The 115,343-nt window shown below is 43.7% G+C and carries 86 protein-coding genes (2 of these 86 only partly in view); 55 read left to right on the top strand and 31 right to left on the bottom strand.

The annotated features are described in order from the left end of the window. Both G500_RS0110060 and G500_RS0110050 read left to right on the top strand, forming a co-directional pair. Positions 1–10,643, top strand: the 3' portion of a protein-coding gene (locus G500_RS0110060; RefSeq protein ID WP_027002467.1) for a LamG-like jellyroll fold domain-containing protein. 4,330 nt of this gene lie to the left of the window's left edge; the window shows 10,643 of its 14,973 coding nt (coding positions 4,331–14,973); its start codon lies off the left edge, out of view; its stop codon occupies positions 10,641–10,643. Between the two features lie 212 nt (positions 10,644–10,855). After that, positions 10,856–12,103, top strand: coding sequence for a CHASE2 domain-containing protein (locus tag G500_RS0110050; RefSeq protein WP_027002466.1), 1,248 nt, complete (start codon positions 10,856–10,858; stop codon positions 12,101–12,103). Positions 12,104–12,427: 324 nt separating this feature from the next. Here the strand turns inward: G500_RS0110050 and G500_RS25030 are convergent, their stop codons facing one another. After that, the gene (locus G500_RS25030) at positions 12,428–16,942 is read right to left on the bottom strand and encodes a choice-of-anchor Q domain-containing protein (protein WP_161626117.1); all 4,515 of its coding nucleotides are present in this window, start codon (positions 16,940–16,942) and stop codon (positions 12,428–12,430) included. 313 nt (positions 16,943–17,255) lie between these two features. Continuing rightward, a complete protein-coding gene (locus G500_RS0110030) occupies positions 17,256–20,297 on the bottom strand; it encodes a CHAT domain-containing protein (protein ID WP_161626116.1) in 3,042 nt (1,013 codons plus the stop codon). A gap of 320 nt (positions 20,298–20,617) precedes the next feature. Between G500_RS0110030 and G500_RS0110020 the strand changes: the two genes are divergently transcribed. Both G500_RS0110020 and G500_RS0110010 read left to right on the top strand, forming a co-directional pair. After that, positions 20,618–20,845 carry a hypothetical protein gene (locus tag G500_RS0110020; RefSeq protein WP_027002463.1) on the top strand — a complete coding sequence of 76 codons (228 nt, stop codon included), beginning with the start codon at positions 20,618–20,620 and terminating at the stop codon, positions 20,843–20,845. A 206-nt stretch (positions 20,846–21,051) separates the two neighbouring features. Continuing rightward, complete coding sequence (locus G500_RS0110010) at positions 21,052–22,428, top strand: cystathionine beta-synthase (protein WP_027002462.1); 1,377 nt, start codon at positions 21,052–21,054, stop codon at positions 22,426–22,428. Positions 22,429–22,551: 123 nt separating this feature from the next. Here G500_RS0110010 and G500_RS0110005 read toward each other — a convergent pair whose 3' ends face one another. Both G500_RS0110005 and G500_RS0110000 read right to left on the bottom strand, forming a co-directional pair. After that, complete coding sequence (locus G500_RS0110005; RefSeq protein WP_154657113.1) at positions 22,552–23,316, bottom strand: hypothetical protein; 765 nt, start codon at positions 23,314–23,316, stop codon at positions 22,552–22,554. Next, on the bottom strand, positions 23,306–23,863 hold the full coding sequence (locus G500_RS0110000) for an RNA polymerase sigma factor (RefSeq protein ID WP_051203421.1): 558 nt from the start codon (positions 23,861–23,863) through the stop codon (positions 23,306–23,308). Before G500_RS0110000 ends, G500_RS0110005 begins: the two co-directional genes overlap by 11 nt. 197 nt (positions 23,864–24,060) lie before the next feature. Between G500_RS0110000 and G500_RS0109995 the strand changes: the two genes are divergently transcribed. Continuing rightward, a complete protein-coding gene (locus tag G500_RS0109995; protein WP_027002459.1) occupies positions 24,061–24,417 on the top strand; it encodes a phage holin family protein in 357 nt (118 codons plus the stop codon). A gap of 223 nt (positions 24,418–24,640) precedes the next feature. On the opposite strand, the gene msrB is transcribed toward G500_RS0109995, so the two are convergent. Continuing rightward, positions 24,641–25,174 carry a peptide-methionine (R)-S-oxide reductase MsrB gene (msrB, locus tag G500_RS0109990; RefSeq protein ID WP_086047878.1) on the bottom strand — a complete coding sequence of 178 codons (534 nt, stop codon included), beginning with the start codon at positions 25,172–25,174 and terminating at the stop codon, positions 24,641–24,643. Positions 25,175–25,378: 204 nt separating this feature from the next. On the opposite strand from msrB, the gene G500_RS0109985 reads away from it, so the two are divergent. From G500_RS0109985 to G500_RS0109940, 8 genes are all read left to right on the top strand, one after another. Then, the gene (locus G500_RS0109985; RefSeq protein ID WP_027002457.1) at positions 25,379–26,227 is read left to right on the top strand and encodes an SPFH domain-containing protein; all 849 of its coding nucleotides are present in this window, start codon (positions 25,379–25,381) and stop codon (positions 26,225–26,227) included. Positions 26,228–26,339: 112 nt separating this feature from the next. Continuing rightward, positions 26,340–26,831, top strand: coding sequence for an MFS transporter (locus G500_RS0109980; RefSeq protein ID WP_027002456.1), 492 nt, complete (start codon positions 26,340–26,342; stop codon positions 26,829–26,831). 119 nt (positions 26,832–26,950) lie between these two features. Then, positions 26,951–28,501 carry a bifunctional metallophosphatase/5'-nucleotidase gene (locus G500_RS23130; RefSeq protein ID WP_051203420.1) on the top strand — a complete coding sequence of 517 codons (1,551 nt, stop codon included), beginning with the start codon at positions 26,951–26,953 and terminating at the stop codon, positions 28,499–28,501. Positions 28,502–28,551: 50 nt separating this feature from the next. Beyond that, the gene (locus G500_RS0109970) at positions 28,552–29,001 is read left to right on the top strand and encodes a GNAT family N-acetyltransferase (protein WP_027002455.1); all 450 of its coding nucleotides are present in this window, start codon (positions 28,552–28,554) and stop codon (positions 28,999–29,001) included. A 199-nt stretch (positions 29,002–29,200) separates the two neighbouring features. After that, entirely contained in the window at positions 29,201–29,821 is a 621-nt protein-coding gene (locus G500_RS0109960; protein ID WP_027002454.1) for a DUF4190 domain-containing protein, read from the top strand. 284 nt (positions 29,822–30,105) lie between these two features. Next, positions 30,106–31,605: a F0F1 ATP synthase subunit beta gene (gene atpD / locus G500_RS0109955; RefSeq protein ID WP_027002453.1), complete on the top strand. Its 1,500-nt coding sequence runs from the start codon at positions 30,106–30,108 to the stop codon at positions 31,603–31,605. 101 nt (positions 31,606–31,706) lie between these two features. Beyond that, a complete protein-coding gene (atpC, locus tag G500_RS0109950) occupies positions 31,707–31,955 on the top strand; it encodes an ATP synthase F1 subunit epsilon (protein ID WP_027002452.1) in 249 nt (82 codons plus the stop codon). A 145-nt stretch (positions 31,956–32,100) separates the two neighbouring features. Beyond that, on the top strand, positions 32,101–33,138 hold the full coding sequence (locus G500_RS0109940) for a YeiH family protein (RefSeq protein WP_027002451.1): 1,038 nt from the start codon (positions 32,101–32,103) through the stop codon (positions 33,136–33,138). A gap of 1,022 nt (positions 33,139–34,160) precedes the next feature. Here G500_RS0109940 and rocF read toward each other — a convergent pair. Then, a complete protein-coding gene (gene rocF / locus G500_RS23125; protein ID WP_086047869.1) occupies positions 34,161–35,222 on the bottom strand; it encodes an arginase in 1,062 nt (353 codons plus the stop codon). Positions 35,223–35,416: 194 nt separating this feature from the next. On the opposite strand from rocF, the gene G500_RS0109920 reads away from it, so the two are divergent. Continuing rightward, complete coding sequence (locus G500_RS0109920; RefSeq protein WP_027002450.1) at positions 35,417–36,634, top strand: BaiN/RdsA family NAD(P)/FAD-dependent oxidoreductase; 1,218 nt, start codon at positions 35,417–35,419, stop codon at positions 36,632–36,634. Positions 36,635–36,837: 203 nt separating this feature from the next. Here G500_RS0109920 and G500_RS0109910 read toward each other — a convergent pair whose 3' ends face one another. Both G500_RS0109910 and G500_RS0109905 read right to left on the bottom strand, forming a co-directional pair. Then, a complete protein-coding gene (locus G500_RS0109910) occupies positions 36,838–37,281 on the bottom strand; it encodes a hypothetical protein (protein ID WP_027002449.1) in 444 nt (147 codons plus the stop codon). Positions 37,282–37,506: 225 nt separating this feature from the next. Next, complete coding sequence (locus tag G500_RS0109905; protein ID WP_245574480.1) at positions 37,507–37,881, bottom strand: hypothetical protein; 375 nt, start codon at positions 37,879–37,881, stop codon at positions 37,507–37,509. 193 nt (positions 37,882–38,074) lie between these two features. Between G500_RS0109905 and G500_RS0109895 the strand changes: the two genes are divergently transcribed. The 3 genes from G500_RS0109895 to G500_RS25705 all read left to right on the top strand — a co-directional run bounded on the left by G500_RS0109895 (position 38,075) and on the right by G500_RS25705 (position 41,159). Beyond that, entirely contained in the window at positions 38,075–39,085 is a 1,011-nt protein-coding gene (locus G500_RS0109895; RefSeq protein WP_027002447.1) for a glycosyltransferase family 9 protein, read from the top strand. 158 nt (positions 39,086–39,243) lie between these two features. Continuing rightward, the gene (locus G500_RS0109890; RefSeq protein ID WP_027002446.1) at positions 39,244–40,866 is read left to right on the top strand and encodes a vWA domain-containing protein; all 1,623 of its coding nucleotides are present in this window, start codon (positions 39,244–39,246) and stop codon (positions 40,864–40,866) included. Between the two features lie 95 nt (positions 40,867–40,961). Beyond that, on the top strand, positions 40,962–41,159 hold the full coding sequence (locus G500_RS25705) for a hypothetical protein (RefSeq protein WP_154657112.1): 198 nt from the start codon (positions 40,962–40,964) through the stop codon (positions 41,157–41,159). A gap of 44 nt (positions 41,160–41,203) precedes the next feature. Here G500_RS25705 and G500_RS0109880 read toward each other — a convergent pair whose 3' ends face one another. Then, positions 41,204–41,401 carry a hypothetical protein gene (locus G500_RS0109880; RefSeq protein ID WP_027002445.1) on the bottom strand — a complete coding sequence of 66 codons (198 nt, stop codon included), beginning with the start codon at positions 41,399–41,401 and terminating at the stop codon, positions 41,204–41,206. Positions 41,402–41,442: 41 nt separating this feature from the next. Between G500_RS0109880 and G500_RS0109875 the strand changes: the two genes are divergently transcribed. The 18 genes from G500_RS0109875 to G500_RS0109765 all read left to right on the top strand — a co-directional run bounded on the left by G500_RS0109875 (position 41,443) and on the right by G500_RS0109765 (position 57,696). Then, complete coding sequence (locus G500_RS0109875; RefSeq protein WP_211220152.1) at positions 41,443–41,772, top strand: hypothetical protein; 330 nt, start codon at positions 41,443–41,445, stop codon at positions 41,770–41,772. Between the two features lie 348 nt (positions 41,773–42,120). Then, on the top strand, positions 42,121–43,734 hold the full coding sequence (gene rny / locus G500_RS0109865; RefSeq protein WP_027002442.1) for a ribonuclease Y: 1,614 nt from the start codon (positions 42,121–42,123) through the stop codon (positions 43,732–43,734). Between the two features lie 42 nt (positions 43,735–43,776). Continuing rightward, the gene (locus tag G500_RS0109860; protein ID WP_027002441.1) at positions 43,777–44,238 is read left to right on the top strand and encodes a DUF4293 domain-containing protein; all 462 of its coding nucleotides are present in this window, start codon (positions 43,777–43,779) and stop codon (positions 44,236–44,238) included. Between the two features lie 379 nt (positions 44,239–44,617). After that, positions 44,618–45,481 carry a three-Cys-motif partner protein TcmP gene (gene tcmP / locus G500_RS0109845; protein ID WP_027002440.1) on the top strand — a complete coding sequence of 288 codons (864 nt, stop codon included), beginning with the start codon at positions 44,618–44,620 and terminating at the stop codon, positions 45,479–45,481. Between the two features lie 4 nt (positions 45,482–45,485). Next, positions 45,486–46,202 carry a DUF5131 family protein gene (locus tag G500_RS0109840; protein ID WP_027002439.1) on the top strand — a complete coding sequence of 239 codons (717 nt, stop codon included), beginning with the start codon at positions 45,486–45,488 and terminating at the stop codon, positions 46,200–46,202. 74 nt (positions 46,203–46,276) lie between these two features. After that, on the top strand, positions 46,277–46,411 hold the full coding sequence (locus G500_RS26450) for a hypothetical protein (protein WP_281169320.1): 135 nt from the start codon (positions 46,277–46,279) through the stop codon (positions 46,409–46,411). A gap of 168 nt (positions 46,412–46,579) precedes the next feature. Continuing rightward, positions 46,580–47,806, top strand: coding sequence for a pyridoxal phosphate-dependent aminotransferase (locus G500_RS0109830; protein WP_051203419.1), 1,227 nt, complete (start codon positions 46,580–46,582; stop codon positions 47,804–47,806). A gap of 157 nt (positions 47,807–47,963) precedes the next feature. Continuing rightward, positions 47,964–49,031, top strand: a complete 1,068-nt coding sequence (locus G500_RS0109820) for a TerC/Alx family metal homeostasis membrane protein (RefSeq protein ID WP_027002437.1) — start codon at positions 47,964–47,966, stop codon at positions 49,029–49,031. 166 nt (positions 49,032–49,197) lie between these two features. Beyond that, entirely contained in the window at positions 49,198–49,728 is a 531-nt protein-coding gene (locus tag G500_RS0109815; RefSeq protein WP_027002436.1) for a DUF7935 family protein, read from the top strand. An 18-nt stretch (positions 49,729–49,746) separates the two neighbouring features. After that, positions 49,747–50,313, top strand: a complete 567-nt coding sequence (locus G500_RS0109810; protein ID WP_027002435.1) for a hypothetical protein — start codon at positions 49,747–49,749, stop codon at positions 50,311–50,313. Positions 50,314–50,433: 120 nt separating this feature from the next. After that, positions 50,434–50,580: a hypothetical protein gene (locus tag G500_RS25700; protein WP_154657111.1), complete on the top strand. Its 147-nt coding sequence runs from the start codon at positions 50,434–50,436 to the stop codon at positions 50,578–50,580. Between the two features lie 143 nt (positions 50,581–50,723). Continuing rightward, positions 50,724–52,208: an anthranilate synthase component I family protein gene (locus tag G500_RS0109800; protein WP_027002434.1), complete on the top strand. Its 1,485-nt coding sequence runs from the start codon at positions 50,724–50,726 to the stop codon at positions 52,206–52,208. A 30-nt stretch (positions 52,209–52,238) separates the two neighbouring features. Continuing rightward, complete coding sequence (locus G500_RS23115) at positions 52,239–52,865, top strand: anthranilate synthase component II (protein WP_051203418.1); 627 nt, start codon at positions 52,239–52,241, stop codon at positions 52,863–52,865. Between the two features lie 10 nt (positions 52,866–52,875). Beyond that, a complete protein-coding gene (trpD, locus tag G500_RS23110) occupies positions 52,876–53,895 on the top strand; it encodes an anthranilate phosphoribosyltransferase (RefSeq protein ID WP_051203417.1) in 1,020 nt (339 codons plus the stop codon). A 42-nt stretch (positions 53,896–53,937) separates the two neighbouring features. Further along, positions 53,938–54,738, top strand: a complete 801-nt coding sequence (locus G500_RS0109785; RefSeq protein WP_051203416.1) for an indole-3-glycerol phosphate synthase TrpC — start codon at positions 53,938–53,940, stop codon at positions 54,736–54,738. An 11-nt stretch (positions 54,739–54,749) separates the two neighbouring features. After that, positions 54,750–55,403, top strand: coding sequence for a phosphoribosylanthranilate isomerase (locus G500_RS0109780; RefSeq protein ID WP_027002432.1), 654 nt, complete (start codon positions 54,750–54,752; stop codon positions 55,401–55,403). Positions 55,404–55,433: 30 nt separating this feature from the next. After that, on the top strand, positions 55,434–56,657 hold the full coding sequence (trpB, locus tag G500_RS0109775; protein WP_086047868.1) for a tryptophan synthase subunit beta: 1,224 nt from the start codon (positions 55,434–55,436) through the stop codon (positions 56,655–56,657). Between the two features lie 181 nt (positions 56,658–56,838). Continuing rightward, entirely contained in the window at positions 56,839–57,696 is an 858-nt protein-coding gene (locus G500_RS0109765; protein ID WP_211220151.1) for an OmpA family protein, read from the top strand. Between the two features lie 74 nt (positions 57,697–57,770). On the opposite strand, the gene icd is transcribed toward G500_RS0109765, so the two are convergent. Next, a complete protein-coding gene (icd, locus tag G500_RS0109760; RefSeq protein ID WP_245574479.1) occupies positions 57,771–59,291 on the bottom strand; it encodes an NADP-dependent isocitrate dehydrogenase in 1,521 nt (506 codons plus the stop codon). Between the two features lie 79 nt (positions 59,292–59,370). Between icd and G500_RS25025 the strand changes: the two genes are divergently transcribed. Continuing rightward, the gene (locus G500_RS25025) at positions 59,371–62,193 is read left to right on the top strand and encodes a DNA translocase FtsK (protein WP_245574478.1); all 2,823 of its coding nucleotides are present in this window, start codon (positions 59,371–59,373) and stop codon (positions 62,191–62,193) included. Positions 62,194–62,376: 183 nt separating this feature from the next. On the opposite strand, the gene G500_RS0109750 is transcribed toward G500_RS25025, so the two are convergent. Together G500_RS0109750 and G500_RS25020 are read right to left on the bottom strand one after the other, a co-directional pair. Beyond that, the gene (locus G500_RS0109750; RefSeq protein WP_154657110.1) at positions 62,377–64,653 is read right to left on the bottom strand and encodes a carotenoid oxygenase family protein; all 2,277 of its coding nucleotides are present in this window, start codon (positions 64,651–64,653) and stop codon (positions 62,377–62,379) included. 341 nt (positions 64,654–64,994) lie between these two features. Next, a complete protein-coding gene (locus G500_RS25020) occupies positions 64,995–65,483 on the bottom strand; it encodes a helix-turn-helix domain-containing protein (protein ID WP_154657109.1) in 489 nt (162 codons plus the stop codon). Between the two features lie 73 nt (positions 65,484–65,556). Here G500_RS25020 and G500_RS25510 point away from each other — a divergent pair, with 73 nt between their 5' ends. Genes G500_RS25510 through G500_RS0109730 form a run of 3 tightly spaced genes read left to right on the top strand, consistent with a single transcriptional unit; the run spans position 65,557 to position 67,036 of the window. After that, a complete protein-coding gene (locus tag G500_RS25510) occupies positions 65,557–66,078 on the top strand; it encodes a TM2 domain-containing protein (RefSeq protein WP_211220150.1) in 522 nt (173 codons plus the stop codon). A 59-nt stretch (positions 66,079–66,137) separates the two neighbouring features. Beyond that, positions 66,138–66,434, top strand: coding sequence for a DUF2752 domain-containing protein (locus G500_RS23090; RefSeq protein WP_035756911.1), 297 nt, complete (start codon positions 66,138–66,140; stop codon positions 66,432–66,434). Positions 66,435–66,436: 2 nt separating this feature from the next. After that, entirely contained in the window at positions 66,437–67,036 is a 600-nt protein-coding gene (locus G500_RS0109730; protein ID WP_035756908.1) for a hypothetical protein, read from the top strand. Positions 67,037–67,162: 126 nt separating this feature from the next. On the opposite strand, the gene G500_RS0109725 is transcribed toward G500_RS0109730, so the two are convergent. Beyond that, the gene (locus G500_RS0109725; protein ID WP_161626114.1) at positions 67,163–67,837 is read right to left on the bottom strand and encodes a hypothetical protein; all 675 of its coding nucleotides are present in this window, start codon (positions 67,835–67,837) and stop codon (positions 67,163–67,165) included. A gap of 241 nt (positions 67,838–68,078) precedes the next feature. Between G500_RS0109725 and G500_RS0109720 the strand changes: the two genes are divergently transcribed. From G500_RS0109720 to G500_RS0109710, 3 genes are all read left to right on the top strand, one after another. After that, positions 68,079–70,136: an insulinase family protein gene (locus G500_RS0109720; RefSeq protein ID WP_027002424.1), complete on the top strand. Its 2,058-nt coding sequence runs from the start codon at positions 68,079–68,081 to the stop codon at positions 70,134–70,136. Between the two features lie 235 nt (positions 70,137–70,371). Then, positions 70,372–70,719 carry a 4Fe-4S dicluster domain-containing protein gene (locus tag G500_RS0109715; protein ID WP_027002423.1) on the top strand — a complete coding sequence of 116 codons (348 nt, stop codon included), beginning with the start codon at positions 70,372–70,374 and terminating at the stop codon, positions 70,717–70,719. 209 nt (positions 70,720–70,928) lie between these two features. Next, entirely contained in the window at positions 70,929–72,596 is a 1,668-nt protein-coding gene (locus G500_RS0109710) for an MORN repeat-containing protein (protein ID WP_027002422.1), read from the top strand. A gap of 78 nt (positions 72,597–72,674) precedes the next feature. Here the strand turns inward: G500_RS0109710 and G500_RS0109705 are convergent, their stop codons facing one another. Beyond that, on the bottom strand, positions 72,675–73,190 hold the full coding sequence (locus tag G500_RS0109705) for a DUF2147 domain-containing protein (protein ID WP_027002421.1): 516 nt from the start codon (positions 73,188–73,190) through the stop codon (positions 72,675–72,677). Positions 73,191–73,366: 176 nt separating this feature from the next. Then, positions 73,367–74,437 (bottom strand): DUF6268 family outer membrane beta-barrel protein, encoded by a 1,071-nt coding sequence (locus G500_RS23085; RefSeq protein WP_051203411.1) that lies wholly within the window; start codon positions 74,435–74,437, stop codon positions 73,367–73,369. Positions 74,438–74,703: 266 nt separating this feature from the next. On the opposite strand from G500_RS23085, the gene G500_RS23080 reads away from it, so the two are divergent. Together G500_RS23080 and G500_RS0109680 are read left to right on the top strand one after the other, a co-directional pair. Continuing rightward, a complete protein-coding gene (locus tag G500_RS23080) occupies positions 74,704–76,647 on the top strand; it encodes a serine hydrolase domain-containing protein (RefSeq protein WP_154657108.1) in 1,944 nt (647 codons plus the stop codon). A gap of 268 nt (positions 76,648–76,915) precedes the next feature. Next, a complete protein-coding gene (locus tag G500_RS0109680; protein ID WP_027002419.1) occupies positions 76,916–77,287 on the top strand; it encodes a hypothetical protein in 372 nt (123 codons plus the stop codon). 267 nt (positions 77,288–77,554) lie between these two features. Here G500_RS0109680 and G500_RS0109675 read toward each other — a convergent pair whose 3' ends face one another. After that, positions 77,555–78,061, bottom strand: a complete 507-nt coding sequence (locus G500_RS0109675; RefSeq protein WP_027002418.1) for a hypothetical protein — start codon at positions 78,059–78,061, stop codon at positions 77,555–77,557. 565 nt (positions 78,062–78,626) lie between these two features. Here G500_RS0109675 and G500_RS0109670 point away from each other — a divergent pair. Together G500_RS0109670 and G500_RS0109665 are read left to right on the top strand one after the other, a co-directional pair. Continuing rightward, on the top strand, positions 78,627–78,803 hold the full coding sequence (locus tag G500_RS0109670) for a hypothetical protein (protein ID WP_154657107.1): 177 nt from the start codon (positions 78,627–78,629) through the stop codon (positions 78,801–78,803). 12 nt (positions 78,804–78,815) lie between these two features. Then, positions 78,816–79,277 (top strand): hypothetical protein, encoded by a 462-nt coding sequence (locus G500_RS0109665; RefSeq protein WP_027002416.1) that lies wholly within the window; start codon positions 78,816–78,818, stop codon positions 79,275–79,277. Between the two features lie 731 nt (positions 79,278–80,008). On the opposite strand, the gene G500_RS23075 is transcribed toward G500_RS0109665, so the two are convergent. After that, the gene (locus tag G500_RS23075; RefSeq protein ID WP_051203410.1) at positions 80,009–80,263 is read right to left on the bottom strand and encodes a hypothetical protein; all 255 of its coding nucleotides are present in this window, start codon (positions 80,261–80,263) and stop codon (positions 80,009–80,011) included. A gap of 204 nt (positions 80,264–80,467) precedes the next feature. On the opposite strand from G500_RS23075, the gene G500_RS0109650 reads away from it, so the two are divergent. Both G500_RS0109650 and G500_RS23070 read left to right on the top strand, forming a co-directional pair. Beyond that, entirely contained in the window at positions 80,468–84,469 is a 4,002-nt protein-coding gene (locus G500_RS0109650) for a response regulator (protein WP_027002414.1), read from the top strand. Positions 84,470–84,539: 70 nt separating this feature from the next. After that, positions 84,540–85,925 (top strand): hybrid sensor histidine kinase/response regulator, encoded by a 1,386-nt coding sequence (locus G500_RS23070; RefSeq protein WP_154657106.1) that lies wholly within the window; start codon positions 84,540–84,542, stop codon positions 85,923–85,925. 152 nt (positions 85,926–86,077) lie between these two features. Here the strand turns inward: G500_RS23070 and G500_RS0109640 are convergent, their stop codons facing one another. Continuing rightward, entirely contained in the window at positions 86,078–86,878 is an 801-nt protein-coding gene (locus tag G500_RS0109640; protein WP_027002413.1) for a uroporphyrinogen-III synthase, read from the bottom strand. Positions 86,879–86,913: 35 nt separating this feature from the next. Beyond that, positions 86,914–88,347, bottom strand: coding sequence for a DUF4271 domain-containing protein (locus tag G500_RS0109635; protein ID WP_027002412.1), 1,434 nt, complete (start codon positions 88,345–88,347; stop codon positions 86,914–86,916). 401 nt (positions 88,348–88,748) lie between these two features. On the opposite strand from G500_RS0109635, the gene G500_RS0109620 reads away from it, so the two are divergent. Beyond that, complete coding sequence (locus G500_RS0109620) at positions 88,749–90,149, top strand: poly(R)-hydroxyalkanoic acid synthase subunit PhaE (RefSeq protein WP_086047864.1); 1,401 nt, start codon at positions 88,749–88,751, stop codon at positions 90,147–90,149. Between the two features lie 399 nt (positions 90,150–90,548). On the opposite strand, the gene G500_RS0109610 is transcribed toward G500_RS0109620, so the two are convergent. The 3 genes from G500_RS0109610 to G500_RS26260 all read right to left on the bottom strand — a co-directional run bounded on the left by G500_RS0109610 (position 90,549) and on the right by G500_RS26260 (position 92,675). Then, entirely contained in the window at positions 90,549–91,175 is a 627-nt protein-coding gene (locus tag G500_RS0109610; RefSeq protein WP_027002409.1) for a thioredoxin family protein, read from the bottom strand. A gap of 140 nt (positions 91,176–91,315) precedes the next feature. Further along, positions 91,316–92,176, bottom strand: a complete 861-nt coding sequence (hisG, locus tag G500_RS0109605) for an ATP phosphoribosyltransferase (protein ID WP_027002408.1) — start codon at positions 92,174–92,176, stop codon at positions 91,316–91,318. 205 nt (positions 92,177–92,381) lie between these two features. Beyond that, positions 92,382–92,675: a hypothetical protein gene (locus G500_RS26260; protein WP_051203408.1), complete on the bottom strand. Its 294-nt coding sequence runs from the start codon at positions 92,673–92,675 to the stop codon at positions 92,382–92,384. 376 nt (positions 92,676–93,051) lie between these two features. Between G500_RS26260 and G500_RS0109590 the strand changes: the two genes are divergently transcribed. Then, positions 93,052–93,963, top strand: coding sequence for a hypothetical protein (locus G500_RS0109590; protein WP_154657105.1), 912 nt, complete (start codon positions 93,052–93,054; stop codon positions 93,961–93,963). Positions 93,964–93,971: 8 nt separating this feature from the next. Here G500_RS0109590 and G500_RS0109585 read toward each other — a convergent pair whose 3' ends face one another. The 3 genes from G500_RS0109585 to G500_RS0109570 form a co-directional block, all read right to left on the bottom strand. Then, positions 93,972–94,859 (bottom strand): hypothetical protein, encoded by an 888-nt coding sequence (locus G500_RS0109585; protein ID WP_027002406.1) that lies wholly within the window; start codon positions 94,857–94,859, stop codon positions 93,972–93,974. A 173-nt stretch (positions 94,860–95,032) separates the two neighbouring features. Continuing rightward, a complete protein-coding gene (locus G500_RS0109580; RefSeq protein WP_027002405.1) occupies positions 95,033–96,268 on the bottom strand; it encodes an HD domain-containing protein in 1,236 nt (411 codons plus the stop codon). Positions 96,269–96,506: 238 nt separating this feature from the next. Then, a complete protein-coding gene (locus G500_RS0109570) occupies positions 96,507–98,543 on the bottom strand; it encodes a glutamate-cysteine ligase family protein (RefSeq protein WP_027002404.1) in 2,037 nt (678 codons plus the stop codon). A gap of 11 nt (positions 98,544–98,554) precedes the next feature. Between G500_RS0109570 and G500_RS23060 the strand changes: the two genes are divergently transcribed. The 3 genes from G500_RS23060 (at position 98,555) to G500_RS23055 (ending at position 102,860) form a co-directional block, all read left to right on the top strand. After that, positions 98,555–100,780, top strand: coding sequence for a peptidoglycan D,D-transpeptidase FtsI family protein (locus G500_RS23060; protein ID WP_342664599.1), 2,226 nt, complete (start codon positions 98,555–98,557; stop codon positions 100,778–100,780). 89 nt (positions 100,781–100,869) lie between these two features. Further along, complete coding sequence (locus G500_RS0109560) at positions 100,870–101,886, top strand: M28 family peptidase (RefSeq protein WP_027002403.1); 1,017 nt, start codon at positions 100,870–100,872, stop codon at positions 101,884–101,886. 17 nt (positions 101,887–101,903) lie between these two features. Continuing rightward, entirely contained in the window at positions 101,904–102,860 is a 957-nt protein-coding gene (locus tag G500_RS23055; protein ID WP_051203407.1) for an NAD-dependent epimerase/dehydratase family protein, read from the top strand. A gap of 30 nt (positions 102,861–102,890) precedes the next feature. Here G500_RS23055 and G500_RS0109550 read toward each other — a convergent pair whose 3' ends face one another. The 5 genes from G500_RS0109550 to G500_RS0109520 all read right to left on the bottom strand — a co-directional run bounded on the left by G500_RS0109550 (position 102,891) and on the right by G500_RS0109520 (position 106,435). Next, the gene (locus tag G500_RS0109550; protein ID WP_035756900.1) at positions 102,891–103,703 is read right to left on the bottom strand and encodes a Nif3-like dinuclear metal center hexameric protein; all 813 of its coding nucleotides are present in this window, start codon (positions 103,701–103,703) and stop codon (positions 102,891–102,893) included. Positions 103,704–103,886: 183 nt separating this feature from the next. Continuing rightward, a complete protein-coding gene (locus tag G500_RS25015; protein ID WP_154657104.1) occupies positions 103,887–104,186 on the bottom strand; it encodes a hypothetical protein in 300 nt (99 codons plus the stop codon). A gap of 108 nt (positions 104,187–104,294) precedes the next feature. Then, positions 104,295–104,702 carry a response regulator gene (locus G500_RS0109535; protein ID WP_035756899.1) on the bottom strand — a complete coding sequence of 136 codons (408 nt, stop codon included), beginning with the start codon at positions 104,700–104,702 and terminating at the stop codon, positions 104,295–104,297. Between the two features lie 165 nt (positions 104,703–104,867). Further along, positions 104,868–105,713, bottom strand: a complete 846-nt coding sequence (locus G500_RS0109525; RefSeq protein ID WP_027002399.1) for an alpha/beta hydrolase — start codon at positions 105,711–105,713, stop codon at positions 104,868–104,870. 128 nt (positions 105,714–105,841) lie between these two features. Further along, the gene (locus G500_RS0109520) at positions 105,842–106,435 is read right to left on the bottom strand and encodes a TetR/AcrR family transcriptional regulator (RefSeq protein ID WP_027002398.1); all 594 of its coding nucleotides are present in this window, start codon (positions 106,433–106,435) and stop codon (positions 105,842–105,844) included. A gap of 444 nt (positions 106,436–106,879) precedes the next feature. Here G500_RS0109520 and G500_RS0109515 point away from each other — a divergent pair, with 444 nt between their 5' ends. After that, positions 106,880–108,007, top strand: coding sequence for a universal stress protein (locus G500_RS0109515; RefSeq protein WP_027002397.1), 1,128 nt, complete (start codon positions 106,880–106,882; stop codon positions 108,005–108,007). A gap of 356 nt (positions 108,008–108,363) precedes the next feature. Here G500_RS0109515 and G500_RS0109505 read toward each other — a convergent pair whose 3' ends face one another. Then, positions 108,364–113,166, bottom strand: a complete 4,803-nt coding sequence (locus tag G500_RS0109505) for a right-handed parallel beta-helix repeat-containing protein (RefSeq protein ID WP_027002396.1) — start codon at positions 113,164–113,166, stop codon at positions 108,364–108,366. Positions 113,167–113,568: 402 nt separating this feature from the next. On the opposite strand from G500_RS0109505, the gene G500_RS0109500 reads away from it, so the two are divergent. Further along, positions 113,569–115,343: the 5' portion of a helix-turn-helix transcriptional regulator gene (locus tag G500_RS0109500; RefSeq protein WP_027002395.1), read on the top strand. 34 nt of this gene lie beyond the right edge of the window; the window shows 1,775 of its 1,809 coding nt (coding positions 1–1,775); the start codon lies at positions 113,569–113,571; its stop codon lies beyond the right edge, outside the window.

Below are 115,343 nucleotides of genomic sequence, written 5' to 3'. Positions count from 1 at the left end.
AACTTACTTTCGCTACCCAAATAGATGGCAATCCTTGGAATAGGATAAGCACCCCTAATGGCATCTTTTTGGAAAACGAATGGGTACACGTAACCCTCACTTGGGCAAATGGCGATAAGAATATCTTTATCAACGGCACTTCGGTAGCCACAGGCAATCAGCCTTCGGTAGGTGCGACGGCGGCTTCGCTTCGTTTGCGCTTGGGTGCAGATTCGCCTACGCCTTCCTCTTATTTTCGTGGGCAATTAGATGAAATTAGGATTTTTAGTGGCTTGCGCACATCTTCTCAAATTGCGGCGGATATGGCTACCTCAACCCATAATACTGCCGTAGGGTTTTGGCGTTTTGAAGAAGGAACAGGGGGTTCTGCTGCTAATACAGGCACAAATGCAACAGGCGACGGCACACTTACCAACAATCCGCTTTGGGCTTTGCGCGTCAAAAACACAACCGATGCCGCCCCCGAATCTTTGCGCGAGGTGCTTGACCAAGTGAGCCTTTTGGCAGGAAAAAACTACATCGATTTTAGCATAGAAAGCCCTGCGCCTTGGAACATTCAGCCTCTCTCGAATTTGCCTACTGCTTCGCAACCTATTCTGATAGAAGGTAATTCTCAAAAGGGTTGGTCAAATACTGAAAGAATACGCCTCGATAACAGTTTGAATATATCAGCGACAAGAATAGGTCTAAATCTGACAGGTGCAGGTAGCGAAGTCTATGGCTTAGAAATTTCTAACACAGACGGCACTTCGGGCGGTTGGGCGATTTACGTCGATGCTGATAACGTAACACTTGGCGCAGCTGGAAAGGGCAATGTTATCAACAACATTGGCACAAGTGCAGGAGCGCATGTGGGAATTTATGCTTGGACAGGAGCGACAAGTCTCACCATTCAAAATAATTATATCGGCACAAACGCCGCAGGCACAGCAGCCGTTGGCTCAAATAGTGTCGGTATTAGAAATTATGCTACCAGCGGAGTCTTGATGCAAGAGAACCTTGTCGCAGGTATGAATGTGGGGCAAGGAATTGCGATAGAGGTCTATGGTACTGCAACGGTCAGAAACAACATCATAGGGCTTGGCAGCGATTTGACAACCGCCATTCCTAATAATATTGTCGGTGTGCGCGTTACAGGCACAAATGCAAACAATACGGTGGTAGGTGGTTTTGGTTTTGAAAATAGAATTGCCAATAGTAATATTGGGGTTGCTGTTGAAAGCAATGCAGTAGGGGTACAGATTTTAGACAACCAAATTTATTGTAATAACAACACCAATATTGGGCTTAACACAGGTGGCAACATAGAAAAGCAAGCTCCGCTGATTACCTTAGTTTCGCCTACTGCCATTTCGGGTACTTGTGCTACTTGTGCCGATTTTGAAAACATACAAGTTTATCGCGACGCTTCGGGCTGCTCGCCTTCGGGGGGTACGCAGCTTGTAGGGACGGCTTCCGTTTTGAGTGGCAACTGGACGCTTTCGGGTACTTTCAACCCTGCTGACGTTTTCACCGCCACAGCCAGAGATGGCGCAGGCAACACTTCGCCTTTTTCGCCTCCTTACAATCCGCAGACCTACTACTCGCGCAATGCCACAGGTGGCGGCGATTGGCACGATACCAACACTTGGAGTACCACAGGGCATGGTGATGCTGCCGCAGGGACAATTCCAACGCCTGCCGATAATGTCATCATCGCCATAGGACATACCGTAACGGTAAATGCACCCTTGCAAGCCTTTGATATTCAAGTAAATGCAGGTGCAATTTTAGACTTTGGAACAAGCACAGGACATACCATTCAGAGCCTAAGCACTGATGCTGCCGTAGGGCTTCGCACCTTGCGGTTTGCGCAGCCCGCACTTCCTGCTATTGCCGCAGCAAGCAATACTTTTATGGACAACACTGGGGCTACCATTCAGTACGAAGGCAGCACCGACTACCCCATTGAGCCTGATTTCAATGGAAAACCGTATCAAAATATCATCATCGAGGGTTTGGGCGTAAAATCGCTGTATTTGGATACTGACGTTTTAGGCTTTTTCCGAATCAATGGCGGCGGAGCTACTTTCAAACCCGATTCCTATAACTTTACCGTAGGCGGCGATTTTACAGTTCAGTCCTTCGGTAATTTTATCGACGAGGTGTCAGGTGGTATCAATACTTTTAACGGCGCGGTAAGTTTGAACGCCAACGCCAACTTCCGCGATTTTATCGTAGGCACAGGCGCGAATACCTACATTTTCAATGGCACTATCACCAATAGTGGAAATTTTACCGCCGATTCAAACCCTACCAATACGTCTGTCTTTACCTTCAATGCTGATGTCAATAATGCTGCTATTTGGAATTTGCTCAATAACGGTACTTACAACTTTACAAAGCCTTCCACAACCTTAGCCGCACCGCAGCGTATCTCAAATTCGGCGGTTACGATGAATTTTGGATACAATGGTGGCGGTGGTGGTAGTGCCAATATCACAACGGCATTTTTGGAGTTTGCAAATGGGCAGTTGGTCAATTTCAATATCAACGGCGATTTTATGATTGCGGCAGGCTCGGAAGTTATCAATAGAAACCAAACGGGCGTGCAGTTTTCTTTCAATGGTGGGATTCGTGGCACAGATGCCAGCAGCGTATGGCGCAATGAAGTCAATACCGTTCTTTATTATCGCGACGATAGCCCTGTCATCATGGGCGGAAATGGGCAGTTTATCGCAACGGCAAACGGGAATCGCGTTTATTATGATAGAGGGGGCGACCAGCTCATCTTGGGTACAGATTATTTCCACTTAGAATTTACAAACAATGCCAAAACCCTACAAGGCGCAACCGTAGTCTTGGGAAATCTCAACATCAATGGTAGCACAACGCTTGTAACCAACAATCAAGACCTTGTCCTGCATGGTGATTTCATCAATAACGGCACTTTCGACGGCACAAATAGCTATGTAGAGTTTTTTGGGGCAAATCCGCAAACCATTTCGAGTGCTTCGCCGCTTACTTTTCACGACTTGCTTGTCGCAAAAACGACTAATCCACTTCTTGTGCAGCCGCAGGTTACGGTTTCAAACCAAATGACGCTCAATAGTGGCATCATACGCTTGCTCAACGAGGATTTTATCTTAGACAACTCAATCCCTGCTAATCAGCTTTTGGGTGCATTTAATAACCTCAATCATTTTCATACCTCCAACTTAGGTTCTTTGGTCAGAAATGGAAGCGGTGCAGGCACTTTCAATTACCCTGTGGGAGATGGCACGCTTTTGCGCACTTTCAGCACAACGGCTCTCAATAATACCAAAGTGCGTTTCACCCCTACCCTTGCGCCTGCCGCCCCTATGGGTGCAAATGATGTAGCCACAGGCAAGTGGATTGTGGAATATGGCGCAACCACAAACGCCAACTTTACCTTATTCAATACAGGCTCGGCTGATGTGGCTTCTGCCATTCACTCCTCTGACGGAACAAGTGCTTGGGCTATGATTCCCACCGTCAATCCTGCCACTCCGCCTTCCTACCAAACAAGTCTGCCTTATACTTTCTTGGCAGCGCAGGCGGCTCATTTTACGGTCTTTCGTCAAGCTCCTGTCATTACCACTGCACCCGAAGGCAATCGCGGTATTTGGTTTGATGGCGTTGAAGACTATCTGACTGCTCCACCTGCTGCGAGCATCAACTTTGCAGGTAGTCAGCCGCATACGATAATGATGTGGCTCAAAGTGCCTCAAAATACAGGCGGCATTTTCTTTGTAAAAGGGGCAAACGCGCCGATTGCGGGTAAGTTGCAAATTTTGGGAGCTATCACACCCACAGGGCAAATCTCTTTCGAGCATGACAATGGAGGCTTGGGTTGGGATAGGCGAAATACCCAAAATACCGTTGTGCAGAGCAATCAATGGGTACACGTAGCCTTAGTGAGTGATGGGACACTAAACGGCAAATTCATCTACATCAACGGCATGCCCCAAACCCTTGATGTAGGAGTGGGAACACCAAACGCCTATCTAACCGCCACTGCCGCTGATGGCGCATTTTATCTGGGACATGATACGTTTGAGGGTCAGATAGATGATTTCCGAATGTTTGCTTCTGCACTCGACCAAACTGCCATTCAGTACGCCATGAGCAGCCCTTTGAACGAGGGTGCAGAGGTTTTCTACGCCTTTGAAACAGGAGAAGGGCAAACCGTTGCCAACAACGGAGTAGCCGCCGCCGCTCTTAATGCTGCTTTGGGTTCGAATGTAAATGCTGAAACCATAGACCCACTTTGGGCTTTGCGCGTAAAAAATACCACTGATGCAGACCCCGAATCGCTGCGTGAGGTCTTGACAACGGCAAACTCCTTGGCTACTAAAAACTACATCGACTTTTCTATTCCTACGGCAGGCGTGAATACGATTGCGCCGCTCTCGCCTTTCACTCCCCTTTCAAGTCCTGTTTTTATAGACGGCACTTCACAATTAGGGTATGACTTTGCTACCAATATGCCCCAAATTGTATTAGACGGCACAAATGCAGGCGTGGGAACAGATGCGCTCACATTGAGTGCGGGCAGCGATGAGAGTAAAATCGTAGGGCTTTCTGTTCAATTCTATGGCGGTTATGCCCTGTGGCTCACCAATAGCAACCTGCACACCATTCAAAACAACTTTTTAGGTACAAACCAAACAGGAACTGCCGCCGCTGCCAACGGAGGAGGGATTTTCCTAAGCAATTCCAACCAAAATCAAATCGGGGGCAGCCGAAGCCTATCACAGGGCAATATCCTTTCGGGTAATGACTTCTTCGGTATTAGCTCGAATGGTGCAAATGATAATTTTATTCAGGGCAACAACATTGGCGTAAATAAAGACGCAACGGCTTCTATTCCAAATCTTTCTATCGGACTTAACCTTTTCAATGGGGTCAATGATAACACCATCGGGGGGACAACGGCAGATTTGGCAAATATTATCGGCGGAAATGGCGACCATGGCATGCAGTTGTATCGCAACGCCTTGAATAATACCATTATCGGAAATTATATCGGCACAGACCCCGCAGGTACGCTCGATTTGGGCAATACCAACGACGGTATCCGAATTTTGGATAATTCTGCTGATAATATTATCGGCGGAACAGGCACAGGGCGCATCAATATCATCAAAAACAACCGTTATGGCGTACATATTTCCGACAATAGCAACGACAATTTAATTTCGGAAAATAGTATCGCTTGTAATTCCGACGGCGGAATTTTCCTCGATATTGCCACTACCGCCAACTCAAACTTCCCTCGTCCTATTGTAGCAGGCGCAACGGCAAACTTGATTTCAGGCACAACAAACCCCAACGCCACTCTCGAAATATACCGAAACACAACCTGTATCACCCCTGCCACCGACGAAGGCGAGGAACTCTTGGGCTTTGCCACTGCCGACGGTGCGGGCAACTGGACTTTTATACCTGCCACTGCCCTCAATAGTGGCGACCTTATTACGGCTTTGGCACGTGATGTCAATAACAATACTTCGCCTTTCTCTTTCCCCGTTGCCGTTTCCGACCCAAATGTCGTTACAAACTTGAATGATAGTGGCGCAGGCTCTTTGCGTTTTGTACTAAGTTACGTCAATGACCCCCTCAATCCTGAAACAGAGGTAGTTTTCAATATTCCGCTGACGGTGCTTACCGCTGGTAGTTATACCATCAATTTGCTTTCGCCTCTGCCTGCCATTACGCGCGACGCTGTTATTTTAGACGGCAAAACTACCCAAGAAACCTTCTTAGGCGCAGCTTTGGCGCAGCCTATTCGTGTTAGTGGTAGTGGTTCAATCAATCAGGGCTTAGTAGTTGCGGCAAATGATGTGGAGGTAAGCGGTTTGGCTTGGACGGATTTTAATCAGGCGGCAATTTTGATAGAAAACGCCAACAATGTAGTGGTAGGAAAGGCTGCTGCCCCCAACTTCATTTATAGCAATGGAGGCGAAGGCATCGAGGTTATGGGTACAAATGATAACCTTGTCATACAACACAACCACATTGGCTTAGATGAGCTGCAAAACCCTGCCCTACCTAATAGCGGACGTGGTATTTCGGTAGAAAATCCAACGACACTCACCAATTCTACTATCCAAAACAATATCATTGCTGCCAATCTTAGCGGTGGTATTGTCATTCTTTCGCCCAATGCAACCAATTTGGAAATCAATGACAACCTTGTTGGTATTACCAGTTCAGATGTGCCTGCCCCAAATGGCAATAGAGGCATTGTCTTGGATTTTGTGTCGCAGGTTTTGGTACAAAACAATACCGTTTCGGCGCACAACGACCCTACTCTTGGCACAGGTATCCATTTAGAAAGTGATGCCAGCAACATCGAACTACTAAATAACAAAATCGGAACAAACGTAGCAGGCGATGCGCCCATAGGCAATACCTTTGGCATCAGAATTGGCGGCTGTGATGATATAAGAATTGGCGTTTTGGGCAATGGAAACCTCATTTCGGGTAATATGCGCGGTATTCGGGCAGATGCAACTACCAATTTGCAAATCAGGGCAAATACTATCGGTCTAAATTTCGCCAACGACGCACAAATGGGCAACGACGTAGGCATCAACTTTTTAGATGTAAGCAATGCCATGGTGGTCAATAACCTTATTTCGGGCAATAGTACGCGCGGCATGTTGCTCGAAGGGGCTTCGAGTTTTAATGAAATCTATGCCAACCGTTTTGGCACAAACAACGACGTAGGCGAACCCAATTTGGGCAGCCCTGCTACTGCTTTGCGCATACAAGGCAATAGCACCCAAAACCAAATCGGCACAGACAATCCCCTACTTGCCAATGTTTTTGTCTTCAATGAGGTTGGTATTGCTGTTCAAACGGCGGGCGCGATTGAAAACACAATCGGCATCAACCGTTTTCGTTGTAACAACGTAGAAGCCATTACCCTAAGTGGCGGTGGCAATATAAACCTTGCAGCACCAATTCCCGATGGCATTACCGAGGCGGGCTATTCTGGCACAGGGGCAAATGCAGGTGATAAAATTGATATTTACCAAAATCACCTTTGCGTAGGCTCACAAGGGGCGCAGTATATCGGCTCGACGATTGCTGACGCAGAAGGGCGTTGGTATTTTGCCAATAATTTCACCCTTTCCGACCAGCCCGTTGCCCTTCGCACCGACCCCAACGGCAACTCTTCGCCCTTTAACATTGCCCTTAATGTCTTCCCCAACACGCCTGCCGTATTGATAGAAGATACGCCGCTGCCTGATGATTTGCTTATTTTAGGGCAGGACGAACAAATTATCTATAATTTCCAAATAACGGTAGCCAATTCTGCTACCAATTTGGAGCAGATTCGCTTCTTGCTTAATGGTAGTTATGTCCCCTCTGATATTGCCGCGCTTAATTTGCACTATGCCACTACAAACAATATCTTGGCAAGTAGCATCATTGAAAGTTTCGTGCCGCCAGTTTCGGGTAGTGAAGCCGTATTTCTTGCGATTTCGCAAAACCTGCCTATCGGGACACACTATTTTTGGATAACGGTAGATATTCCTGCCAATCCTACCATTGGCGCAACCGTACAGGTGAGCGACCTAACGGCTGCCTTTTTCAGCCCTATGCCTTTCCAAACCGAAAATGCAGGTGCTTCGGGAGTCTTTACAATAGGTTGTGATGCGCCACAGCCGCCGATAGCAAGTTTCGAAGGCTATCCATATTGTGATGGCGATTCGGTTGCGATAAGCCTCAAAGCCGCCTTCAATCCGCAGGGTAGCAATACCACTTTGCGCCTTTTGTATGGAAATAGCCTCAATAATCTAAACAATACGATTACCCTTTCCACTACTTTCAATCAGAACGCACTTGTAGAGCCTACTTTCCTTGTGATGTGGGCAAAAGGTGAGCCTTTCGTGTTTCAGTTTGAAGTGCAAAACGACTGTTCGGGTGCAAATGCTTGGGTAGCCAGCAGCCCTGTTTCGCTCAATCCGTTACCTTTGGTAGGAAACAATCTTATTGGGGATTCTCATTTTGTCTTAGCCGACCAAATTCCGTATCCGCTTTTGGATATAAGTGCGCAAACGCCAGATTCTACCCTCTTTACTTTCCAATGGCAAGCCTCGTCCGATAGCCTTGTCTGGACAGATTTGGCAGGCGAAAATGACATAGATTTGTATTTTGATGCGCCCCTTTCGGCTTCTACTTATTTCCGAAGAAAGGCAAGTTATCAAAACCTTTGCGACGAATTAAGTAATACCGTTCGCATCGAGCTACTTGCCCCTGTTTATATTAGCCAATACAACCAAGACGATTCTTTGGCGTTGGTTGCTATCTATCAGGCTACGGGAGGCGCAAATTGGACAAACTCGTGGAATTTGAACGACCCCGTTTATACGTGGCAGGGCGTAACGCTTTTGGCGACGCTCGATGGCAATGTGGTAGTAAAAAATCTAAACCTTGTCAATAACAACCTTACAGGCACAATGCCTGCTCAAACGGCGACCCTTATTTACCGACAAGGGGCAGATTTTACCCTCGATATCAGCCAAAATAAATTGGGTTTCCTTTCGGCAGAGCCTTTCATTGGGGAGTTAAATGGATTTAGCTATGCACCGCAAGATTCTATCCATCAAGCCCAATACCTAACACGTCAGCAAAACGACAGCGTAACGATGCACGTCAATACCGCAGGCAATTTCAATACCTATCAATGGTATAAAGATGACCTACCGATTGCAGACGCTACTGCGCCGATTTTGGAAATCGACTCCGTCCTGCCTGCCGACATGGGCGAATACACTTGCGTAGTCAATAATACAGTGGCAAACCAACTCACGCTGCACCGCCGCAATATTTTCCTCAACGTCATTCCTTTTGTCAATCCGCTCGACTCGATGGTCTTGGTCGACTTATTCAATGCCACAGGCGGCAACACAACTTGGACAGACCCTTGGGATTTGAACAACCCCGTAGGCACGTGGCAGGGCATTACCTTTGTTGATGGCGTAGTTACCGAAATTGATTTGAGCAACAGCGGACTAACGGGCGAAATTCCTGCTTCTTTCAATGCTGATGCGGATTTGATTCAGAATCTAATCTATCTAAATTTGAGCGATAACGACCTTTCAGGTACGATACCCGCAGGTTTGGGCAGTTTCGAAAATTTATTATACCTCGATTTGAGTAGTAATAATTTCAGCGGCGCAGTGCCTTCCGAAATTGGCAATCTACAAGATTTGCTTACCCTCGATTTGAGCGACAACGACCTCACAGACCTGCCTGCTACCATCAACAACCTGACAAGTCTTCAAAATTTGATTTTGCGAAATAATCAATTTGGGGCAATTCCGCATTTGGGCAATCTCACCGAATTGCTTACCCTCGATATTAGCTATAATTTGCTAACCGAAATGCCCACAGGGATTCCCAACCTGACAAAGCTCAACAATCTTTACGCACACGTGAATTTTGTAGAAAATTGGACAGAAAATATTGCCACTTTACAGGCTTTGCGCAATCTTACCCTCTACCAAAATCACCTTTATAGCCTACCCGAAGGCTTGCCGCAACTTTCACGTTTGCAAAGGCTTTCTGTGGGTGAAAATAGGTTAGAATTTGACGATTTGCTTCCTTTGGCAAGCCGCCGCAATCGTATTGCCTTCTCTTACGCGCCACAGGCAGACATCAATCTCGAAATTGACACGCTGCTCAATAAAGGCGATAGCTTTACTTTGCGCGTCGAAACAGAAGGGCAGGGCAATGTTTATAGGTGGTATCAAAATGGCAACTTGGCGTTTGGCTTAGTGGCAAGTCAGGTTACGTTCAATAGCCTAAGTCCGCGTCAGGTAGGGGTCTATGTGGCAGAGGTACGAAATGCAGAGCTTCCCGACCTTACCCTATATCGCCGTCCGATTCGTTTGCGTATAAATTGCGACAATATCGCCGTCGAGGTAGCCGTCAATCAGACTACTTTCTGCGACAATGTAGAAATTCTGGCTTTGATGCAACGCCAAAATGCGAGCGAGGGCGAAAAATATCAGTGGTATTACAATGGCGCACCTATTTTCCGCGCCACTACTTCGGCTTATAGTGCCTTGCGTGCAGGGGTCTATTGGTTAGAAGTGCAAGACGACCGCTGCATTTCGCGCTCCGATAGCATTTGGGTACAAAGTGTTTCAGTGCGCCAAGTGTTAATCGCTCAAAATGGCAACCTACTAAGCCCCACAACGGACATTTCGGGTATGCGTTCTTTCCAATGGTATCGCAATGGGCAGCTACTCTTAAATGCCGTTGCGCCTTTGCTGGAAGCGACGATTTCGGGCGAATATTATTTGGAATACATAGATGAAAATGGCTGTTTAAGCACCTCTAACCGCCTGACTGTTAGCGTAACGGCTACCGACAACACGCAAAATCCGCTTACTTTTGTCGTATATCCGAATCCTACCCAAAATAGGCTTTTCGTACAATTCGAGACAGCGGCAATGCGCAAGTGCTTCATACGCGATTTGGTAGGGCGAACCTTAGCAGAAAAAAGTTCTGACAAGGAACAACTTATCCTCGAATTAGGACATTTGCCCAAAGGAGTTTATCTTATCGAAATCCAAGATGAAGCAGGGCAGAGTCTGACGCAAAAAGTCTTTGTCGAATAATTGAAGGATAAAAAACAGAACAGAAACGCACCTTGCTTGCAGGGTGCGTTTTGTTTTTTGGGTCTGAAAGGCTACTTTATTTTGCCAAACGAATATCTTTTCTTATTTTTAAACACTTCTTTCAGACGCGCTTGCTGCCTTATCTAAAAATTTCCTAATTTTAGCTTCCTGCTCTACCCTTTGACTTATTTTCTGACCTAACTTTTGAATACATGCGAAAGATTTTTAATTGGGCTACCTTCACAGGCACGCTTGCCCTTTTTGCTTTTTTGTTTCTCCTGCAAAAAGCAGCCATTAGTTTGGATTTTTTAAATGTCTTTGAAGAAACCATCAACGACTTCAAACTTTCCGACCTCTACTTTGGTAAAATTCGCGACAACGACCGTATCCCTGCCGATACCAACATTGTTATCGTCAATATTGGAAAGTACGGACGCGCTGATATTGCAGCACAAATAGACATCATCAATAAGTGCCAACCCAAAGTTGTGGCGTTGGATATTCTCTTTTTTCGGGAGCGCGACCCACTCATAGACTCCATCTTCACCGCTACGATTGCCCAAACGCCGAACTTGATTCTGGCTACCAAGCTCGATAAAATCGATAAAAACGAAGAAACCCAACAAATTACCGCCGATACGCTATTCCTACCCATTAAAGCCTTTCGAGAGCAAGCCGAAAAAATAGCCTTTGTCAATTTGCCCGTAGATGACGACAAGCAGACCTTTGCCACCTGTCGCCAATTTATACCCAAAATCGAGGTCTTGAAAAATCCGCAAGACCCTAAAAGCACAGAGCGCGTTTCTTATTATGCCTATGCCATAGAAGCGGCTCGCCTTTTTGATAAGGAAAAAACAGAAGCCTTTTTGAAGCGAAATAACGAAGTAGAGGAAATTTATTATCGAGGCGACTGGCAAAAATTCACCTGCCTCAATCCCGAAGATGTCTTAGAAGAACGCTTCGAGCCTTCACTTTTGAAGGGCAAAATCGTCCTTTTGGGCGACATGGGGCTTGATTATACCGTAGAAATAGACGGCGAAGATAGGTTTTATACCCCCCTTAACGACCGTCCTGTCGGCAGAACTTATACCGATATGTACGGGGTTGTCATTCACGCCAATATTATTTCTATGATTTTAAATAGCACAACCCTCGACCCCATGCCTGCTTGGGAGAGTTGGCTTTTTTCTATCCTGCTTGCCTTTTTCAATGTAGCACTTTTTACGAATATCTATTTTAGCCGTAGATTTGGTATTTGGTATGATGTTCTAACCAAAGTGATACAATTTTTAGAAATTGTTGTTTTTGTCTATATTTTTATGATATTATTAGATAAAAACTCCGTTATTTTAGATATAACCGTCGGCATTTTAGCAACGGTATTGTGCGGTGATGTCTTAGAGGTCTATTTGGGTCTGATAACAAACCTTTGGAAAAAAATAACTGAACCGTACAATTAAATTGATTTTTTAAAACTAAAAGCCAAAATGAAAAAAGCTAACAGTTCTCAAAGAGCCGTTAGCTTTTTTTTGTTCGTTTTATTCGGCAGTAGTATTATTCGGGCGTTGTTACAACGGTCAGAAGGTCAGAAAGCTGGGTTTTGTGCTTCGCGCAGACCTGCTGAACCCCCACCCTGCCCTCCCCCCATAGGGGAGGGTTCGAAAACCAAATCATTTTTTTTGCATTTATGCAAAAAAAATGATTCCGAATCAAAGCCCCGCCCTAATGGGGGCGGGGTTTGGGGTGGGGTGCATTTAAAGCTTTTATCGTTGTAACAACGCCTATCATTCGCGTACCACTTTGAAAAGACGTGCGCCCCTTTCATTCTGCACTTTCAGAAAATAGATACCGACGGCATAGTTTTGCAATGGAATTTCTATTTTCCCTTCTTGATTGAAAGCAAGGCGATACAAAATTTGTCCCTTTGTATCGAAAAGGCTAAGGTCGCCTTTTCCAAAACCTTCGGGCAGTATCAGGGTGCTTTGTGCTTGGGTAGGATTGGGATACAAGCGGAGGGCTTCAAAAAGGGTATCGTCTAAGGCTGTGGTGAGGGCTTGGAAGGTATAACTGCGCGATTCTGCCGTACAATTTGTTCCATATTGGGCAATAATGCGATAACTGCCACTTTCAGTAGGCTGATAGAGTTCCATATTTTCTGTGCCTGCAAGGAGTTCGAAAAGGTTGTTCATGCGATTGAGTTTGTACCAAGCGTAAGGGAGGGCAGGGCTAACTTCTGCTTTTAGTGCCGTTCCTTCGGGTAGAATACGCAAAGTAGGGGCTTGATATTGCAAAAGCATCACGCTATCCGACCACGCAACGCAGGCAGTTCGCAGGTAGGAAGCGCGTACTTGATAGCTTCCGCCTTCTGTTACTTCTATTTGAGGGCGATTAAAAGGCAATTTAATGCCGTTTAAAAACCATTCATAACTAACATCTGGTAGCGCGGCTACGCCTAATTGTACGCGCCCATCTGCACAAAAATCTAAGCTCGAAGCCGAAATGGTCAGACTTTCGGGCAGTGGCAAGATGCGTACCTCTACCTCTTTTTCGGCACTACAGCCGTATCTATTTTCTGTAACAACGGCACGATAACGCCCCGTTTGGGTAGTTGTCAAAATAGAATCCTGACTCACAAGGCTATCGCCCAAAAACCACGTGTAGGAAAGTGGCAGGCTGCCCAAAAGAGTAGAGTCGGGTTGTATGGCAATGAGGGCTTGACGACAGAAACCGCGCCCTGTTTTGTTTTCCACTTCGATAAGGTCAAATTGAGGGCGGCTATTGAGTTGCACCTCTAAAATAGGCGAAGTAACGACACAGTTTCCTTTGAAAACCAAAAGTTCGTATTTTCCACTTACGCGCGTCTGCAATGTCGGACTATTTGCACCCAAAAGATTGCCGTCTCTTTTCCAAACATAAGCCGTTGCGCCATCTACAAGTTCTGCTTCCAAAGTGATAAGGCTTTCACAGCTAACCAAAACAAGCCCTCCTGCCGCCGTTGTGTCGGTAGCAACGTTGGCGATACGCGCCTGATACGCCGCCCCTACAAGGGCTTCTACCGCAGTTCGCTCGCCTTCCTGTCCCAACTCAAAAATGCTCACGTAATAAAAACGGCTTTGGCTAAGGCTTGGGGTCTGGAAGATGCCCTCGGCACTTTCAAAAAGCGGAGTGGTGTCGGTCTGATTTTCATACCAACGATAAACGCCCTGCCAATTCGTCTTGCCTTCTACCTTTAAAATGACACTACCTTCGCCGCAGGCGGCTAATACTTCCGTCGTTGTCGGGTTAGGGGGCAAAGTGTAGGCAGAAGCGGCTTTGTCTTGTGGCGTACCTCCTGCACAAATTGGTTCGAGGCGATAAGTATACCGTCGGCTTGCGTCCAAATTTCCATCGAGGTACTGATTGGCAGTGGCAGGCAGATTGGTAAGTAGGGTATTGTTGCGATACAAAACGAAACCTATGGGCGTAATGCCATTTTCTACATTCCACTCTAATTTTAGTACCGAGGCACTCAAAGGCGTGATGTCGAAGTCGCCTATGCGCGTGCAGACGACAGGGGCTGCTCCACCGCCACCACCTCCTGTGCCACTGCCGCCGCCGCCTGTGGCAGGCGGATTGACTGTTCCATTGAGGGTAAGATTGAAAGGATTTTCGTCTGCGTCGCCATTTACAAAAGAAAGCAAACCTGTGTAAGTGCCTGCTGCTGTGGCATTTAGGCGAATCTGAAAGCTCACCTGTGCGCCTGCTGCAATCGTACCCGAAGGAAACGTTCCGACCAAACTAAAACCTGCGGGTATGCTACTCAAAGCTCCCAAGCTAAGGGGGGCAGTACCCACATTGCGAACAATAAAAGTGCGCGTAACGGGTGTGCCTTCGGGCGTTGTGCCAAAATTATAGCTTGCATTTTGGTTTAAATTCGTTGTGCCTTGCAAAACCTGAATTTCGGGCGTTCCCACAGGGGGCGGCGTTACCGAACCAGAAAGACAATCCACGCCTGTACCGTTGTCCCAACCTACGGCGGAGGCGCAAATTGCCGTTTGTAAGTTGGGTGTGAAGATGACGGTGTAATCGTGTGGCGAGCCGCCTGTGCCTGTTTGCGTCATGGCGGTACGGTCGGTTTTGCGCGGACGAAACCAAGAATTGGCGCGGACAATGATATTTGAACTGGCATCTAAATACATATCCGTAACTTCCATAGAGTTGGTTGTGTTGCTGCTGGTGCGTGCCGTTATGAAAGTGCCATTATTGAGCAAACCTGCGCCTGTGGCAGGGTCTATTTTTACAATAATTGCCACCTTCGGACCGCCCCCTCCGCCGGGAGAAGCGTCTGTGTAGGTTTTTAGCCACCCCGAAGTACAGAAACGGCGATAATCTTGGGCTACTGTGCCTTGTGTGCCGTCGGTAGAAAAGATGGCGTAAAGCCCTGTGCCAGAATCAAAGAGTCCGTATCCTCTGCCGTCTGCCCCTGTGGTTTCGTAGTCTTCTCTACACCAATCCAAAACGCCTCCTGTAAATTTGAGCATAATCGGATTCTGATTGATAGCCGAAACTTGTCGCGTGCCGATATAATAATTCGAGCCACCGACAGAGAGAGTCGCTGCGCCTGCTGCCATGGCTTGGGCTTCGGTCATGCCACAATTTAAAAAGACGGCACTGCTCACGATGTCTGTTTGAGAGGGCGGCGGTGGGGGCGTATCAAATTCGAATGCGCCAATATCACACACGCCTACACGCGCTACACCGCGCTGGTCGGTAGGCGTGCAGCCTGCTCCTGCATTGATGGCGGGGCTTCCTGCCAAGATGGGGATAGTGGGTGCAAAGCCGCCATTATTGCCCAAAGTACCCAAAAGGGGATTGGCTATCGTTACGCTGGCGCTGACGTTGTAGTCGTTGGCTAAGTTGGTGAACTTGTTGGGAAATTGTAGGTTGTTGCCCAAATCGGTGAAGTGGTTGCTCGAATGTTGTTGAATGTTCCACGTATTGCCGCCGTTTCCTGCCGTATTCTGAAAAAAGATATTGTTTTTGATGCGAATAGAGGCAGGTCCCGCAATGGCACCGCCTACCCAACCTGCATAGTTGGTAGAAAAGGTACAATTTGTAACATTGACCGTAGAAGAAGCCATCGAATAAAATGCCAAAGCACCGCCGTTGGCAGATGTTCCCGATAGACTTGTGAGTTGGGCGCGATTATTAAAAAAGGTACAATTTTCTATCGTCGTATTTGCCCAGTCTGCGCGTATTGCACCTGCATTGACGGCAGCGCGATTATTAGAAAAAGTAGAGTTTCGGACGACAAAGCCATTATTTTGGTTGTTGTTCATCTGCACCACTGCTCCGCCACTGCCCCCATTTGTGCCACCCGTCAGGATTCGGCTTTCATTGTTATTGAAGTAACAGTTTTCAATTAGCACGTTGTCGGTATTGTCTGTATAAAGATTGCACGCGCCGCCGTCGGCTTGGGCGATATTGTCTATAAAATTGCAGCGTCTTAAAATAATGCTACCCGTAGCCGTACTTGGGGGTGCAGGTGTGGCTCTGTCTGTATAAATTGCGCCCCCGTAGCCGCGCAAAAAGTCGTTGGGCTGCCCTGTGTCGAAAGTGGCATCTGTGGTTCTGTTGTTGGTAAAATTACAGTCTTCTACCAAAAGGGCGGCATTGAGTCCGTTGATGGCTGCGCCATTGATACCTCTGTTGTTGGTAAAATTTGAGTTGCGGACGCTATGGGCATTAGGTCCCCAAAGCATAACGGTAGAGCCGCGCTCGTCGTTTTCGGCAATAGAGATATTGCCGTTGAAGGTGCAATTCAAGATAGTGGTGCTGCCCTCGAAATGACTAAAAACGGCACTGCCCCCTCGGTGTGCGTTGTTGGCTTCGAAGGTACAATTTTCTATGTTCAGAACGCCTTGGTGTTGGCTTCGTACCGCACCGCCAAATTCAGTCGTAAGTCCGTTGATGAGGCGCAGGTTTTTTAAAGTTAGGCTTGTAGGATTGACCGAAGTAGATTGTAGCAAAAAAATCCGAACCGCATTATTGCCGCTAAGGGTCAAATTAGGCGCATTAAGTCCGTCGATGGTCAGATTTTTTCCAACAGGAATCTCTAAGGTAGAGGCTAAGGTGATGGTCTGATTTGCCATGCTTGGTGCAAAGGTTATCACATCGCCCGAAGTGGCGCAAGCTATCATATCGCGCAAGGTATTTGCGCCTGAATCGGCATTGCTGCTCACTACTAAGGTGCATGCCCAAAGGGGCATCTCTATGGCAAGTAGCAAGAGGGTTAGTAAAGTTGTAAATCGTTTTTTCATGGGAAAGGTAGTATAAAAAGGTTGTATCGTGAGTTCGCTTATCGGAAAGGAAAGATACAACTTTTAATCTTATTGATGCAGCAAAGGTTTTAGATTTGATATGATTTCACTATTTTGTAATGTTAGAAACCCTGCTTTTTGCTTCTTTGGGAGGCTTGTTAGTGGTCAGAGAGTTTTGGCTCGCCTTACTTTGTTTGACTAATATTTTTAAAAATAAGGGTTTAGCCCTACTTTCTTTACACAAAATAGAAAATAGAGCTTTTTAGGCATAAAAAACAAAAAATCTTACCTATGTCTTGTCTTGCGCCAAATTTTATTTTCCTATCATAATAAAAGGCGACCAATAGTAGGGACGTGCGTATTTTTTCTGTTTGATAAGTTGCAGTTTCGCTTGGCGCAAGGCGCGTGCCTTATCAAAAGGGTATTTGTCTAAATTCTGATGCAAAAGGTATTGAAAAAATTGCTGCATCATCAAAGAGGTAGAATTGTCGGCTACTTTCCAAAGCGAAACACAGACATTGTCTGCGCCTGCATAAAGCAAGGCGCGTGAAAGTCCAATTACGCCTTCGCCCTTCGAAATCTTACCCAATCCCGTTTCGCAAGCCGAAAGCATGACCAAATCGGCTTTCATCTGCAAATTGAAAATTTCATCTAAGTACAAAATGCCATCTTCCTGATTTTCAGCATAAAGCGCAACACCAGAGAGTTCGGGGCGGCTTTCATTGATAAAGCCATGCGTTGCCAAATGCACGTAGCGATATTGCGTTAGGTCGAGTCCTTTGAATTGGTATTCTGTGGCTTGGTCTTGTGTGTAAATAGCCGTTTGTGCTTTCTGTTTGGCAAAAATCTGACTAATAAAACGAACCTCTTCGAGCGTTGCGGGGATAGGCGTGAAATTAGAGCGTTGTGTATCGGCGGCTACTATCAGGTGCTTTTGCGCCGCATTGGTAAAACTGGGTGCAAAAGCTAAAAAGCGGAGTGGCTCGGTAGATTTTTCGCGCTTGCGCTGTTGTAGCCAAAGGGTAGCCGAATAGGAATAGCTAATGTTGTAATCTTCAAGCAAGTATGAAAGTTTTTCATAGTCGGTGCGCTCTTCGTCTTCCTCCTTGCGGATAGGATTTTTGGTGAGCAGGGCTTCAAAAGGCAGAAGATTTAGTTTTCCATCGGGAATGAAAACGATATTATCAATATTTTTAGGCAAAGTAGGAATGAGTTTTTGATACAAAATGTAGGCACTTTTCAGATAAATGTGGGGTGCGTCGTAAATGATGCTATTGCGCAAGCCGTTTAGGTGTTTTTCAATCTCGACGCTATTTTCGATGCGCTGCACCCCAATTTGCGTCTTTGTGATAAGAAAGGAAAAGAGTTGCCGCTGTTCATAGTCCCAAAGATAGCTAATGACGGCAGTTTTTTCATCTAATTCGGCTTGCACGTCGCTAAGTCTTGCCTGTTGGGTATTGAGTTTGAGGTTGTAATAGTTGGGATATTGTGTTTCTAAAAAGCGCACAAAATCTTCATACTTGCGATTGAGTTCGAAGCGTTCATTTTGCAGTGCCAACATCTTGTTTCTGTCATCATTGTCGGCAATTTCCTTATTGATTTTAGCCAAATTGTCTTTAATAATCTTTTCTTTTTGCAATAGGCTATCGGGAATCCCTGCATTGGTTTTGGCTTCCACTTCTGCCATTGCTTCGAGTAGTACGACGGCTTTCCCCGATTCGGAGGCTAAAAAGGCTTCTTCTAAAAACTGGTATTTTTGGCTTTTTTTGTAAAATAAGTCTGCCAAGCCTACCTTCGAAGCATAAATATCGATAGCTAAATTTCCCAATTCTATCTTATCGCTTTTGCTGCTCAAACTCTTTCGGCGAAAATCAATCAGATTTTCACAAATTTGATAAATCTGATATGCCTGCTCTAAATACTGTTCGCGCAGCACCAAATTGTGTTCGCTCATCGCCCATTCTTTGCGCACATCTGCCCATTCTTTGAGCAAATGCAACAAGATAGCGGCATTTTGAGAGCGCAAAAAGTCTATTTTTTCTAAAAGGGCAGTGTTTTCTTTTTCCACTTGTGTATAACCCAAATTGCTCAAAATTGCCTCTTGCAGGTGCAAATAAGCATCGGCATAGCCTCGCTCCTTGCGCTCAAAACTTGCCAAAGTGCGAAAGGAATCGGACGTTTTCAGGTTGCCACGCCCAAAGAGTAAGATGCGGTCGTCTAAGGCTTGTCGCGCATAAAGACGCGCCGAATCGTATTCTTGCTGCCTAAAAAAGGCACTCGCCAAAAGGCTCTTTGTCCAAGCAACGTCGTTGTGGAGTTCGCCATAAAGCTCTCTGAAAGCCTGCAAAGATTGTTTGTGATACATCACCGCCGCACTATTTTGCTGCAAAGAAGAATACACGCGCCCCAGATTATTTAATACTTTGGCTACAAAATCGTGCTTTTTTCCATACAATTTTAGATAACTATGATACGCATTTTGTAAATGTATCAAGGCTTTATGATAATCGTGCTTGTTTTGATAAATCGTACCTAAGGTGTTTTCTACCGACACATATTTCTGTTTTTCCTCCTCGCCGTAGAGTTCTTTGCTCAAATGATAGGCACGAAGGGCATACTCTAAGGCGCGGTCGTTGGCTTGTTGGTCTTTGTGTAAAAGGGCTAAAAGTTCGTAAGTTTTGATAAGTCCGACGCGATTGTTTATCTTTTTATCTATTTCTATCGAGCGCAGGCAATATTTTTCTGCCGCTGTGTTATCTCCTTTTTTGCGTGTAATGGCAGCGGCTAAGGTGTAATAGCGTGAGATTTCGCGCAAGTCGGCTTGCGATTCGTCGGGGGCAGTGGCTTTCAAATTCTGCTCCTGAATTTGGATAGCACGCTCTAAAAGTAGGAGGGCATTTTCAAAATCGAAATAACTTTCATATAAAATGGCTAAATTGTAACAAACCTTGCCTACTTCGGGGTGCTGTTTGCCAAAGGTCTGTTCGCGAAAGGCTAAGGCTTTTTCGTAGCTATCGCGTGCGGCATCGAGGTTGCGTTTTTTGTAGAAATAAGTAACGCCCAAAAGGTTGTAGATTTTGCCCAATTCTACTTCCTGATTTTTAAAACGAACACGCTTATCGGCTGCCAATTCACCCAAAGAGATAAGCTCATTGACTAAGTTCTGATGATAAAGTGCCTCTAAATAAGGAGCTTGCAGGGCTGCCCACGCTACCCAATCTTGCCTACGCTCGGCTTGAAGGATAGCTTTTTGATACGATTCGGCTGCTTTGGGGTAGTTCTTGTCGGCTAAAAATTGGGCTGCCATTTGTGCCTCTTCTACTTTTTTTTGCTGCCCCAAAAGCGGAAATCCCATCAGAAAAAAGATTAAAAAATAAGCATAGCTGCGAAACATTCCGCAAAAAAAGCACTGCAAAATCGCCGATAAAGGTTTGAGGAGATAGAAAAATGGTACAAGCATGTTTTTTTACGCTTTTAAGGGTAGGATTCCAAAAGCAAATGTACGCAATAATCGCCTTATTCTTAGCTTTTTGAAAGGCAAGTACATAGTTTTTTCGAAACGGTGAAACCTTCTCTTAGGTTTTGCGTTCTACCTAACAAAGTACAAACGAACTGTTTTTTCCTCGCTTTTCAACTTTTCAGTTTTCATCTTCTCAACCCTCCCTTTTATATTGTATGGACAAGAACAAAAAGACCCTCGACGAATTAGCCAATAGCGCGAAATCTATCTCTGACGCAGAAGCAAAATCAATTATAGGCGGCAACGGTGATGCAGGTGACCAGCCTTACGACCCCTCTCAAACGGGTGATTCAGGTACGATGGACGACGACACTTGGCAGGCAGACCCCTCTTTCCGTCAAGGACAAGGCGGTGGCGGCGACACCACAACAGGTGGCAAATAACAAAACAAATCAAGCCTTGTAGTAGCCTCTTTTTGGCGATTTTTAGGGCTACCTTTTCAAACTAAAAGAACTCATAAAGCCTTGTCTTTATGGGTTTTTTTTGTAATTTTGAAAAAAATTGGCGTACAAGCGGCGATTTTCAAACAACGACTTTCTCACCTTTCTAAACCAAACTGCACTTCTGGCGCATCTTTTCTCTTTTTGTTATGAAATATTACAATAGTATCATCGAAACCGTAGGCAACACGCCCCTTGTCAAACTCAATAACGTAACCAAAGGCATCAAAGGTACTGTCCTGGCTAAGGTAGAATACCTCAATCCGGGCAATTCTATGAAAGATAGAATTGCTATCAAGATGATTGAAGACGCGGAAAAAGCAGGGCTTATCAGCAAAGGCGGTACTATCATCGAAGGCACGTCAGGCAATACAGGCATGGGCTTGGCGTTGGCTGCCATTGCCAAGGGCTACAAGTGCATCTTTACCGTTTCAGACAAACAGTCGCAAGAAAAGATAGACATTTTGCGTGCAGTGGGGGCAGAGGTGATTGTCTGCCCTACCAACGTTGCGCCCGAAGACCCACGCTCCTACTATTCTGTGGCGAAAAAGCTAAATGCCGACATTCCCAACTCTTTCTACCCCAATCAATACGACAATCTTTCGAACCGTTTGGCGCATTACGAAACCACAGCTCCCGAAATTTGGCGCGATACCGAAGGCAAAATTACACACTACGCCGCAGGTGTAGGCACAGGGGGGTCTATGTGCGGCACAGCTAAATTTTTGAAGGAGCAAAACCCCAATATCGTAACTGTGGGTATTGATACCTATGGCTCGGTCTTTAAAAAACTCAAAGAAACGGGTATTTTTGACGAAAAAGAAATCTATCCCTACCTAACCGAAGGTATCGGCGAAGATATTTTACCCAAAAATGTAGAAATGGACGTTATCGACCATTTCGTAAAGGTTACAGACAAAGATGCCGCCCTGATGACGCGCCGTCTGGCAAAAGAAGAAGGGCTTTTCGTCGGCTGGTCGTGTGGCTCTGCCGTCTTTGGTGCGCTCGAATACGCAAAGGCGCATCTCAAAGAAGGTGATGTCATGGTTGTAATTTTGCCCGACCATGGCACGCGCTACTTAGCCAAAATCTACAATGATGCGTGGATGAAAGACCATGGCTTTTTGGAGCGCGAATTTTCAACGGCGCGTCATATCGTAGAGCGCAGAAATGGAAAAGCCGCCTTGCTTACCATTTCAGAAAATACGCCTGTGGGCGAAGCCGTCCGCCTGATGAACAAAGAAGGCATTTCGCAGCTACCTGTAAGCGATAAGGAGGGCAAGGAAATTGTGGGCAGTCTGATAGATGCGCGTACTTTGAGCCGTTTGATAGACAATCCTGAACTGAAAAATAGCCCTGTGAAAGACATCATGGAAAAGCCTTTCACCTTTGTAGGGTTGGATAATACCCTTGATGTGCTTTCTTCGCTCATCAACAAAGAAAACCCTGCGCTTTTGGTGCGCGACGAAGCCCAAAACGTGCATATCATCACCCAACAGGACTTATTGGAAGCCCTAACGGTTTAAGTTAGTGGTGCTAAATTCTGCTTTTTGCGTACTCACAAAAAAGGCATAGGGACAAGGTGCTGCCTTGTCCCTACAACCGTAGCGCGAAGCTTTTGCTTCGCGTTTTTTTTAGCGGTCAAAATTTTAAATCGGCACGACAAAACGCTGTGCTAAGGTTTCGCCTTGCCATTGGGCGGGTTTCCACTTGGGCATTTTAGAAAAAATTTGGCGCACCTTTTCTTCTTTTTCGGCTTGGCAGAGGGCATCAGAATTGCCTTGCCATTCTATTTGCGATACTGCGCCTTCTTCATCTACTACAAAGGCGAGATAGTTTTCTGTTTGTCCTTCTTTTGTGGCTTCTTTTTGGCAGGGCGTTTCTTTTTTTACACTTTGCGCCAAAAGGGAAAGATGTTCTAAGGTTTCGGCTTGCGGCTGGGCATTGGTTTCTAAAATAGTAGTGGGGAAGGTTTTTTTCTGGTTCGGTGCTTTGAAATAGTTTTCGGCGATAAGCGTTGCCGCCTTTTCTGTGCCATAGACCAATCTTTCGCCATTTTGCAGGTCGTCTTCCGAAACCAAAAAAGTATGCGCTTGGGCAGGATTAAAGATTTGTGCCTCTTGGGTTTGTATGGGCGAAAATAGCCATTGCACCCCAAACCAAAGAGCCGCTAAGGTGGCAGCCATGCCAACACTATAACCTATCCAAAGGCGCGTTTTTGTTGTTTTTTGGGGAATAGGCGGCTTTTGCTGTTCCTTTTGATAGGCTTTTAAAAGGGCTTCAAAATCGGCATGTTTTGCCAACTCTTTTTCAGAAGGAAATTTATCGGGAAAAAAAACTGTCGGTTTGGAAGAGGAATTGGGCGTTTTCATGAGTTTGTGCGTTTCGAAATCGGGGCTTGGATTAGGCATCAAAAGTCATTTGCTTTTTCATTTTTTCCAAAATACGGTAGAGCCGCATTTTCGTTGCGCTTTCGGAAGCCTCCAAAATGTAGGCAATTTCTTTGAAGGACTTATCCTCGAAAAAACGCAACTGGATAAGGTTTAGGTCTGATTCAGACAAGTTTTTTAAATGCTTTTGCATTTTCTGCAATCTTTCTTGTAATAATTCTACGCCCTCACGATTTTCCGCAGGCTGATGCTGTTCTATCCAAATGGCAAGGGTTTCGGTATCGAAATGATAGACAGGCATTTTTTGCGTCTGTTGGAAATGTTTATAGACTTCATTGGTGGCGATACGATAGAGCCACGCAGAAAAAGGCACGCCTCTTGGCTCAAATTTGGGCAAGTGAAGCAGGGCTTTGAGGAAAGTCTGTTGTGTTAGGTCGGCAGCCAATTCCTCGTCCCCCGTTTTGCGTAGCACATAGCGCAGGAGCTTCCCAAAGTACTTTTGGTAAAGCACCTGAAAGGCTTGCGGGTCTTTTTGCGCCGCCTCAATAAGCGTTTCTTCGGCTACAGACAAGGGAATAATCGGATTGAGAAAAAAGAATAAAGAGCAGGTAGGATATTGCTATAATCGCAGAAGCTATAAAAAGTAACAGGGGTAGGAAAAATCGCCTACTTTTTAATTCCTCTTTTTCTCTTGTCCTATTTTTTTTGCATCTTGGCGGCACAATCTTCGCCTTTTCTTCCTATTACTCTCTTTTCAATTTTTTTCAAATGCGCTTTTTATTCAAATTTATCCTTTCGGCACTGTCCATCATGGGTATTGCCTACCTGCTGCCTCAAATCTATGTGAGCAATTTTCAATACGCCCTTATTACTGCCTTAGTGCTGGGTTTGCTCAATACTTTCATTCGCCCTGTGGTCAAGTTTCTGACCCTGCCCATTACTTTCGTAACCTTGGGGCTATTTCTGCTCGTTATCAATGCAGGTATGATATTGTTGGCAGATTATTTTTTGGGGGCGCATTTCGAAGTCAATGGTTTTCTATATGCCCTATTTTTTAGTGTGCTGTATTCTATTGCCGATTTTGTGATTGAACTCTTTTTTGGAGAGAAAAAAGAAGAAAAGTAGTTGCGGCAAAAAAACGCAGTAATGTTAAGTTCTAAAAATCATTGAGTAGGGACAAGGCATTGCCTTGTCCCATATTAAAAGACGTTGTCTTGTCCTAAATTAGATTGAAATAAAAAAGAGTTTTCAGACCTAAAACAGGATTGAAGCCAAATTTTATTTTGTGTAAGATTTGATAACACAAGTTTTTTTATAGAACCTAACACTACTAAGGGCTAAAAGTTGGCTATTTTTCAGGAATAAAGACCAACGATTCAGAGTTGATGCAATAGCGGATTCCTGTCGGTGGAGGACCGTCGTTGAAGACGTGTCCTAAGTGTCCGCCGCAGGTTTTGCAAAGCACTTCGGTACGAATCATGCCATAACTTTTGTCCAATTTTTCTTCTATTTTGTCTTTCATGCCATCGAAGTAGCTAGGCCAGCCGCAGCTCGACTCATACTTGGTTTCGGAAGTGAAAAGTGGCGTTTTACAACCTGCACAGGCGTAAGAGCCTTTTTCAAAATGATTCCAATATTTGCCTGTAAAGGCGCGTTCTGTGCCTTTTTGTCGCAAAATTTGATACTGGGTAGGGGTAAGCTCGGCTTTCCATTCCGCCTCGCTTTTTTCTATGGGATACATACTTTTTTGATTTTGAGATTGAGAAAGTTCTTTTTTTTGGGCGCAAGCCGAAAGGCTAAGAAAAACGAAAAGGGCTAAAAAAATTAGGCTCTTGGGCTGCGCTGTGCCAAAAAGGAATAAGGGGCGCGTTGGGTCTTGCATAAGCAGAAAAAAAGAGGGTAAAGAAGGCAAAATCGTAGGTTTGGTACGATTCTTTTCCTTCAAAACGGTGCTACAAAATAAAATGTTTTCGCTTTCGGCGGGCAAATATTTGTTTTGGCAGTTAAAAAAACTTATCTTAGCTTTTTGAAAAGAAAGCGCAAAGGGCTTTCTACCTTTTTCATAAACTTCACAAAATAAACGATTATGCAAAATAAAAGATTTTTTGTTTGGCTACTTTTGGCAGTCCCTTTTCTATTGGGAAGTTGTAGTTATGAGCGCGTAGATGCAGGCTACGTAGGTATTGAAGTAGATTTATACGGCGAAGGAGAGCAGAGTGTAACGCCTGTACAGGGCTTTGTTTGGTATAATTCCGTAACTACTGCCGTCTATGAATTTCCTACTTTCGTGCAAAATTCGGTTTATTCTTCTACCGAAGGCACTTCTAATCGTGAGTTTAAGGTTACGACCCAAGATGGTCTTTCTTGTGCTTTCGATGTCAGTTTGAATTATCGGGTAGAGCAGGAAAAAGTCGTTTCTATCTTCAAAAAATACCGCCGTACCTTAGATGAATTGAGCGAAACGGTTATCCGAAACTATATGCGACAAGGTTTTAATACCGCAGCCTCGCGCTATACTGCCGAAGATTTGTACCAAAAGCGCGAAACCTTCCAAAGTGATGCCGAAAAGATTATCCGCTCGCTTTTAGAACCAGAAGGTTTTAAGGTAGAACAAATTGTGATTTTAGGCACGATGCGCCTGCCTAATAGCGTCATGCAAAACGTAGAGGCAAAGGTCAATGCCAAGCAACTTAGCTTGAAGAAGCAAGAAGAATTGGCACAAGCGCAGGCTGATGCCGCTAAAAAAATCGCCGAAACAGAAGGCTATGCACAGAGTTTGAAAATCCAAGCCGAAGCCGAAGCCTACGCCAATAAAGTGCGTCAGGAAAGCCTTACGCCTATGCTCATTCAGCAGCAATTTATTGAAAAATGGGACGGCAAATTGCCTATTTATGGCGAAGTGCCTAAGATTTTCAAAGACGTATCGGGGCGATAAGATAGACAAAATAGCCTTTGAAAGGCGCAGACAGACCCTATTAGCGAGCGAACAGTTCCTAATAGGGTCTAAATTGTATTTTTATCCAACTTTTATTTTTATTTTTTTATAGATGAACTACAAAATATTGATTTTTTGGCTTTGCGCCAATTTTTGTCTAATTGGATTGATACAAGCCGCCGAACTCGAAAAAAAGAGCCAGACTTCGCTCCCTGCCCAAATGCAAAAACAAGTGGCGCAGGAACAAGTGGCACAAAAACAGACGATTTCCCCGAAAAATAGCCGAAACCATAAAAAAGTCTTGCGTCAGGATTTGCGCCGACAGCTCAAATCGTGGAAAGGGCAGTGGCAGCAGCAGCGCAAAATAGCCAAACAAAAGGCGAAAGTAGAAAAAACGGCACGCCCCCAAGAGATGCCCTTTTTTTTGGGCGTTTTCTTGTTTTCCTTTCTCATAGGGGCAATTATTGGCTTCTTTGTGCATCTGATTCCCAGCTCGCTTGCCTTTTCTATGCTCCTGATGGGGGCTATCGTGAGCGCAAGTGTTTTTCTGATTCTTCTAATTTTTATCGTAATTTTATTGAGTGGCACAAATTCGCTCTGTTAGCAGGGCAAAATAAAAGAAGAAAAAGCCACAAGGCTTCTATATTCCTAAAAATCCGTAATTTGCGAAAAAATCCTACTCACGACTATTTACTTTTGAATACAGTTTAAAAAATTACGGACATGAAACTTACCTTTTTTCTTCGCAAGCATGTAGGACTTCTAACGCTGCTTGCTGCCCTATTTTTGAATGCGTGTCAGGCTCAAAAAAGTGCCACACAAACGGCAGAACCCACTGTTACTTTCCTACACATCAACGATGTCTATGAAATTGCAGGCGTGGCGGCAGGCAAATATGGCAGCTTAGACCGCGTAGCGACACTCAAAAAGGAGTTAGTGAAACAAAATCCGAACACCTTTCTTATCTTGGCAGGCGATTTTCTAAATCCTTCCGTCTTGGGTACGATAGAATATCAACAAGGGAAATTTATCAAGGGCAAGCAAATGGTCGAAACCCTCAATGCGGCGGGGCTTGATTTTGCCTGTTTTGGCAATCACGAATTTGACATCAAAGAAGACGAACTTTTAGAGCGCATCAATGAATCGGATTTTGAATGGATTGCGACTAATACTTTTCATAAAAAAGACGGCAAAGTGCAGCCTTTTACGCGAAAGGGCAAACCGCTGCCTACGCATTTGGTCTTAGAACTGCCACAAAAAAACGGCAAGCCGCTTCGTATGGGACTGATGGGAATTTGTCTGCCCTACAACAATCCGCCTCATTCCTACTTTGATGATTTCTATCAAAGTGCCGAAAAGATGTACGATTCTCTTTCAAAGGTCAGCGATTTTGTAGTGGCAATTACGCACCTCAACGAGGTAGAGGATTTGGAATTAGCGCGTCGCCTCCCTCATCTGCCCTTGATAATGGGCGGACACGACCACCACAATATGTACCACCAAGTAGGCGAAGTAGTGATGGCAAAAGCCGATGCCAACGCCCGTACTGCCTATATTCACCAACTTTATTTCAACGATACAACGCAAAAAGTGAGAGTTGTGTCCAAACTAAAAGAAATAGATGCCACACTCCCTTCCGACCCCAACACAAAAAAAGTGATAGACAAATGGCTCGATATCGCCTTTCTAAAAATGAAGGAACAAGGTTTTGAGCCAAATCAAATCGTTACCGTAGTCAAAGAGCCTTTGGAAGCACGCGAGGCAGCCATCAGAAACCAGCAGACCAACACAGGGGAATTGATTACAGAGGCTTTTAAGCACGTTTTTCCAGCGGCAGATTGCGCCCTTTTGGGTAGCGGTTCGGTGCGCATTGACGACAAAGTAGAAGGCACGATTACACAATACGACATCTTGCGCATGTTGCCCTTTGGGGGGGCTGTGGTAGAAGTCGAACTCAAAGGCAGCGATTTGGTTCGCCTTCTGGAAGCAGGCATGAAAAACAAAGGCAGCGGCGGTTATTTGCAGATGGATAAAAATCTTACCCAAAAAGAAACCCAATGGCTACTCAAAAATGAGCCTATCCAAGCCGAAAAAATCTATAAAGTGGTGCTAAACGATTTTATCCTAACAGGAAAAGAACGCCACATGGAATTTATGAGCCAAGAAAATAAGGCGGTTATCCTCAAAACAACGCTTTATGCCGCATCTTCCGACCCTCGCTCCGACGTGCGCAAGACCCTTATTCAGTACCTATTACAAAAAACGCGAGAATAGTTTTTTGAAAAGACATTTTACAAACTAAAAATATTTAACTACTTCCTCCTATGCGTGTTTTTCAAATTCAAACGCCCGAAGACTTAGAGGCAGCTTTCGAGATACGTAGAGTCGTCTTTGTGGAAGAACAAGGCGTAGCACCTTCCGAAGAGTATGATGAATACGAAACCGAAGCGCAACACTATTTAGCCTATTCCAAAGGAAAGGCTATCGGTACGGCGCGATGGCGTTTTACCGAAAAGGGCATCAAATTGGAGCGTTTCGCCGTCTTGCGGGCTTATCGCACACAAGGCACAGGTACGGCACTGCTCAAATACATGCTCACCGACATCTTGCGTAGGCTGGGCAGCGGACGCTATTTGTACCTTCATGCCCAACTTTCGGCAATGGGCTTGTACGATAAGTTTGGCTTCGAAGCCGTTGGCGATATGTTTGAAGAATGTAAAATTCTGCACTATAAAATGGAACTAATCCTTAATGAATTGCCGCAGGTGGAATAAAAGTTTAGATTTTGTTTAAATTGCCCTTGTATAATTTTTTGACAAGGGCAATTTAGGTCTGATAGATTTGTTTTTCCTATCCTTTCGCTTTTTGTGGAAGGGGAGTTTTGAAAAAAGCAACGCCTTGCACCTTTTTTGCATCTTGTAGGGGAAGTTTTTTCGGATACTGTTTTTCACAACCTAACTTTTTCCTACTACCATGCCTATTGCATCTTTTCAAAAGCCTTTTTCGCGCCTTATGGCAGCGTTTTTTCTTTGTTTCCTGATGGTCTTTTCCTTCGGACTTGATGCCGCTTCAAATGCAAAGGCAGAAATAGCGAGTTCAGACAAAAAGACAGAAAAAAATCAGACCTTAGACCCAAAAAATAGACAAGCACTTTTTTTAGAAAATAGCGCAAAAAACGCCCTTCAAAAACAAAAAATAAGCAACTTTGAAAGGATACTACAAAAGAAAATAGCGCAAAAAATTGCCAAACAAGTTGAAAAAAAGAAAGCAAAAAATCATAAAAAGGCACAAAAAAACGCCACCACTACCCCCCATTCCGATTACGAACCGACAAGCCTTATTAGCTTCGGACTAAGCCTTGTCGGAATTATCTGCCTGCTGCTTGCTTTTGGGGGAAGTCCTTTTCTATTTTTTCCGATGGCAATTTTTGGCTTGGCGGGCATGATAGTGGGTTACGTAAGCTTGGGCGAGCGCAAGCGTAGCGGCAGCAAAGGTTTGGGTTTTTCCATTTTGGGAATCATTTTGGGCAAGATAGCCTTCCTTGCAGCCCTACTTATTGTGGCAGTTCTGCTTTCTTTTGCCTTTGGCTGGTAAAAAAAGCATATTTTAGCCCCTTCTCTGATAAAAAGCACGAAAAGGCAGGGCTTAAATTTTGATAAAAAAAAATGAAAACCTAACTTTGCACCCGAAAGACACTTTTCCCTCTTATTCCCGTTGCTCTGGCTTCAAATAAAAGGGTTTCCCTCTCTACTTTGGATAGGCTTCTTTATCTCTCCGCTGTTGTACGCGCGTCTTTTGCCTCGAAAACAGCCTTCAAAAAAGCCTTCTGAACCTCTGAAATTATACGCAAATTTTATACGCAATCTTATCACCTACTTATGGCAAATACAGGTAAAATTGTACAAGTAATCGGTCCTGTGGTGGACGTAAGCTTCGAAGACGGCGCACTCCCTAATATCTTAGATGCGCTCCTTGTCAAGAAAGAAGACGGCACCGAATTGGTTTTGGAGTGTCAGCAGCACTTAGGCGAAGACCGCGTCCGCACTATCTCTATGGACAGTACAGAGGGTCTTACCCGCGGTATGCCCGTCCATAACACTGCACAAGCGATTTCTGTGCCTATCGGCGAAGAAATATTGGGTCGCCTTTTCAATGTAGTAGGCGAAGCCATCGACGGTATCGGAACAGTCAAGACTGGAAAGTCCCTCCCTATTCACCGCCCTGCGCCTGCTTTTGAAGACCTCTCTACCTCTACCGAAGTGCTTTATACTGGTATTAAGGTCATCGACCTTTTAGAGCCGTATGCAAAAGGTGGTAAAATCGGTCTTTTCGGTGGTGCTGGGGTAGGAAAAACCGTCTTGATTCAGGAACTTATCAATAATATCGCAAAAGCCTATTCGGGGCTTTCTGTATTCGCTGGCGTAGGCGAGCGCACACGTGAAGGAAACGACTTATTGCGCGAAATGATTGAGTCGGGTATCGTTACCTATGGCAAAGACTTTTTGCACTCTATGGAAGAAGGCGGCTGGGACGTAGATAAAGTAGACCTCAAAGCCGTAAAAGAATCTAAGGCTACCTTCGTTTTCGGTCAGATGAACGAACCTCCGGGCGCACGCGCACGTGTAGCCTTGACAGGACTTACCATTGCCGAATATTTCCGCGACGGCGACGGCGAGGGCAAAGGCAAGGATATTCTTTTCTTCGTAGATAACATCTTCCGCTTTACCCAAGCAGGTTCAGAAGTATCTGCCCTCTTAGGGCGTATGCCTTCTGCCGTAGGTTATCAGCCTACTTTGGCTACCGAAATGGGTGCGATGCAGGAGCGTATTACTTCTACAAAGCGTGGTTCTATCACTTCGGTACAAGCCGTTTATGTACCTGCCGACGACCTTACTGACCCTGCGCCTGCTACCACTTTTGCCCACTTAGACGCAACGACGGTACTTTCGCGCAAAATTTCAGAGTTGGGTATCTATCCTGCCGTAGACCCCTTAGACTCTACTTCGCGTATCCTCGACCCTGCCGTTATCGGCGACGAACACTACAATACTGCCCAGCGCGTGAAAAATCTCTTGCAGCGTTACAACGAATTGCAGGACATTATCGCCATCTTGGGTATGGACGAACTTTCGGAAGAAGACAAACTTGTCGTAGCACGTGCGCGACGCGTACAGCGTTTTCTTTCACAGCCTTTCCACGTTGCCGAACAATTTACAGGCATCAAGGGCGAATTAGTAGATATCAAAGACTGTATTCGTGGCTTTAATATGATTATGGACGGCGAATTGGATAAATATCCTGAAAAAGCCTTCCTTTTGAAGGGCAAAATCGAAGACGTTATCGAAGCGGGTGAGCGTCTTTTGAAAGAGGCGAACTAAGCCCTTGCCCACACAACTTTATCACGCCTGCTCAAAAAGCCTTATCGCGCCTATCCGCTCGATAAGGCTCTCATTGGCAGATTCCTTAAAAACAATACGGTATGCAAGTTGAAGTCATCACTCCCGACGATAAAGTATTCACAGGAACGGCGCAAGGCGTGAAAGTTCCCGGCAGCAAAGGCTCTTTCGAGGTCTTGCAGGGACACTCCGCTTTGGTTAGCTCCTTAGAAAAAGGCAAAGTACGCATCAGAAATGGCAATCAAGATATTTTTGTACAAATTGATGGTGGAGTCATCGAGGTGCAAAATAATCAAGTCGTTATCTTAGCCGAAAAAGCGACGGTGGCGTAGTTTGTTTCCTTTTTTCTCCTAAAAAAGCCTTTTGTAGCGAATACAAAGGGCTTTTTTATTTTTTACTTGGCTATGTAACTTTTGTAACATAACTTTTCCTACCCAAGTCGTAATTTTGCCCTTACCGCCTTCAAACCAATAGCCCATGCGCACACTTCAACAATCCCCTTTCGGACAAACGCCGAAGGGCGAGTTTTGGGTCAGAACCCTATTTTTTGTAGCCTTACTGCTGCTGATTTTGGCTCTCTTTTTCACCAAATTAAATAGTGGTGTCGCGCTTTTTTTAGGTTTCGTCTTTGTGCTTACTATCGGCAATCCTTTTCCGAAGAAAACGGCAAATTTTGCCAAAATGCTGCTCAAAATTTCGGTTGTGGGCTTGGGCTTTGGGTTAAATGCAGAGCAAGCCCTTGCTGCGGGGCGCGAAGGTTTTGGGCTTACGCTGCTTTCTATCTTTCTGACCCTTTTCTTAGGGCTTTTGTTGGGAAAGTGGCTCAAAGTAGAATTTAACCTCACCTACCTATTGAGCGCAGGCACTGCCATTTGTGGCGGAAGTGCCATTGCTGCCATTTCCCCTTTGTTGGCGGCAAAAGAACAGGAGATTTCTGTCGCAATGGGCGTTGTTTTTTTATTAAATGCCTTAGCACTTTTTATCTTCCCCTTTATTGGACATTACCTCGAATTTTCAGAGCCTACCTTTGGGCTTTGGGCAGCCATTGCGATACACGATACTAGCTCGGTAGTGGGGGCGGCTTCTTCTTATGGGCAGCAAGCCCTACAAGTGGCGACAACCGTCAAATTGATGCGTGCTTTGTGGATTATTCCACTTTCTTTCCTAACCTTAGCAATCGTAGCAAGGCGCAAAAAAGAGGGCGATATGCCCAAAAAGGCGTTTCAAATTGATGTGCCTTATTTTATAGGTTTCTTTGTCCTTGCTATTTTATTGAATAGTTATCATTCTTATTTTCTGCCTGATGCCATGCAGCCCTTTTTTGCAGAAAGTAGCCAAATCGTGTTGGGGCTTGCCAAAAAAGCCCTTGCCCTGACGCTTTTTCTGATAGGATTAAATCTTTCTTACGACAAGATAAAAGCCGTAGGGTTTCGCCCCTTGTTGTTGGCTCTCTTGTTGTGGCTGATAATTAGTGTGGGAGCTGCTTGGTTTTTGCAAGTTACGAATAGTCTATGATGGACGTTGTTACAACGATAAAAGCCTCAAATGCACCCTGTTCCAGTGATGTTAAATTCTAAAAATTAGATTCAAACATAGGGACAAGGCATTGCCTTGTCCTATGCCCCAAACCCTAATGGTCTTCAAGACCCTTAGGGTTTAAGTCCAAATTTTATTTCGTTTCAAATTTGACAAAACAAGGCTTTTCACAAAACTTAACATTACTGCATGATGGCGGGGCTTTGATATGGTATCATTTTTTTTGTATTTATGCAAAAAAATGATTTGATTTTCGAACCCTCCCTTATGGGGGGAGGGCAGGGTGGGGGTTCAGCAGGTTTGCTCGAAGCACAAAACACCATTTTTTACTTTCTGAACGTTGCAACAATGCCTTTTTTTGGAAACCACTTATATAGAACAGAAAAATAAAGCTATACAAAAAAAGCGTATAAAAAATAAACCCTACCTTTTTCAAGATAGGGTTTTAGTAGCGGAGACTGGACTCGAACCAGTGACCTTTGGGTTATGCTTACCACTATAGTTTTCACTACCTTCCGTAGAAGTTTGTGGTCTGGACTTTACCTTCACCCGCCTTTTAAAGGGTAGGGTGTTCGCCATCAAGTCTCTACACCTTCATCGTTTGATGCTTGGCTCGGTATTACCATACGAAAGGCTTCACCGAATTTGACGAATTATCACTTTGAAATTACTTTCAAAGCAGCCCTAAAAAGTTGCGGATATTCTCTACATTCGTATAATGCAGAATCCTTTGCTGCAACCTTTACAATACTTGAGCCCAACGAGCTACCAACTGCTCCACTCCGCGATATTGTGATACAAAGGTAGGGCTTTTTTAGATACCCTCCAAATTTTTGAGGAAAAAAAATGCAAAAAAGCGGAAAAAAAAGCGTTTTTTCTTTTCGCGAGCCGCTTTGCAAGGGTGAAAATCTCTACTTTTTTTCCTATGTGCTTGATAGATAGCTCATTAGAAAAAGGCTGTGCGAAGGGCTTTTTTTACCCTTCGCAGGTGAGTTGGCTTGCTAAAAAGCGGCTAATCTTTTATTTTTGAAGATACGCCTATAATAGCCCTCCAAATTTTCTGCCTCAAAGTTGTGTTTTTGGCTCAAATCATCGAGCTGGACTTGGCGCGAAGTCTGAATTTCTTGGGTTACGACCTCCAAAATATCGAAGGCATACTCTGCCATCATATTTTCGGTATCGAGGGTAGGATTTACCTCTACCATTTCCCAACAACAAACTTTGGGCGAACGCACCAAAAGGCGATTGATTTCACGCGCCTGCTCAAAAGAAAGTCCGTTTTCCACAGGCGTACCTGTGCCTTCGGAAAGGCGCGAGTCGATGCTATCCACATCAAAAGAAACATAAATATAATCGCAATCTTTCAACTGCTCTAAGGCAGCCGCCACTACCTTTTCTACGCCCAAGCGTTCTATTTCAGAAACAGGGAAATTTTTGATTTGATATTTATCTATCAAAGCCAACTCCTCTTCCTCTAAGTCGCGCATGGCGATAAATACGATGTCGGAAGGTGAAATATTTGCCCCTTTGCCCCCCATATTTTTGAGTTTGTTCCAATACCTGACGGTTTCGGGGTGAGGGTGGTTGCGTTGAAATTCTTTGTTGTCTAAGGCTGTGGCAATGGCTAAGGGCATGCCATGCATATTGCCCGAAGGACTGGTGTAGGGCGAGTGCAAGTCGGCATGGGCATCTACCCAAATTGCACCAATGCGCTTGTCGGTGTAGGCGGCTTTTACGCCTGCTATCGTGCCTGCGGCAGTGGAGTGGTCGCCTGCCAAGACGATAGGAAAATAATCGTCGTCTAAAACTTCGCGTGTGGCACTGCTCACGCGCCAAAGCACTTTATAGACCGCATCGATGTATTTGGCATAGGGAAAGACATTCTTTTTGAAAAGGCTATCATTTTCTATCTTTACTTCGATAGAATCGAAGCGGGCAAAGTAGTCGCTTCCTTTGTCTAAACAAGCAGTTTTGAGCGCGTCGATGCCCAAACTTGCGCCGCGTGTGCCTGCACCTAATTCAGACTTTACCTGTACTAATTTAATAAAATTAAAGGAATCCATTTTAAAATTGTGTGTTTGGTGTAAAAAGTGGTCTTCGCAAAAAGCGGATTTTGTCTGAGCTAAACTGTTTTTTTCCGCCCTGCAAGATACAAAAAATAAGCGTTCAGACTTTCGCCTATCTGCCGTGCTGGGGGCTTTTTAGCCACAATCGGAAATTTTTTCCTACTTTTGCCATCTATTTCAAAGTGGCTTGTATGTCTAAAAAAATTGTCATCATCGGCGGCGGCGCAGCGGGTTTTTTTGCGGCGCAATTACACAAAACATGGTTTCCTGCCCATCAGGTCTTGATTTTGGAGCAAAGTGCGCAGGTCTTGAAAAAGGTCAAGATTTCTGGCGGAGGGCGTTGTAATGTAACACACGCCTGTTTTGATGTCAATAAATTGGTGCAGTTTTATCCACGTGGGGGCGATTTTTTGAAAGAACCTTTCCAAACCTTTCAGCCCAAAGATATGGTAAAATGGCTCGCACAGAAAGGCGTTCCTACCAAAACCGAAGCCGACGGACGCATGTTTCCACGCTCGAATCAGTCGCAGACGATAGTAGATTGCCTATACAAAGGAGCGATAGAAGCAGGCGTAGAACTGCACCTACAAATGCCTGTGCAAGGTTTGGTGCAAAAAGATAAAAAATGGGAAATTTTATTGAAAAATGGCAAAAACATAACAGCCGATAAGGTGCTAATAAGTGCAGGCAGCAGCCCTGCCGTTTGGAAGTGGTTAGCTCCTTTGGGCGTTGAAATTGTGCCACCTGTGCCGTCGCTTTTCACCTTCGAAATCCAAGATGCGCGTTTGGAAGGTTTGGCTGGTATCGCCCTCGAAAAGGCAAGGGCAGAAATTCCCCAAACAGACTTAGCCGAGGAAGGTGCGTTGCTCATCACGCATTGGGGGCTTTCTGCACCTGCTATCTTGCGTCTTTCGGCTTGGGGAGCGCGTCAGTTGGCAGAAAAAAATTATCAATTTGAGCTAAAAGTTAATTGGAGTGGCGAATCGCCCGATAAAGTTCTGACCGAACTCAAAGAGAAACGCGACCTTTGGAACAAAAAAGCCGTAGCTGCTAATCCGCTTTATGGGCTACCTGCCCGTCTTTGGAAAAGCCTGATGGCGTTTTTAGAAATAGACGAAAAACTCAAATGGGCGCAAATCTCTAAAAAAGATTTAGCTGCTTTGCACCAAGAACTTACATCTGCCACTTTTCAGGTGAAAGGCAAAAGTACCTTCAAAGATGAATTTGTTACGGCAGGTGGAGTGGCGTTGCACCAAATCTCGAACCGTACTTTGGCACATAAAACCCTGCCCTCGCTCTACTTTGCAGGGGAGGTCTTGGATATAGATGCCATTACGGGCGGCTTCAACTTTCAAGCCGCTTGGACGACGGCATTTTTGGCGGCACGCGCTATGGGGGAATCGTGTTAATTTTTAAAAAGGGCGGTTTAATGCAGGAAAAAAGCAGGTTTTGTTTTAAGTTGGGCAGTACGAAAACTCAACTTTGCGTTGTGTTCAGACGGGCGAAGCTGGAGCTTCGCGCTACAGTTGTAAGGAAAAGGCAGTTTTTCTTCGAGGTTGGTTTGAAATAAAGCAGAACTTTAAAATTTTAAAAAATTAGTATAAAATTTATTTTATTCTTTCAACCTAAGTTGCTTTAAAAAAATGCTCATTTTGGCAGGATAGTAGAAAAAAGTATGTGGAATACGGTCGTTGAACTGTGCAGCGTACTCCTCCAAACTCAAATCTTCGTGCGGACTAATACAAAAGGTGTAGTTTTTTTTTATGTTTTGGCGAAACTCTAAAAACTCATGTTGTGAGATGCCTCCAAAGAGTTGATGCTTTCCAAAACCTACTACTTGCCCTTTTTTGTTTAAAAAAATCTCAAAATAGAAACGATTTGCGTCATTATGGTCGGAATTTACTAAATCTTCGTACCATTCCTGACTAAAAGTTTCGATAAGGCAGAGTTCGATGCGCTTGTAGTTTTCAAAGACGCAAATATTGTCTTGTGCCTCTGTCGGCTGTGCAAAACAGGCAAAGACGAGCAGGCTAAAAAGTTTCAGCAGTAGTTTCATTTTATGATGGAAAGCCGTTCCAAAAGAGGTATCAAAACAAAAGAAATATCAAAATAAAAAGTGCCTACCTTTCACACTTAGGCAGCTTTTATTTTTAGGGCAAATGGGGCAGTTGCACAAGGCTTCTATCTGCTAAAATTATGCAAATTTCGCAGGCGAGGCAAAATTAGGCATTTCTGTTCAATTTTTTGAAAGAAACCTTACATAAAAATTAAAAAATTGCGCTTAACGCTGTTTTTTTGCCCATTCTAAGTAGTTTTGGATTTTGGCTTCGGCTAAAAGCAGTTCTTTGGTATGATAATGCAGCCCCAAAGTTTTTTCATCAAAAAAATCGTGTAGCGTGTTATGGCACAAACGGCAGAGCATCAAGCCGTGCGACTGCATCTCTTTCTTAGAAAAAAGTTTTAAAAATTGTTTCTTTTTATGCATTTTTCTGGGAATAAGGTGGTGAAAAGTTAGCTTTTTCCCTTCTCTTTCACAAAGTTGGCAAGCCGTATCAGACTCTGGCTCTTGGTCGGATTGTGTATCTTGGGTTTGAGGGTTTTCCAAATGGTTGTCGTCAGGGTTTGGAAAGTCCTCCTTTGAATAGGCATCATTCATGGCAGCAAAGCGAGGTTGGAGTGGAAAGGTTGCTTTTTCAGAACGCAGGGAGGCGAGAAAAAATTTCTGCTGTGGCTTTTTTTTCTCAATTTAGGGGCAGAAAGCCACAAAAAATCGTATTTTAGCCTGCAAATTTGGCTTAAAATCTTACTTTTGTAGGTCAGTTGCAAAAATCAAAAAAGCACCCAACTCGATGCCCAAAATCCTCATCTTGCGTTTCTCCTCTATCGGCGATATTGTCTTGACTACGCCCGTTGTGCGCACACTCAAAACGCAGCTCGATGAAATTGAGTTGCATTATGCTACCAAGCCGCAATTTGCCAACATTGTAGCGCAAAATCCTTACATAGATAAAATTTATACCTTAGAGCCTAAAAAGACAAACGATTTAATAAAAAAATTAAAACAAGAGAAGTACGATTACGTCATCGACCTGCATCATAACCAGCGCACTTATTATATCAAATGGCGGCTGGGCGTTAAAAGCTATGCTTTTCCTAAGTTGAATTGGCAGAAATGGTTTTTTGTCAATTTCAAGAAAAACTACCTGCCCAACGTGCATATCGTAGATAGGTACATGCAGACGGTTGCGCCTTTGGGGATTAAGATGGATAATTTGGGGTTGGATTTTTTTATTGCCGAAGAAGACGAATTTGAACTGCAATGGCTACCAGAAGCCTACAAAAAGGGCTTTGTGGTGTATGCCTTGGGCGGCACACATGCCACAAAAAGGCTGCCTTTGAACCGAATGATAGAGCTATGCGATAAAATAAACAAACCTATTATTTTATTAGGCGGAAAAGAAGATTATGAAATTGCGCAGCAGCTTTATGATTTTTTTGAGAAAGACCAAGCGTCAGATTTGGATAAGGCTTTTGAAAAGCTCAATAAAAAGGCGCGTATTTTCAATCTTTGTGGCAAGCTAAATTTGGGGCAGTCGGCTTCTTTGGTAAAACAAGCGCAGGTGGTTTTTACGCACGATACAGGGCTTATGCACATTGCGGCGGCTTTTCGCAAGAAAATTTACTCGATATGGGGTAGCACCTCGCCACATTTTGGTATGTATCCCTACCGCACCTCTTTTGTCGTCTTTGAAAACAACCAACTTTCCTGCCGCCCTTGCTCTAAAATTGGCTATGCGAAGTGTCCCAAAGGGCATTTTAAGTGTATGAACGAGGTAGTCTTCGACTTTTGGCTACCTTAGTTTGGCGTTTTTTGGGAAAGGCAAGATTACTTTTTTTGCGTTCTGCCTCGTTTTTACAAAAAAAAAAGCGCGGCATTTGTGGAATCTTGTGTTTGCCTGCATCTAACCTGCAAAAGACAAACCCATTTTTATTTTCTCACCCTGATTCCAAAAAAGCCATGCAGAAACCTTATTTTTCCCTTGCCCTACTTTTGGCTATTTTCGCCCTTTTTAGTGGCTGCCAAAATGGAACATATAGCCGTTCTGAACAGAAAGCAGAAGTTGCCGAGTATCAAGTCGCTCCCACGATGGCTTACGAAGAAATGCCCGCCAAACTTGCCGAGCCAAAAGATGCAGTAGTGGAGATGCCACAAGAAAACACAAATGAATTTACACAAATTGTAGATAATAAGTTTGTAAAAGTAGGCGATGAAGCACTTTCCACTTTTTCCATAGATGTAGATAACGCTTCCTACGCCTTGATGCGCAATGCCATCGAAAACGGCATCTTGCCCCAAAAAGATAGAATCCGTATCGAAGAATTAGTCAATTACTTTGAGTACGATTATCCCAATCCGAAGGGTGAGCATCCTTTTTCTATTAGCACCGAAATTACAGACGCGCCTTGGAATAGCAAGCACAAATTGGTGCATATCGGCTTACAGGGCAAGCAGGTAGATTATGAAAACCTTGCGCCTTCCAACTTGGTCTTCCTTATTGATGCTTCTGGTTCGATGCAAGATGAAAACAAACTGCCTTTGCTCAAATCTTCCCTCAAACTTCTTTTAGACCAACTTTCCGAAAAAGACCGCGTCGCGATTGTGGTCTATGCAAGTGCGGCAGGTGAAATTTTACCTTCTACTCCAGCCTCTGAAAAGGATAAAATCCTAAGCGCACTCGATAATTTAGAAGCAGGGGGCAGCACCGCAGGCGGCGCAGGTATCCAACTTGCCTATAAAATTGCCAAAGAAAACTTTATCGCTGGTGGCAATAATCGCGTTATCCTTTGCACTGACGGCGATTTCAATGTAGGGGTGAGTTCGGCAGAGGATTTGGTAAGCCTTATCGAGCAGAAGCGCGACGACCATATTTTCCTGACGCTTTGTGGCTTCGGCATGGGCAATTACAAAGACCGCCAAATGGAGGCTTTGAGCAATGCAGGAAACGGAAATTACTATTACATCGATAACGTGCAGGAAGCCAAAAAAGTCTTTGTACGCCAAATGCGTGGCACGCTCTTTACCATTGCCAAAGATGTCAAGGTGCAGGTAGAATTTAATCCTGCCCAAGTGCAAGCCTACCGTTTGATTGGATACGAAAATCGTATGCTCAATAAAGAAGATTTCAACGACGACAAAAAAGATGCAGGCGAATTGGGCGCAGGACATTCCGTAACGGCTCTGTATGAAATCATACCCGTAGGCGTGAAAAGCGAGTTTCTGCCTTCGGTAGATGACCTCAAATACCAGAAAAACGAAAAAAGCACTTATACCGCCGCTGCCGCTTCCGACGAGATTCTAAACCTCAAACTTCGCTACAAAAAGCCCAAAGAGGATACCTCCAAACTTATCGTGCAGCCACTTTTGAATAAGTCGGTAGCCCTATCGGAAGCCTCTGAAAACTTGCGTTTTGCCGCTTCGGTGGCTGAATTAGGTCTAATTTTGAGAGATTCGCCCTATAAAGCGCAAGCCAACTATGCACAGGTTTTGGATTTGGCAAAAAATGCCTTAGGCAAAGACAGTCAGGGCGATAGAGCAGAATTTGTGAAATTGGCAGAAAGCTGCATGATGCTGGCAAAATAATTCTTTTCTTTTTCAAAAAAAGACGCTTTTCTTCTTTTCGCAGGGAGGAGCGTCTTTTTTCAGGCTTTTTCGGGCTTTCTAACGCAAAAATACGCTTGCTACCATTTTTTTTCGTAAAATTGTATTCGGATTCGATACCTATATTTCGCCGCCTTCTCTGCCCACAAACGCCACTGCCAAATGGCACAGGTGTAGGCACAAAAGTAGGAGGCAAGCCCCAAGTGCAGGGTCTGATTTTGGCTTTTTTAGCCTCAAAATTACGCCTGCTTCGCACAATTTGGGGGCTTAGGTAAGAAGACAAATCTGGATACAAAGACTTGCTTTGTCGGAATCATTTTCAGACTACAACCCTGCCGCCTTTGTCGGGGCAAGGTAGGAAAAGACCCAAGGGCGTTCCTATTTTGCAAGCCTTATCGGGCAGGTGTCGGGTGTAGAGCGTTTGCTTTCTTATGCGATATTCATTGTTTTTCCATATAAAAGGGTAGAGAAGTGGTGTTGGCTCGATGCCCAATCGCTTCAAATGCCCATACTTCAAAAGCAGCCTTGTGCTGCGGTTCTTTATTTGTTTCTATGCTTTTGCTCCTCTATCTTTTCTTTTTGTGGTGTTTTCTAATTGGGTGCTGGTCGGAAGGTCGGTTTTCCGTTTTTGCCTTCGAGGGCAAAGTGCGGAGGGCGAAAAAACGAGCGCGTAGCCTCGAAAGGGCGTTGCTGGTTTCTATCCTACCTTCTCTATCCTACCTACAAACACGAGCGGTCTTTTCGCTTTCCAAAAGGAAAGGGACTGGCTTTGAGATTCATTTTCTAAGGTGCTTTGTCTTGCCCGAAAAGGTTTCACAAAAAGCCCTGACTTGGATAGAACGGCGTTTATTTTCTATTTCTTATCCAAAGATGCACATTTGTACCTAAAAAATGGCTTTTTCTGAAAGAAAATATATCAAACAAACAAATACTGGAAGTCTTTTATATACCCAACGATAGTATCGCTTTTCCCTTTCTAAACCTAAGATTCAAACAAAGGCAGAAAGGCAGCAAGCCTCTGAAAATCAAGCCGCAGCGGATTCTACTCAAAATTGTACCCCAAAAATGGCAGACGTTTTTCTATTCGCATAGATTGTATCTCCTTTTTGCGGGACAACGGACAAACAAAGGGCGGTCTTGTGCAGATTTGTGCCATCGATATCCACCTTTTCGCCCCAATTAGGTATTTTTTGATGCCTATGGGCTTTTCTTTTCATTATCGAGGCAATTATCTGTATGAACGAAATATCATTTATTAGCACGCTGCTCATCGCGCTCCTTGCCTTAGCCGTAGGCATTTGGATTGGGCGCAATATGCTGCACAAAGTCTTAGGCTCGCTCTATCAGCAGGCACAGGAGAAAGCCGCCCTTTTGGAGCAGGAGGCTCTCAAAAAAGGCGAAACGTTTTTAAAAGAGAAAGAATTAGAGGCAAAAGACCATTTTTTGAAGCTCAAAAGTGAGCATCAGAAAGAAATGGATAAAAAGCGCAGTTTATTACAAGCCCAAGAGGAAAAAGTTAAGAAACTCGAACATGGGTTTCAGCAAAATTCCAACCGCTTAAAACAAAAGGAAACGCAGTTGCAAAAGGATTTGGAGCAGGTAGGGCGCGAAAAAGAGCGCGTAGAGCAGCTCAAAGAAGATTGGCTTCGCAAAAATGAAAGCCTGATAGAAGAGCAGCGCAGTTTCGAGCAACTCAAAAAAGAGCAACTTTCTCTTTTGGAGCGTTTGGCAAAACTTTCGCAGGAAGAAGCCAAAAAACAACTTTTAGAGTCGGTACAACAAGAAGCGCGTACCGAAGCCTCCGCCAAGATGCACCAAATTTTGAGTGAGGCACAATTAGCCGCTACCAAAGAGGCAAAGCGTATCGTCCTGACGACTATTCAGCGCACCGCCACCGAGCATACGATTGAAAATTGTATCTCTATTTTTCATTTGGAGAGCGATGATGTAAAAGGAAAAATTATCGGACGCGAGGGGCGCAATATCCGCACCTTAGAAGCTGCCACAGGCGTAGAGATTATCGTCGATGACACGCCAGAGGCGATTACCATTTCAGGCTTCGACCCTGTAAGGCGCGAAGTGGCGCGACTTTCCTTGCAGCGTTTGGTTGCAGATGGCAGGATTCACCCTGCACGCATAGAGGAGGTTGTCGCCAAGACCAGCGAGCAGCTCGAAGAGCAGATTTTGGAGTTGGGGGAGCGTGCAGTCATCGAGTTGGGCATACATGGCTTGCACATCGAGCTTATTAAGTTGGTAGGACGCATGCGTTTTCGCTCGTCGTATGCGCAAAATCTTTTGCAACATTCGAAAGAAGTGGCACGCCTTTGTGCGACCATGGCGGCAGAGATGGGCTTAAATGCCAAACTTGCCAAACGCGCAGGGCTTTTACACGACATCGGAAAAGTCTATACCGACGACCCCGAAAAGCAGCACGCCCTCTTGGGCATGGAACTTGCCAAACGCTACGGCGAGCATCCCGAAGTGTGCAATGCTATTGGTGCGCATCATGGCGAAATTGAAATGACCTCTCTTATTTCGCCTATTGTCCAAGCCTGCGACGCGATTTCAGGCTCACGCCCTGGGGCAAGGCGCGAAACGACCGACTCTTATTTGAAGCGTTTGCACGATTTGGAAAAATTAGCTACCAGCTATCAGGGCGTGAACAAGTGCTACGCCATGCAAGCAGGGCGCGAGTTGCGCGTATTAGTAGATGCCGAAAATGTATCTGACGAAAGGGCGCAAGCCATCTCCTACGACATCTCAAATCGCATAGAAAAGGAGATGCAATATCCGGGTCAAATCAAGGTTACGGTGATTCGCGAAAAACGCGCCGTAAGTTTTGCCAAATAACTTTCTTTTTTCTTATTGTTTTCTCATTCTATCAAATTCAGTATGTTACAAAGGATTCAATCTATCTTTATACTCATTTCGGCTCTTGCCATGTTGGTGGCTTGCTTTTTTCCTATTTGGATACGCATCGAGGGCGATGTCCAGACTTCGCTTAGTGCGCTTTGTTGGCTCGAAGAGCGCGTAGTGGAGGGCAAAGTTGTAGAAACGGTACAGGCTAAAAGTACAATTTATTTGATGGTCATTGGCATTGGTTCGGCTTTATTTGCCCTTTATATCATCTTTGCCTACCAAAATCGGACACGCCAGATGTTTTTGGTAGTGGTCAATTCGCTACTTATCATGACCTTCGGCGGCGTAGCCACCTATCACACCTATCAATACGACAATGGAAGCTATGCCATTGGCTTTTTTGCCGTCATCATTGCCCTTATTGCCAACCAAACGGCGCGTATCTTTATCAGCCGCGACGAAAAAATGGTGCGCAGCGCAGATAGGTTGAGATAAGCGAGAGACGCGCTTGCTAAACGCTAAAAATCATTTGCTAAGGTAGGGGCAAGGTAGTGCCTTTCCCCTGCCTTCTTTGCTGACGCTTTTTTGTCTGATTTCTTTTCTAATGCCATGAAAAATCAACCTTCGACAATGGTGCAAAAGCAGCGTTTTGAAGATTTTGCCATTGCAACAATGTTAATACAAGACAAAGTTTTAAACAATTATATAAAAAAATACTATTAAATTTAACATATTTTTTAAAAAAATCTAAACTTCGACTCTGCAAATTTTTTTGCTAAAAAAGTCGCCCTCTGTTTGTTTTTTGCAAAAAAAAGTGTAAATTGCTATCTCTATTCGTAAGCTACTTCTTTTCCAACCTAACGCTCTTTATAATATGAACGAATTTGGAGGCAACTGGACAAAGGAAAAAATAGACATTTTTATGAAATATGTGCCTGCCTATCTAACCATCATGCACAGCATGATTAAAGGTAAGCATTACGCCAAAGATTGGAAGCTTATGTTTTTTGATGGATTTGCAGGTTCTGGCTCCATTCATCTGGAAACAGGCGAAGGGATATTAGAAAGTGTAGCCACAAAAATTCTTTCGCTTGACGATAACAAGGGTTTTGATTTGTATAGATTTGTGGAATTAGATAAAACAAAGGCTACGAATCTGGAAACGCTTATTGCCGCTAATTTTCCGAATAAGGTTGGAAAGACAAGGGTTTATCAGGAAGATTTTAATGTGGTTGTCAAGAAAATGGTTGCTTTTTTACAGAAAGAAACAAACTATAAAACCCTTATGTTTGTTGACCCCTTTGGCATGCAAGTTAATTGGTCATCTCTTGAAGCAATGAAAGGATTGGCTATAGACATGTGGATACTTATTCCTACAGGCATGGGTATCAATCGTATGCTGCAAAATGATGGAGATATTAGCGAAAAGTGGTTAGAAAAACTACAAGTATTTCTTGGATTATCAGCACAAGAGATACAAGACCACTTCTACAAAAAAGAAAATATACAGCATCTATTTGGTACGGAAGAAAAAATGATAAAAGAGAGAAACGCTATAGAACTTGCACATCTGCTTTATAAATCACGATTAAAAAGTATTTTTGATAATGTTTCAGATTCTTACGTGATGAAAAATCAGAATAATAGTATTCTATATCATTTTCTTTTAGCCTCTAATAACTCTACTGCAATAAAAATTGCAAATTCTATCATTGGAAAAGGTATTTCTAAATTTTAAAATTATGGCAAAATCAAGTATAGAATGGACAGAAATGACTTGGAATCCAACAACAGGCTGTGATAAGATATCGACAGGTTGTAAGTTCTGTTATGCAGAAATCATGGCGAAACGACTCCAAGCTATGGGACTAGAAAAGTATCAAGATGGGTTTAAAATTCGTATACACCCTAATGAACTTAAACGTCCTTATCTTTGGAAAAAAAGTAAAATGGTATTTGTAAACTCGATGAGTGATTTATTTCATGAGGAAGTACCATTAGATTTTATAAAAAAAGTATTTTTTGTAATGAATGAAAATACAAATCATATATTTCAAGTATTAACTAAACGTTCTGAACGGTTGGCTCAAATAGCTCCTCTTCTAAATTGGACTCCTAATATTTGGATGGGGGTTTCCGTAGAAAATGACAGAACAACGTTTCGTATAAAGGATTTGCAAAAGACAGGTGCAGCCACTAAGTTTTTATCTTTAGAGCCATTGCTTGGGGCTGTACCTCAGCTAAATCTCTTAGGTATTGACTGGGTAATTGTAGGAGGTGAAAGTGGAAAAGGTAAAATTAGACCCATGAAATTAGAGTGGGTGCAGCAAATACAAGAGCAATGTGTTGAAACCGATACCGCCTTTTTCTTTAAACAATGGGGTGGTAAGAATAAGAAAAAAACAGGACGGTTGTTAAATGGAGTTGAGTATAACGAGATGCCTAAAATTTTAGTATAAATATTATACAAATATTTTAGTATGATTTTTATACGTGTAATTTAAAATATTTCGACCAAATCGTGCTTCATGTCATGCCTCTATTAAAAAATGGAACAACGCCTGAAACACAAACAATTCTAAACGTCTTGAAGGATATTGCTGACCCGATTGGGTATCAGGCTTGGCGACTCAAAAAAGTAGGACAAAAAAAGTTGTTTGGCAGTTAGTTTTTCATAAGACACAAGCCCCCTAAAAATCGCTACCAGTAGCCTTGCTCTTGAAAGTAGGCACTGCGCCTTATTTTTCAGTAGTGGTAAGCCCACTTTGGAGTAGAAAAATAGGGAAAAGGGGGGTAGTTATTGCGAAATGCGTATCTTTGTGCAAAAAACAAGGATATGCAGCACACCTCACCTATTCCCTCTGCTACGACCGAAATTTTGGCGCGTCGTCTCTTCGAAATTGAAGAATCCCAGACCCTTGCTATGGCGCGTAAGAGCCGCGAACTCAAAGAACAGGGCATCGAGGTCATCAACCTAAATTTGGGCGAACCCGATTTTCCTACCCCCGACCACATCAAAGCCGCCGCCAAACAAGCCATAGATGACAATTTTTCCTTTTATCCGCCTGTTAGTGGCTTTTTAGACCTGCGCAAAGCCATTTGCGAAAAGCTACAACGCGAAAACAACCTGCATTATAGCCCCGACCAAATCGTCGTTTCCACAGGCGCAAAGCAGTCTATCGCCAATGTGATGCTCTCTATCGTCAATCCCGAAGACGAAGTCTTGATTTTTAGCCCCTATTGGGTGTCCTATTCGGGTTTGGTACAATTAGCACAAGGCACGCCCGTTCTGATAAAGGCGAGCTTGGAGAACGATTACAAGGTTACGCCTGCCCAAGTTGCTGCCGCCATCACGCCCAAAACCAAAGCCGTTATCTTTTCTTCGCCCTGCAACCCCACAGGCAGCGTTTTTTCGGAAGGCGAACTTCGCGCCATTGCTGAGGTGCTTGCGCCCTATCCCAATATTATCGTGATTGCTGATGAGATTTACGAGCATATTCATTTTGGGACAAAACCTTTTAGCATTGGGGCAGTAGAAAGTTTGAAGGATAGAGTCGTTACTATCAATGGCATGTCGAAGGGTTTTGCCATGACGGGTTGGCGTTTGGGCTATGCTGCCGCGCCTCTTGCGATTGCCAAAGCCTGCGACAAAATTCAGGGGCAGATAACCTCTGGTGCTAATACCATTGCCCAACGCGCTGCCTTAGCCGCCCTAAGTTCCGACCTTGCTCCGACTAAGGCGATGAACGAAGCCTATTTGCGCCGTCGCGACCTTATCAAATCGCTTTTAGATGACATCGAGGGGCTAAAAAGCAATCTGCCCGAAGGTGCTTTTTACATTTTTCCCGACGTGAGTGCTTTTTTTGGAAAACAATACAAGCACTATACGATTCAAAATTCGGAAGACCTTTGTATGTATCTGCTCAACGAAGCGCACCTTTCACTTGTCATGGGAGAAGCCTTTGGCGAACCCAACTGCGTGCGCATTTCTTTTGCCGCCTCTGATGCCCATATCATCGAGGGCATGCGCCGCCTCAAAGCTGCCTTAGCCCAACTTTCTTAACGCTATTTATGAAAACCATTTTGTTTTGAAAAGTATTTTCAATTCAAAATGGTTTTCTCTATCTTGCACCTACCTTCACAAATTCAGACCCTAACACAAAGCCAAATCGCTTGTGCCTTTTGGCAAACCTCTCTTTTTTCTTTTTTTATCAAATGATATGAACGAAATTATATTCTTTGCTTCTTTTTTAGTGGGCGTAGCCTTTGTCCTGATGCTGGACTTGGGCGTTTTCTCTAAAAAATCGCACGTCATTTCCTTCAAAGAAGCTGCCGCTTGGAGTGTAGTCTGGATAATTTTGGCTCTCTCTTTCTATGCTTTTTTATATAGTAGCGGCGAAATTATCCATGGCATTAGCAATATCGCAGACCTTCAACGCATAGACGCGCTTTATGGTGAAAAGGAAGTGGAGATTATCCCAACAGATTTCGAAACAAGTTTGCAAAACTACCGCCGCAATCTTTCCCTCGAATTCATTACGGGCTATCTCTTAGAATATTCCCTTTCTGTGGATAACATCTTTGTCATCATCATGATTTTTGCCTCCTTTGGGGTGCGCGAAGCCTACTTCAAAAAAGTGCTTTTTTGGGGCATCTTAGGGGCTGTCGTGATGCGTTTTACCTTTATTTTCTTGGGTGCAGCACTTATTCATCAATTTGAGTGGATACTCTACCTCTTTGGTGCATTCTTAGTTTATACAGGTTTTAAGATGTTCAAAGAAAGCAGTAGTGGGGAAGACGAAAAAATAGACCCTCAAAATCACCCTGTTGTGAAGTTCTTGGCGAAATATTTTTCGGTTTATCCGCGCTATGTAGGCTCACGTTTTTTTGTCCGCAAAAATAGAAATACACCGCTTTATATCACGCCGCTTTTTGTCGTGGTCATTGTAATAGAAGCTACCGACCTTATTTTCGCCGTCGATTCTATTCCTGCCATTTTTGGCGTAACAAAAGACCCCTATATCGTTTTTTTCTCTAATATCTTTGCCATCTTAGGGCTGCGCTCGATGTTCTTTTTCCTTTCCAACATCATGCACATCTTCCATTATCTCAAAACAGGATTGGCGTTTTTATTGAGCTTTATCGGGCTTAAAATGCTCTTTGGGCATTGGCTCAAAGGCTACGGCTTCAAAACCGAATATTCTATCTATGTCATTTTGAGCATCTTAGCCATTAGTATTATCGCCTCTTTGCTTTTCCCTAAGAAAAAAGTAGAAGCCAACGCCTAAAATCGCTGTCCTTTTTTGCTGACAAACCCTGCACCCTTGTTGAACTTTTTTGCTTCGACAAGGGGGTTTGTTTCGATAAAAAACCTAACTTTGTTTTGCCCTTGTCGTTTTAATCGCTATCTTTGACTTATTCTAATCCTAAATAGTATTTGCTACTCACCTGCTTATGGAGTTTCTCAACCTGATAAAAGAATTTCTCACCATACTGCTCCCTGCGGGAATCGTCTTGTATGGCATGTTTTTGGTCGTAAAGTCGTTTATTGCCAAAGACCTCAATAAATCGCTCTTGGAAATAAAGGCACAAAACGCCCAAATCGCGCTCCCCCTTCGCTTACAGGCTTACGAGCGCATGGCACTCTTTTTAGAAAGAACTTCAATCCCAAACCTTATCCGCCGCCTCAATGACGGCACGATGAGTTCGGGCGAATTTCATCAAGTCTTGCTCTTCGAAATCCGTGAGGAATTTAATCACAACCTTTCGCAGCAAGTCTATATGAGCCACCAAGCTTGGCAGTACATCAAAAGTGCCGTAGAAGAAACCGTTTCTAACATCAATGATGCGGCGCGAAACATGGACGAAAAAGCCCCTGCCAAAGAGTTGGCGCGTGCTATCTTTGCCATCGAAGCCAAAAGAGAAACCAATCTAAACGAAGTAGCACTACAATTTTTAAAAGAAGAAATCCAACAAATTTTCTAATCACTAACTTCTTTTGATATGAAATCTCTCTTTTCAAACCTACGTTATGGCTTTATCCTGATAAGCCTCCTTACTTTTTTTTCAGCCTGTGGTACAAAAAGCACAACCCAAGAAACAAATAGTAGCGACACTACCGCTACCGCACCCGTCGAAACCGCGCCTGTAGAAGAAGTAGGCACAAACATCGACCCCAATAGAGAGGGCGGCTCTTTTACCATCGAAATCGACGGCAAAAGCTACCCCATCAAAACCGAACACGCCGACAACGGATTTAGCTATGATGCTGCCAATAAAAACATTACCCTGATGGCAGGTAGTGCCGACAACAACCTAACCATCACTTTGGCTGGCGGCGAATCGGGCGAATTTGTCATTGGCTCTGCTCCCGAACGCTCGGCTTCCCTTACCGTCAATGTTTCTGAAAATGGAACGCCTATTTTTGCAGGCACTTTAAGCGAAGGAAAGTTTAATTTGGAAAGTTTCAATAAAGCCGATGCCTCTGCAAAAGGTTCTTTCGAAGGAAAAACCGCCGAAGGAAAGGCACTCAAAGGCACTTTCGAGCTAAACTTCGCCAATAGAATGTAAGATTTTGCCCTGCAAGCGGCAAAACAAAAAAGCGAAAAAAAGTCGCTAAAATTTGCAAGTTCAGAAAAAAAGGCTATCTTTGCCTTTGAGATACACAATTTATACCGACATCTTTCATTTATGAAAACGCTATTTTCACAAAATTGGCTTTGGTGGCGCACACAGACTCGTGAAGAGCTGATGCCTTGCGTCCTGCCCTCTGTGAAAATAGTAAAGGAAAGCGAAAAAAAGGCGTGCTTGATTCAGATGTCGGATAGTATTTCCTAATTTTTCTGAAACGCACTTTTCGCACCTCGAAATACAGAGAACTACAAGACAAAAAAGGTCTGCTCTTCAAAGGCAGACCTTTTTTTATGTGCTTGTTCAAAAAAGTTTTAAAAATATACTTATTTATCGTAAAAAAATAAACCATGCCAATCTTACAAACCCAATCCGAAACGCATTTCTTAGACCAAATCACACCCATAGGGCTTTATCTGGCACTGCGCGACCAATTTGCAGGCTGCCTGCTTTTGGAAAGTTCCGAACACAAGGATAAGACCCAAGCGCGTTCTATCTTATGCGCCGCGCCTCTTGCAGGCATACGCCTTTTCCAAACCGAAAGCCAAAAGGTACGCATAGAAACCTTTTTGCACCAACAACTACAAAGCCAAGATTTTGAAGCCTTATGTAGTGAAAAAAGTAGCAATTTGCGCCAAATCTTACATCAGTTTTTTGAGACTTTTCAGCTAAAAGAAGACGCGCAAAAAGACATCAATGGCTTTTTCGGTTTTCAGTCTTTCGAAGCCATCAGATTTTTTGAAAACGAAAAGGCTAATTTAGACCTTGCCCTCGACAACAAAACGGACATCCTCAATTACCAACTTTTTAGATACGTAATTTGCTTTAATCATTTCAACGGTGAAGTAACTTTTACCGAAAATAAAATAGAAAACTCTCCACAAGATGCTCATTTTCAAGATATTAGCCTTTCTGATTTTATACACAAACTTTTGAAACAGAGCGGAAAAACATATCCCTTTCAGCGGATAGGTGAAGAAAAAGCAGTTCAAGACGAAAGTTATTTTTTGGAAATGGTAAAAAAGGCACAAGCCCATTGTCAGCGAGGCGATGTCTTTCAGATGGTAGTTTCGCGCCATTTTTATCAAGGCTTTCAAGGTGATGAATTTAACCTTTATCGTGCCTTGCGCCACATCAATCCTTCGCCGTATATGTTTTATTTTGATTACGGAAATTACAAAATTTTTGGTTCTTCACCAGAAGCACAAATTCGCATTGTAGGCGGAGAAGCCCTCGTAAATCCGATTGCAGGAACGTATAAAAGGACAGGAGATAAACAAAAAGATGAGCAATTAGGCAAAGCATTATTGGCAGACCCCAAAGAAGTTGCCGAGCATGCCATGTTGGTAGATTTGGCACGAAACGACCTCAACCGCCACTGTGAGCAGGTGCAAGTGCTTGAATATAAGGCAGTTCATCAATATAGCCATGTCATTCATTTGGTTTCTACCGTCAAAGGGAAGCTCGCTGCAACTACTGAAAAAGGCTTGGAAACGGCACTGAATGTTTTGGCAGATACCTTTCCTGCGGGTACGCTTTCGGGTGCGCCCAAAGTGCGTGCCTTACAGCTTTTGGCGCAATTAGAGCAAGATGCGCGTGGTTTTTATGGGGGCAGTCTTGGTTTTATAGACTTCAAGGGCGAAGTAAATCAGGCTATTTTAATTCGTTCTTTTCTTAGTTATCAAAATCAAATTCATTATCGCGCGGGGGCAGGCGTGGTCTTGGCTTCCGTTCCCGAACAAGAGTTGCAAGAAGTCGCCAATAAGTTGGGGGCTTTGAGGCGTGCCTTAGCCGAAGCCGAAAAACTCTCTTTTTCAAGCCCTAATTTGGTATAAAAAACACAAACCCTTTATTTTCAGACACTTATGAAACTTTTAATGCTCGATAATTACGACTCTTTTACCTATAATTTGGTACAACTGCTCAAAGAAAATCCTACCCATCAGGTAGAAGTACGTCGTAATAATGAAATTGATTTGAAAGAAGTAGAACTTTATGATGCGATTTTTTTATCGCCCGGTGGCGGATTGCCTCACGAAGCAGGTTTGCTTTGCCCTTTGATAGAAAAGTACGCCTTTCAAAAGCCCATTTTTGGCGTTTGTTTGGGCATGCAAGCGATAGGGGAAGTCTTTGGAGCAAAACTTTTCAATCTTGCCGCACCCCTGCATGGCATTTCAACACCAATCTTACATCAAAATACGCCGCTTTTTAAAGATTTGCCTACTACCTTTCAAGTAGGGCGTTATCATTCGTGGGCAATAGAAACAGCTACTTTGTCTTCGGAATTTCATATTTCCGCTACGGATTTGAATCAAATTCCAATGGCAATAGAACACCGCGATTTGCCCTTAGCGGCGGTGCAGTTTCACCCCGAAAGCATCTTGACCGAGTTTGGGCGTGAAATGATTGATAATTTTTTAAATCAAGTTATCCCTTTAAAAAGCAAATCGCTACAATCTTTTCATCAGCAAATACCCTTTCTTTCACACTAAAAAAAACGCCATGACCTTTCAAGACTACCTTTATTGCCTACAAAATCAGGCACAACTATCTGAAAATCAAGCCTATAATTTGATGCAACAAATTAGTTTGGGCAATTTTAATGAAGCCCAGACTGCCGCACTTATTACGCTGCTTAGTCATCGCGAAGTAGCCTTAGAAGAAATTATAGGATTTAGAAAAGCACTTTTAGAATTAAGTTTGCAAACGGATTTGCCTCAATACGAAAGCATCGACCTCTGTGGTACAGGGGGCGATGGCAAAAATACGTTCAACATCTCTACTTTGGCGGCTTTTGTAGTGGCAGCGGCAGGCTACCCCGTCGCCAAGCATGGCAACTACGGCGTGTCTTCGGTGAGTGGCTCTTCCAACGTATTGGAATATTTGGGCTATCAATTTTCGAATGATAATAGCCTGCTTATCAGGCAGTTAGAAGAACACAACCTTTGTTTTTTACATGCGCCACTTTTTCACCCTGCCCTTAAAAATGTGGCAACGATTAGAAAGCAGTTAGGTATCAAAACGATTTTCAATACTTTGGGTCCTTTGGTCAATCCTGCCCAAAATGCCAAACAGTTAGTTGGGGTCTTTCACCTCAAATTGGCGCGACTTTATCATTATATTTTGCAAAAAGAGGGAAAATCTTACGTCGTTTTGCATAGCCTCGATGGATATGATGAAATTTCACTGACAGGAAAAACGCATATTTTTTCTTCAAAAGGTGAAAAAAGTTTTTTGCCTCAAAATTTAGAGCTGAATCAATACCTACCAGCGGAACTTTTTGGAGGCGATACGGTTGCAGAATCTGCACAAATTTTTGTTAATATTTTAGAAGGAAAGGCGACAAAGGCACAGCGCGAGGTGGTCTTGGCAAACGCTGCCTTTGCAATCCAATGTTTTGAGGAGGGGCAGGATTTTGCTGATAGCTTCCAAATTGCGGCGCAGGCTCTGGATAGCAAAAAGGCTTTTTCCCTTTTAAAAGCCCTTTTAGCGTTCAAACCCAAGGCTATCGCTTTTTCTTAGTTTTTTCTAACCTTTTCTAATTTTCAAATATAAAAAATAAAAATGTTACTTGAAATTGTAAAAAATCGATACAAGATAGTAGAAAAACAAAAAATGGAGCTACCACTTTCTGTCATAGAAAAAAGTGAGCATTTCAAAAGAGCCTGTTTTTCTTTATCTGAAAAAATAACAAAATCTGCACTTAATTTTCAAATTATTGCAGAATTTAAGCGCAAATCGCCCTCGAAGGGTTTGCTCAATGGAGAGGCGCAAATCTTGCCTACGGTCTTGGGCTATGAGGCGGCAGGGGCTTGCGGCGTTTCTATCCTCACTGAAAATCAATACTTTATGGGCAAATCGGAAGACATTGCGCAGGTGCGTGCAGCGTTGCAGTTGCCTATTTTGCGTAAAGATTTTATAGTGGAAAGCTACCAAATTTTTGAAAGCAAAGCCTTAGGCGCAGATGTGATTTTGCTAATAGCCGCTTGTTTGGATAAAAAAACAATTCAAGAATTTACAAATATTGCCCTTGATTTGGGTATGGAAGTGCTTTTAGAATTGCACCAGGAGCAGGAAATTGATAAAATTCCAACGCACAATCGCGATTCGGCGATTCTTTTGGGGGTGAATAATCGCAACTTGGAAACTATGCAGGTGAGCCTTCAAAATTCTTTTCATTTGGCAGAAACCTTACATAGAAAAGGCTTGCATCAGGATAAGATTTGGGTTTCGGAAAGCGGACTTTCCTCGCCTGCCGACCTTTCAGCTTTGAAACAAGTCGGTTTTGATGCCTTTTTGATGGGAGAGCGGTTTATGAAAGATAGCCTTCCTGCGAAGGCTTTACAGGATTTATTACAGGTTTAAAATTTTATTTTATGAAAAAGAAAAAGACAAAATTATTTACCAAAGTCTGCGGCTTGCGCCAAGCCGACAACATGGCGGAAATAGACAAGTTGGGGATTGATTTCATAGGTTTGATTTTTTATGAAAAATCGCCGCGCTATGTGCTTCTAAATCAAGAACTTGAAGCGGAATTTATCCCCACAAAGGCGCAAAAAGTAGGTGTTTTTGTCAATACTGACCCGACAGAAATTCTTGCGCTATGCAAGCAGTTTCAAATTCCGATTGTGCAGCTACATGGGCAGGAGAGTGTCGCCGAAGTGCGCTTTTTAAGGCAACAGGGCTTGCGTGTATGGAAAGCCTTTGGCGTTTCGACGCAAATAGATGGCGATTTGATAAAAAAAATGAAAGATTATGTTTCGCTTTGTGAATACTTTATCTTAGATACGCAAACGGCACAATTTGGCGGTTCGGGGCGTAGCTTTGATTGGGAAAGTTTGCAAAATTATACGCTGCCACAGCCTTTTTTTCTAAGTGGAGGAATCAGTTTGCAAGATGCAGAAAGACTACAAAGCCTTGACCATCAGGCACTTATTGGAATAGACCTCAATAGTCGCTTTGAAAAGCAGGCAGGTATAAAAGATGTCAATTTGGTGGCTAAGTTTTTAAAGCAATTATATCCAAACTAATAGACCCTCAATTTTAAATTTTTTACCAACATGACAACCCAAACTCTACCCAATCAGACCTCGACAGACCCAACTTTGGCGGTTAGTGAAAGCCCTAAATCGGGTTTTTACGGCACTTTTGGCGGTGCTTTTATTCCCGAAATGCTCTACCCTAATGTAGAAAATTTGAGCAAGACGTATTTGCAAATTATCCAAAGTCCAGACTTTGAGGCGGCATATCAGGCACTTTTAGCCGATTACGTGGGACGACCTACGCCGCTTTATTTTTCGGAAAAACTCTCGGCAGCGTATCGCGCCCAAATTTTCCTCAAACGCGAAGACCTCAATCATACGGGAGCGCACAAAATCAATAACGCCATTGGGCAGGTGCTTTTGGCGGAGCGGCTGGGCAAAAAGCGCATCATAGCCGAAACGGGCGCAGGGCAGCATGGCGTGGCAACGGCAACGGCTTGTGCCTTACGCGGTATCGAGTGCGTCGTTTATATGGGAAAAATAGATGTAGCACGTCAGTCGCCCAATGTGCAGCGCATGCGCATGTTGGGTGCGAAGGTAGTGGCAGTAGAAAGTGGCAGCCAAACGCTCAAAGATGCAACCAACGAGGCAATTCGCGACTGGATAAGCAACCCGACAGATACGCATTATGTAATCGGTTCGGTGGTAGGACCGCACCCCTTTCCTGATTTAGTGGCGCGTTTTCAAGCCATTATTAGCCAAGAAATAAGGGTACAACTGCAAAAACAAGCAGGAACGGCTCTTCCGAATTACGTCGTGGCGTGCATTGGCGGCGGAAGCAATGCAGCAGGGGCGTTTTATCATTTCATAAAAGAACCAAAAGTGCAATTAGTAGGTGTAGAGGCGGCAGGTTTGGGCATAGAGTCGGGCAAAACGGCGGCAAGCCTTGCCAAAGGGACGCTTGGAATTATCCATGGCTGCAAGACAAAATTGATGCAAACCAAAGGGGGGCAAATCATAGAGCCGCACTCTATTTCGGCAGGTTTGGATTATCCGGGGATTGGTCCTTTGCATGCCCATTTGTTTGAAAGTGGCAGAGGGCGTTTTCTAAGCGTAACTGACGAGGAAGCCCTACAAGCAGGTTTGCACCTGACGCGCAGCGAGGGCATTTTGCCTGCCTTAGAGTCGGCGCATGCGTTGGCTGCCCTTTCAAAATTAGAACTAAAAAGAGAAGATATTGTCGTGGTCAATCTTTCGGGGCGAGGGGATAAAGATTTGAATACTTATTTAGAAAATTTGTAATTTTTTTAGCAGTTTTAATAAAATTAGGGACAAGGTACTGCCTTGTCCCTACATTTGAATCTTCGCCGTTGTTTGTGTCCCACAAATGACTTGCCGTTGTTTGTGTCGCACAAACGACTTGCCGTTGTTTGTGTCGCACAAACGACCATTTTTTTCTAATACGCGAAAAAATTGTATTTTTGTGTTCCTCGCCGTCGTTTGTGTTCTTACAGACGACCAATTCGCCTTTTCTTTTTTCCCAAAAATCGCCATTTTAGACATGAAGCCGAACCTGCGTTTTATCTTTTTTTTAGCGGCAAATGCGTATAAAAGCGGATTGCTGACGCTCTGTCTATGTTTCCTTTTTTTGCCACTTGCAGCACAGGAATATGATGAGAGCGATTTGAGTGAAATGCTAAAACGCGAAAAGCCTTATCAATTTATGTATCGTTTTGTGTCGCAAGATTTGCAAGAACCCATAGAGGGGGCAAGTGTCAAGATTGTAGAAAAAGAAAGCAAAGCCCCCTCGATGACCGTTACAGGGAAAGAAGGCGGCGTTTTTATTCGTCTGCCTGCTGAAAAGACTTTTTCTTTGCGTGTTTCGCACCCTGCTTATTTTACAGAAATGCTTGACTTTGATACTAAAAATGGAAAGAGTTTAGAATTAGTAGAAACGATTGCTTTGGAGCGCATTGTCTTGGGAGCGACGCGAAAAGTAGAACATTTTTATTTTTATCCCAACGATACGCTGATTCCTACCGAATGTCTGCCCCACTTAGAGCGTCTTTATCGTCTTTTGCGCTACAATCCTGAATTGCGCTTGGAGATTGCCTGCCACACCGATTCGCGTGGTGATGATGCTTACAATTTAGAACTAACTCAAAAACGGGCGGAGGCGATTGTGTTGCACTTGCAAAGTAAGGGCATTGCAGGGGAAAGATTAGTGGCTAAGGGCTATGGCGAAACCCGCCTTGTCAATCAGTGCGCCAACGACATCAAATGCACCATGCGCGAGCATGAGCAGAATAGGCGCGTAGAATATACCATTATCGGAATTTGATTTTTAATATAAAATAACAAAAAATACGCATAGCCTTAAAAGCTATGCGTATGGATACCCAAAAAACGATAAAATTACATATTTTTGATAATTTCCTGCCCAAATCCTGAACAAGAAACCAGCGTTGCGCCTTCCATCAGACGCTCGAAATCGTAAGTAACTCTTTTAGAGGCAATCGCCCCTTCTAAGCCTTTTGTGATAAGGTCGGCGGCTTCCTGCCAGCCCATATACTCAAACATCATCACACCTGAAAGAATGACAGAGGAAGGATTGACTTTATCCAGACCTGCATATTTGGGCGCAGTGCCATGGGTGGCTTCAAAGATAGCCGAGCCATTGACGTAGTTGATGTTGGCACCAGGGGCAATTCCGATACCGCCCACGATGGCAGCTAAGGCATCAGAGATGTAGTCGCCGTTTAGGTTGAGCGTTGCCACTACGGAATAGTCGGCAGGGCGGAGCAAAATTTGCTGCAAAAAGGCATCAGCGATAGAATCCTTTACCAAAAGTTTGCCTGCTTGTAGGGCTGCTTTTTGGGCGGCATTGGCGGCATCTTCGCCTTTTTCGGCTTTGATTTTGTCGTATTCTACCCAAGTAAAGACCTTATCACCAAATTCGCGTTCGGCAAGTTCGTAGCCCCATTTTTTGAAGCCGCCCGAAGTGTATTTCATGATGTTGCCTTTGTGTACGATAGTTACAGAGGGCTTTTTGTGAATCAGAGCGTACTCTATGGCTGCGCGTACCAAGCGTTCTGTTCCTTCAATAGAAACGGGTTTGATACCGATAGCAGAGGTTTCGGGAAAGCGGATTTTGTTTTTCACGCCCAAATCGTCCTGTATAAACTTGATGATTTTTTTCGCGCCTTCGCTTTGGGCTTCCCACTCGATACCCGCATAGATGTCTTCGGTATTTTCGCGAAAAATGACCATATCGGTTAGTTCAGGCTGCTTGACAGGAGAAGGAACACCCTCGAAATAGCGCACAGGGCGCACACAAGCATATAGGTCTAATTCCTGACGCAAGGCAACATTGAGAGAGCGAATCCCACCGCCGACAGGGGTAGTAAGGGGGCCTTTGATGCCCACTAAGTATTCTTTAAAAATGTCTAAGGTTTCTTGTGGTAGCCACGAACCGACAGTATTGAAGGCTTTTTCGCCTGCCAACACTTCCTTCCATTCGATTTTACGGCTGCCGCCATACGCCTTTTCTACGGCTGCTTCAAAGACGGCTTGTGAGGCTTTCCAGATGTCTGCCCCTGTGCCATCGCCCTCGATAAAGGGAATGATGGGGTTGTTGGGAACGTTTAGTTTTCCGTTCTGAATTGTTATTTTTGCTCCTGCCATTTTTCTGTTCTGTCTGATAGATGAAGATAAAATTTTCAACGCGCAAAGGTATAAACTTTTGTAGGCAAAAGAAAAGCGGAAATGCAAGAAAAGCGGCTCTTTTTTAGAAAGTTCGTTAAAATGGAATAGCTTTTCGATAAAATTTCTATCCAAAAGTGCAAAAGCAGGCTTTTTGTCTAAAAAAGGAGCGCGAAACCTATCCGAAGTAGCTTTTTTGCAGGATAAGCCGCCCCGACTTAGGAAAATTGCCAAATAAAACCTAACTTTGAAACCTAAACCCTATTTTTATTTTCTGTTTGATTTTCTTTTCTGTTTAGGCTACCCATCTTCTATGAGTTTTGAAAAAAACACCTATCGCGGCAATGAGCCTTTGCGTCCCAATCATAGCACCTCAACGGCTTCACAAACGTCGCCCACACGCTTTGCGTTCTTGGCTGCCTTGCAAGACCGCCGTTTGCGCTTGCTCTTGGGCTTGGGTCTGATTGCTTTTTCGCTCTTTTTGCTCCTCTCCTTTGTGTCTTTCTTTTGGACGGGAAAAGCCGACCAAAGCATAGCCGAAAACTTTTTTAGCACCCTGCCCACCGAGGCAGGCAGAGAAGCCGAAAATTGGGTAGGGCTGACAGGTGCGTTGCTTGCCCATCTCTTTATTTATTCGCTCTTTGGGGTAGGTTCGCTGCTCATTTTGCCGTCGCTGCTTTTTTATGCAGGTTGGATTTTTGCTTTCGGATACCAATGGCGCAAGTTTCGTATCATTAGCATACCCTCACTTTTTTTGCTTATTTGGGGTAGTATTTTATTAGGATATGGGGTCTATCTTTTTGATAGTCAGCCACAATGGGCATTTTTCTGTGGCAGTTTTGGCTATCATGTGGCAGCCCTTTTGAGCGATATGATAGGCGTAGGCACGCCTTTATTGCTTATTTTTTCGGCAGCCCTTTTTGGTTTCTTCTACAAAGAAGAATGGAATAGCCTTTGGCAAGATTCCCAACAAAATTTCCAAACCCTGCGCAATTTGGGAAGCCGCAAGACCGAACAAGCGCGAAAAAATCCTGCCTTTGACCAAGACGACCTCCCTTTCGAAACCCAAAAGACGCGAGCCACAGCAGAAAAAAACAACACCGATTTACAAGAACAGGATAGTACCCAAAATCCGAAGAAGGAAAGAAGCCCTGCAAATCCTGATAAAAAGGCTGCTCTTTTTACTCAAAATCCGCTATTGGGTCAGAATGAAAAGCCACAAAAGGCACAAGACGACAACAAGAATCCTATAAAATCGCTTGACAATCAGCAGGGCAATCCGAAAAATAAAACAGAAAGTAAGTCAGAAAATAAAACAGAAAACAAATCTAACCCCAAAAAAGACACCACCACACGCCCCATTTCTACGCCCGAAAATACACAAAAGACGGTAGATAATGTTGAGAAAGCAGGTCAGAAAAAGCCAGAAAAGCCCTTAGAGGAAGATTTTGTAGGCAAAAAAATAGGCTTTCAATCCAAAGAAACTACCCCAAAAGATTTGCCCAAAACGGAAAAAGGAAAGGGCTGGCTTAGTGGTATTTTCAACCCCAAAAAGGACGAAGAGCGCGAAAAAGAACCCACTTTCGAGCAGCAATTAGAAGCCCAAATCAAGGAGGCACAGGAAGAGCCAACTCAAAATCCGACCGCTAATATTGTCAGGGAGGCAAACGAAAAAGTCAATGCCCAAAGTGCGCCCGCCGAATTTACCCTCAAAAACAGACCAAAAGAGGATTTTCCTACCCAAGACGATGAGGCAGAATCCGCCACCGACGAGGAAGCCGCCGCTTCGCTTTTGGTGCAGCAAAAGCCTCAAATAGAGGAGAAAAACACAAAGAAACAGCCCGAAGTGCCTGTTTTTTATCGCGACCCACGCGGCATTTTGAAGGACTACCAACTCCCGCCTACTACCATTTTGGAAACACATGGCGCAAAGCAAGTGCCGATAGATAGGGAAGATTTGGAAAACGTCAAGAATAGGATTGTTCAGACGTTGGAAAACTTCAAAATTCGCATCAAAAAAATAACGGCAGAGGTAGGGCCTACTGTTACGCTCTACGAAATTGTACCTGCCGAAGGGGTCAAGATTTCCCAAATTCGCAACTTGGGCGACGATATTGCCCTTAATCTTTCCGCTTTGGGGATTCGCATTATCGCCCCTATGCCGGGCAAAGGCACTATCGGCATAGAAGTACCGAATAAAAACCGCGAAATTGTCCCTTTTAGGGCGTTAGTAGAAACGCCAGCTTTCCAACACACCAAAAAAGAACTACCCCTACTTTTGGGTAAAACTATCTCCAATGAGGTCTTTGTAGCCGACCTAACCAAGATGCCGCACCTGCTTATTGGCGGCGCAACGGGGCAAGGAAAATCGGTAGGTATCAATGTCATTTTGGCATCTTTGCTCTACAAACGCCACCCCGACGAAATAAAATTCGTCATGATAGACCCTAAAAAGGTAGAGTTTTCGCTTTTTTCAAAGTTAGAGAAACATTATTTGGCGCACTTGCCCAATACCGACCCTATCGTTACCGACCCTGCTATGGCGGTCAAGACCTTAGAAGCACTTTGCAAAGAAATGGACTTGCGCTACGATTTACTTCGCGATGCCGATTGTAGGAATGTACGCGAGTACAATGCTAAATTTTTGGCAGGGCTTTTAGAAGAAGACCAGCATCATCGCTTCCTTCCTTATATCGTTTTGGTTATTGATGAGCTTGCCGATTTGATGATTATTGCAGGAAAAGCCGCCGAAAAACCCATTGCGCGTTTGGCACAGATGGCGCGTGCCATAGGGATTCACTTAGTTGTCGCGACCCAACGCCCTTCGGTTAATGTCGTAACAGGGATTATCAAGGCAAACTTCCCTGCGCGTATGGCTTTCCGCGTAACTTCCAAAATAGATTCGCGCATCATCTTAGATGCCAGCGGTGCAGAGCAACTTATCGGACAAGGCGATATGCTGCTTTCCAATGGTTCAGACATTTTACGACTACAATGTGCCTTTTTAGACACCCCCGAAGTAGAAAGCGTCTGTAAATATATCGCCGAACAGCAGGGCTTCCCTGCCGCCTATCCCCTGCCAGAGGACGAACCCGAAGAGGAGGAAATGGAAGAGGGTGAAAATGATGTGTTTTAGCTTGTATGCTGATTTAGATATTCAATTTATTTCGTATCGCAAAGGGCAGACCTGCGCGATACGAAATTTTTGTTTTTCTAAGCGATAGACTTTACACTACTTAGGGCTTGATTTTTAGGAAAAATGCCAAAGTTCCTTTTAGTAGGTTGTGCGCTCTATTTTCAAACACTGTTTGAATGGCATTTAAACCCCAAGGGCGGCTCTTAGCTTTCTGTGCCAAGTCAGATTTTTATTGAAGTTAGGATAAATCTCCTCTTCAAAAAGCGTTTGCACGTCTTGTTTGATGTCCGTTTCTAAGGTTTGGATAATTTCCTCATACTCGGTTTTGAGGTCGCCTTTTTCTGCACTGCTTTTTATATCAGCTACCCAAAGGGGGTGAAGGGTAAAGCCGAAGTTAAATTCGGGGTGACTAAGAATACAAATCGCACCTTTTTTCAGGTTGCGGGCATCAAAGAGCCAAACTTCGCGCAAATAATTTAGCCCTTCGCCTTCTTCTTCTATGCCATTTATCATGGTGGTAAAGAGATAGCCATCTGTGCTGGGGTCGTTTTCGGGGTCTGGACTTTCTCTTTTTCGTGGCACAAATTGTATCGCGCCTAAGGTGTAGTTGGGCGGAAATTGGTAGTAGTCCTCGATTTCCATGCGCTCGGTATTAAGGCGTGCGATTTGCAACGGAATCCCCTTTTCGCTATAAGCCTTGACCTTTTCAGCCTCTACAATACGATTGGGATAGTCTTTATAGAGTTGGTAGATGAAGTGGGTAAGGCGGCGTTGTTCGAGTGCGCCAAATTGCCAATAGATATTTTTAATTTCCTCAACGGTTTTGTGTGGAGAAATAAAGTCGCGAAAGGTATAAAAGCCTGCTAACCAAGTGTGCGCTCCCAAATCTTGGGGCGGCTCTTCGCCCTCGAAGGGGGGTTCGGTGGCTTCGAGTGCCTCCAAATTGCCCGTTTTATGGATAAGGGTTTGCGATTTAATGGTCGCCGTTTCGCCGTCGATGACTATTTTTCCTACCCTACCTACGTCCATCGAGCCTACACAGAGAATACCCTCTGTCCCTGCTTCTATTGGGCTTTCGGGAAATAGTTTGTCGTAATAACGCACCCATTCAGCCAAACAAGCGGCGGCATTGGAGGCAGTATAAAGTGTGATGAGATTTTGGTCGTTGTTGTAATTGGCGGTAAAGTGTATAAATTCAGGCTCTAAGGTGATTTTTTTCGCCACAACGGTCTGATTTTCCGCTACCAAATCGCTTCTCTTGATAAGATAAAGGGGGGTATTTGCCATCTGCGGTTTGGTCGTGAGTTGGCGTAGGAAGGCGTTTATTTTTTCGTTGTTGGGAAAAGGGTTGTTCATCAAAACATCTAAGGAGAGTTTGAAGGCGGCATCTATCAAAATGATGTAGTCTTGGCTCAAACTTGTTTGGTGCATGCACTGCCAGATGGTGATATTTTCGCCTTTTTCATCTACGATACGCCAGCGTTGGTGGCGGTTGCGGTCGGTAAAGCGCAATAGGTAGAGCGAATCTTGTAGAGTGGTCTTCTTTTTAAAAAGGCGCATCATTTTTTCGAGCCACCAGTGGAGTAGGCTTTTTCGGTTTCGTTGCGCAATTTTCTTTTCTACTCTTTTAAAGAAGCGTTCAAAATTGGGCTTGGCAGTGTTTTCGCCTTCGGCTTCCATTTCTGCAATCGCCTCCTCTATGAGTTTTTCTACTAAGTCGGGATTGCGGCGTAGTAGCAGTAGCACCCCTGAAGCCTCCAAAAGTGTCTTGACGGCTTTGGTATAATTGACGGTAAAAAATTCCTGTGTCTTGGGGTCGAAAGTTGGGTGTGCAGTGCCTTGTATCAGTTTGAAGACCCATGGCACGATAGGCGGAGTGGCGGCTACATAGTCTTTGAGTTTGCCCAAAGGCTGTGTTACCTGCAAAGTTTGGGCATCAAATTCATAGGCACGCCCTAAATCGGCGGTAGCGAATAGGCGCACATAGTCGTCATTTTTAAACTTGACGGGAATAACGGCAGTGCCAATTTGCTCGGCAGCACCTAAGGCAAAGGATAGGCGTGCAATGCCCATATTGCGAAAACCAAAAAGTTTGTGTAGGCGCGTGCCGTACTTGGTCGCCTCGTCTGCATAGTAGGAGGGGGGCTTCAATAAATTCGATTGCAGGCTAATTTTGCCCACTTCATTGAGGTCGAATTTGAAAATATAGCCTGCGCCCCCTAAAATAGGGGAACTGTACTCCTGATTAGGGCTGCCGTCGGGGTGTGTCTTGGGGTAGGGCAGGGCAGAATTGACCGTACCGTTGGGCGTATTGATAAAGACATAGCCATATAAATCGTCGGGTAGTGCGCCCGATTTGACCTCTAAGGTCAGTTGAAGGCTCTCGCGTGTGGAAGAAACCAAAGGGCGTTTGGGGTAAGCATCTGTCTTATGGATAGGTGTTGTGTGTATTTGGTTCATTTTTGTAGGATAGCTAAAAATAAGAAAGTCGTAGGAAAGTGCAAGCAAAATAAAAGTCAGACGCTAAGATATTGTTTTTACTGCAATTTTTAGCAGTCTGTTCTATCTTTTTTACGAAAAATAAAACAACCCTAACAAGGAGAGGCAGTAAGTCATACTTGCGAAGCTGAAGCTTCGCGCTACTATGATAGCAGTAATGTTAAATTCTAAAAATTAGGTTCGAATGTAGGGACAAGGCATTGCCTTGTCCGAAGTGCGATTGAAATAAAAAAGGGGCTTGGGTTAGGTTTCCCCGCTCTTGGTAGAGTACAAAGACGCAACAAAGGCGAAGAAATGAGTCTTTAACCTTTTGTTTCAGTTAATTTTAAAATTTGTTCTAAATTTTTTATTTTATCTTCAAGTAATACTATTTTTTCTTTTAAAAATATATTTTCGCTTTCTATTCTTTGATATTCTTTGGGAAAATTTTGGTGAATGGTATAGTGAAATCCTGAATTTCCACCTGTTTGTGTGCCTATGTAATAGGTGTTTTTTTCACCCAAACTTAATAGCTCAAAGATATTGCTATCTAAAACTTCTGCTATTTGTTCCAAACGCTTGATGCTCAAATTTGGCGTTTTGTCTTGCTCTATTTTGGCGTAGCCATTTGTAGTCATTTCGAGTAAGTCTGCCATCACTTCTTGTGAGTAGCCTTTTCTTACCCTTAACTCCTTGATTTTTTGTCCTATGGTCAAATCTTTTTCGGTATTCATCTTGAAAGTTGGTAAAAAAGTGAATAGTAGTTTGTAAGAACCAACAGCAAATATAGATAATTTTGCAATGTTAAACAAGGAAAAAAAAATTGTTTAAATGCGGAAGCCGAAAAGCAAGAGAGTAGGCAGTCAAAAAACAATCCTTCTTACCATGAACAAAAATTATCTTCTAACTCTTATTGGCTCTTTGGTATTTATGTTCCTTTTCACTTCTGCGACAGCTCCATCTATTAAAAAAGAGGAGAAAAACAGTAAAGATTTCGTTAGAAAAGTTGAAACTCCTCTTAATCTTGTTGTCGAAGATAAATCTTCTGCAAAATCTTTAAATAATAAAGAATTAAAGAAAATAGCAGAAAATGTTAAGGGAGAAAAACTTACTTTTAAAGAAAAAGTTGCATTAAAAGTTTTTGGAAAAAAAATACAAACTATCTCTAAGCATGACAAAAAAACCGCAAATAAGGGTGAAAAGTCGCAAACAGTTGCTCTTATCCTCGCTGTTTTTTTGGGAGGTCTGGGAATACACCGTTTTTACTTGGGCTACACTTGGCAAGGAATTGTACAACTATTAACTGGTGGTGGTTGTGGCATTTGGGCTATCATAGATATAGTTCGTATTGTTATGGGAACATTGAAGCCTAATGGCAAGCCTTACGATAAAACGTTTGATATTTAATATTTTTTTTACAAAAAGAGTTTATTATTTTTAATAAACTCTTTTTAAATAAAAATAAAATGTATTGGTCTCTTATAAAACTTACTTGCAGGGTTATTATTTCTATTGTGCTGTTACTTTTGCCAATAGATTTTTTTGATACAGGCGATTCCATTTGCCTTTCAGTTGTCTTTTTTGACACGGAATGTTATGCTTGTGGCATGACAAGTGCTTTCATGCATTTTTTAAATGGAGATTTTGAATCTGCGTTCGCCTATAATATGCTGATTTTTATCGTCTTTCCACTGATAGCTATGCTTTGGATTGTGGAGGCGTATAAAGAAATCAAAGTAATACGAAAAAATATTTACAAATAAATATGAAATTAATGAAAAAAAAGTTTATATTTCTTTTTTCTATTTTTTTGCTTTTAATAGCCTTTAACGTGGAGGCTCAAAGAAAAGGTGAGAAAAAAAAACCAGAGTACACACGCAGTAATGCACGTTTCAATTTTTTTCCACTGTTCATGGGGCGTTTATCCGCAAATTACGAGTATCAAAGCAATAAAAACAGTCTTAACGCCAATGGAAATTGGGGCTTTGCTGGAAGATGGCGTGGTTTTTTAGTTGCTTCAAATTATAGGCGTTATTTTCACCCTAAACGAACTTCTTTTTTTCTTGGATTAACTGCAAACTTTTCGGACTATTATGAAACCATAGAGTTTTTAGATGAACAAGAGCAAAAGCAAGACACTAAACTACGCGGTCAGGCTCTCCTTATAGCACCCAATTTGGGGTTACGAATTAGAATTTTAAGACTTATTAATATTACGGGGCGTTTTGGTTACTCTAATCCTTTTATTCTTCGCTACACAGCAGGAAAAATTGAAGTGCCAAACTTTGATTTAGATGGGTATAAACGTGATTTTCGTATTCGCTCTGCTTTTGACGGCGAACTTTCTTTGGGTATTCATTTCTGATAAATTACCTTTTAGTTGTCGCAGCCACTGTATAGTTTAGTAGAAAAATAGAAAAAGCTAACTACTTAGTAGTTAGCTTTTTTAGTTTTAATTTAAAATTTTTAGTATTTAATAATTTTTTCGCTTTTAAAACCCTAAAAGATATTGTAACCTAATCCCATAGAGGCGTGTGGTGGTTCTGCCTGCAATGGTATAAACGCCTAAGGCAATAGGCGAGGTGTTGTTGATAGAAAAGACGATACCGCCATGCAGATACACGCCCTGCACCGTTTCATTGACTTTGAGTACGCCCCATTGGTCTTGCACGCGAAAACGCGTGTTATTCAGTCCATAGCCTGCTCCTAAGTAGCCGCCAATAAAACCCTCACTGCGCTTGGTCGCTCCTAAGCCAAAATTAAAAGTTGGTACAAGTGCCACTTCATAGCCTGTTTCGAGGTAGTTTCTGCCGAAATTGTCGCTATAAAAACCAATGCCAAAGCCGATAGGCGCGTTGAGCGAAAGTGATAAATAATCACCCCCTTCTAAAAGTTGAAGGCGCGGCTGATAGGTGAGCATCGAAATCGTATTCGAGGTATTGGGGTAGGTAGCAATGGTATAAGTAATGCCCAATTGGTGCATCAGTTGTAAAGGGCTTTCCGATTTTGACTTTTTAGATAAAGAGCTTTTGGTTTCAAAGTTGGTTTCTTCCTGCGCCAAAAGTGCGTAATTTTGTAGGCATAAAAAAATAACGCAAAGGCTTAGGAGGCGAAAAAAGTGCGGTGCAGCCGTCATTTTCATAGTCGTTTTTGTCTTTGTGTTCATAGTACGGAACGGGGAATAAAGATGATTTTTTCCTTTCCTACCTACCTCTAAGTAGGGCTTTTTTGGGGTAGGAAAGGCTTATTTTTACCCAAAATACGCAAAAAATGAGATTTTGTGGCAGCAGGGCGAAATTTTTTATCTTTTTTAGCTACTAATAGGGGGCTTACTCGAAATACAGCTTCTATCAAGATAGGTATTCCAACTCAAAACCTTTCCAAGTTTCACTTCATTTATGCTACTGATGAAAAAAATCTCTGCCTTCGCCCTTTCGCTGTTCTTGTTTTGCGCCTATGCAATGCAACTTTCGGCGCAGATAGACCGCAGCAAAGCACCGCTTCCCAAGCCTGCTCCCACGATTGAATTGGGCAAATACGAATCTTTCACCTTAGAGAACGGCTTGAAAGTCTTTGTGGTAGAAAATCACAAATTGCCGCAAGTATCTTTCTATCTTTCCTTCGATATGCCCACTTTTGCAGAAGGCGATAAAGTAGGGGCTACCGACCTTATGGGTGCTTTGCTTCGTGCAGGCACAAGCAATCGCAGCAAAGACCAACTCGACGAAGAGATTGACTTTATCGGTGCTTCTCTCAATGCAGGCGCAGATGCCGTCTTTGGAGGCGCACTTACCAAAAATGCCGACAAACTGATGGAACTCATGGCTGATGTTGTCTTGAATCCTACCTTTCCCGAAGAGGAATTGGAAAAGGAAAAAAGCAAGACCCTTTCAGGCTTGCAAGCCACTGCCACAAATGCAGAGGCAATTATGGGCAACGTCAAAAAAGTAGTCAATTATGGCACAGCGCACCCTTACGGCGAGGTCATGACCGAAGAACACGTTAAAAATATTTCGGCTGCCGATTTGAAAAAATTGCACCAAACCTATTTCAAACCCAATATTGCACACTTAGCCATTGTGGGCGATATCGATTTGAAAACGGCAAAAGCCTTAGTAGAAAAATATTTGAAGGGTTGGCAAAAAGGCGAAGTAGCGCGTCCTACTTTTCAGACCCCCAAACGCCCCGAAAATACACGTGTCGTAGTAGCAGATAAGGCGGGCGCAGTGCAGACGGTACTTTCTATTTCCTATCCGATAGAATATAGCCTCAAAAGCGACGACTATTTTGCTGCCATTCTGATGGCTGAAATCTTGGGCGGCAGCGGTTTTGGTGGTAGAATGATGCAAAATCTTAGAGAAACCAAAGCCTACACCTATGGTGCGTATAATAGCCTTGCTTCCGACCGTCTGATAGGCTCTTATTCGGCAGGCGCAAGCGTCAGAAATGAAGTTACCGATAGTGCCGTAGTAGAATTTTTGCATGAAATGGAAAAAATTGTCAAAGATGGCATTTCAGAAGATGAACTAAATCGTGTCAAAAGCACACGTTCAGGTGCTTTCGCTCGTTCTTTGGAAAGCCCTTTTACGGTTGCTTTGCAGGCAATTAACACCGAAAAATACGGCTTGCCTAAGGATTTTTATATCAATTATTTGAAAAATCTAAACGCCGTAACAGTAGAGCAGGCAAATGCCGCTGCCAAAAAATATATCCTACCCAAAAATGCCAATATCTTTGCCGTAGGAAAAGCCTCTCTTTTAAAAGAAAAATTGGCGCGTTTTGGCGAAATACTCGAATATGATGCTTTCGGAAAACCCGTAGTGGCAGCCGATATGAGCGCAGCAGGCGACATGACGGCAGAGGGCGTTATCGAAAAATACATCAAGGCGATTGGTGGCAGAGAAAAATTAGAGAGCATCGAATCGCGCACGATGGAAATGAACGCCAAAATTCAGGGAATGGATATGGCAATGAAGATGATTACGACAAAAGACGGCAAGTCTTTTTCAAGCCAGAGCGTCATGGGCATGCAAATGAAGCAGGTCTATAACGGCACAAAAGCCTTAGTAGATACCCCACAAGGCAAACAAATCATCGAAGACGAAACCGAATTGGCGAAAATGAAAGAAAGTTCAGTGCTTTTCCCACAACTTTATTACGCAAAAAATGGTACAAAACTCACCCTCAAAGGCGTAACCAAAGTGGAAGGACAAGACGCTTACGAGGTAGAGGTCAAGACCCCCGCAGGTTCGGAAGGCGTAGAATATTATAGCACCGAAACAGGGCTGCTGATTCAGTCCGTAGATGCCGACAAAGGCACTGTCTTTTCCGACTACAAAGAAGTGGAAGGCGTAAAAATCCCGCACAAGGCGCGTATGGGTACGCAAATGGGCATGATGGAGGCGACTATCACCAAAATCAAGTTCAATGAAAAGGTCGATGCCAAAATCTTCAACATCAAGTAAAAGTCAATAGAATTTTGAATTTGTAGCACGAAGTTTTAGCTTCGTTAGCCGCAAGTTGGTATTTTGAAAAAGGGGACTGTCCAGCATCTGGGTAGTCCCTTTTTTAGTCTAAAATGTGGCTCTAAAATAGAAGTCTAAAATGCGATTTTGCGCCAAAACCTAAACCTTGTCATTTTTTGGTAGGATAGAAAGGCGTTATCTTTGTCTTATTTTCACACCCTAAATGCGTTAGAACATGGCACTTTATATTACAGATGCGTGTATCAACTGTGGAGCTTGTTTGGCAGAATGTCCCAATCATGCCATTTATGAGCCTGCCCAATCGTGGAACTTTGCCGAGGGGACGGCTTTGGCAGAGGTGGAAACCGAAACGGGTGAAAGCCTTGATGCCCAAACTTTGCAAGAGCCACTTTCCGACTTCATTTATTATATCGTACCCTACAAATGCACCGAGTGTCAGGGTTTTGAAGAAGAGCCGCAGTGCCAAGCGGTCTGCCCTGTGGAGTGCTGCCTGCCTGATGCCAACTTCATAGAAAGCAAAGCGGAATTGCTCACCAAAAAGGAATGGCTGCATGCGGTTTAGTGTGTAGCCTTTTTGTAGGATAGGACAAAAAAGAGAGGCTTAAAAAGATTTAAAAAAGCTATTCAAAAGGCAAAAACCACTCAAAAAGCCCTCAAAAAGCACCCTTCACTTGATTTTTGTAAATCTTTATCCTTTCTTTTGCGTTAAAAGGGAAGCGCAACTACTTGCTCTACCTATCCCCTCTATCATAGTCGGAGTTGGTCGAAGACATGAATCAAATAAACTTCTCAAATCCTATCACGCATTTTTTTACTACTTCCTTCTCGTGGTCTTTTTTTCTACCTCAAAAGGCTTTCACTTTTCCGACGAAAAAGAAGCATCTTTTGAGGCTTTTCCTTTTGGTGAGTCTGATGTGCCTCTTTTGGGTGGGAAGTCTTGCCGCCGCAGGCGACATCACAGGCGATGAATTGGTGCGCCTTATCGGAAAATCGGAAAACGCGCCCGAAGTGCAGCGTTTTCTCAAAAGTTTGGGAGAGCAGAACCGCAAAGAGGTGGGAAATACCTACGTGTATCCTGAGAAAGGGATTCGCATTGTCTTTTCGCCTACGCGCCGTATTGCAGTTATCAATATCTATACAACTTATTTTTTCGGACGCACTACCAACTTTCAGACCTATCGCGGCAGCCTGCCCTATAAATTAAGTTTTAAAAAAACACGCGAAACCGTCATCACAACGCTGGGGAAACCGCACAAAACGGTTGCTACCTATTTTCATTATTTCGAAAAGATGCCCGTAGAAATGATACTTTCATTTCATAGCGAAAGTATTAAATCGCCCCTAACAGGGCTGACCCTTAAATTTAAAGAATGTACGCAAGGGGATTGCGTCAATGGTTGGGGCGTGTGGCAAAATCTGGACGGCGACAAATATGAAGGCGAGTGGAAAGAGGGCAAATATCATGGCGAGGGTACGCTTTATGTGGCATCAAAGAAAATAAAACAAGAGGGCGTTTGGGAAGCGGGAGTCTTCAAGGGCAAAAATTATTTTAGCTCTCAACATCTCTACAACCTTTTGGGCAAGCACCAAGAGAGCGAAGAAGTGGCGCAAATTGCAGAGGATAGCAAGGGCAAGTATGAAAAAAATAAATTGGCTTACGATTATGCGCAATATCTTTTTGCGAGCAAAAATTTCAGACTTTTTTTCAATGACTACGGCTATCTCTACAAAATAGAACTAACAAAGGGCGGATTTCAAAAATTCAAACACCCTATTTTGGATAAAATAGACGGCAATACGGTAGATGAGCATTTTATTTATCACCTTTTGGGGTCGCCACAAAGAGAGGCGCAGCACCCCATTGGAAAGTCGTGGTACTACAAAGATGGCAAATATGATATACGCTTCAATTTCGATAAGTACAATCACCTCGAAGGGGTTGAGATTTTTTTAGAAAATGATGCCACTGTGCTTGCCGAAAATAAAATAGAAGGTGAGTGTAAAAAAGGCGATTGCGAAAATGGCTATGGCGAGTTTGTTTCGGTGGCGGGCAGGTATTTGGGTAGCTTCAAAGATGGAAAATTCGAGGGCAAGGGCGTGATGCACTATGCCAGCGGCGGTAAGTACCAAGGAGAATTTAAAGCCAACCTTCGCTATGGGAAAGGCACTTATATCTGGTCGGATAAGAGCCGATACGTGGGCGAGTGGAAAGACAACCAACGCGAGGGGTTTGGCAGAATGGAATACGCCAACAAAAGCCGATACGAAGGCGATTGGAAAGAAAATGAACGCGACGGCAAAGGCACGATGTACTATCCCAATGGCGATAGGTATTCGGGTACTTGGCTACACAATGAGGCGTCAGGAAAGGGCGTTATGCACCGCGCTTCGGGAAAAATAGAAGCAGGAACGTGGCAAAATGGCAAAAAAGTAAATTGATTTTTAGGCACAAAAAAAGCCCTAAGGGTTCTCAAAACCGTTAGGGCGTTGTTATTTAAAAAAGAGGTGTTACAAAGGTTATTTTTTCACCTGACGCTTCCAAGTGTCTTCTCTGCCAAAGAGAGAAACGCCGATATAGCCTTTGCCCATCAAGATATTTTTGTTTTTTCTATCCATCGTGATTTTGAAGCTATAATCGCTGCCGTTGGTAGGGTCGTAGATGTTGCCATTGTCCCACTCCAAGTTTTTCTCATCACCGACAAATTCCAAATCGCGCATATTGACCATGCCTTTCATCGGGCGGCTTTTGAGTTTGTCGTCAGGATTGTTCACGTCTTTGCGTGGATTGCCGTTGGCATCATTGGGTTCTTTGAGCCAAATGATTTTGCCGTAATATTTCTTGGGGTTTTCGCCATTTGCCTGCACGCCTTTGTAGATGCGAATGACAGAGCGTCCGTTGCTCGGCATCCAGTCGCCTAAGATGTTATCGCCTGCTGCGTCTTGATGCGTATCGGCTACGACCAAAGAATTTGCGCCTAAGGCAAGTCCAAGAACGAGAAAGGCAAAGAGGAAATGTTTGACTACTGTTTTCATAAAGAAAGGATTGGTTTGTGATAAAAGAATTTGAATAGGATTTTTTTGTTTTATACAAAGATAAAATCGCAATAAAAAGCAACTTCACTTTTGAAAAACAAAGTAGAGATAGTTGGAAAAAGCCCCCTTTTGTGTCTGTTTTTTATCTATTTCGAGGGCTTTTTTCTGATATTCAATTAAGGACTTACAAGTGCTATGCCAACTCTGAAATAGAGCGGAATCCCGATATTATTTTCTAAGACGGCTTCGGTCATGGCTTCGGTTTCGTCCATGTCGAATCGGTAGGCTATGCGTGCGCCTGCTTGGGCATCGAGCCAAATAAAATTGCTAAGGGCTTGGCGGAATTGCAGACGCGCTCGAATTTCAGACTTACGCAGTTCTAAGTCGGTGTTGTTGGGTGCGAAAGAGCCGAAACCTGCATTGTTAGAACCTTGTAGGGCGTAGGTCTGTCCTTCTAATTCATATCCGAAAAGCAGGAGCGATTTGACCGAAAAATTATAGCGCAAACTGGCACGCGCAGGCAGGAGCATTTCCGTTCCCCAACGCTCATTGAAGGTCTTATTCCACATCAAAATAGGAATATGCAAGACCCTACCGCCGCGATAAGTGCGTGTTGCACCGATAGCAAAGTTGGTATTGTCGTTGAATTTCCAACCGAAAAGAGCCGAAGCCGAATAGCGCAATTTGCCAAAGTCGGGACTAAGGTCGCCGAAATTGTAGTTGCCATTCAAAGAGGGTTCTACCTGAAAGATAAGGAAGTTCTTTTCATTTAAGGGCTTGAAAATCAAAGCACCAACGGCAATTGAGCGCAAAGGGTGTTCGGCTAAATTTTGTGCTAAATCCTGATTGCCTTCGCTGAAAGTGGCATCAGAGGCGTAGTTGCTCTGCCAATAGTTGGCATAAAGATTTACAATCAAATTGCTTTTAGAATAAACGGGGTAGTTCGTTTCGAGGCGAAAACCCTGATTGATGCCCATTGCGGTTGTGGTTTCGCTATTGTCTGCTGTGCGCGTCGAAACCATATCAAAAGGCAGCACCATATCATAGCTGATACTAATTAAATTAGAAGGGCTAAGGTTTTGGATTTTATTGTTACAAAACGCCTTTATTTTGGTGTCGTCGGCGGCTTCGTATTGGCTTGGGTCGTAGTCGTCTTCGTCGTCTTGCGCCGCAAGGTTTGGAGCGGTAAAGAGCAATACGCCCAAAAGACTTAGAAAAGTCAGGTAGGGGTAGAGTTGTTTTTGCATATTTAGAAAATAGTTGTTTGATTTGTGTGTAAAACGCAGAGGGGGCTTTCTGAAAAGCCTTGAAATTCATAGCTTTTAAGATTTTATAGCCGCATAAAAGGGTATAAATAGTAAAGCTATTTGCTTTGCTTCTTTTTCAAGCCCAAAAGATAGCATGGTTTTTAGAAAAAACAAAGGCGCAGGGCTTTTTTTGCGAAATAAAATTTTTATTCTCTTCCCTACTGCATAATTTCCTATCTTTGGTTTTGTTTAGAAAAAGTAAAAAAATGTATCCTTCTCGCTTTCCTATACCTACTACAAGATTTTTTCCACTCTTTTGGGGCTGTATCTTTTTATGGCTTTTTTCGGCTTGCCTTCCTTTTTTAGAGATGTGGCGCAGCAATCCTGTGGCTCTCGATGCGCGTAGGGTCAGGATTGCGCAAAGTGTTTTATTGGAAAACAAAGATAATTTCCTACCGATTCAAGCCTTAGAAAAAACGCTTTTCCTGACTTTTGCCGACGCACCCTTGCAGGAGTGGGAGCGCGTTTGCAGGCTTTACTACCCCTTCGAAATGACTTTTGTCCCGATTCAAAACATAGAAAAAGGTTTCGAGGCGCAGTGGAAAGTGCTTCAAAAAAAAATGGCGCAAAATTCCTATCGCTATGATAAGATTGTGGTAGGATTGGCTACCGCTGCCGATTCGCTCACCGCCTCGCAAAAGCAGGCATTGGAAACTGCCCAAAAGATGACCCAAATCCCTTGGGCGGTTGTTTGGTTTGGCAATCCGCAGCGGCTTGGGGCGCAATGGGTCAGCCGTCAGCAGGCTTTTCTAACCACTTTTGCTTCCGACTCTTTGGCACAAAACATTGCAGCACAAATGATTTGTGGCGGAATTGCGACACAGGCGGAAATGCCCTTTGAAATGGGCAAATATGCAGAAGGGTACGGGCTTGGCACTTCAAAAATTCGTTTAGAATATTCACTACCCGAAGATGTGCGCCTCGATAGTGAAATTTTGGCACAGATAGACGACTTAGCCGCCGAAGCGATTGCACAAAAGGCGACACCAAGTTGTCAGATTTTGGTCGCCAAAGAGGGAAAAATTGTCTATCAGAAAGCCTTTGGATACCACACCTACGATTCTTCTCAAAAGGCAAGTATAGAAGATAGGTATGATATTGCTTCTATTACCAAAATATCGGCGGCTACACTTGCCCTGATGAAGCTCTACGACGAGCAGCGTTTCAATTTGGACACCACTTTTGCTGCCTACCTACCTTTTCTGAAAAATACCAACAAGGATACACTTATTTGGCGTGATATGCTTACTCATCAGGCGCGTTTGCAGGTAGGCTTGCCTCATTTTTATTCACAATTTAAAAAGGGAAAGTTAAAATCTGATTACTTCTTTTGGGCTGCCGACCAAACTTTGGAAAAAGATAGAAATAAGTTTGGAAAACAAAGTCAAGATTTTACTCACATTTTTTCTGATACCATTGCCGCAGATTTTTATGTGCGTCCTGATTTTTACCAAAAAATAATATTGAAAAATATTGCAGACTCAAAACTTTTAGACTCTACTAAATACGTGTATAGCGACGTAGGCATGACCCTTGTGCCTGCTCTGGTAGAAAACATTACGGGAGAGAATTTTGAAACTTTTTTATATCAAAATTTTTATCAAAAGCTGTATCTACAAAAAACCTGCTTTAATCCTGTTCAGAAGAATATTCCACTACATACCATTCTTCCTACCGAAGACGACCAGAGCTATCGCAAACAGGTCTTGCGCGGCTATGTTCACGACCCTACGGCTGCGGCTATGGGCGGCATTTCAGGGCATGCGGGGCTTTTTAGCAATAGTTATGATTTAGCCGTTTTGATGCAAATGTTATTAAATGGAGGGCAGTATGGTGGCACTACTTTTTTTAGTTCTCAAACGGTTGCCGAATTTATACGTTGTCAATTTTGCCCTCAAAATCGCCGCGCTTTGGGTTTCGATAAGCCCACTTTGCCCGATGCGCCCCAAAAAAATGTTGGTGAAGGCACACCGCTGAATACTTTTGGGCATTACGGTTTCACAGGAACGGCACTTTGGGCAGACCCCGACAACCAAATTATCTACATTTTCCTTTCCAATCGCGTTTTTCCAAAGGCGGATAACAATCAACTTTCCACACTTAGTACCCGTACTAAGGTGCAGGCAGTTATCTATAAAGCTCTTTTTTGAGCAAAATAAAGTATAAAAAATATATTGTGTTTTTTATTATTATTCCTACCTGTACTCTATAATACAAACAAATAGCCCTAAAAAAGCTACTCAAAGCGCGAGGGTTTTTATTTGATGATTTTTCAAAGCTACAAAATAGCATTTTGTATTTGTTTTTTGCTATTTTTGCAGTATCTTGCAATGCAAATCCAAGATTTGCCGCACTGATAGGTCGTAGTCGGAGACTACGCCCAACGGGGATAAAGCCAATTGCTATATATTTAAAAAAATGAACAATTATATACTTATAATAGAAGATATAACAGAGTATATCTTTCAGCTCACTGCCCCTTCTTACAATAAAGACGAACACATCTATGTCTATATACTTTTTTGGATAGCAGAGGAGCTAAATCATGCTCTTGCTGATAAAAATATATGTTTAGAAGTTGTAAATGTAGAAGGAATAATTGGTGGAATTTATCTCGGTGTAGTTTATCAAAAAGAATTTAATGGAATAGAAACATACATAGAAAATATAGTATATAGTCAAATAAAAAGTATAATACAAGAAAAAAAAATAAGTTCATTTATAGATTTTATAATTAAAGCAAAAACAAATAAATTACTATCTGAAAAAATAACAAAAATGATAAGCTAATTATTCCCGTTGTCCGTAGTGTTCCCATAACCAAAAAATAAACTAAATGTTGGGCGTAGTTTCCAACTACGACTTATCAATTCCGCAAATCTTAGATTTGCAGGGCTGCTACTATTAAAACATAGACAAAATAGCATTTTGTACTTGTTTTTTGCTATTTTTGCAGTATCTTACAACGCAAATCTAAGATTTGTCGCACTGATAGGTCGTAGTCGAAGACTACACCCAACGGGGAATTACGACCAGCAGGGGAAGTCAAAAGTAATATTATTGATTTTTCAACCTCACAGCTTCCAAATTTATCATATAGGCTTGTATTAGTTTTGAGTAAAAGCTTGACGTTACAGGAGACCTGTATACTATATTCGTTCTTCTGTCAAGGATATAATAGGAAGCTGTTGTTGTAATGTCACTATAGTAAGTTGTTGTAGTGTTATACGTAGCCCTAGATTTGTGGATTGTATTTAAATCAAAAACATATCTGTATTTTGATTTATCTTTGTACTTATCAGAGTTTACTTGGTCTCTTAGAACAAATTCATACTTCCCATGATATTCATTTGATACCTGCTTTTTAACGTGTTTGTCATAGCTTTTCTTGCCAGTTATTACACATATTAGAGTGCTTTCATCTTTCCCAAAATTAGGTGGAATAGCTCCTTTTTCGATTTTAATCGCTGAAACAGCCATTAGTTTTACAAACTGACCACAAGAGGTTGATAAAAACAATAAAGCGACTGAGCAAATTGCAAGATAATAGTTTTTTAACTTCATATTTGTTTTTTTTAATATGCTATAATGACTTAGTTTTACGCACTACAACATTAGGAGTATTGCCGTAAAGCGAGTTGTTGTAAGAAGTTTCAGTATGTGCGTAAAAACACTTTTTACGATGTAAGTCGTGTTTAACTTTATAGTCTGTAGTACGTTTCTAAATAGTGTTTGTACGTGCAACAAAGTTAAATCTTTTTTCGGATTTATGCAAGGTATAGGGATAAAAATTTTTTACAACGGAAAAATGTTTGCGAAGGGCGGGATTTAATAGCACTTCCCTTGCCCTACTCCGTTGTCCGTAGTGTTCCCATAACCCAAAAAATAAACTAAAAGTTAGGCTTAGTCTGCGACTAAGACTTATCTATTCCACAAATCTTAGATTTGCAGGGCTGCTACTATTAAAACATAGACAAAATAGCATTTTGTAGTTGTTTTTTGCTATTTTTGCAGTATCTTACAACGCAAATCAAAGATTTGCCGCACTGATAGGTCGTAGTCGGAGACTATGCCCAACAGAGGAGACTACGCCCAACGGGGGGGAGAGCAGTATCAAAAAGCCTTGAGCATGATAGAAATCCTAACCGATGCTGGCAAAACTTATCCACAGCCTTATCATTTATCAAAAAACAGTTGTTCCTCTAATGCTGTTTTAGTATTGCAAAGAGCGGGCTTTACCCCTCCTATAATAGGCAGGGTACATCAAATTCCAAAACTTCTTTTTGAATGGTTTAAACAACAATAAACTTAAAAAATCATGAACGACCTACCTCCTACAGATATAGTTGAGGCTGTTTGGTTTGAAGAAGGAGCACCAGACCCTTTTACTCTTAGAAGTAAAATGGAAGAGCTATCAGGTATGCAGATTATTTGTCAACAAGCTAAGTATAGTGAAAAAACATATTCTATCATAGAAAAATTGCCAGAAGATTGGTCTAATATTTTTCTTGAAAAAAATAACATTGCGATAGAATTTATATCAAATCAAACTAAAAGTTATGCTTCAATAGTTTATTATAACAAAAATACAATACTAGATTTAAGGTATTTCAATCCAATGAAAATGGGTTACATGGAGGTCTTACTTTGGCGTGCGCTTGGTGCGCTTGGTGGAAAATTTTGTTATTTAGGAGAAATAGAAGACATTTATTATAGAGGTTTCCCTAAAAATTGGTTTTTACCTTATGAAGAGGCTAAAACAAAGCGACGCTTTTATTAGCTTTGCTGGTCATAGCCCTCTGCTGTGCGTAGTGTTCTCATAACTAAAAAACAAAACTAAAAGTTAGGCTTCGTCTTCGACTAAGCGTCATCAATCCAACTTCTTAGCTTTTCGGGGCTGCTACTATTAAAACATAGACAAAACAGCATTTTGTATTTGTTTTTTGCTATTTTTGCAGTATCTTACAACGCAAATCTAAGATTTGCCGCACTGATAGGTCGTAGTCGGAGACTACGCCCAACGGGGATATGCAGGTTAGTCCTAATGTTAATATTATACCTTAAGGAAACTAAGAAAAAAGATTTTTTAAATAAACCATTTATTAGGTTTATTAAAAGTTTTATACATGTATTTAACTGTCATTTAAGCATTATACAATATTTGTTAAGTGATACAGATGAAAACATGGTTTTTTTAAAAGATTATTTTTATTTAATTTTTATGATTTATTTTTGGATTCTAATGTTTTTTGGAAAAGTAAAAGATATAGATTGGATTATTATGTCAGTAATTCTCCTTGCTAGCTTTTGGTATCTTCCTTATATTGTAGTGTATTTGATACTTCCCCGTTATGCGTAGTGTTCCCATAACCAAAAAATAAACTAAACATTAAGCGTAGTTTCCAACTAAGACTTATCAATAAGGCAAATCTTAGATTTTCAGGCTATAAGTCTATGCTCGATAAACTGCCTGCTAAAAATCAAGTGGTAAAATTTACCACAAGGCTGCGTTTAGTGAATAAAGCCCACTCGAATATCCCAAGGGCTATAATAGGGGCTATTGTTTTGGTCATAGAGTGGGTTGTAGAGCAGCAAAATATTCAATCCTAACTTTTCGCTGACCTTCAAAGTATAGCCTGCCCCCGCCCAAAGGTTCTGAATCCAACGCCTTTCCTGCCCCATATCAGTAGTAGGTAGGTTGGCATTGATAAACTCATATTCGCTTTCTCTTAAAAAAAGTGCCTCTTTTCGACAAAAGAGCCGCATTTGTAGGCGTTTATGCTAAGATAGCCCTATTTTGGTAGTAATTTTGCGTGTGAAGGCAAAAAAAATGCAGGTGAGTTTCAAGTTCTTTTCTTATATTTGGACTTGTGCTTGGGCATAACGTCTTTCTAAGAGCTTTCAGCGTCCTTTTGTTTCCCTTTCGAAGGCAGTGTTCATTTTTCACACGTACTCCTTACATACCTATTCATGAGCAAGCGAGCAGGTTTATTTCAGCGTCTTTCCACCAAGTTGATATTGGGCTTTTCTGTTATCTTGATAGTGTCCATTTTCGTCAATCTCTTTGCGATATGGAAACTCTATCAGGTGCAGAAAGTAGCCATAGAGATTAGCGAAAATTGGATGCCCAGTATTTATACCATCTCCGATATGAATACCAGTACGGGCGAATTTATGATACAACAACAACAGCACATCTTTTCGCTCTCCGAGGTAGAAATGGCGCAGGCGATTGGCAATATGGAGGAAATCCAGCGTCGTATCTTAGAGCGTTCCCAAGAGTTTGAACGCCTTTTGAGCGAGCGTGAGCGTCGCTTTTCGAATGAGGAGATGACCGAAAGCGTAGAGCGCGACAAAAACCGCTTTCTTTCCTATAAAGAACTCTACACCCAATACATAGACGAGAGTAAGCGCATTATCCAACTTTCTAACTACAACAACAAAGAAGAAGCAAAGGAAAAGATGCGTGAGCGTTCGTTTTCGCTCTTCGAATCGTGTAGCATGGAACTGACCGCCCTTATTTCGGAAAACTTTATGAATGGCAAGCGGGCAGCCGAGCGCAGCGAAGAAATTTACGCCGATTCGCGCACCTTAATCACCCTTTTTACGATGCTTTCTATTTTCGCCAGCGTCTTTGTTGCTTTTTTCATTGTTTCTGATGTGAGAAAGCAGATTGGAGGCGAGCCTGCCGACATCGCAGAGGTAGTACGTAGGGTGTCTGATGGCGACCTGACTATGGAATTTAGAAATGATGCGCCCTCGAATAGCATCTATACTTCTGTTCGCAAAATGGTAGAAAACCTAAGAGAAGTATCCAAACTGACCAATAACATAGCCAAAGGCGATTTATCGCGTCGCGTCGAGGTCAAGAGCAAAGCCGACCTTTTAGCCATTTCTATCAACCAAATGATAGACAATTTTAAGGACATCATCACCCAAGCGCAGGTGATTGCAAAAGGCGACTACTCTATCAACATCAAACAACACGGCGAACATGACGAATTAGGGGCAGCCTTGCAGCTCATGACCAATAGCTTGCGCCAAAATAAGCAAGAAACGCAGGAGCAAAACTGGATTAAAGATGGTTTGAATCAATTAGGCAAACAGCTTTCGGGAAATTTGCAGTTCATCGAGCTTTCGCGCAAAGCCATCTCTTTTTTGGCGCGTTATACTACCTCCTCACAAGGCGTATTGTACATCTATGAAGGCGAAAGCAAGAGTTTGAAATTACAAGCCTCCTTTGCCTTTACCGAGCGCAACGCCCTTTCGAATCAGTACAAAATCGGCGAAGGGCTTATCGGGCAGGTTGCCTTAGAAAGAAGCCCTATTTTGCTCAAAAATATCCGCCGAAACGACATGACCCTTTCGGCAGGCACTTTTGAAGAGCCGCCCATGCAACTTTTTGCCTTCCCCTTGGTCTTTGAAAACGAACTCTATGGCGTGATAGAGTTGGCTTCCTTTGATGAATTTACAACTCTCAAACGCGACTTTTTAGAGCAGGCAAGCATTACCGTCGCTACCTACATCTATTCGGTGCAACAAACCGACCGCATCAAGGGGCTTTTAGCCATTTCAGAAGAAGCCACACGCAACGCAGAAGCCAGAGCGCGAGAAATTGCACAAGCCAATATGCGTTTGGAAGTACAGCAAGCCGAATTGCAAGAAAAGTCGGAAGAATTGCGCCGTCGAAACGAAAGCCTCATTCAAGCCAAAGAAGAACTCGACCGCAGAGCCGAGCAGCTTGAAATGTCAAATCGCTACAAGTCGGAATTTTTGGCGAATATGTCGCACGAACTTCGCACGCCACTCAATTCTATCATCATGCTTTCTAAAATGCTCTCTAAAAATGAGCGCAACTCTTTGAACGACAAAGATGTCAAGAAGGCGAAAATCATACACAAATCGGGAGGCGAACTCTTGCGTCTTATCAATGACATCTTAGACCTTTCGAAGATAGAGGCAGGCAAAATGGTCATCAATCCTGCCCAATTTGCCACAGACGAAATTCTGACCGATATGCACGACCTTTTCCATACCATTGCGCAGGAAAAGAACGTTGCCTTTATCATAGACGACCAAGTGAAGGGCGCACTTTATACCGACAAAGAACGCTTGGCGCAAATCTTACGCAACTTTTTGGCTAATGCCTTCAAATTTACCAAAAAAGGCAGCGTAACCCTTCGCATTGCACCTTATCAAAATACTGAAAATCAGGTAGTTTTTAGCGTCGTAGATACAGGTATCGGGATTCCCAAAGACAAGCAGCAAATCATTTTCGAAGCCTTCAAACAAGCCGACGGCACTACTTCGCGCGAATACGGTGGCACAGGTTTAGGGCTTTCCATTGCGCGTGAGCTTGCCAAACTTTTGCAGGGTAAGATAGAATTGGAAAGTACGCCTAATCAGGGCAGCACTTTTAGCTTGGTCTTGCCTTTGGAAATAGACGAAGAATTAGCCGCAAAAGAGGAGCGCGTAACCGTAGCCAAAACTGAACGACCTGCCGCCGAAAAAACCGAACAACAGCATCTTGCCCAAGTCTTCAATGCCAAAAATACCGCCGAGCGCAAGTTGCAGATGGCGCGGATTCGCCAGCACGTAGAAGACGATAGAAACAATATCCATAAAAACGATTTTGTCATTCTCATTGTAGAAGACGAGGTACAGTTTGCCGAAAGCATGGCGGAGGTGCTAAAACAGCAAGGCATCAAGACCCTTATTGCGCAAAGTGGCGAGGAGGGCATCGATTTGGCACTCGAATTTAAGCCCAGCGGCATTATCTTAGACTTAGGCTTGCCCGATATCGACGGCGTAGATGTGCTTAGAAAGATTAAATCTATCAAGGAATTGCGTCATATTCCTATCGAAATCATATCGGCACGCGATAAAGATAGCAACCTTATTAGTCGGGGTGCGATAGGTTTCCTACAAAAGCCCATAGATGAGTTGGCTCTTAAAAACGCGCTACAAGACATGGTCAAAGTAGCGAGCAAATCTATCAAAGAATTGCTTATCGTAGAAGATGACGAATCGCAGATGGAGGCGATAAAGGCTCTCTTAGTCGGTGATGACGTGCGCGTTTTGGGGGTTAGAAGCAAAGAAGAAGCCATCAATCAATTACAGACCCAACATTTCGACGGCGCAATTATAGATTTGGGACTCAAAGATGGCAATGGCGCAGAGATTTGCGAATTTATCAACGAAAACTACCCCAAAGTTCCTATCATTATCTATACAGGTAAAAGTATTTCGCCCGAAGAGGAAAAGAAATTGCGCAAGGCAGCGCAAAGTATTGTCCTCAAAGCCCAAGATGCTGAGGAAAAACTCAAAGACGAGGTTTCTATCTTTTTGCATCGAATGGAAAAAGAAGTAGAGCAAGAAGATAGCAAAAGCGGAGCCGCCACCCTTGCAGAAGTGCCAAAAGAAACCGCACCTGCCGAAGTCTTGCAGCCCATCAAACCCAATAAGGCTGCCATAGAAGAAATTGAAGCCAAAGTAGCACAACAAACCGTCGCTCCCAACGGGCTTCAAAAAGGCAGAGCCGATACCAAAACAGAGGAAAACAAAGACTTTTCGCGCGAGGAAATTGCCGCCCTCATCAAGGATAAAAACATCTTAGTCGTAGATGACGACATCCGAAATATTTTCGTGATTGCCTCTGCCCTCGAATCCTTTGAAGCCAATATCTTGGAAGCCCTCAATGGGCAGGAAGCCATCGAAACGTTGCGCTCCGAAGAGGTAGATTTGGTGCTTATGGATTCGGTCATGCCTGAAATGAACGGCTTAGATGCCATGCGACAAATCCGAAACGACCCCCAAATCGGACATATCGCCATTATCGCCATCACAGGCAAGGCACAGGAAGAGGATAAAAAAGAGTGTCTCGATGCAGGAGCGAATGATTATATCACCAAGCCCGTCGATTACGACCAACTCATCAAAGCCGTTTGTCAATGGATTGGTAAGAAAGTCTGAAAAGGCTTGACTTTTATCAAATTTTAACTTATCATTGCGCTTATCGCTCGCCCTCAAAACTTACAACGCTGTGAATACCGCACACATAGACTCACAAGGCACCATGTCGGATAACTTAGAGGATAAAAAAATTCAGATTTTGATTGTAGATGACGTTCCCAGTAATTTATTTACCCTGCGGGCGTTGCTCGAAGAGCGTTTCGAAGAGGTCGAAATTGTCGAGGCAAGTTCGGGTTTCGAAGCCTTAGAAACTTTGATGAAGGAATCCATAGACCTCATCATTTTGGACATCCAGATGCCCGAAATGGACGGCTTCCAAACGGCAAAACTTATCAGAAGCCGTAAAAAGACTAAAAATATTCCCATTGTCTTCCTTACTGCCGCCTACAAGTCGGAGGAGTTTCGCGATAAAGGTTTTTCTTTGGGCGCAACCGATTATCTGACCAAACCCATCGACGACTACCAGCTCACCAATCGCATCAACGCCTATCTTAGCATCATCAAATTAGAAAAAAACCACAAGCAAGAGTTAGAGCGCAAAGTAGATGAGCGCACACGCGATTTGAAGCAAGCCCTACAAATCAATAGTGCGCAAAAGGAGGAATTAGAATTGGCTTTGGTCAAGCTCAAAAATGCGCAAAACCAAATCATTGCACAGGAAAAACTCGCCTCGCTCGGCGAACTAACCGCAGGAATTGCGCATGAGATTAAAAACCCTTTGAATTTTATCATCAACTTTTCCGAAGTAACGCGCGAACTAACAGGCGACCTAACGCATATCCTCGAAGAGGTCTTGCAAAATGAGGGCAGCCTCAATCAGGAGCAATTAGATGAAATTAAGGATATTATTGAAAATCTAAACGAAAATTCCGATAAAATCAACAGCCATGGCAAGCGTGCCGATAGCATCATCAATAATATGTTGCTCCATTCGCACGACAAAAAAGGCGTGTATCAAGAAGTACATCTCAATACTTCTTTGCAGGAATATGCAAGTTTGGCATATCATAGCTACATCAACAACCACAAGGGATTTGCTGCCAAAATCGACCATCAGCTCGATGAGCGCGTGGGCAATGTCAAACTCATTCCGCAGGATTTCGGACGCGCCCTTATCAATATGATTAGCAATTCGCTCTATGCTACCCACAAAAAAAAGAAACTCTTACAGGAGGGTTACGAACCTGTCATCACCATCAAGACCCTCGACAAGGGCGATTCGGTAGAAATTATCATTCGCGATAATGGCATTGGCATTGCTAAAAACGACATAGACAAGATTTTTAATCCCTTTTTCACCACCAAAGAGCCGGGGCAGGGAACGGGATTGGGGCTTTCCATCTGCTACGACATCGTTAAAAATATCCACAAGGGCGACATTCAGGTTGCCTCCCAAGAGGGCGAATATTGTGAATTTAGCATCTTTTTGCCCAAAAATCCGCCCATGCAGCCTTAGTTTCTGCTTTTTTGTACTTGATAGGGCAGGGCATTGCTTGAAGTTTGATGGAACTCGAAGTTTGATGGAATTGGATTGAAATAAAATAGCAAAAAAGAAACCCTAAGCCTTCTTAGAGGGGCTTAGGGTTTGAAGCTATGACTTCTATTTTTCTACTTATTTGAATAAAACGACTGCAAATAGACTTCTATCGCACCTGTCATCGAGGGCGCATTGGGCATGGGGGCTTCAATATCCAGACGCAGGTTCAAATCGCGCACAGCTTGTGCCGTCGTCGGACCGAAGGCTGCAATGCGTGTGTTTTTTTGCTCGAAGTTTGGGAAATTGTGTAGCAAAGATTTCACTCCTGAAGGGCTAAAAAAGGCAATCATATCGTATTTGCCTATCTCTATATCTTTCAAGTCGGAGGCGACGGTGCAATAAATGACGGCTTCGGTGAGGGCGATATTGTTTGCCTTCATAAATTCGCTGATGTCGTCTTTGCGAATATCCGAACAAGGGAAAAGATACTTCTCTTTCTTATGCTTGACAAAAAGGCGTTGTAGGTCTTGTGAGGTGCGTTCTCCTACAAATACCTTGCGTTTGCGCAGAATAATGTAGCGTTGGAGGTAATTGGCAGTCTGTTCGGAAACGCAAAAATACTTCATATCTTCGGGAACTTCTACGCGCAAGACCTTCGCTAAGGCGAAAAAGTGGTCGACAGCGTTTTTGCTCGTAAAGATGATGGCTGTATGGTCGAGAATGTTGATTTTTTGCTTTCGGAACTCTCTTGCCGTTACGGGTTGAATCTCGATAAAGGGGCGGAAGTCTATTTGAAGCTCAAATTTTTTCGCCAATTCATGGTAAGGCGATTTTTCCGTTGTTGGGGGGGGTTGAGAAATCAAAACCGTTTGAACCGCAGTCTTTGGGGTAGAAGAAGTAGAAAATGTTTGATTTGAGGGTTCGTTTGCCATTTTTTTCTGCATAGTTTGGGTACAATCAACACATATCAAACCGCCGCCATCAGGACTTGAGCCATCAGCAGCAAGGGCGCGTATTCGGCGATGCAAAGATACGAAAATAAATAGAAACGTTGTGTCGCAATGTTTTTATACAGGTGGAAACTAAGCAAGAGGGTACGTATAAAGTACAAAAATAAGCCAATTTTAAAGCTAATTTCCCAAATTGCACCTTCCCAAAAAATGCCCAGCATCGAAACCATCACCACCAGCGGCAGGGCTACGCCCAAAATCAAGACCATACTATTGATGATGCCCTGCACGTGCAAATCGGTCTGCTGTTTCTGATTGAAAAAAATATTAGAAAGAAATTGTACCAATAATAAATGCAATCCTATAAGTATGGCTGCTGTTAGTGCCAAGCTAAACCATTCGAAGAGCAATTCCAAAAAAAGAAGCCGCCCTGAAAGGGCAATTTCAAAACCCAAGCTATCGGCGTAAAGCCCTAAAATGAGGATAGCAAAAGATAGCACAAGGGCATAGTAGAGGATAAAACTCACGACTAAAAGCCTATCGGTGCGTTTGTAGATGTAGTTGGGGCGTATAAAAAAGGCGATAGCCTCGCCAAAGGCGGCGAGGTCGAAGAGTGGAACTAAGTAGTTCGAAATCAAAATGACAAGGGCTAAGAGTCCTAAGCTAAACACGACTACCCAACTATAAACGGCTACTTTTTTTCGCGGTTCGGGAGTGGCTTCTTCGTAAAAAGAAGGGCTTTTCGTTGCCTTTTTCTGTTTGGCACTATCCAAAAGCAGGCTATCGGGTTGTTTGGTCGGGGTGGTGTCTAAGGCTGTGGCAATCTCTTTTGTGTTTTCAGGCGATAAAATCGTGCTATCCTGTGTCTTTCGCTGTACAGGGGCATGCAGAATGAAGGCAGGAATGGCGGCTTTGAAAGGCTTTTGGGGGGCATAGAGCGAGATAAGCACCTGCGGGCGATTGTGTTTTTTAAAATAACCTTCAACCGTTTTTTTATCTAAAAAATAAATACCTTCAAAACTGCCGATAAAAACGTTGTCTATGAAAAGGCGCGTTTCGGTAGGTGAAAATAGGGCTAAGGATTCTACCAAAGGCTGTTGCCACGTCTGACGCTCCAAAATCAGGTGCAAGACCGCTTGGGCAGGCATTTGAGCAGGCAGGTAGGGTAGGTAGCTTGCTTCCGCTTCTTGATAGATTTTCCATCTGTCGGTCTGGTCTTGATAGATGCGATTGGAAAGTTGCGCCCACTCTTTTTGCAGTGCCTTTTGGTTGTCTTTTGTCTGATTTTGCGCCACACTTTCGGGTATCTGACAAAGAAGCAGCAAAGCCATGAGCAAACCGAAGAACCCCCATCTGAAAGGCAACACAGACTTTCGCTTGCTGCCGTAGGGAAGCGGGGGCAAGGGCAAAGGCTGCCACTTTGTAAAAATGGTATATTCTTCAAGCCTCATAAATATTGGCATTGGCAGGGGAAAAGTACGGTTTGGCGGGCAATAGGAAAGGGGTATCGCGCTACAAGGTAGGGCAGCGAAAGTGCAAATTTCCAAAAAAAAGCGGTAAAAATTCATTTTTTCGAAAAAAAGACCTTTTTTTTACCCTACACTTTGCCGTCTTGCTAAAAGGTTTTTGCTATAAAACCGAAGATAAAAAAATGAAAAATCGCTGTTTTGCCAAATTTTATACTGCAAAAAATCAAACGCCGAAAAGGTAGAAGAACTGCCAACTATCTCTAACTCTTTGAAAAAGAAGCATTTTTTTGTGAGTGTGCGTGTGTTTCAAAAAAAAATCGTAATTTTGCCTTCGGATTTCAAAACCTAATATCTTTTTTTTTCAAACCTAAAACGTATTTTTTATGACTAACATGATGGACGCTACTCGCGAAATGATGAATGCGTGGGTAGATACGCAGAACAAGATGGTTTCAAACTGGACAGAAACCGTCGAGAAGATGCAAGGGCTTCCCAAAGACGCTTCTATGCTCAAAGGCAGCATGGAAATTTACAAAAATTGGTATGAAGCACAAAAAGAACTCCTTTCTAAGAGCATGGAAAAATCTGCAAACATGGCTATACCTGCGGATATGATGCCTGCTCAAATGAAAGATATGTTGGAAAAACAGCGCAACTACACCCAAACTTGGGTCAATGCGATGAACCAAATGGCGCAAGAGCAAATGGATACGATGTTGGCAGTGGCAGATAATCCACAGGCAGCAGCCGAAAAATGGACGGCTTATTACAGAAATTGGTTTAGCAAAGTAACCGACTTGATGGGCGACATGAAAATGGGCTTGCCCGGCAACAGTGCCAAAGAAGCCTTCGAAAACATGACCTCTGCCTACAAATCTTACTTCAACGCCTACGAACTTTGGCAGCCTTTTGCTAAAATGATGGGCGACAAAAACTACGATTGGCAGTCTTATTTCAAAGCCGTAGATTTCGAAAAATTCCAAAAGCAAAGCCAAGAGATGTTTGCGATGGTTTCGCCTGCCAAGTTTCACCAAATGGGTGAGCAGGTCAATAAGTTTATCGAAGACTACCGCAAGACCTTGCTCGACTCGCCCATGATTGCGCCTTATCGCGATGTATTGGCAAAATACACTGAACTTTTCCCTATGATGGGCGGCTTGCAAAACTCTATGAAGTTTGGTGCAATGCAGGAAGAGATGATGGGCAAATTGCAAAAAATGTATGCCCCTTTCTACAAAATCATTCCGCCAAGCCGCGAAAAGGAGATGGCGCAAATTGTAGTAGATATGCAAAGCGATTTGATGAAGTACCAAACTAAGGTTTCTGAAATGAACTATATGATTGGTAGCTCGGCGCGTCAAGCCTCTGAAAGTCTGATGAAAGACCTTTTTGAGCGTGCTAAGGGCGGCGAAGCAACTGTTAAGTCTTACAATGAATTTTTCCTCACTTGGTTGAACGTTTTGGAAGAGCAAATGATTGAGCTTTTCAAAAGCGACGACTTTTCTAAGATACAAGGCGAAGTTTTGTCTTTACAATTAGACCTAAAAGCTGCCGTTAATAAAGGCGTTGAATATGTGCTTTCACCCTACCCTGTCGTGATGCACTCACAAGTAGATGACCTTACCAAGCAGGTGCATGCGTTGAAGGCAAAAATCCGCAACTTAGAAAAGCAACTTTCCAATCAGAGCGTTCAGGCAGAGATGGCAATAGACGAAGTAGCAAGTGAAGTAGAGGTGTCGGAAGACGAAAAAAAAGCCTCTTCACGTCGTAAGAGCGTTAAATAAGCCTTTAAAAAGTGCTTTTTAGCGGCAGATTTATTGAACCAAAAAACGCCAATAAGACAAAGTCTTGTTGGCGTTTTTTTTGGCGTTGTTACAACGATAAAAGCCTTCAATACACCCCACCCCAAACCCCGCCCCCATAGGGCAGTGATGTTAAATTCTAAAAATCAAATGCAAATGTAGGGACAAGGCATTGCCTTGTCCGCAGTGAGATTGAAATAAAAAAGGATTTTCAGACCTAAAAAAGGGTTCTGCCCAAATTTTATTTTGTGTCAAATTTGATAAAACAAGTTTTTTTACAGAACTTAACATTACTGGGGCAGGGTGGGGGTTCAGGCGGTTTGAGCGAAGCACAAAACACCGTTTTTTTTAATATCGAATCCTATTTTTTGGGTCTTCGAATTAGGCTTCGAGCCAAATTTGCATCGCTGCCAATAGTTCGCGTTGTGTAGAAAGGGTCTTATCTTTGGCATACCAGCCGTGCAGTTTTTCGGCGAAGGCTTTAAAATCGCCTACGGGGTTGTTTTTATAGTCTTCCACTAAGGCTTGCGCCTCCTGCGGTCTTGCGCCCCAAGAGCCTATTTCTGCCCAATCCGCCTTTCGCACACAAATAAGTTTGGGAATGGCTTTGCTAACGCCATTTGTCAGGTGGCGATTCATCAGGCTTTCGTTGGCATCACGCATCAGGTAGCGCGTTTCTATGTGGCTATTTTGGGCAGCAATTTTTTCCATAACAGGCACAATTTGCGCCGCATCTCCACACCAGCCTTCGGTTAGGATAAGCCAAAGCCATTGCGTATTTTTTTGTTGCAAAAGCGTTTCAAAAGCCTCAAAATCAGGCAGTAGCGTTACTGTTTTATCCAAACGGCTCATGCGCTGCACGTTCATTTTGGTATAATCTAAAATGTCGGGACGGCTATCACCGTTGGTGGTCGTGCCTTGTGCCAAAAGTGTATCAATCAGTTCGCGATAGGCAGAATAGGAGATGCCTGCCGTATGGTAAGCAGTTTCGAGCGTGTGATAAGACATAGAAAAACGATATAGTGGAAAGAAAAAGAGTAGAATTATTTAGGATTGTGGTAGGCGGCAAAATTTGAAAATGGTAGCACGAAATTATAGATTCGCTTCAAGTTAGCCTTGCGAAGCTGCAACTTCGCGCTACGGTAGATTCAAATCAGCATTTTTTCTATCGGCACTACCAAAATACCCTCTGCCCCTGCTTGCTGTAATGCGTCAATTTTTTCCCAAAAATCGTCTTCGTGAATAACAGAATGTACCGAGACCCAGCCTTCCTCTGCCAAAGGCAAGACGGTAGGACTTTTCAGTCCGGGTAGGATAGCGATAATTTGGTCTAATTTGTCTTGGGGGGCATTGAGCAAGATGTACTTATTGTGCTGTGAGCGGCGGACGGCACGCAGGCGGAAAAGTAATTTATCGAAGATGTCGCGCTTTTCGCCTTCTAAATGGGGCTTGGCTACCAAAACGGCTTCGGAGGTAAGCACCTCTTCTACTTCCTTCAAACCGTTGCTTAGGAGGGTACTGCCCGAACTGACGATGTCGCAAATGCCTTCTGCCAAGCCAATGCTGGGCGCAATTTCTACCGAACCACTGATGACGTGTATCTCTGCTTCAACGCCTGCCACCCGCAAGTATGTTCCTAAGATTTTGGGGTAGGAAGTGGCAATGCGCTTGCCTGCAAAGTCGGACAAGCCCTGATAGTGGGTAGCGCGTGGTACAGCCAAAGAAAGGCGACATTTGCCAAAGCCCAACTTTTCTACAATTTCTAAGGGGTAGCCTTTTTCTAAGACTACATTTTCCCCTAAGATGCCGATGTCGGCGACCCCGTCACTGACGTAGGCGGGAATGTCGTCGTCGCGCAGGAGCAAAAGTTCTAAGGGGAAGTTATGCGATTCGGTGCGTAGGGTATTGCTACCCAAATTAAAGGAAATGCCACACTCTTGGAGCAACGCGAGCGATTTTTCGCTCAAACGTCCCGATTTCTGAATCGCAATTTTGAGTTTTGCTTGCATGAGATAAGTGCCAAAGATAAAGCGAAGGTAAAACAAATAAAGGAAACATAGGTAAGAAAGCCACCGCACCGAAGGGCGAACTTTCCTACAAAAATAGGCAAAATCTTAGATTTTCGCTTTTTTGGCAGTTTTTGTTTGGGATATAAACAAAAAAATTCCATATCTGGTCAGAAATGGAATTTTTAAGGGTAAAAAGGGATAGGAATTAGTATTCGTCGTCTTCAACGTCTTCCTCGTCGTCGAAATCATCAAAGTCCTCGTCGTCGAAGTCGTCGAAGTCATCTTCAAAATCTTCGTCGTCGAAGTCTTCGTCTTCGAAGTCGTCATAGTCGTCATCGTCGTAACCGTCCTCGAAATCGCTATCGAAGTCATCTTCTTCGAAGTCGTCGTCTTCGTCACCTGCCATAGCCATGCATGAAAGGGTAGCAGGCGCGTGAAGTGCAAAATCGGATTCGGCTGCCCAAACAAACTCTGTAGCAGTAAGATTGCGAGTGAACATAAGTGTTTAGAATTGAGGTTTAAGTTGGGGTGAAGTGAGAAAATGCACGCCTGCGCGTTCTTGTTTCCCTATACCAAACGACAAGAGAACGAAAAAAGCGACAAGAAAGTGCCTACGCGCTTTTTTTTCGCCTGCCTTTTATAGCGTGCGTCTTAGGGCGCAAAGTTGCAAAAGTTTTTGAAAAAAACGCCCTTTTCGGCGTTTTTGGGTGAAATATTTTCCTAAAAAAGCTAAACCTAATTTTTTTCGCCTACGTTTAGGGGTGAAATTACACTTTTGTAGTGGCTTAGGGCGTTTTTTTCGTAAATTCCCTATCCTTTTGCTGCCTCTTTCCTATCCTTCCCCATTATTTCCTACCCTTTACCCTTTTGCGCCCATGCACGTTCATACGCCCGAATCGCCTTACCAATTAAACCAAAAACAAGAGCTTCAACTGCAAAAAAAGCAGCGCGAGGAGCGCAAGAAAGAGCGTGTGATTGCCCTTCTGTTTTTTCTGACCCTATTGGCAGTGGTGATAGCTTATTTACATTTGGCAGAAGAGCCAAAGCAGGAGTATGTCATTTTGAGTGCCAGCAGCATTGCCTTAGGGCAAGATGTCCCCTATCAGGAGCAGGCGCAGCCTAATACCGCAAGCCAAGAAAGCACGCCCACAGAAACAAGTCCCAGCCAAGAAGAGCCTATTCAGACACAAGACGAAAGCGAGCAGGTAGTAGCAGAAAATGACGCACCCCAAGCCGAACCGCAAAAACAAGAGCCTAAAAAAGAACCCAAAAAAGAAGAACCTACAAAACAAGAACCCAAGAAAGAAGAACCCAAAAAAGAGGAAAAGAAGGAAAAAGAGAACCCTAACCAAGAGCCACAAAAACAAGAGCCGCAAAAAGAAGAAAAAAAACAACAAGAAGCCGCCACACCCGCAGGAAAACCCGAAGGCGAAACAGAAAAGAAGCCCGACGATAGCCAATTAGAGGGCGACAAGCCCAGCAAGGGCAGCGGCGGAGATGAAATCTCGATGGAAGGGGAGCAAATTTGGGCAGGCTTTGATAGGGGCAATATGAGAGCAGACGCTTCCAAACAAAATGGCATCTTGAAGTACCAAATTACCGTCGATGCGACAGGTAGAATTATTGAAGCCCAATTTTCACCAAGAGGTTCTTCTCGCGTTTCCCTCGATATACAAAATCATTATCGCGCAGAAATGTTAAGAGCAGGGCGCATGAAACTTATAGAAGGAAAAACGCCCAAGCAGGATACCTACAAGGGCGTTCTAACGATTGTTTTGAAGCGATAGGGGCTTGCCTAATTTTTTTTGTAAAATTTGATGAGAAGTTTGTTCGAGTCTTCTACCAAAGTAAGGTTCTGACCGTCAAAGGCGAGGACGTACCAAGTGGAAGACTCCTCTGGTTTTCCCATAAAATAGCGAACCAAGCCCATTACGGCAGGCTTGCCTTCTGCATCTTTGCTAACGAAAAGGCATTGGTCGGGACCGAAATCGTCTTGATTTTTGCTTACTTGAAAACTTTTTTCTCCCAAACAGTCGCCTGAACGTATGTAGAGTTGCGGAAAAAATCGTCCGCCTACATTATCGGTGTTGTATTGGCTGTATTGGGGATAATCGTCGGGGTTTTCTACAAACCTTTCAAGGTCGAAGACCATGCGTACTTGGTCGCTTTCCATGTCCAAATCCCAAGTACCCATAAGCTGATGTTGAGGCGAAAATTTTATATAGTTGCCTGCTTCTATTTTTTGCCACACTTGTTTTTTGCCCTCTACGGTGGCTATTATTTGATTTTGCGAAACATCTGCATTTTGCCATTCGAGGCTACCTGCTTCTTCGTCGGTTTGTGGCATAAAATAAGTAAAGGTCAGACCGCCGTTTGCCACACTAAATTCGCCATTGTATTCAATGGTAGTGCCATCATAGATAACGGCTTTGATGGGGTCATTTTCCAAAAAAGTAGAGATAATCATTTTTTTGTCAGGGTTGCTTTCCAAATGCCAAAAGCCTGCTAAGTAAAGCAATTTTTTAGAGTCAATGGGCGTTTGGGCGGTTTCCGTTTCTGTGCCTTTGCTAAGGGCAACCTCTTGGGTAGAGTCGGTGGCGGTAGTTTCGCCTGCCTGCGAATTTGTATTTGCACCACAGGCAAAGAGAAGGGGAAAGGATAGGGCGAGCAAGATTTTTTTCATGTTTCAAAGGGAATAAGTGAGGTTGTGTTACAAATTCCGAAAGTTAGGTGTTTTTGGGTGAATCCTCTTTTTTTTCTAACCAAAGGCTCTTTTGAACTAACGAAAAGGGTATTTCAACTATTAGACCTACAAAAAAGAACGCCGCAAAAAGGCACTTCTAAAAACGAACACTTCTAAAAACGAACGTAGGAGAGGTAATGCTTTCTGACAACCAAACTCAATGCTTTTAAATGTGGCAAGTCGGAGGCTTCGGTGATATCGACCACTCTGCCGTCTTTTTTCAGAATCCAGATAGAATCTTTGTGTGGCAAATAGGCGGCATTGCTCACGCTGCCTTGTGTAAAGAAATAGTCTAAAAATTGTTCATCTATCTTGTGTTTTTTGAGAAAGAGCAGTGTTTTTTCGCGTGTGCTTTCCAAAAAGTCGCCGTAGATGGGTTCTTGTCCCCATTTGACTTTGAAAAGTTGCCTTTCTAAAAGCATCTTACAAAGTAGCGACAAGACCCTGTCGGGGTTTTGCGTCCAAGCCTTGATGCTGCCCCATACGTCGTAATCGTCTAAATTGATAAAGTGTTGCAGGGCTTCGGGGGTCTGCATAAAATCTTGCAGGGTGAGCGTATTTTTCAGAAAAAAAGCAAGCGCAGGAGTGGCAAAAAGTGGCTTTTCGGGATTTTCTAAACCTACAACACGCGCACGCCTGAAAATTTGGATAAGCATCTGTTCGGTGCTAACAGTGGTTTTGTGCAGATAAACCTGCCAATACATCAGCCTTCGCGCATTTAGAAAATGCTCGATGCTATAAATGCCTTTTGCTTCTACTACAATTTTATCTTGATGCACGTCGAGCATCTTGATAATTCTATCGCTGCCAATCGTTCCTTCGGAAACGCCCGTAAAAAAGCAGTCGCGTTTGAGGTAATCCATTCTATCCATGTCGAGCTGACTGGAAACGAGTTGGTGGAAAAAATGCCTTTCATACTTATCTGTAAAAATATCGATGGCTAATGAAAGCCGCCCTTTTAGCTCCTCATTTAGCTTTTGCATCAAAAAAAGAGAAAGTTCTTCGTGGTGCGTTTGGGTCAGGAGCGTGTTTTCGAGGGCATGTGAAAAGGCAGTGTGTCCGATGTCGTGCAGCAAGATGGCAGCCAAAGCCGCTTTGTGTTCGGCGGCAGAGATGTCGTGTCCCTTTTCGCGCAAAGTATGTAGGGCGGTTTGCATCAAATACATAGCACCCAAGGCATGGTGAAAGCGCGTATGCAAGGCACCAGGATAGACAAATTCGGTAAGCCCTAATTGTTTGATGCGGCGCAACCGCTGAAAGTAGGGGTGTTCTATCAGCGTGCCAATCAAGTCTTTGGGAATGGAGATAAAGCCATGAACGGGGTCGTTGATAATTTTATGAGCCGACATAAGAGCAGGGATTTGATTTACTTTTCAAAGGTAGAGCTTTCAAAGAAAAACCCCAAGCAGGGCTACACTTAGGGTTTGAGGCATAGGGAAAGGCAGTGCCTTGTCCGCAGTGTGAGGGAAACAAAAAAGGGGTTTAAGACCCAAAAAGTAGGGTTTTGACCAAATTTTATTTCGCTTCAAATCTTACAAAACAAGGCTTTTCACAGAGCTTAACATTGCTGGGGCTTTTTGCTGCCGTTTAGAGTGCCGAATCGCCTAAGTCTTCTCTTTCTTCCATGTCTTGTATAATTTCGGGACTTAGCTCCTCCATTACTTGATTTTGGGCATTTTCCAACGCCTTATTTTTGCGTAACTTCCTGCGCTCGGCAATTCTTTTGAGCAAACTTGCCGTAATATTGAGAAAGTTTGCCTCCGTAATGATACCCAATAAGTTGCCATCTTTGACCACAGGCAGGCAGCCTATCTTTTTTTCGCGTAAAATGTTCATGGCATCATTCACCGTTGCGTCAGGCGAAATGGTGAAAGGCTCGCGAATCATGAGGTCTTTGATGTAGAGGTCGGCTTGCTTGTGTTTGGCGTTTTGATTGAAATAACGCAATAAGATACGCGAAGTTATCAGACCTGCCAACGTGCCGTCTTCATTTTCTACGGGCAAATAGCGTATGCGCTGCCAATCCATGATGTCGGCGGCAAATTCGGGAATATCTTTTTCGTTGATGGTAATGACATCGGTATCCATAAACTCTTCGACAACCAAATCGGTAGGCTCCCAAGTAACGATGTCTTCTATTCGCGCCAAATCCCAATGATGAACAGGCACGTTTTCTTTCTGTTTGAGGGCAGTAGCCGCCGTAATTGCCGTAACTACTTCCTCGCGTGTGGTCTGTTTGATAAGTTGGTTGAAAGATTTTAACGCCCAAATGCTGCCTGTCTGCCCTGCGGCAATGCGTTCTTCTACCGTTCCGATATATTTATCAATATCCTGCGCATTTACCCCTTCCTTTTTAAGCCCTTCACGCGCCATGGGCAACAGTTCTTTTTTGAGCAGCTCTACGGTATTGATTTTTTTGCCATTGAGCCAAAAAATCTCTACCCCTAAGCCACTACGCGCCGCCTTCATAAAATTAGAACGCGCATCATCAAAATCCATCACCTGACTGACATCTTTACAATGCTCATCAAAAACATTCATCACCCCTAACCAGACGGCTGCATTGGCTACCTCATCAATCACTGTGGGACCGGCAGGAAAGATGCGGTTTTCTATGCGCAAATGTGGCTGCCCATTGTCAGAAATGCCATAACAGGCTCTATTCCAACGATATACCGTAGAGTTGTGTATTCTTAGGGCGCGTAAAATAGGGATTCTGCCTTCGGAAAGGGCTTGCAAAGCGTCTTCTTCTACGTCGGTGGTGAGTAGGATACGAAAGCGCATCATGTCTTCTTTATACAAATCGACGATAGAATTTTTGAGCCAACTATGCCCAAAAGTAACCCTTGGAGAACGCTCACGCAAGTATTCCGACGACACGCGCGTATCTACCGATTGGCGGAAAAGGGCAATGCGTGTTTCGCTCCAAAGCCTGCGCCCGAAAAGCAGGGGCGAATTGCCACACATAGAAAGCATAGGGGCAGAAATTGCCTGCGCTACATTGTACTTGCGGACAAAATCTTGGGGCGCAACCTGCAAATGCACCTGAAAGCTGGTATTGCAGGCTTCTACTAATGCCGAATCGTGCATAAAACTTAGCTCATCGATGCCCTCGATTTTGAGTTCGTAGTGGTCGCGCCCGCGTTGTTTTTTGAGCGCGTCCATAAGGGCGTGATAGCGTTCGAAGGGGGTCAGGTTCGAATTGGTAAGGTCGAATTTGCGAATCGTGGGCAGAATCCCCGTCAGGATATAATCGAGTTCCATCTCTTTGAGATTGCGCGATAGCAGCTCTAATAGTTCTAAGATTTCCCCTTCCAAATCGGAAAGACAGGAGCCTGTAAAGACCTGCGGTTTCATGTTTGCTTCTATATTGAAGCGTGCCAATTCGGTGGTGAAAGAAGGGTGTTGGTTGAGCTTTTTCAACACGTCTAAATTGCAGGGCGCGGGCTTGGCATGGTCGTCTATTAGGCAGATTTCTTGCTCTGCCCCAATACGTTTGATGTTTTTTTCGAACTTATCCTCTGCCAACATCTGCTCTAAGGCTTGAATGTCTTTGAGTAGGTGGCGGACAAAGACGTTGAGTTCTTCGCGATTGTCGGCAATGCGAACTTTTAAATCACCCATAAGATTATAGATTGAAGTGGGAATACAAAATATTTGTGTGCTTTTATAGCCTAAAAGATAGGAAATATTTTTCAGATGCCGCCTCTCTACAAGTCAAAGACACAATTTTTTTATCGCCTAAGTGGTCTTTCTGTAAAATTCTATTAAAAAATCCTACCGACTGCTATTCTACCAACAAAAATAGTAATTTTGCAGAGCCGCTTTCCTTTTTCTTTTGCCTACTTTCCGCTTCCATGACCGAAATTCGCACTTATAGCATCAGAATCGCATTGATATTGGCACTGCTTGTCTATGCCGCTCGCCTTTTTGATATGCAAATCTTATCGGACGAAATGCGCGTGCAGGCGGAGAACGTATCCATTCGTACCCTGACCGACTACCCTGCGCGTGGGCTGGTCTATGACCGCAAAGGACAACTTTTGGTTGCCAATGAGCCTGTTTTCGATATAGAGATTATCGCCAAAGAACTCAAAATCAAGGATACCCTTGTTTTTTCCCAACTCTTGGGGCTGCCCCTCGAAATCCTAAGAGAACGCCTCCAAACAGCTAATACAGGCTTGCAACGCTACAAACCATTTCTGCTGCTCAAACAAATTACGGTTACGCATTATGCCAAAATGCAAGACCGCCTTTCCGACTACAAAGGCATTTATGTTTCGCCCCGTACCATTCGCACCTATCCCCATCAAAATTTAGCCGCCGCCTTGGGTTATGTGCGCGAAATAGACCAGCTCATGCTCTCGCGCGATACGGCAGGCTACTACAACAAGGGCGACATCGTAGGCATCAGTGGTATCGAAAAAAGCTACGAAACTTTTTTGCGTGGCAGGCGTGGCACGCGCTATGTGCTTTTCGACCGCTTGGGCATACAAAGGGGAGCATACAAAGATGGCAAATACGACACACTACCCGAAGCAGGCAAAAATTTAGAGTCGAGTATTGATTTAGAATTGCAACAGTATGGCGAGTATTTGATGCAAAACAAAATCGGTAGTATCGTCGCGATAGAGCCAGCCACAGGTGAAATTTTGGCACTGATTTCTGCCCCTACCTACAATCCGAACCTACTCACAGGCGAGGGCATCGATATTTCGCGCAATTTCGTCAATCTGACCTCTAACCCCTACAAACCGCTTTACAATCGCGCCCTGCAAGCCCCCTATCCGCCCGGCTCTACTTTCAAATTGGTGCAGGCACTTATTGGGCTACAAGAAGGCGTTTTGGATACCGTAGATACGCGCATCTCCTGTACGCAGGAATTGGTCAAATGTCATGCACACCCTTCGCCCTTAGATGTCAAAGGCTCGATACAACACTCTTGCAACCCTTTCTATTTCAAAGCCTTTAATAGAATCATCAAACAAAATAAGGTCAAAAATGAAAAAGAAGACACGCGCTTGGGGCTTGAAAATTGGACACGACACGTACATTCTTTCGGATTGGGCAAACCTGCCAGCAGCGACCTTGCCAACGAAAAATCAGGCTTAATTCCTTCGGTAGCCTATTACGATAAAATCTATAAAAAGCGCGGTTATGATTGGAAATTGGGCAATATCTATTCGGTTAGTATTGGGCAGGGCGAAGTAGGACTCACGCCCCTACAAATGGCAAACTTAGCCGCCATTATCGCCAATCGCGGTTTCTACTATCCGCCGCATATCATCAGAAAAATAGAAGGCAAGCCCTTTGAGGGCGAGCATCTGACCAAACGCTATACTACCGTTTCCGCCCCTTACTTCGAGTACCTCATTCGGGGCATGGAAGATGTAGTGAAGGCAGGAACTGCGCGTCGTGCCGCCCTTAGCGATGTCGTCATCTGTGGCAAAACAGGAACGGTACAAAATCCGCATGGCGACGACCACTCTGTTTTTATCGCCTTTGCGCCTAAAAATAATCCTAAAATTGCGATTGCCGTTATTGTGGAAAATTCAGGCTTTGGTGGCACTTGGGCTGCCCCCATTGCCAGTTTGATGATAGAAAAATACCTTAAAGGCGAGGTTTCGGAAAAAAGTCTGCACGACAAAGAAGAACACGTCTTGAAACTCAATGTGATTGAAAAACAAGAAAAACGCCGCCTCTACCGCCTCTATCGCGATAGCCTCAAAAGGTTGGGAAAACCCATTCCCGAAGAACTCATAGAGAAAAAGCCCGATTCCATTCCTGCCGACAACGACAGCATTCCGCCTGCCGAAACGGAGGAAAAAAATCCTACCTTAGCGCGAAAAGAAGAGGAGTAGCTTTTTCCTACAAAAAAGGTTCAGTCCAAATTTTATTTCGCTTCAAATTTGACAACGCAAGACTTTTCTTTCATCTCAAATTATTTCCCATGCAGCAACTTTTTTTGTCGTTCCGCCTTCTTTTTTTGATGAGCCTTCCTTTTTTGTGGGCTTGTGAGAAAAACAATCAGACCTCGCAAGAAAATAAAACGACGCAAAATTCTACTACTCCACAGAAAACACGCGCCGTTCCTGCCTTTGATGCTGATTCTGCCTTCTTTTTTGTAGAAAAACAGCTAAGTTTTGGCACACGTCAGCCCAACTCGGAAGGACATCGAAAAACAGGCGATTATCTTATCGAAACCCTCAAAAGTTATGGGGCAGAAGTAACCGTACAAGACCTCGACCTCACCGCACACGACGGCAAACGCCTACAAGGGCGTAATATCTTTGCCGCGCTCTATCCTGAAAACAAGCGCAGGATTTTATTAGCCGCCCATTGGGACACGCGCCCACAGGCAGAAAACGACAAGGAGCGTCCCAAAGAGCCTATCTTAGGTGCAAATGATGGCGCAAGTGGCGTGGCAGTGCTTTTAGAATTGGTCAGAACCCTACAAAGTGCAGCCGAAAAGCCTGCCGTAGGGATTGATATTGCCTTGTTTGATTTGGAAGATTATGGCGAAAGTGCATACAAAGATTCGTATTGTTTGGGTTCGCAATATTGGGCGAAAAATCCGCACAAGCCCAACTACACCGCCTATTATGGTATTCTGCTCGATATGGTAGGGGCTAAAAATGCCATCTTCGGATTGGAAGGCGTTTCGATGGAATTTGCGCCTTCTATTATGAATAAAGTCTGGACAAAAGCCGAAATGCTTGGTTATGGGGCTTATTTTAGACGTATCCAAACGGGACATATCATCGACGACCACTATTACGTCAATACTTTGGCAAAAATCCCGATGATAGATATTATCCAACACGACCCCGAAAACGGCGATTCCTACTTTGCTCCCCATTGGCACACACATCAAGACAACCTCGATATCATAGACCGCGAAACGCTCAAAGCCGTAGGAACGACGGTGCTACACGTCTTGTATGAGGAGGAAGTGGTGTTGCAATAGGGCTTAAAAATATAAAAATGACACTACCCAAAATTCTTATCACGGGGGGAACAGGTTTTATCGGCTCGCAACTCGCCTTGCAGCTTCTTTCCGAAGGCTACTCGGTGCGTATCCTTTCGCATAGTGGCTATGTGCCGCCTTTTTTAGAGGAGGCTCTTTCGCACAAACGCCTCGAAATGGTGAGTGCCGACTTAAATGACCACATTTCTATTCAGAAAGCCGTACAAGGGGTTGCCAGAGTGGTACATTTGGCATGGAGTACCGTTCCAAAAAATGCAACAGACAACTTAGTTTATGATGTGCAGAGCAATGTAGTGGGCAGTATCCAACTTTTTATGGCTTGTGTGGCAGAAAAAGTGGAAAAGGTCGTCTTTGTTTCGTCAGGAGGAACGGTTTATGGTGTGCCACAACAGTTGCCTATTTTGGAAACGCACCCCCTACAACCTATTTCGGGCTATGGGCTTTCAAAAGTGAGTGTAGAGCAGTATTTGCACCTTTTTGGGCATCTGCACCAACTTCCCTATTTGGTCTTGCGGGTGGCAAATGTCTATGGCAGAGGGCAGAACACGCGCAAAGGACAGGGCGTTATCGGAATTTGGGCGAACAAACTCAAAGCAGGTGAGCCGCTCGAAATTTGGGGTAGCGATACCATCATTCGCGACTACGTACATGTGCGCGATACGGTGCAGGCGATTAAGATGGCACTTTTTCATCATTTAGACCCCAAAAAAGAATCGCCTATCTTCAATGTAGGCACAGGCAGGGGCTATTCCCTCAAAGAGTTGCTCGATTTGGTGCAAAGTTTTTTCCCCAAGCCGCTCGATGTACGCTATATAGACCAAAACCGCCCTTTTGATGTGCCTGCCAATGTGCTTTGTATCGAAAAAATAAAAAACGTCTTGGGTTGGCAGCCTCAAATTTCCATAGAGGAGGGCTTAGGTGAGATTTTTTACAAAGATTCTAACCCTGATTAAGTCAGCAAGTAAAAAGTCGTAAGCAGGTGACTAATAATAAAAAACAGGATTTGTCCTAACCTGTGTAGGATAAATAGGCAGAGCCTCAAATTGTGCTTTCAAATAGTCATATAATAGTTCTACGGTAAAAATTTCACTTTCATAATGACCGATGTCGCAAATCAGGATTTGATTTTCGGCATCAAAAAATTCGTGGTATTTGTAGTCGGCTGTTATGAAAGCCTGCGCCCCTGCTTTTTTGGCAGCCTGCAAAAGAAAACTGCCTGCGCCTCCACAGAGGGCTACTTTTTCTATGGTTTCATGGCAGAGAGCGGTGTGTTTGAAAAAGTGTAGGTGAAAGGCTTTTTTGAGCAAGTTGAAAAAGTCTTGCGTGGGGAGCGGTTTGGGGAGTTTCCCGATAAGTCCCGCGCCTGTTTGTTTGTGTTGGTGTAAAAGTGGCTCGCCTGCTTGGTTTTTTTTAGGAGCTAAAATCTGACGATTTTCCAAACCTAAGCGGTCTGCGATTTTATCATTCACGCCCTCGCGCACGTTGTCCAGATTGGTGTGAATGGCATAAAGGGCTACTTTCTTTTCTATTGCCGTCCAGACGGCGCGTTCTACATAGTTTTTGCGGTTTATCTTTTTTAGCCCCCCAAAAATAATGGGGTGATGCGCCACTACCAAATTACAACCCTTTTGATGGGCTTCTAATACCACTTCTTCGGTCATATCTAAGGCTACCACTGCGCCCGAAATTTCCATTTGAGGAAAGCCTACTAAGAGTCCTGCATTGTCGTAAGATTCCTGTAAGGGCAGAGGCGCAAGGGCTTCTAAATGTGCTATGAGATTAGAAAGGGCTATCATGGGCGTATAGTTGGAAGGTAGTGTTAAGTTCTACGAAAAGCCTTGTTTTGTCAAATTAGAAACGAAATAAAATTTGGACAGAACCCTTTTTTAGGTCTGAAAGCCCTTTTTTATTTCAATCTCACTGCGGACAAGGCAGTGCCTTGTCCCTACATTTGCATCTATTGAGGGTGTAAGTTGCTTTTATCCTTCGTTTTCTTTTTCAATGCTTCCCTCGATTTCTTCTTGTGTAGGGTCTTCTATTTTTTCGTCGAGTTCTTCTTCTATCGTTTCGCCTTCGTTTTGGGGTAGGTTTTGCCACAATTCTTTTAGGTAGGCTACTAAGCTATCTGCGGCAAGCATCTGATTGACCAGCACAACCGACTGCCCCTTGACAAGGCAGATGCCCGATTTGAAGTTGCCCTTTTCATAGCGCAACAGATAGCCTTTGGCTTTGAACTTATCTTCCCATTTTTGTAGGGCTTTGTTTTTTTTCTGACTCATAAAGCAAGGAACAAGGAAAGGAAACAAGGAAAATAGAGGGCGCGTGGGGCTAAAAACGAGGCTCTGCAAAGGCAAAAGAGGGCTTGTAGAGCCTTGTTATGGTTACTATTAGGCTTGTTTTTTCGCTTCAATGACCTTTTCGAGACGCAAGACCAACTCATCAAAATTGATAGGTTTGTGCATGACATCATCAAAACCTGCCGCGCTAAATTCTTCGGCAGTATAGTTTTTAGCATTTCCCGTAAGGGCAAAAAGTGGAATATTCGCCTTTTCCACATCTTGTAGGGCGCGAATCTTACGCGCACACTCCATGCCGTCCATCTTGGGCATCGCAATATCGAGCAGAATCGCGACGTATTGGTGCTTTTCAAGGCGTTCTAAGACCGCTTCGCCATCGCGCACCATATCGATGCTATAATTTTGGAACTGCAAGACGCGCTTGGTGATGTTTTGAATGACGGTACTATCTTCGGCTATTAAGATTTTCTTGTTCGAGTTTTTGTTCGTGAGGCTCATAAAGCTATGAAAGGGGAAACAGTGGAAAATGAGAAACAAGACATAAAAGTGCCTTTGGGAAAAGACCCTTGCCTAACATCTTTTTGCAAAGATAGCACTTTTTTAAGAACGTGCTTTGCCTTGTGCTATAATTTTGCCCATTCTTTCCCCTTTTTTAGCTACAATTTAGATAAAAGATGCAATCTTTTCTAAGACTACCGCTTTCCAAAGCATCTTGTAATGCCCCACTTTTTCGGGCGCAAAGAGTTCTATCTTCGGATTGGCGGTTGCTACCGATTCGGCAAAGGCAAAGGGCAAGACCCTATCATAGCGGTCGTGAATGAGTAGTATTTCTGGCACAGTGAGCTTTTTAGACTGTTCGCTGACGCGAATTGCCTGCACTTTTCTATTAAATTTTTGTTCTACAAAGTTGAAGATGCGCTCGGTATTAGGGCGCGAAAGGTGCATATATTGGCTAAAATTCAGAATTACGTCCTCGATTTTATCAGGCGTGCTTAATAAAATAAGTTTTTTAATCTGTTTTTTAGGATAATCGTGTAAAGAAAGCACCGAAGCACCACTACCAAAGGAGTGTCCTATCAAAACCTCTATTTGCGATTCCTGACGCAAAATCTGGTCGATAAGGCGTGCAAATTGTAGCATATTGGTCTGTTTGCCCTCGCTTGCCCTATGTGCGGGACCATCAAAAGCCAATACTTCATAGCCTTTGTTTAATAGTAGTTGTACGATTGCACCAAAATTTCCTGCATGCCCGTCCCAGCCATGTACCAAAAGGGCTTTTTTGGTAGCAGTTTCTTGGTGTGGATTTTTCCAGCGGTAGAAAGAAAGGGCTTTGTTTTCAAAACGATAAACGCTTTGGTGGGCTTGTGCCAAAATTGCCTTCTCTTTGTCGGCTACTTTTTGGCGGCGTGGAGTTGCAAAAACTTGAAAGGCTTTTTTTGCACCCCAATCGGGAGCTATCAAAAAAGCCGTATTCAGGTATAGGCGGTAAGCAGAAAGGATAATTTTCATAGACTAATAGAAACGAGGTAATGGAAATAAGGTAATAGGAACGAGGTAGTAGGAGAAAAATTTATACCTAACGGTATTTTAGTAAAACGCTCACACTGCCAAAAAAGTTAGTTTTTAGCTACAAACGCTTAGGCGAGCAGTTCGGTCTGAATCATATCTTCGAGCTTATCTAAGGCATGGTAGAGATAGCGCATATCGCCTGTAATTTTGCCAATCGCTACGCCGCCTTCTATCAGGGTAATCATCAGAGAAGCAAAATTCGCAGGGCTAACGCCTTTTCGCATTTCGCCTTTTTCTATGCCTTTGATGATGATGCGCTCGATGTTTTGCCGCCAAAAAAGAATCGCCTCTACTACTTTTTCCTTCAAAAGTGGGTGCGTGTCATCTACTTCGGTGGCGGCGTTGATGATGGGACAGCCCCCAGAAAAGTGCTTGAAATTCAGTCCGTTTCTATAAAAGGTGAGAAAGGCACGCAGTTTTTCGGCGGCGTTGGTGGCAGGTGCTTGTAGGCTTTCAATGGTTTTGATGATTTTGGCAAAATTGTGTTCGAAGGCGGCTAAGGCAAGTTCGTCTTTATTGGCAAAATTTCCATAGATAGCTCCTTTGGTTAAGCCTGTCGCAAGGGTCAGGTCGTGCATAGAAGTTCCTGCATACCCTTTGGTGTTGAAGATGGGGGCGGCTTTTTCTATGATAAAATGGCGTGTTTTTTCAGCTTTCGACATAAAACGGTTCGCGTGCAAATTGAAAAAAAGAGAAGCGACAAGAAGATGCCACAAAAATATACCATTCGGTATTAGAAAACAAATCAAAAGCCGCTTTTTAAAAAAATTAAGATGCTTTTTTTGAAAAGGCACAGAGGCTGCCTATTCTGCCTATCCTGCCTGCCACATTTTGGGACACAAAAGCGCGAAAAAATTTGTGGCTATTATTTTTTTTACTATCTTAGCCCTATTAAACACAAAGAACTGCCCCCTATGAGAGAGCAGTTCTAACAGTTTCAACAATTAAACCAAATAAATCCCTAAAAATGTCTGTTCTTTCAAGACATTATGACTTTAGGGGATAAATAAGTCGTCAAAAAGTTTGAAGACCTATTCCAAATAATCCTATCCTAAAAACTAAGCATTTCTTTCTAATCGTATCCTTTTCAAGAGGAGCGGTTAGAAATGAATCGAGGCTTTGGCAGAGTTGAGCTTGGCTACTTTGCCAAAGTTTTTTCCTGTTTAGGAGGCGCGTATCCTTTCGGCGTGCGTTGCATTTCTTGGCGCATTTCTTGGCGATTATCGCGCTTGGGTGCGTTGGCAGGCGGAGAGGTTGCTTATTTGCCTTCTAAGGTTATGCTAAGATACGCAAAGTTTGTTTGCGCGTCATATTCCTTCGACAAAGCCTATGCGAAGGCTCGACGAGCGGGCGTTTTTGTACGACAAGCCTCGAAAGGCACTTTTCTTTTTTCTTTCCTTTATCGCTACGCTTCTTTTTATTCTCTTTTCGGCGCATCAAGCCCTTTTTTTATGAAAAAGATATTGGTTTTTGTCAATCTCACGCCACAAATAGAGCCGCTCCTGTGTTATGCGTTCCTTTTTGCAGAAGAGTATGGCGCAGAGGTGCATGTGCATCACATTGTTTCGGAAGAGGCTTCGCTTTCAGAGGCTTTTGCTACCTTAGAAGCGATTGCAGAACGCGAGCGCAACCAGCGTGCTGTGGGCATAGAGATTGCCGTTCGCAAGGGCAAATTTATCACACAAATAGGCACTTCGGTAGCGGAAGTATGCCCCGACCTAACCCTTATGGGGATAAGTAGCCGTACCCAAGTAGAACAATTTTTGACAGGCGATGCCCTTGGCGAGGTCTTAGACAAAGGACGCTGCCCACTTTTGCTTGTGCCTGCGGAGGCTATTCCGCCTACGCGCTTTAGCCATTGGCTTTATGCTTCCGACTTCGACCCTGCTGATGCCGATGTCTTAGATGCCCTTTTGCGGATTTCTAATTTTTTACATTTTCAAATCTCCTGCCTTCATATCTCGACACACAACCACAAATTGGAAATAGAGCAGCTCAAGATGCAAAATTTGGCGAGCCTATATTGGGAAACGCCCCCTGAAAAGTTGCGTTTTCATACCGAATCTGCCCCTACGGTAGAGGCAGGCTTAGAGGCGTTTTTAGCCACTCACCCCACCGATTTGATGGTGATGCTCACCCGTGAGCGCACTTTTTTAGAAGGGCTGTTTCATAAGAGCCTTACCAAACAGATGTCGCGACAGAGCAAGACTTGTATTTTGATGATGAAGATTTGAGGCGACTGTATAGTAACGGTGTTAAGTTTTTTGAAAAGCCTTGTTTTGTCAAAGTTTTGTCAAATTAGAAACGAAATGAAATTTGGGCTAAACCTATTTTTTAGCTCTGAAAGCCTTTTTTATTTCAATTTCACTGCTAAAAAGGCAATGCCTTGTCCCTACCACTTGCGTCTGTTTTTTAGAATTTAACATCATAGGGGTTTGGGGCATTTAAGGCTTTTGTCGTTGCAAGAACGCCGATACAGTTTTAAAAAATCATAAAAGACAAAAAAAAAGACAACCTATTAGGCTGTCATTTTTTGTTTTGTTTGTTACCCATTTTCAGTTGCGTCTCACGACAACTTTCGTTTATACTTTTATTCTTTTACGATTTTGTATGCCTGATTTTGCCCATCTGCGCGTATTGCTTTGAGCAAATAAATACCTGACGGATAGGCACTTAGGTCGAGGTCTGTTTGCGTTTCTTGGGCTTCTATCACTTTTGTCTGCAATAAGCGTCCTTCTGCATTGTAGAGTTGGAGGTACTGCGGTTGTATCTGACCGAAGACAAGGCTGACGCGGTCTTGGGTCGGATTGGGATACAAAAGCCCTTCTTTTGCTGCCTGCCCAAAAATGCTTGCACTGCGAATGTGTGAATACTTAGTGCTGCCATCTTTTTCTACAATGTAGAGGCGGTAGTAGTAGAGGCGATTGGGTTCTACCTTCGTATCCACAAATTGGTAGAGATTCCCTTTTGCTGTAAGGGTTGTGATAGGGACAAATTGATTTGGTTTTTCTTCTGTGCTTCTTTCCAAAACAAACTTATCTAAGTCTTGGTCGGAAATAATTTCCCAATCTAAGATGATGACTTGCTCGCCTGCTTTGGCTTCGAAGCGCACCATTTCTACAGGCAAGATTTCAAATTCGGATTGTGCAGTGCCGAAATCGGAAAAGCCTACCAAGCCATGACGTGAAACGTCATCTATGAGCAAACTTCCGCAAGTGCCTGTGGGAATTGTCCAGCCCCCTGTTGCGCCGTGTGGCTTTTTCATCACTTGCGCCGCTATGCCACACATATTGGTATAGAGGCGGTTGTAAAGCGTTGCCGAATACACGCCGTCGCCTGCGATGGCAGTACCTGCGGCATCATGGGCGTTGATAGTCCAGAAACCATTATCGGCGGCATCACAGCTAAATTGGTAGCTACATTCTGTTTGATTTGTACCGCCCGGTAGGGTTGTGTATTCATTGAAGTATGCCAAAAGGTTGTCTATTGTCGTTGCACTTGTGAAGTTGATGTTGGCGAGTTGGTAGCCTTTCCCTTCTACAAAGGTATCGTCGCTGGCGATTTCTTCCTTCTTATTGACATTGAAGCGAAGCCCACCCGTAGAAGAAGGTATGGTGATTCTGATATAACGCGCATCAAAAGGGGTGAGTGCGATAGTATTGATGTCGTTTCCTGTACCTGTATTAGAAGGAAAACCTGTAGGCACGCTACCATAATTCACCCAAGTTGTGCCGTTGGTGCTATATGAAAGGTTGATATTGCCGACTACATAGCGGTCGTTATCAAAACAAGAGGGGCAGCCACTCAAAACCAGTTCGCTGATATTAAAGTGTGTTACGCCTAAATCTATTTGTGCGTAATTGTTCCAAATCCAGCGATTCCAGCCCTGTCCGCCAAGCCAAGGCTGATTGGCTATCCAAGACCCCGTTGTTAGGTACATATTTGCATCTGCCAAATAAGGTATGACTACTTCTACGGGCGCAGAGGTAACAATTTCGGAATGTTTAAGTCCGACGGGGAAATCATAGCTCCCTAAGCTATTGTGGTAGCGTCTGATGCGCCCTTCTATAAAGCGGTCTATGTTATGCCCCTGAACGGCGTTTGTGTTTCTGTTTTTGATAACAACCTCGAAAGTGCTTTCGGTTCGGATTCTGCCGCGCAGGAAAGAAAGCGTGCCTGTGTTGCTTAGGATAAGATTGCCTATGCCTGTATAAACGTCTGTGCCTTTGGTTAGGGTTGTGGCTACAATAACAAGCGCGTCGCTGATGCCATCGGGGTGAGGGTCGTTCAAATCGGTATATTGGTTGTTGATGACAACGTCATTAAATTCGCCCTGTGCTGTGGCGGTGCGTATGTAATACTGTTTTTGCAAGCCTATGAAATCGACACGACCAGCGTTAGGGGTAGAAAGCGTACCTGAATGGATAAAATCGCCACAGACCTCTAATTTTTTCCCTGCTACAAAACCCAAAGAAGGGTTGCTCGTTCCATTTGCTACGTGTATGTCGCGACAAGATGCCCCGTCTTTATCGATGATAGGATAATTAGGACAGGCATTGGGTATCAAGACATTATAGGCACAAGAGGGAATCCCGTTGGGGTCGCAGCCTGCAAAAGTCCAGTTTTGTGGTTTAAACCAATCTGAATCTACTGAACCGTTCCACACATATACGTCGGTGGGGGGGAGACCGACAGGTGGTTCTTGTAGCTCATACGCACCTCTATCCACGACACAATACATCGGGCGCGTAAAACCGCCCTTGTCTGTATTTAGACCCGTAGTAGCCCAAGCTGCATTGCTGCCATTATCCACTGCCAAACTTGCAGGCTGCAAGCGGAAGTCGCCAGCCGCTGCATTTACAAAAAGAGGGTCTTGCACCAAATTCTGATTGGCGACATCAAAATCATAGATGCTATTGGGCTGCACTATGTTGTGCGTAATATTTGTAAAATTGACATTTGTAAAGCCGATTCGAAGAATATCCGAACCCGGGGCATCTGTATTCGTACCGATTCTATTTCCCCAAAAGATGTTGTTCTGATAGTTCAAAACATGGCTATTATTCGCGCCATTGCTTGTAAGCAAAGCCCCTGCTAAGGAAGTGGCAGCATTGCCATAAAAGGTATTATTGATGCAATCGAAGACCATGCGCTGACCCCCTATTACCGACATGCCGCCGCCACTTTGCGCACTGTTTTCATAAATGGTATTATTGACAAACTGCTGCCTTACCGTTGCACTACTAAAACTGCTAAGATAGACATAAGCCCCGCCACCTTGTTCGTTTGCAGTGTTGTGGTGAATGGCGTTGCGGTGATGGTTTGCCATGCCGCCGCGCTCGGTTTCGGAATACATGCCACCGCCACGAAATTCAGAGGCATTGCCATAGATTTGGTTGCTATGAAAATTTGAGGTTGCATCATCTACGATTAGTAGCGCAACGCCACCACCTTTGCCTTGTGCGCCACCTGTTCCATTGTTGGCTGAGTTATCGTAAATCTGATTCCCCGTCGCGTTTGAGATACCCGAAATGCCACCGCCCGAACTTTGATTAGCTAAGATATACAAGCCACCGCCTTCTAAGGTACTATTGCCGTGTATTTGGTTTTGTTCAAGGTTACAAATGCCCCTATTACCTACTTCCAGTGCTATGCCACCACCTTTGTAAAGGGCTTGATTGTCATAGACATTGTTGCCCGAAATAGTGGTCTGTACAAGTTGCGTCCAGTTATTAGAAAAGCGTCCTGTAAAGACTGCTATGCCGCCGCCGCCATTGTTGGAACTGTTCTCATAGACCTCATTGTTGGTAATGGTTAGGCTGCCGCCACCGTTGTCTGCCCAAATACCACCACCGCCCATTACAAAGTTTGTCGGGTTGCTCGAAGTGCCTGCACTATTGCCATGAACGCGATTGTTGTTGATGATGATATTGCCTCCTTGGGCAGGATTTTGCGTCCAGATTCCACCTCCCGATATAAAGCCAGAGCCTGTAAGGGTGTTGTCGTAGATGTCGTTATTTTCAAAAATAATCGTGGCAGGACTTTGATGCCAGCTATTCCGCGCCCAAATACCTCCACCAGAACCTACTGCGGTGTTGTTATGAATTTGGTTTTCTTCGAAAATAGTCGTTATGCCTCTTCTATTGTCAAACATAATGCCTCCTCCAGTTGCTGCCTCATTATTGTAGATGTGATTGCGTCTTACCGTAAAACCGCCTGTGGCATTGAAGTCAGTGTAAATGTTCATGGCACCGCCTTGTTGCGCTTGGTTGCCATAAAAGGTATTGTCTTCTATGATTTGCGTTCCGCGCCCTTCTACAAAAAGTCCGCCTCCGAAGGCGTGTGCGCCTGCGCCTACTGCTGTGGAAAGAAGGTTGTTATAGACGGTATTGTGTGTGAAATTAAGGACAGCCCCTCTTTGCAAGACATCTACTCCTGCGCCATAGGCGTAGTTATTGACGCTGGTATTGGAATGAACGGTGTTGTAGGTAAAATTGGTTGTTCCATCTGCTTTATTGTGCAGATGCACGCCTCCTGCTCTCGACCAAGTGCTTGTACCCAAGTTTTTACTATTCGAAACTTGATTCTGTGTAATGGTTAGCGTACCACTATTTTCTGCATAGATGCCTGCCCCAACAGTGGTTGCGCCGGGAATGGGAATATAGCGATTTACATTTTGGTCTATGACGTTATTTTCCACCAAAAACGTGCCTGCGGCGTTGTTATTGATAAGATAGATGCCGCCGCCTTGCTCCCAAGCCTGATTGTTGATGAGGTGGTTGTTTCTAAAAATTTGTGTGGCGGCTACATTCATAGTCGCATGAATCCCTGCTCCTTTTACACTCCAAGGCGCACTGCCTGCGTGTCCGCCCTTGATGGTAAAGCCATCTAAAATAGTGGTATGCCCTGCTGTGGTGTAGGTAGAAACAACGACGTGATAGACGTTGTCGTTTCCTGTCGTGCCTTGATAGCCGCCATTGTTGATGTCGAAGTTGTCGTCGTCGTTCAAATCGCCACTCAAGATGGTTTCATTTGCTTGTCCTGGGGCAAAGTTGTTGCGTGCCGCCGTAGTTGTTTCCGTTCCTGCAAAGCCGCCATAAACCTGTACGCCCGATTTGAGCAAAATACTACGCTGTTGGGGTAGCGTACAAGTGGGGCAGGTGTACCAGACTTGTGTGGGCTTGTAAGTCCCTGCCGCGACCCAGACCTGCTCACCTGCATTGGAGGCGTTTATCATGCCTTGCAAGTCGTTTGAGGCGTTCGCCCACGAGGAGCCGTCACCTGTGCCTGTGGCAGTAGGTTTTACATAACGAATTTGTGCTTGTGCAAAAGTAGTGAGTAAAAGTAATGCTACAAAGCCACAAAATTTTGGAAAGAAGGTAGAGATTCTCATGATACTTGATGGTTTAGGATTGGTGTTGGGCGCACCCGTGTTTGTTCTGCTCAAAATTACAAAGTCCTAACCTTAGAACATAGCTTTTGTCTTGCCCGCGCATACGCTATCACTTCGCTTCTTATACGGCATTGCTACTTTAAATCGTAGAAATTGCCTTTTTGCCGCTTATTTCTTCATGCAGGCTTCTCAATTTGTCAATCTTTACTTCAAAATCAGGGTGTTGCGTTTGCTTCTTTTGTGTATTTTCTCTTACTTTGTCAGAACCTACCCTTGTATTTATTGTTTATTAAGAGTTGTATTGCCCTTGTGTGTTGCAGGCTTGTGCCTGTTAGCAAGCAATCTTTTTCATAAAATAGCCTTTTACGCACAAAGTTTGCGCAATCATACCCCGATTTATCTATGCAAACCAATAACCTTACGCGCTTTTCTACGCTTTTTGCCTTTGCTCTTGTGGTATTGGGATTGGCTGCCTGCCAAGGGCAAAACCATTCTTCAGGTGCGTCAGATTTCAATACGCTTTTTGGTTTCGAATCAACGCCGCTGCTTTCACTCGACATCGAGGCATTGAAAGATTCGGCAGATGCCCTTTGGCAACGAGGCAATCAGGCAGAGGCTACACTTTTGTATGAGCATCTCGAAGCTGCCTCACAAGCGCAAAATGCAATGCCCATGCGCATCTATGCCAATCTACAACTTGTCAATGCACAGGCAGATAGATTTACCAATATCTCACACATCACAAGGCTTGAAAATCTTTGGAAAGACCTCGAAGCAGAGCCCTACACCGAAATAGCGCATTTAGATTCGCTCAAAGGCATTTTTTTGCAGTGCATTGCAGGTTTGTATTACACCGAAAAAGACTTTGAGAAGGCTCTCTTTTACTTTCAAAAGCAGGGCGAACTTCAAGTCAAGACAAAGGGCGAGATGTCCCTTGTGGTTCATAATAACATTGCCACTTCTTTTTTAGAGATGGGAAAACCCAAAGAAGCCTATCAAATCTTAAAGCCTGTGATTGAAAAGGCGGCTACAGATTATACCGCAGTGGGGGGAATTTTGTATTGCAACTACATGAACGCCTATATAGGGGTTGCAAAAGATTCGCTTTCCCCAAAGATTATCCAACAGTTTGTAGAAGGCTTTTATGAAAAAAGTGTTGAAAATCTGAAAAAACAGCGAAAAGACCTACACTTTCTCTATTCTTTCCAAGAAGACTACTTTCATATTCGAAGCAAACTTGCCCAAGATACGCCTACCAAACTTCGCTATTTAGACAGTGCTTTGCATTATACCGAGCGTATCCTAACGGTGCAAGACGGGGCTTTATGGCAAGAGCAAAAGCAAAACTTGCTTGCAGAAAAGCTACACCTAATCCTTGCCCAGAAAGGGGATACAACGCAGATAGCACTTTTCGAAGCCTATATCCGTCAGGGAAATGCGATTCTGAAACAAAATCAGTCGCTTTTTCGCAAGACCTTAGCACAAACGCAAAGGCTACGGCAGCAAGAAAGAGCCTACTTCTTGGCGCAATATCAGCGCGAGCAGTTACAACTTTTTATCCTGATAGGAGGACTGGTCTTTTTGCTACTCTTTTCGGCGGCTCTCTTTTTGTATCGCGAATGGCGATTGAATTTGCTCAAAAAAAAGCGCGTGGAGGCACAGCTGGCGGTGCATTTGCAGGAGTATCAGGTCAATTTGGAAGACAAAGCCGCCATAGAAGCCGAGAAAGAGCGCATCGCTGCCTTGTATCACAATAAAATCAAGGAAGAGGAAAGTTTTAGAGAAGAAATTAGCCACTTGGAAGTCAAACTTGCCATGCAAGAAGCCCTTATAGAGCGCAAAGAACAGACGATTAAAGCCATTCAAGACGGCTTGCAGTCGCAAAAGATGGGCTTACCTCAATTGTTGCGCGAGATTAAGCGCGAAAACGAGGTCGAGCTTGAATTGCTCCAAATTACGGAAAATATCAAAAACTTATACCCCGACATTTTTCGCCATTTGCGCCAAGACTATGAATTTTTAAGCACCAAAGAACTCAACGTCTGTGCTTTAAGTTTGATAGACCTTTCTAATAAGGAGATGGCAAATCTGCTTAGTATGAGCCTGCGAGGGCTTGAAAGTCTGAAATATCGCCTCAAAAAGAAACTTGACATGGGGACAGAGCAAGACTTTAAGAC

The sequence above is a fragment of the Hugenholtzia roseola DSM 9546 genome (assembly GCF_000422585.1).
Lineage (GTDB): Bacteria > Bacteroidota > Bacteroidia > Cytophagales > Bernardetiaceae > Hugenholtzia > Hugenholtzia roseola.
The sequence above is the reverse complement of the archived record's forward strand: the minus strand, read 5'-3'. Positions and strand labels throughout refer to the sequence as shown.

Coding starts and splice junctions, on each gene's coding strand:
- G500_RS26450 (WP_281169320.1), top strand. CDS start 46,277: ATGCCTCTATTAAAAAATGGAACAACGCCTGAAACACAAACAATTCTA.
- G500_RS0109815 (WP_027002436.1), top strand. CDS start 49,198: ATGGAGTTTCTCAACCTGATAAAAGAATTTCTCACCATACTGCTCCCT.
- G500_RS0110020 (WP_027002463.1), top strand. CDS start 20,618: ATGGACAAGAACAAAAAGACCCTCGACGAATTAGCCAATAGCGCGAAA.
- G500_RS0109920 (WP_027002450.1), top strand. CDS start 35,417: ATGTCTAAAAAAATTGTCATCATCGGCGGCGGCGCAGCGGGTTTTTTT.
- G500_RS0109515 (WP_027002397.1), top strand. CDS start 106,880: ATGAATCGAGGCTTTGGCAGAGTTGAGCTTGGCTACTTTGCCAAAGTT.
- G500_RS0109970 (WP_027002455.1), top strand. CDS start 28,552: ATGCGTGTTTTTCAAATTCAAACGCCCGAAGACTTAGAGGCAGCTTTC.
- G500_RS0109680 (WP_027002419.1), top strand. CDS start 76,916: ATGAACAATTATATACTTATAATAGAAGATATAACAGAGTATATCTTT.
- G500_RS23115 (WP_051203418.1), top strand. CDS start 52,239: ATGAAACTTTTAATGCTCGATAATTACGACTCTTTTACCTATAATTTG.
- G500_RS25015 (WP_154657104.1), bottom strand. CDS start 104,186: ATGAGTCAGAAAAAAAACAAAGCCCTACAAAAATGGGAAGATAAGTTC.
- G500_RS0109830 (WP_051203419.1), top strand. CDS start 46,580: ATGCAGCACACCTCACCTATTCCCTCTGCTACGACCGAAATTTTGGCG.
- G500_RS0109525 (WP_027002399.1), bottom strand. CDS start 105,713: ATGAAAATTATCCTTTCTGCTTACCGCCTATACCTGAATACGGCTTTT.
- G500_RS23055 (WP_051203407.1), top strand. CDS start 101,904: ATGACACTACCCAAAATTCTTATCACGGGGGGAACAGGTTTTATCGGC.
- G500_RS0109980 (WP_027002456.1), top strand. CDS start 26,340: ATGAACTACAAAATATTGATTTTTTGGCTTTGCGCCAATTTTTGTCTA.
- G500_RS0109720 (WP_027002424.1), top strand. CDS start 68,079: ATGAAAAAAATCTCTGCCTTCGCCCTTTCGCTGTTCTTGTTTTGCGCC.
- G500_RS0109730 (WP_035756908.1), top strand. CDS start 66,437: ATGAAATTAATGAAAAAAAAGTTTATATTTCTTTTTTCTATTTTTTTG.
- G500_RS0109715 (WP_027002423.1), top strand. CDS start 70,372: ATGGCACTTTATATTACAGATGCGTGTATCAACTGTGGAGCTTGTTTG.
- G500_RS0109560 (WP_027002403.1), top strand. CDS start 100,870: ATGCAGCAACTTTTTTTGTCGTTCCGCCTTCTTTTTTTGATGAGCCTT.
- G500_RS23075 (WP_051203410.1), bottom strand. CDS start 80,263: ATGCGGCTCTTTTGTCGAAAAGAGGCACTTTTTTTAAGAGAAAGCGAA.
- G500_RS0109895 (WP_027002447.1), top strand. CDS start 38,075: ATGCCCAAAATCCTCATCTTGCGTTTCTCCTCTATCGGCGATATTGTC.
- G500_RS0109960 (WP_027002454.1), top strand. CDS start 29,201: ATGCCTATTGCATCTTTTCAAAAGCCTTTTTCGCGCCTTATGGCAGCG.
- G500_RS0109665 (WP_027002416.1), top strand. CDS start 78,816: ATGAACGACCTACCTCCTACAGATATAGTTGAGGCTGTTTGGTTTGAA.
- G500_RS0109610 (WP_027002409.1), bottom strand. CDS start 91,175: ATGTCTTATCACACGCTCGAAACTGCTTACCATACGGCAGGCATCTCC.
- G500_RS0109590 (WP_154657105.1), top strand. CDS start 93,052: ATGCACGTTCATACGCCCGAATCGCCTTACCAATTAAACCAAAAACAA.
- msrB (WP_086047878.1), bottom strand. CDS start 25,174: ATGCAAGACCCAACGCGCCCCTTATTCCTTTTTGGCACAGCGCAGCCC.
- G500_RS23085 (WP_051203411.1), bottom strand. CDS start 74,437: ATGCAAAAACAACTCTACCCCTACCTGACTTTTCTAAGTCTTTTGGGC.
- G500_RS0109785 (WP_051203416.1), top strand. CDS start 53,938: ATGTTACTTGAAATTGTAAAAAATCGATACAAGATAGTAGAAAAACAA.
- trpD (WP_051203417.1), top strand. CDS start 52,876: ATGACCTTTCAAGACTACCTTTATTGCCTACAAAATCAGGCACAACTA.
- G500_RS0109585 (WP_027002406.1), bottom strand. CDS start 94,859: ATGAAAAAAATCTTGCTCGCCCTATCCTTTCCCCTTCTCTTTGCCTGT.
- G500_RS0109620 (WP_086047864.1), top strand. CDS start 88,749: ATGACTAACATGATGGACGCTACTCGCGAAATGATGAATGCGTGGGTA.
- G500_RS0109750 (WP_154657110.1), bottom strand. CDS start 64,653: ATGAACCAAATACACACAACACCTATCCATAAGACAGATGCTTACCCC.
- G500_RS0109505 (WP_027002396.1), bottom strand. CDS start 113,166: ATGAGAATCTCTACCTTCTTTCCAAAATTTTGTGGCTTTGTAGCATTA.
- G500_RS0109890 (WP_027002446.1), top strand. CDS start 39,244: ATGCAGAAACCTTATTTTTCCCTTGCCCTACTTTTGGCTATTTTCGCC.
- G500_RS0109580 (WP_027002405.1), bottom strand. CDS start 96,268: ATGTCGGCTCATAAAATTATCAACGACCCCGTTCATGGCTTTATCTCC.
- rny (WP_027002442.1), top strand. CDS start 42,121: ATGAACGAAATATCATTTATTAGCACGCTGCTCATCGCGCTCCTTGCC.
- G500_RS0109780 (WP_027002432.1), top strand. CDS start 54,750: ATGAAAAAGAAAAAGACAAAATTATTTACCAAAGTCTGCGGCTTGCGC.
- G500_RS0109650 (WP_027002414.1), top strand. CDS start 80,468: ATGAGCAAGCGAGCAGGTTTATTTCAGCGTCTTTCCACCAAGTTGATA.
- G500_RS23130 (WP_051203420.1), top strand. CDS start 26,951: ATGAAACTTACCTTTTTTCTTCGCAAGCATGTAGGACTTCTAACGCTG.
- G500_RS0109710 (WP_027002422.1), top strand. CDS start 70,929: ATGAATCAAATAAACTTCTCAAATCCTATCACGCATTTTTTTACTACT.
- G500_RS0109840 (WP_027002439.1), top strand. CDS start 45,486: ATGGCAAAATCAAGTATAGAATGGACAGAAATGACTTGGAATCCAACA.
- atpD (WP_027002453.1), top strand. CDS start 30,106: ATGGCAAATACAGGTAAAATTGTACAAGTAATCGGTCCTGTGGTGGAC.
- G500_RS0110030 (WP_161626116.1), bottom strand. CDS start 20,297: ATGGGATTTCCGCTTTTGGGGCAGCAAAAAAAAGTAGAAGAGGCACAA.
- G500_RS0109905 (WP_245574480.1), bottom strand. CDS start 37,881: ATGAATGATGCCTATTCAAAGGAGGACTTTCCAAACCCTGACGACAAC.
- G500_RS0109940 (WP_027002451.1), top strand. CDS start 32,101: ATGCGCACACTTCAACAATCCCCTTTCGGACAAACGCCGAAGGGCGAG.
- G500_RS23090 (WP_035756911.1), top strand. CDS start 66,138: ATGTATTGGTCTCTTATAAAACTTACTTGCAGGGTTATTATTTCTATT.
- G500_RS25030 (WP_161626117.1), bottom strand. CDS start 16,942: ATGAAAAAACGATTTACAACTTTACTAACCCTCTTGCTACTTGCCATA.
- G500_RS0109820 (WP_027002437.1), top strand. CDS start 47,964: ATGAACGAAATTATATTCTTTGCTTCTTTTTTAGTGGGCGTAGCCTTT.
- rocF (WP_086047869.1), bottom strand. CDS start 35,222: ATGGATTCCTTTAATTTTATTAAATTAGTACAGGTAAAGTCTGAATTA.
- G500_RS0110050 (WP_027002466.1), top strand. CDS start 10,856: ATGCGAAAGATTTTTAATTGGGCTACCTTCACAGGCACGCTTGCCCTT.
- G500_RS0109995 (WP_027002459.1), top strand. CDS start 24,061: ATGCGCTTTTTATTCAAATTTATCCTTTCGGCACTGTCCATCATGGGT.
- G500_RS0109810 (WP_027002435.1), top strand. CDS start 49,747: ATGAAATCTCTCTTTTCAAACCTACGTTATGGCTTTATCCTGATAAGC.
- tcmP (WP_027002440.1), top strand. CDS start 44,618: ATGAACGAATTTGGAGGCAACTGGACAAAGGAAAAAATAGACATTTTT.
- G500_RS0109725 (WP_161626114.1), bottom strand. CDS start 67,837: ATGAACACAAAGACAAAAACGACTATGAAAATGACGGCTGCACCGCAC.
- G500_RS0109705 (WP_027002421.1), bottom strand. CDS start 73,190: ATGAAAACAGTAGTCAAACATTTCCTCTTTGCCTTTCTCGTTCTTGGA.
- G500_RS25700 (WP_154657111.1), top strand. CDS start 50,434: ATGAAAACGCTATTTTCACAAAATTGGCTTTGGTGGCGCACACAGACT.
- G500_RS0109910 (WP_027002449.1), bottom strand. CDS start 37,281: ATGAAACTACTGCTGAAACTTTTTAGCCTGCTCGTCTTTGCCTGTTTT.
- G500_RS23080 (WP_154657108.1), top strand. CDS start 74,704: ATGTATCCTTCTCGCTTTCCTATACCTACTACAAGATTTTTTCCACTC.
- G500_RS0109985 (WP_027002457.1), top strand. CDS start 25,379: ATGCAAAATAAAAGATTTTTTGTTTGGCTACTTTTGGCAGTCCCTTTT.
- G500_RS0109670 (WP_154657107.1), top strand. CDS start 78,627: ATGATAGAAATCCTAACCGATGCTGGCAAAACTTATCCACAGCCTTAT.
- G500_RS0109520 (WP_027002398.1), bottom strand. CDS start 106,435: ATGTCGAAAGCTGAAAAAACACGCCATTTTATCATAGAAAAAGCCGCC.
- G500_RS25025 (WP_245574478.1), top strand. CDS start 59,371: ATGAGTTTTGAAAAAAACACCTATCGCGGCAATGAGCCTTTGCGTCCC.
- hisG (WP_027002408.1), bottom strand. CDS start 92,176: ATGCAAGCAAAACTCAAAATTGCGATTCAGAAATCGGGACGTTTGAGC.
- G500_RS0109570 (WP_027002404.1), bottom strand. CDS start 98,543: ATGGGTGATTTAAAAGTTCGCATTGCCGACAATCGCGAAGAACTCAAC.
- G500_RS0109800 (WP_027002434.1), top strand. CDS start 50,724: ATGCCAATCTTACAAACCCAATCCGAAACGCATTTCTTAGACCAAATC.
- G500_RS0109860 (WP_027002441.1), top strand. CDS start 43,777: ATGTTACAAAGGATTCAATCTATCTTTATACTCATTTCGGCTCTTGCC.
- atpC (WP_027002452.1), top strand. CDS start 31,707: ATGCAAGTTGAAGTCATCACTCCCGACGATAAAGTATTCACAGGAACG.
- G500_RS26260 (WP_051203408.1), bottom strand. CDS start 92,675: ATGTTCACTCGCAATCTTACTGCTACAGAGTTTGTTTGGGCAGCCGAA.
- trpB (WP_086047868.1), top strand. CDS start 55,434: ATGACAACCCAAACTCTACCCAATCAGACCTCGACAGACCCAACTTTG.
- G500_RS0109635 (WP_027002412.1), bottom strand. CDS start 88,347: ATGAGGCTTGAAGAATATACCATTTTTACAAAGTGGCAGCCTTTGCCC.
- G500_RS0109535 (WP_035756899.1), bottom strand. CDS start 104,702: ATGAGCCTCACGAACAAAAACTCGAACAAGAAAATCTTAATAGCCGAA.
- G500_RS0109675 (WP_027002418.1), bottom strand. CDS start 78,061: ATGAAGTTAAAAAACTATTATCTTGCAATTTGCTCAGTCGCTTTATTG.
- G500_RS0110010 (WP_027002462.1), top strand. CDS start 21,052: ATGAAATATTACAATAGTATCATCGAAACCGTAGGCAACACGCCCCTT.
- G500_RS0109640 (WP_027002413.1), bottom strand. CDS start 86,878: ATGGCAAACGAACCCTCAAATCAAACATTTTCTACTTCTTCTACCCCA.
- G500_RS0109550 (WP_035756900.1), bottom strand. CDS start 103,703: ATGATAGCCCTTTCTAATCTCATAGCACATTTAGAAGCCCTTGCGCCT.
- G500_RS25510 (WP_211220150.1), top strand. CDS start 65,557: ATGAACAAAAATTATCTTCTAACTCTTATTGGCTCTTTGGTATTTATG.